This is a genomic window from Sphingomonas adhaesiva, assembly GCF_036946125.1.
GTDB classification, from domain to species: domain Bacteria; phylum Pseudomonadota; class Alphaproteobacteria; order Sphingomonadales; family Sphingomonadaceae; genus Sphingomonas; species Sphingomonas adhaesiva_A.
Genome location: NZ_JAQIJT010000002.1, coordinates 212,469 through 326,081 on the forward strand (window position 1 = coordinate 212,469; position 113,613 = coordinate 326,081).

100 protein-coding genes, 4 tRNA genes and 2 pseudogenes (2 of these 106 running past the window's edge) are annotated in these 113,613 nt (G+C 69.8%); 53 read left to right on the plus strand and 53 right to left on the minus strand.

What is annotated here, in order from left to right; translation table 11 throughout:
• The 5 genes from PGN23_RS07490 to PGN23_RS07510 all read right to left on the minus strand — a co-directional run.
• On the minus strand, nt 1-1,078 hold the 5' portion of the coding sequence (locus tag PGN23_RS07490; protein ID WP_335302276.1) for a hypothetical protein. The gene continues 950 nt to the left of window position 1, outside the view; only the first 1,078 of its 2,028 coding nucleotides appear in the window; its start codon is at nt 1,076-1,078; its stop codon lies beyond the left edge, outside the window.
• A gap of 98 nt (nt 1,079-1,176) precedes the next feature.
• Nucleotides 1,177-1,253, minus strand: a tRNA-Pro gene (locus tag PGN23_RS07495).
• A gap of 114 nt (nt 1,254-1,367) precedes the next feature.
• Nucleotides 1,368-1,616: a hypothetical protein gene (locus PGN23_RS07500; RefSeq protein WP_443019750.1), complete on the minus strand. Its 249-nt coding sequence runs from the start codon at nt 1,614-1,616 to the stop codon at nt 1,368-1,370.
• A 37-nt stretch (nt 1,617-1,653) separates the two neighbouring features.
• Nucleotides 1,654-1,914 (minus strand): hypothetical protein, encoded by a 261-nt coding sequence (locus tag PGN23_RS07505; protein ID WP_335302278.1) that lies wholly within the window; start codon nt 1,912-1,914, stop codon nt 1,654-1,656.
• Nucleotides 1,915-2,108: 194 nt separating this feature from the next.
• Complete coding sequence (locus PGN23_RS07510) at nt 2,109-3,515, minus strand: M20/M25/M40 family metallo-hydrolase (RefSeq protein ID WP_335302279.1); 1,407 nt, start codon at nt 3,513-3,515, stop codon at nt 2,109-2,111.
• A gap of 104 nt (nt 3,516-3,619) precedes the next feature.
• On the opposite strand from PGN23_RS07510, the gene ettA reads away from it, so the two are divergent.
• Both ettA and PGN23_RS07520 read left to right on the plus strand, forming a co-directional pair.
• Nucleotides 3,620-5,299, plus strand: coding sequence for an energy-dependent translational throttle protein EttA (ettA, locus tag PGN23_RS07515; RefSeq protein WP_335302280.1), 1,680 nt, complete (start codon nt 3,620-3,622; stop codon nt 5,297-5,299).
• Nucleotides 5,299-5,733 carry a ribose-phosphate pyrophosphokinase gene (locus PGN23_RS07520; protein WP_335304542.1) on the plus strand — a complete coding sequence of 145 codons (435 nt, stop codon included), beginning with the start codon at nt 5,299-5,301 and terminating at the stop codon, nt 5,731-5,733. The genes ettA and PGN23_RS07520 overlap by 1 nt, the downstream gene beginning before the upstream one ends.
• Before the next feature lie 253 nt (nt 5,734-5,986).
• On the opposite strand, the gene PGN23_RS07525 is transcribed toward PGN23_RS07520, so the two are convergent.
• The 4 genes from PGN23_RS07525 to PGN23_RS07540 form a co-directional block, all read right to left on the minus strand.
• Nucleotides 5,987-7,615, minus strand: a complete 1,629-nt coding sequence (locus PGN23_RS07525) for a M28 family peptidase (RefSeq protein ID WP_335302281.1) — start codon at nt 7,613-7,615, stop codon at nt 5,987-5,989.
• Between the two features lie 13 nt (nt 7,616-7,628).
• Complete coding sequence (locus tag PGN23_RS07530; protein WP_335302282.1) at nt 7,629-8,426, minus strand: NYN domain-containing protein; 798 nt, start codon at nt 8,424-8,426, stop codon at nt 7,629-7,631.
• Between the two features lie 61 nt (nt 8,427-8,487).
• On the minus strand, nt 8,488-8,973 hold the full coding sequence (gene greB, locus PGN23_RS07535; protein WP_335302283.1) for a transcription elongation factor GreB: 486 nt from the start codon (nt 8,971-8,973) through the stop codon (nt 8,488-8,490).
• Nucleotides 8,974-9,232: 259 nt separating this feature from the next.
• A complete protein-coding gene (locus tag PGN23_RS07540; protein WP_335304543.1) occupies nt 9,233-11,176 on the minus strand; it encodes a lytic transglycosylase domain-containing protein in 1,944 nt (647 codons plus the stop codon).
• A gap of 131 nt (nt 11,177-11,307) precedes the next feature.
• Here PGN23_RS07540 and dapA point away from each other — a divergent pair, with 131 nt between their 5' ends.
• From dapA to PGN23_RS07590, 10 genes are all read left to right on the plus strand, one after another.
• Nucleotides 11,308-12,189 (plus strand): 4-hydroxy-tetrahydrodipicolinate synthase, encoded by an 882-nt coding sequence (gene dapA / locus PGN23_RS07545; RefSeq protein WP_335302284.1) that lies wholly within the window; start codon nt 11,308-11,310, stop codon nt 12,187-12,189.
• A 145-nt stretch (nt 12,190-12,334) separates the two neighbouring features.
• Nucleotides 12,335-12,817 (plus strand): SsrA-binding protein SmpB, encoded by a 483-nt coding sequence (gene smpB, locus PGN23_RS07550; RefSeq protein WP_335302285.1) that lies wholly within the window; start codon nt 12,335-12,337, stop codon nt 12,815-12,817.
• Nucleotide 12,818: 1 nt separating this feature from the next.
• Nucleotides 12,819-13,367 carry a DUF2062 domain-containing protein gene (locus PGN23_RS07555; protein WP_443019751.1) on the plus strand — a complete coding sequence of 183 codons (549 nt, stop codon included), beginning with the start codon at nt 12,819-12,821 and terminating at the stop codon, nt 13,365-13,367.
• A gap of 298 nt (nt 13,368-13,665) precedes the next feature.
• Nucleotides 13,666-15,693, plus strand: a complete 2,028-nt coding sequence (locus PGN23_RS07560) for a M13 family metallopeptidase (protein ID WP_335302286.1) — start codon at nt 13,666-13,668, stop codon at nt 15,691-15,693.
• Nucleotides 15,694-18,099 carry an ATP-binding protein gene (locus PGN23_RS07565; RefSeq protein ID WP_335302287.1) on the plus strand — a complete coding sequence of 802 codons (2,406 nt, stop codon included), beginning with the start codon at nt 15,694-15,696 and terminating at the stop codon, nt 18,097-18,099.
• A gap of 54 nt (nt 18,100-18,153) precedes the next feature.
• Complete coding sequence (locus PGN23_RS07570) at nt 18,154-18,501, plus strand: response regulator (protein WP_335302288.1); 348 nt, start codon at nt 18,154-18,156, stop codon at nt 18,499-18,501.
• Between the two features lie 88 nt (nt 18,502-18,589).
• Nucleotides 18,590-20,311, plus strand: a complete 1,722-nt coding sequence (gene ilvD / locus PGN23_RS07575; RefSeq protein WP_335302289.1) for a dihydroxy-acid dehydratase — start codon at nt 18,590-18,592, stop codon at nt 20,309-20,311.
• Between the two features lie 100 nt (nt 20,312-20,411).
• Nucleotides 20,412-20,774, plus strand: a complete 363-nt coding sequence (locus tag PGN23_RS07580; protein ID WP_335304545.1) for a hypothetical protein — start codon at nt 20,412-20,414, stop codon at nt 20,772-20,774.
• Nucleotides 20,771-22,141: an NAD(P)H-hydrate dehydratase gene (locus PGN23_RS07585; RefSeq protein WP_335302290.1), complete on the plus strand. Its 1,371-nt coding sequence runs from the start codon at nt 20,771-20,773 to the stop codon at nt 22,139-22,141. Before PGN23_RS07580 ends, PGN23_RS07585 begins: the two co-directional genes overlap by 4 nt.
• Nucleotides 22,138-23,307: a class I SAM-dependent RNA methyltransferase gene (locus PGN23_RS07590; RefSeq protein WP_335302291.1), complete on the plus strand. Its 1,170-nt coding sequence runs from the start codon at nt 22,138-22,140 to the stop codon at nt 23,305-23,307. The genes PGN23_RS07585 and PGN23_RS07590 overlap by 4 nt, the downstream gene beginning before the upstream one ends.
• Here the strand turns inward: PGN23_RS07590 and truA are convergent.
• Nucleotides 23,297-24,034 (minus strand): tRNA pseudouridine(38-40) synthase TruA, encoded by a 738-nt coding sequence (gene truA, locus PGN23_RS07595; RefSeq protein WP_335302292.1) that lies wholly within the window; start codon nt 24,032-24,034, stop codon nt 23,297-23,299. The two genes, PGN23_RS07590 and truA, sit on opposite strands and share 11 nt — an antisense overlap.
• Nucleotides 24,031-24,939, minus strand: a complete 909-nt coding sequence (fmt, locus tag PGN23_RS07600) for a methionyl-tRNA formyltransferase (protein WP_335302293.1) — start codon at nt 24,937-24,939, stop codon at nt 24,031-24,033. The genes truA and fmt overlap by 4 nt, the downstream gene beginning before the upstream one ends.
• A gap of 53 nt (nt 24,940-24,992) precedes the next feature.
• Between fmt and recR the strand changes: the two genes are divergently transcribed.
• Genes recR through rmuC form a run of 3 tightly spaced genes read left to right on the plus strand, consistent with a single transcriptional unit; the run spans nt 24,993 to nt 27,562 of the window.
• Nucleotides 24,993-25,589 (plus strand): recombination mediator RecR, encoded by a 597-nt coding sequence (gene recR, locus PGN23_RS07605; RefSeq protein WP_335302294.1) that lies wholly within the window; start codon nt 24,993-24,995, stop codon nt 25,587-25,589.
• A 10-nt stretch (nt 25,590-25,599) separates the two neighbouring features.
• Nucleotides 25,600-26,133, plus strand: a complete 534-nt coding sequence (gene def / locus PGN23_RS07610) for a peptide deformylase (RefSeq protein WP_335302295.1) — start codon at nt 25,600-25,602, stop codon at nt 26,131-26,133.
• Between the two features lie 49 nt (nt 26,134-26,182).
• Nucleotides 26,183-27,562, plus strand: a complete 1,380-nt coding sequence (gene rmuC / locus PGN23_RS07615; RefSeq protein WP_335302296.1) for a DNA recombination protein RmuC — start codon at nt 26,183-26,185, stop codon at nt 27,560-27,562.
• Between the two features lie 372 nt (nt 27,563-27,934).
• Here the strand turns inward: rmuC and betI are convergent, their stop codons facing one another.
• Complete coding sequence (gene betI, locus PGN23_RS07620; RefSeq protein WP_335302297.1) at nt 27,935-28,522, minus strand: transcriptional regulator BetI; 588 nt, start codon at nt 28,520-28,522, stop codon at nt 27,935-27,937.
• Between the two features lie 47 nt (nt 28,523-28,569).
• Here betI and PGN23_RS07625 point away from each other — a divergent pair, with 47 nt between their 5' ends.
• Nucleotides 28,570-29,748, plus strand: a complete 1,179-nt coding sequence (locus PGN23_RS07625; RefSeq protein ID WP_335302298.1) for an aromatic ring-hydroxylating oxygenase subunit alpha — start codon at nt 28,570-28,572, stop codon at nt 29,746-29,748.
• Between the two features lie 19 nt (nt 29,749-29,767).
• Nucleotides 29,768-31,381: a phytoene desaturase family protein gene (locus PGN23_RS07630; RefSeq protein WP_335302299.1), complete on the plus strand. Its 1,614-nt coding sequence runs from the start codon at nt 29,768-29,770 to the stop codon at nt 31,379-31,381.
• On the opposite strand, the gene PGN23_RS07635 is transcribed toward PGN23_RS07630, so the two are convergent.
• On the minus strand, nt 31,353-32,678 hold the full coding sequence (locus tag PGN23_RS07635) for an amino acid permease (protein ID WP_335302300.1): 1,326 nt from the start codon (nt 32,676-32,678) through the stop codon (nt 31,353-31,355). The genes PGN23_RS07630 and PGN23_RS07635 overlap by 29 nt on opposite strands.
• Between PGN23_RS07635 and PGN23_RS07640 the strand changes: the two genes are divergently transcribed.
• Together PGN23_RS07640 and PGN23_RS07645 are read left to right on the plus strand one after the other, a co-directional pair.
• The gene (locus PGN23_RS07640) at nt 32,677-34,272 is read left to right on the plus strand and encodes a tetratricopeptide repeat-containing sulfotransferase family protein (RefSeq protein ID WP_335302301.1); all 1,596 of its coding nucleotides are present in this window, start codon (nt 32,677-32,679) and stop codon (nt 34,270-34,272) included. The two genes, PGN23_RS07635 and PGN23_RS07640, sit on opposite strands and share 2 nt — an antisense overlap.
• Nucleotides 34,273-34,422: 150 nt before the next feature.
• Nucleotides 34,423-36,966 (plus strand): TonB-dependent receptor, encoded by a 2,544-nt coding sequence (locus tag PGN23_RS07645; RefSeq protein ID WP_335302302.1) that lies wholly within the window; start codon nt 34,423-34,425, stop codon nt 36,964-36,966.
• Nucleotides 36,967-36,984: 18 nt separating this feature from the next.
• Here PGN23_RS07645 and PGN23_RS07650 read toward each other — a convergent pair whose 3' ends face one another.
• The 4 genes from PGN23_RS07650 to PGN23_RS07665 all read right to left on the minus strand — a co-directional run bounded on the left by PGN23_RS07650 (nt 36,985) and on the right by PGN23_RS07665 (nt 41,370).
• Nucleotides 36,985-37,725 (minus strand): MauE/DoxX family redox-associated membrane protein, encoded by a 741-nt coding sequence (locus PGN23_RS07650; protein ID WP_335302303.1) that lies wholly within the window; start codon nt 37,723-37,725, stop codon nt 36,985-36,987.
• Nucleotides 37,726-37,742: 17 nt separating this feature from the next.
• Nucleotides 37,743-38,630 carry a DMT family transporter gene (locus PGN23_RS07655; protein WP_335302304.1) on the minus strand — a complete coding sequence of 296 codons (888 nt, stop codon included), beginning with the start codon at nt 38,628-38,630 and terminating at the stop codon, nt 37,743-37,745.
• Nucleotides 38,631-38,717: 87 nt separating this feature from the next.
• Nucleotides 38,718-39,728: a glycosyltransferase family 4 protein gene (locus PGN23_RS07660; RefSeq protein WP_335302305.1), complete on the minus strand. Its 1,011-nt coding sequence runs from the start codon at nt 39,726-39,728 to the stop codon at nt 38,718-38,720.
• A gap of 61 nt (nt 39,729-39,789) precedes the next feature.
• Nucleotides 39,790-41,370: an alpha-amylase family glycosyl hydrolase gene (locus PGN23_RS07665; protein ID WP_335302306.1), complete on the minus strand. Its 1,581-nt coding sequence runs from the start codon at nt 41,368-41,370 to the stop codon at nt 39,790-39,792.
• Between the two features lie 114 nt (nt 41,371-41,484).
• On the opposite strand from PGN23_RS07665, the gene coxB reads away from it, so the two are divergent.
• The 10 genes from coxB to PGN23_RS07715 all read left to right on the plus strand — a co-directional run bounded on the left by coxB (nt 41,485) and on the right by PGN23_RS07715 (nt 53,147).
• Nucleotides 41,485-42,414, plus strand: a complete 930-nt coding sequence (gene coxB / locus PGN23_RS07670) for a cytochrome c oxidase subunit II (protein ID WP_335302307.1) — start codon at nt 41,485-41,487, stop codon at nt 42,412-42,414.
• Entirely contained in the window at nt 42,411-44,936 is a 2,526-nt protein-coding gene (gene ctaD / locus PGN23_RS07675; protein WP_335302308.1) for a cytochrome c oxidase subunit I, read from the plus strand. The genes coxB and ctaD overlap by 4 nt, the downstream gene beginning before the upstream one ends.
• On the plus strand, nt 44,933-45,337 hold the full coding sequence (locus PGN23_RS07680; protein WP_335302309.1) for a hypothetical protein: 405 nt from the start codon (nt 44,933-44,935) through the stop codon (nt 45,335-45,337). Before ctaD ends, PGN23_RS07680 begins: the two co-directional genes overlap by 4 nt.
• Entirely contained in the window at nt 45,337-45,918 is a 582-nt protein-coding gene (locus PGN23_RS07685) for a cytochrome c oxidase assembly protein (protein ID WP_335302310.1), read from the plus strand. Before PGN23_RS07680 ends, PGN23_RS07685 begins: the two co-directional genes overlap by 1 nt.
• Complete coding sequence (locus tag PGN23_RS07690) at nt 45,915-46,994, plus strand: c-type cytochrome (protein ID WP_335302311.1); 1,080 nt, start codon at nt 45,915-45,917, stop codon at nt 46,992-46,994. The genes PGN23_RS07685 and PGN23_RS07690 overlap by 4 nt, the downstream gene beginning before the upstream one ends.
• 118 nt (nt 46,995-47,112) lie before the next feature.
• Nucleotides 47,113-49,197: a S9 family peptidase gene (locus PGN23_RS07695; RefSeq protein ID WP_335302312.1), complete on the plus strand. Its 2,085-nt coding sequence runs from the start codon at nt 47,113-47,115 to the stop codon at nt 49,195-49,197.
• Nucleotides 49,198-49,256: 59 nt separating this feature from the next.
• Nucleotides 49,257-50,810, plus strand: a complete 1,554-nt coding sequence (locus PGN23_RS07700; protein WP_335302313.1) for a sensor histidine kinase — start codon at nt 49,257-49,259, stop codon at nt 50,808-50,810.
• A complete protein-coding gene (locus PGN23_RS07705) occupies nt 50,807-51,181 on the plus strand; it encodes a response regulator (protein WP_335302314.1) in 375 nt (124 codons plus the stop codon). Before PGN23_RS07700 ends, PGN23_RS07705 begins: the two co-directional genes overlap by 4 nt.
• Complete coding sequence (locus tag PGN23_RS07710; RefSeq protein WP_335302315.1) at nt 51,181-51,906, plus strand: Crp/Fnr family transcriptional regulator; 726 nt, start codon at nt 51,181-51,183, stop codon at nt 51,904-51,906. Before PGN23_RS07705 ends, PGN23_RS07710 begins: the two co-directional genes overlap by 1 nt.
• Nucleotides 51,907-51,977: 71 nt before the next feature.
• Nucleotides 51,978-53,147, plus strand: coding sequence for an acyl-CoA dehydrogenase family protein (locus PGN23_RS07715; RefSeq protein ID WP_335302316.1), 1,170 nt, complete (start codon nt 51,978-51,980; stop codon nt 53,145-53,147).
• Here the strand turns inward: PGN23_RS07715 and PGN23_RS07720 are convergent.
• The 8 genes and pseudogenes from PGN23_RS07720 to PGN23_RS07755 form a co-directional block, all read right to left on the minus strand.
• Nucleotides 53,141-53,467 (minus strand): hypothetical protein, encoded by a 327-nt coding sequence (locus PGN23_RS07720; RefSeq protein WP_335302317.1) that lies wholly within the window; start codon nt 53,465-53,467, stop codon nt 53,141-53,143. The genes PGN23_RS07715 and PGN23_RS07720 overlap by 7 nt on opposite strands.
• A 464-nt stretch (nt 53,468-53,931) precedes the next feature.
• Nucleotides 53,932-54,735, minus strand: a complete 804-nt coding sequence (locus PGN23_RS07725; RefSeq protein ID WP_335302318.1) for a TrmH family RNA methyltransferase — start codon at nt 54,733-54,735, stop codon at nt 53,932-53,934.
• Nucleotides 54,735-55,004 (minus strand): HPr family phosphocarrier protein, encoded by a 270-nt coding sequence (locus tag PGN23_RS07730; RefSeq protein WP_335302319.1) that lies wholly within the window; start codon nt 55,002-55,004, stop codon nt 54,735-54,737. The genes PGN23_RS07725 and PGN23_RS07730 overlap by 1 nt, the downstream gene beginning before the upstream one ends.
• Nucleotides 55,001-55,408: a PTS sugar transporter subunit IIA gene (locus PGN23_RS07735; RefSeq protein ID WP_335302320.1), complete on the minus strand. Its 408-nt coding sequence runs from the start codon at nt 55,406-55,408 to the stop codon at nt 55,001-55,003. Before PGN23_RS07735 ends, PGN23_RS07730 begins: the two co-directional genes overlap by 4 nt.
• Before the next feature lie 29 nt (nt 55,409-55,437).
• Entirely contained in the window at nt 55,438-56,343 is a 906-nt protein-coding gene (gene rapZ, locus PGN23_RS07740) for an RNase adapter RapZ (RefSeq protein WP_335302321.1), read from the minus strand.
• Nucleotides 56,340-56,780, minus strand: coding sequence for an HPr kinase/phosphorylase (locus PGN23_RS07745; RefSeq protein WP_335302322.1), 441 nt, complete (start codon nt 56,778-56,780; stop codon nt 56,340-56,342). Before PGN23_RS07745 ends, rapZ begins: the two co-directional genes overlap by 4 nt.
• Nucleotides 56,777-58,364, minus strand: a pseudogene (locus PGN23_RS07750) (stimulus-sensing domain-containing protein). Before PGN23_RS07750 ends, PGN23_RS07745 begins: the two are co-directional and overlap by 4 nt.
• Nucleotides 58,333-59,055 (minus strand): response regulator transcription factor, encoded by a 723-nt coding sequence (locus PGN23_RS07755; protein ID WP_335302323.1) that lies wholly within the window; start codon nt 59,053-59,055, stop codon nt 58,333-58,335. The pseudogene PGN23_RS07750 and the gene PGN23_RS07755 overlap by 32 nt, the downstream one beginning before the upstream one ends.
• A gap of 209 nt (nt 59,056-59,264) precedes the next feature.
• On the opposite strand from PGN23_RS07755, the gene PGN23_RS07760 reads away from it, so the two are divergent.
• Nucleotides 59,265-60,851: a phosphoenolpyruvate carboxykinase gene (locus PGN23_RS07760; RefSeq protein ID WP_443019803.1), complete on the plus strand. Its 1,587-nt coding sequence runs from the start codon at nt 59,265-59,267 to the stop codon at nt 60,849-60,851.
• A gap of 246 nt (nt 60,852-61,097) precedes the next feature.
• Here the strand turns inward: PGN23_RS07760 and PGN23_RS07765 are convergent, their stop codons facing one another.
• Together PGN23_RS07765 and PGN23_RS07770 are read right to left on the minus strand one after the other, a co-directional pair.
• Nucleotides 61,098-61,544: an NfeD family protein gene (locus PGN23_RS07765; RefSeq protein WP_335302325.1), complete on the minus strand. Its 447-nt coding sequence runs from the start codon at nt 61,542-61,544 to the stop codon at nt 61,098-61,100.
• Nucleotides 61,541-62,512, minus strand: coding sequence for an SPFH domain-containing protein (locus PGN23_RS07770; protein WP_335302326.1), 972 nt, complete (start codon nt 62,510-62,512; stop codon nt 61,541-61,543). The genes PGN23_RS07765 and PGN23_RS07770 overlap by 4 nt, the downstream gene beginning before the upstream one ends.
• 112 nt (nt 62,513-62,624) lie before the next feature.
• On the opposite strand from PGN23_RS07770, the gene guaB reads away from it, so the two are divergent.
• Genes guaB through PGN23_RS07785 form a run of 3 tightly spaced genes read left to right on the plus strand, consistent with a single transcriptional unit; the run spans nt 62,625 to nt 65,799 of the window.
• Nucleotides 62,625-64,082 (plus strand): IMP dehydrogenase, encoded by a 1,458-nt coding sequence (guaB, locus tag PGN23_RS07775; RefSeq protein ID WP_335302327.1) that lies wholly within the window; start codon nt 62,625-62,627, stop codon nt 64,080-64,082.
• Between the two features lie 10 nt (nt 64,083-64,092).
• Complete coding sequence (locus PGN23_RS07780; RefSeq protein ID WP_335302328.1) at nt 64,093-65,247, plus strand: RsmB/NOP family class I SAM-dependent RNA methyltransferase; 1,155 nt, start codon at nt 64,093-64,095, stop codon at nt 65,245-65,247.
• A 33-nt stretch (nt 65,248-65,280) separates the two neighbouring features.
• Entirely contained in the window at nt 65,281-65,799 is a 519-nt protein-coding gene (locus PGN23_RS07785) for a tetratricopeptide repeat protein (RefSeq protein WP_335302329.1), read from the plus strand.
• 434 nt (nt 65,800-66,233) lie between these two features.
• Here the strand turns inward: PGN23_RS07785 and rsmA are convergent, their stop codons facing one another.
• The 4 genes from rsmA to PGN23_RS07805 all read right to left on the minus strand — a co-directional run bounded on the left by rsmA (nt 66,234) and on the right by PGN23_RS07805 (nt 71,850).
• The gene (rsmA, locus tag PGN23_RS07790) at nt 66,234-67,082 is read right to left on the minus strand and encodes a 16S rRNA (adenine(1518)-N(6)/adenine(1519)-N(6))-dimethyltransferase RsmA (protein WP_335302330.1); all 849 of its coding nucleotides are present in this window, start codon (nt 67,080-67,082) and stop codon (nt 66,234-66,236) included.
• On the minus strand, nt 67,079-68,092 hold the full coding sequence (gene pdxA, locus PGN23_RS07795; protein ID WP_335304546.1) for a 4-hydroxythreonine-4-phosphate dehydrogenase PdxA: 1,014 nt from the start codon (nt 68,090-68,092) through the stop codon (nt 67,079-67,081). Before pdxA ends, rsmA begins: the two co-directional genes overlap by 4 nt.
• A gap of 12 nt (nt 68,093-68,104) precedes the next feature.
• Entirely contained in the window at nt 68,105-69,493 is a 1,389-nt protein-coding gene (locus PGN23_RS07800; protein ID WP_335302331.1) for a peptidylprolyl isomerase, read from the minus strand.
• 80 nt (nt 69,494-69,573) lie between these two features.
• Nucleotides 69,574-71,850 carry an LPS-assembly protein LptD gene (locus PGN23_RS07805; RefSeq protein WP_335302332.1) on the minus strand — a complete coding sequence of 759 codons (2,277 nt, stop codon included), beginning with the start codon at nt 71,848-71,850 and terminating at the stop codon, nt 69,574-69,576.
• Nucleotides 71,851-72,013: 163 nt separating this feature from the next.
• Between PGN23_RS07805 and PGN23_RS07810 the strand changes: the two genes are divergently transcribed.
• From PGN23_RS07810 to PGN23_RS07825, 4 genes are all read left to right on the plus strand, one after another.
• Nucleotides 72,014-73,468 (plus strand): leucyl aminopeptidase, encoded by a 1,455-nt coding sequence (locus tag PGN23_RS07810; RefSeq protein ID WP_335302333.1) that lies wholly within the window; start codon nt 72,014-72,016, stop codon nt 73,466-73,468.
• Nucleotides 73,469-73,529: 61 nt separating this feature from the next.
• The gene (locus tag PGN23_RS07815) at nt 73,530-73,970 is read left to right on the plus strand and encodes a DNA polymerase III subunit chi (RefSeq protein WP_335302334.1); all 441 of its coding nucleotides are present in this window, start codon (nt 73,530-73,532) and stop codon (nt 73,968-73,970) included.
• 204 nt (nt 73,971-74,174) lie between these two features.
• Nucleotides 74,175-74,597, plus strand: a complete 423-nt coding sequence (gene ndk, locus PGN23_RS07820; RefSeq protein WP_335304547.1) for a nucleoside-diphosphate kinase — start codon at nt 74,175-74,177, stop codon at nt 74,595-74,597.
• Entirely contained in the window at nt 74,597-75,112 is a 516-nt protein-coding gene (locus PGN23_RS07825; protein ID WP_335302335.1) for a GNAT family N-acetyltransferase, read from the plus strand. The genes ndk and PGN23_RS07825 overlap by 1 nt, the downstream gene beginning before the upstream one ends.
• 248 nt (nt 75,113-75,360) lie before the next feature.
• Here the strand turns inward: PGN23_RS07825 and PGN23_RS07830 are convergent, their stop codons facing one another.
• Both PGN23_RS07830 and PGN23_RS07835 read right to left on the minus strand, forming a co-directional pair.
• Nucleotides 75,361-76,518, minus strand: a complete 1,158-nt coding sequence (locus tag PGN23_RS07830; protein WP_335302336.1) for a DUF4403 family protein — start codon at nt 76,516-76,518, stop codon at nt 75,361-75,363.
• 383 nt (nt 76,519-76,901) lie between these two features.
• The gene (locus PGN23_RS07835) at nt 76,902-77,120 is read right to left on the minus strand and encodes a DUF3072 domain-containing protein (RefSeq protein ID WP_335302337.1); all 219 of its coding nucleotides are present in this window, start codon (nt 77,118-77,120) and stop codon (nt 76,902-76,904) included.
• Between the two features lie 184 nt (nt 77,121-77,304).
• Between PGN23_RS07835 and PGN23_RS07840 the strand changes: the two genes are divergently transcribed.
• From PGN23_RS07840 to PGN23_RS07850, 3 genes are all read left to right on the plus strand, one after another.
• Entirely contained in the window at nt 77,305-79,230 is a 1,926-nt protein-coding gene (locus tag PGN23_RS07840; RefSeq protein WP_443019752.1) for a potassium transporter Kup, read from the plus strand.
• Complete coding sequence (locus PGN23_RS07845) at nt 79,227-79,739, plus strand: 2'-5' RNA ligase family protein (RefSeq protein WP_335302338.1); 513 nt, start codon at nt 79,227-79,229, stop codon at nt 79,737-79,739. The genes PGN23_RS07840 and PGN23_RS07845 overlap by 4 nt, the downstream gene beginning before the upstream one ends.
• 594 nt (nt 79,740-80,333) lie before the next feature.
• Nucleotides 80,334-80,410 (plus strand) — tRNA-Met (locus PGN23_RS07850).
• A gap of 50 nt (nt 80,411-80,460) precedes the next feature.
• On the opposite strand, the gene PGN23_RS07855 is transcribed toward PGN23_RS07850, so the two are convergent.
• The gene (locus PGN23_RS07855; protein ID WP_335302339.1) at nt 80,461-80,979 is read right to left on the minus strand and encodes a GNAT family N-acetyltransferase; all 519 of its coding nucleotides are present in this window, start codon (nt 80,977-80,979) and stop codon (nt 80,461-80,463) included.
• Between the two features lie 110 nt (nt 80,980-81,089).
• On the opposite strand from PGN23_RS07855, the gene PGN23_RS07860 reads away from it, so the two are divergent.
• Entirely contained in the window at nt 81,090-81,920 is an 831-nt protein-coding gene (locus PGN23_RS07860; RefSeq protein ID WP_335302340.1) for a hypothetical protein, read from the plus strand.
• Here PGN23_RS07860 and rimO read toward each other — a convergent pair.
• Complete coding sequence (gene rimO, locus PGN23_RS07865; protein ID WP_335302341.1) at nt 81,917-83,257, minus strand: 30S ribosomal protein S12 methylthiotransferase RimO; 1,341 nt, start codon at nt 83,255-83,257, stop codon at nt 81,917-81,919. The genes PGN23_RS07860 and rimO overlap by 4 nt on opposite strands.
• A gap of 91 nt (nt 83,258-83,348) precedes the next feature.
• On the opposite strand from rimO, the gene PGN23_RS07870 reads away from it, so the two are divergent.
• Entirely contained in the window at nt 83,349-84,437 is a 1,089-nt protein-coding gene (locus PGN23_RS07870) for an anhydro-N-acetylmuramic acid kinase (protein WP_335302342.1), read from the plus strand.
• 85 nt (nt 84,438-84,522) lie between these two features.
• Here the strand turns inward: PGN23_RS07870 and PGN23_RS07875 are convergent, their stop codons facing one another.
• From PGN23_RS07875 to rpsA, 6 genes are all read right to left on the minus strand, one after another.
• Nucleotides 84,523-84,948 carry a DUF4112 domain-containing protein gene (locus tag PGN23_RS07875; protein ID WP_335302343.1) on the minus strand — a complete coding sequence of 142 codons (426 nt, stop codon included), beginning with the start codon at nt 84,946-84,948 and terminating at the stop codon, nt 84,523-84,525.
• Nucleotides 84,949-84,953: 5 nt separating this feature from the next.
• Entirely contained in the window at nt 84,954-86,432 is a 1,479-nt protein-coding gene (locus tag PGN23_RS07880; protein WP_335302344.1) for an ABC transporter substrate-binding protein, read from the minus strand.
• A gap of 91 nt (nt 86,433-86,523) precedes the next feature.
• Nucleotides 86,524-86,607: transfer RNA gene (locus PGN23_RS07885), tRNA-Leu, on the minus strand.
• Nucleotides 86,608-86,661: 54 nt separating this feature from the next.
• Nucleotides 86,662-87,213 (minus strand): MOSC domain-containing protein, encoded by a 552-nt coding sequence (locus PGN23_RS07890; RefSeq protein WP_335302345.1) that lies wholly within the window; start codon nt 87,211-87,213, stop codon nt 86,662-86,664.
• Nucleotides 87,214-87,220: 7 nt separating this feature from the next.
• Entirely contained in the window at nt 87,221-87,499 is a 279-nt protein-coding gene (locus PGN23_RS07895) for an integration host factor subunit beta (RefSeq protein WP_335302346.1), read from the minus strand.
• A gap of 200 nt (nt 87,500-87,699) precedes the next feature.
• Nucleotides 87,700-89,403 (minus strand): 30S ribosomal protein S1, encoded by a 1,704-nt coding sequence (gene rpsA / locus PGN23_RS07900; protein ID WP_335302347.1) that lies wholly within the window; start codon nt 89,401-89,403, stop codon nt 87,700-87,702.
• A 268-nt stretch (nt 89,404-89,671) separates the two neighbouring features.
• On the opposite strand from rpsA, the gene PGN23_RS07905 reads away from it, so the two are divergent.
• Together PGN23_RS07905 and PGN23_RS07910 are read left to right on the plus strand one after the other, a co-directional pair.
• Nucleotides 89,672-89,944 carry a type II toxin-antitoxin system ParD family antitoxin gene (locus PGN23_RS07905; protein WP_335302348.1) on the plus strand — a complete coding sequence of 91 codons (273 nt, stop codon included), beginning with the start codon at nt 89,672-89,674 and terminating at the stop codon, nt 89,942-89,944.
• A 22-nt stretch (nt 89,945-89,966) separates the two neighbouring features.
• The gene (locus PGN23_RS07910; RefSeq protein ID WP_335304549.1) at nt 89,967-90,206 is read left to right on the plus strand and encodes a type II toxin-antitoxin system RelE/ParE family toxin; all 240 of its coding nucleotides are present in this window, start codon (nt 89,967-89,969) and stop codon (nt 90,204-90,206) included.
• Here PGN23_RS07910 and cmk read toward each other — a convergent pair.
• Entirely contained in the window at nt 90,203-90,826 is a 624-nt protein-coding gene (gene cmk, locus PGN23_RS07915) for a (d)CMP kinase (RefSeq protein WP_335302349.1), read from the minus strand. The genes PGN23_RS07910 and cmk overlap by 4 nt on opposite strands.
• Nucleotides 90,823-92,178 carry a 3-phosphoshikimate 1-carboxyvinyltransferase gene (gene aroA / locus PGN23_RS07920; protein ID WP_335302350.1) on the minus strand — a complete coding sequence of 452 codons (1,356 nt, stop codon included), beginning with the start codon at nt 92,176-92,178 and terminating at the stop codon, nt 90,823-90,825. The genes cmk and aroA overlap by 4 nt, the downstream gene beginning before the upstream one ends.
• A gap of 127 nt (nt 92,179-92,305) precedes the next feature.
• Between aroA and PGN23_RS07925 the strand changes: the two genes are divergently transcribed.
• The 3 genes and pseudogenes from PGN23_RS07925 to PGN23_RS07935 all read left to right on the plus strand — a co-directional run.
• Complete coding sequence (locus PGN23_RS07925; RefSeq protein ID WP_335302351.1) at nt 92,306-92,626, plus strand: FYDLN acid domain-containing protein; 321 nt, start codon at nt 92,306-92,308, stop codon at nt 92,624-92,626.
• A gap of 83 nt (nt 92,627-92,709) precedes the next feature.
• Nucleotides 92,710-92,785, plus strand: a tRNA-Ala gene (locus PGN23_RS07930).
• Between the two features lie 351 nt (nt 92,786-93,136).
• A pseudogene (locus tag PGN23_RS07935) lies at nt 93,137-93,449 on the plus strand (IS5/IS1182 family transposase); the annotation flags it as partial.
• A gap of 185 nt (nt 93,450-93,634) precedes the next feature.
• Here the strand turns inward: PGN23_RS07935 and PGN23_RS07940 are convergent.
• The 7 genes from PGN23_RS07940 to PGN23_RS07970 form a co-directional block, all read right to left on the minus strand.
• Entirely contained in the window at nt 93,635-94,639 is a 1,005-nt protein-coding gene (locus PGN23_RS07940; protein WP_335302352.1) for a Gfo/Idh/MocA family oxidoreductase, read from the minus strand.
• Nucleotides 94,640-94,677: 38 nt separating this feature from the next.
• Nucleotides 94,678-95,592, minus strand: a complete 915-nt coding sequence (locus PGN23_RS07945; RefSeq protein ID WP_335302353.1) for a sugar phosphate isomerase/epimerase family protein — start codon at nt 95,590-95,592, stop codon at nt 94,678-94,680.
• Nucleotides 95,593-95,612: 20 nt separating this feature from the next.
• Nucleotides 95,613-97,145 carry a CoA-acylating methylmalonate-semialdehyde dehydrogenase gene (locus tag PGN23_RS07950; RefSeq protein ID WP_335302354.1) on the minus strand — a complete coding sequence of 511 codons (1,533 nt, stop codon included), beginning with the start codon at nt 97,143-97,145 and terminating at the stop codon, nt 95,613-95,615.
• Between the two features lie 27 nt (nt 97,146-97,172).
• Nucleotides 97,173-98,591 (minus strand): sugar porter family MFS transporter, encoded by a 1,419-nt coding sequence (locus PGN23_RS07955; RefSeq protein ID WP_335302355.1) that lies wholly within the window; start codon nt 98,589-98,591, stop codon nt 97,173-97,175.
• A gap of 127 nt (nt 98,592-98,718) precedes the next feature.
• Complete coding sequence (locus PGN23_RS07960; protein ID WP_335302356.1) at nt 98,719-99,558, minus strand: TIM barrel protein; 840 nt, start codon at nt 99,556-99,558, stop codon at nt 98,719-98,721.
• 159 nt (nt 99,559-99,717) lie between these two features.
• Nucleotides 99,718-100,752 carry a LacI family DNA-binding transcriptional regulator gene (locus PGN23_RS07965; RefSeq protein ID WP_335302357.1) on the minus strand — a complete coding sequence of 345 codons (1,035 nt, stop codon included), beginning with the start codon at nt 100,750-100,752 and terminating at the stop codon, nt 99,718-99,720.
• Nucleotides 100,749-101,582 carry a MurR/RpiR family transcriptional regulator gene (locus PGN23_RS07970; protein WP_335302358.1) on the minus strand — a complete coding sequence of 278 codons (834 nt, stop codon included), beginning with the start codon at nt 101,580-101,582 and terminating at the stop codon, nt 100,749-100,751. The genes PGN23_RS07965 and PGN23_RS07970 overlap by 4 nt, the downstream gene beginning before the upstream one ends.
• A 187-nt stretch (nt 101,583-101,769) precedes the next feature.
• Here PGN23_RS07970 and PGN23_RS07975 point away from each other — a divergent pair, with 187 nt between their 5' ends.
• From PGN23_RS07975 to PGN23_RS07995, 5 genes are all read left to right on the plus strand, one after another.
• Nucleotides 101,770-103,704 (plus strand): bifunctional 5-dehydro-2-deoxygluconokinase/5-dehydro-2-deoxyphosphogluconate aldolase, encoded by a 1,935-nt coding sequence (locus PGN23_RS07975; RefSeq protein ID WP_335302359.1) that lies wholly within the window; start codon nt 101,770-101,772, stop codon nt 103,702-103,704.
• Complete coding sequence (gene iolD / locus PGN23_RS07980; protein WP_335302360.1) at nt 103,701-105,557, plus strand: 3D-(3,5/4)-trihydroxycyclohexane-1,2-dione acylhydrolase (decyclizing); 1,857 nt, start codon at nt 103,701-103,703, stop codon at nt 105,555-105,557. Before PGN23_RS07975 ends, iolD begins: the two co-directional genes overlap by 4 nt.
• Nucleotides 105,554-106,453 carry a myo-inosose-2 dehydratase gene (iolE, locus tag PGN23_RS07985; protein ID WP_335302361.1) on the plus strand — a complete coding sequence of 300 codons (900 nt, stop codon included), beginning with the start codon at nt 105,554-105,556 and terminating at the stop codon, nt 106,451-106,453. The genes iolD and iolE overlap by 4 nt, the downstream gene beginning before the upstream one ends.
• Nucleotides 106,450-107,256 carry a 5-deoxy-glucuronate isomerase gene (iolB, locus tag PGN23_RS07990; RefSeq protein ID WP_335302362.1) on the plus strand — a complete coding sequence of 269 codons (807 nt, stop codon included), beginning with the start codon at nt 106,450-106,452 and terminating at the stop codon, nt 107,254-107,256. Before iolE ends, iolB begins: the two co-directional genes overlap by 4 nt.
• Nucleotides 107,257-107,428: 172 nt before the next feature.
• Complete coding sequence (locus tag PGN23_RS07995) at nt 107,429-110,437, plus strand: TonB-dependent receptor (RefSeq protein WP_335302363.1); 3,009 nt, start codon at nt 107,429-107,431, stop codon at nt 110,435-110,437.
• Between the two features lie 175 nt (nt 110,438-110,612).
• Here PGN23_RS07995 and PGN23_RS08000 read toward each other — a convergent pair whose 3' ends face one another.
• Nucleotides 110,613-111,323, minus strand: a complete 711-nt coding sequence (locus PGN23_RS08000) for a GntR family transcriptional regulator (RefSeq protein WP_335302364.1) — start codon at nt 111,321-111,323, stop codon at nt 110,613-110,615.
• A 78-nt stretch (nt 111,324-111,401) separates the two neighbouring features.
• Nucleotides 111,402-112,178 carry an SDR family oxidoreductase gene (locus PGN23_RS08005; RefSeq protein WP_335302365.1) on the minus strand — a complete coding sequence of 259 codons (777 nt, stop codon included), beginning with the start codon at nt 112,176-112,178 and terminating at the stop codon, nt 111,402-111,404.
• Between the two features lie 173 nt (nt 112,179-112,351).
• Here PGN23_RS08005 and PGN23_RS08010 point away from each other — a divergent pair, with 173 nt between their 5' ends.
• A complete protein-coding gene (locus PGN23_RS08010; protein WP_335302366.1) occupies nt 112,352-113,194 on the plus strand; it encodes an SDR family oxidoreductase in 843 nt (280 codons plus the stop codon).
• Between the two features lie 41 nt (nt 113,195-113,235).
• Here PGN23_RS08010 and PGN23_RS08015 read toward each other — a convergent pair whose 3' ends face one another.
• A protein-coding gene (locus PGN23_RS08015; RefSeq protein ID WP_335302367.1) for a dienelactone hydrolase family protein crosses the window boundary here: on the minus strand, nt 113,236-113,613 show its 3' portion. Its footprint extends 321 nt past the window's final position; the window shows 378 of its 699 coding nt (coding positions 322-699); the start codon falls outside the window, past its right edge; the stop codon is at nt 113,236-113,238.

Genomic DNA, 113,613 nt, shown 5'->3' on the forward strand with positions numbered 1-113,613 from the left:
TCAGGTGCTTGTTGATGGTCACCTGGCCGAGACCGACTTCGGACGCGGGCAGGGTCGTGGCACGGGCAAGGCTGGCCTCGAAGCCGCCGGCGCGCTCCTCGCGGGTTCGGCCCCAGCGGTTCGGCAGGGCAGCACACAGCGTGGTGAAGGCCTTCACATGCGATTGCTGGAGGTCTTCGATCATGATGCCGGTGCCGCCGGCATAATCGAACAGCCGAATCGCGGTCCGCACCTGCTTTACCGTGTCGGTGTCCCAGTCGCCGGCCTTCTGGTGCTCGGCGATGGCTTCCTCGCTGGCTTCGATCAGATCCTTCTTCGGACGGATCGGTAGCGGCGGCGTCGGTTCGTCTTCCACGGCCGGGGCCGGCGGGACAGGCGTGACGACCTCTGGCGCGGCGGTGGGCCCGGATCGTTCGAAAGCGAAGGGGGCGTCGTCGCCGAGTGCCTCGTCGATCCATGCCTCGCTTTCGTCCTCGCGCCAGGAAAGCCGCGCCGTCGCCTCGCGGCACGCCGCTGCCTTCGCCTTGCAGATCAGGCGTTGAACGCGCCCGACATTGTCCGCCGTGACGGGGAAGCCGAAGGCCGCGCTATAATCCGCCACCTGTTCACCGGAGATGGCACCGCCATTCTGAAGATCGAAGACGATGTTTGCGACGGTCTTGGCCTGCGCGGGGCTCCAGCCGTTCGCCACGAGGCGCTGATGCTCGTCGAGCGTCCAGCGCGCCGCGATACCGCCGCGGGCGAGGAACTCCCAAGCCTCGGCATGAAGCGAGTTGGCGGTGGCGTGATCGCCCGCGTCCGCCAGGCTGCCGGCCTGATCCTGTTCGATCCGCTGCAACTGCCAGCGCAAGGCGTCGCCGAACACCTGCTTCATCTGCTCGCGGCTCATGCCGCTGAACTGACCATAGGCCATGCGCAAACCCTCGACTGCGACGCTCAGTCGGTCGGATATAAGGCGCGCGCGGTAAAAATTCCCGGTGCGTAACGAAATGGAGAGGGGCAGCGGCTGGCCCGCCACCATGATCTTGCGCCGCCAATGATAGCTGCCACCACGCAGTTTCAGGTTCGGCAATCCCACGCCTTGGCCCCCGATGGGTACAGCGAGGGGTACAACCGTGGGTACAACGGTTCCCGATCGCCGGGTTGGCGACGTGAAATCAATTACTTAGCGGGAGTTGGTCGGGGAGACAGGATTCGAACCTGCGACATCCTGCTCCCAAAGCAGGCGCGCTACCAGACTGCGCCACTCCCCGACGCGTGGGCTTCGGTTAGGCTGCGGCCGTGGGGGGCGCAAGCGGGAAGCCTGTAAAAAAGGGGGCATCCGAAGATGCCCCCTTGATGCGGTGCCACGTCGTACCGTCCCGGCGTCAGGAGGCGTTCCCCGCCGCGTCGCGAACATTGTCCGCGGCGTCGTCGAGGTTGTCGGCGGCTCCTTCGAGCATCGCCGCGGCCGACGCATTGGCGCTGGCATCCGCCATCGCCTCGAGGTTGTCGGCCTTGCGCTCCAGCGCATCGGCGACCGCCTCGGCATTGTTGGAGACCGATTCCGGTTCGGCAGCGCGGTCGCACGCCGCCGTGCCCAGGGGCGCGGTGATGGCGAGCAGGCCGGCGAGCAAGCGCATGGTGCTGATCCGAACCGGACGGGTCAGCCGATTACTTGGCGTTCTCGGCCGCTTCCTCACCAGCCTCACGGACGTTGTCCGCGGCAGCCGCCAGGTTCTCCGACGCCGCCTCGGCATTGTCCTCGGCGAACGGGTTGGCGGTGGTGTTCGAGACGTCGGCCAGGTTGTCGGCCATCGCGTCGAGGTTGTCGGCGACCATGTCGGCGTTGTTCTCGACCGGAGTCTCGGTCTTCGAGCAAGCGGCGACCGACATCAGGCCAGCGGCGGCGGCAACGAGCAGGATCTTCTTCATAGGGATGCTCCCAAGCAGCATAAACCAATCGCGCCCGACCCCAACGCCGTCGCGAACGCTCGCAATACCCTACCGATTACGGGGGTCAATCGTAAAATTCATCATTCAGAAAGGTTGCGGCGAACCGAATATACCCGTCGCGACACATCACCGTCCCGTCGCAGGAAGGAAGATGCGCGCCAGAGGTCGCGCGATCAGGGGCGGGAGACCGGCCCGATCTCCTCCGGCGCGTCGGCGACGATCGCCAGCATCGTGGTCCATGCCGCGACGTTCTGGCGCAGCGCTTCCGGCTCGACGCGGTCGAGCGTGTCGTCGGGGGTGTGATGGATGTCGAAATAGTGCAGCCCCGACTGGTTGAGGTCGATGCCGGCCACCCCGGTGCGGATCGTCGGTCCGATGTCGGCGCCGTCACCGCCGCCGCCCGCGCCCCGCACGATCCCCAGCGGCGCCAGCGCGCTGGCGAGGCGGTCCGCGACGGCGGAGGCGGTGGCGGGCAGCGTCGCCTGGAAGCGCCAGACGCGGTCCGCGCCGAAATCGCTCTCGGCCGCGGCGGCATGGCGCTCGCCACCGTGACGCCTCTGATAGTCGCGGCCGCCATAGCCGCCGACCTCCTCCGCACCGAACCAGACGACGCGGATCGTGCGCCGCGGGCGCCGGCCGCTGTCGAGGATGCGCTTGGCGGCGGCAGCGGTGATTGCGACCCCGCTGGCGTCGTCGATCGCCCCGGTGGCGAGGTCCCAGCTGTCGAGATGCCCGCCGATCAGCACCACGCCCGCGCTGGGATCGGTGCCGGGCACCTCGGCGACGACATTGCCCGATTCACGCGTGCCGATCTGCCTGGGCGTCAGCAGCAGCCGCATCCGCAGCGGTGCCCCGCGCGCCGCCAGCCGCTCGATCAGCTCGGCATCGGGCACCGACAGCGCGGCCGCGGGGATCGGGGTCACGCCCTCGGGAAAATTGGTGGTGCCCGTGTGCGGCAGGCGGTGACGATCGGTCCCGATCGAGCGGATCACGATCGCCGCCGCGCCCTTGCGCGCGGCCAGCGCCGGACCGACGAAGCGCGCCGCGCCCGAGACGCCGTAGCTGGAGCCGTCCTGCGTCGGTGCCATCGCATTGCCGACATAGGCGATCTTGCCGGTCAGGCTGCCGTCCGCGGCACGCGCGAGGTCGCCGTAGGTCGGGAAGACGACGATCTCGGCGGTCATGCCCTTCGCCGGGGTGGCGCCGGAATTGCCCAGCGCGGTTAGGTGCAGCTTCTGCGGCACGGGGGCGACGATCTCGCCCTCCTCGTCGCCGCGCACCCATACCGGCATCGGATAGGTTTCGATCGCCACGTTGGAAAAGCCGAGCGCCGTCAGCTTCGCCTTGGCCCAGGTGCGGGCGCGCGCCTCCGCCTCGGTGCCGGCCATGCGCTGTCCCACCTCGGTCGTCAGCCCCTCGACGATGGCATAGGCGACATCGTCCTTCAGCGCGGCATCGCGCAGCGCGGCCACCTGCGGATCCACCGCCGCGGGGGCGGGCGGGGCGGTGCGCTGCGCCCATGCGGGAACGGCGATGACGGCGGCGGAGGCGGCGAGCGCCGGCAGAAGGCGATGGATCATGTCCCTTCGCGTATCGGCTGGCGCGGCGTTTGCCAACGCCGCGCGCGCGCCCTACATGCGGCGGAACTTTTCGCAGCATCGCAGTACGGAGCACGCAGCCCCCCATGGCCGTCCAGTATACCTATGTCATGAAGGGTCTGACGAAGACCTTCCCCGGCGCCAACAAGCCCGTCCTCAACAACATCCACCTGCAATTCATCCCCGGCGCGAAGATCGCGATCATCGGCCCCAACGGCGCGGGCAAGTCCACGCTGATGAAGGTGATGGCCGGCATGGACACCGAGTTCCAGGGCGAGGCCTGGGCCGCGGAGGGGGTGCGCGTCGGCTATCTGGCGCAGGAGCCGCAGCTCGATCCGTCGAAGGACGTGATGGGCAACGTCAAGGACGGCGTGCGCCCGGTCGCTGACCTGGTCGACCGCTTCAACGCGATCTCGGCGGAAATGGGCGATCCGAAGGACGATACCGACTTCGACGCGCTGATGGAGGAGATGGGCGACCTTCAGGCGAAGATCGACGCGGTGGACGGCTGGACGCTCGACAACCAGCTGGAGGTCGCGATGGAGGCGTTGCGCTGCCCGCCGGGCGACGCCGACGTCAGCAAGCTGTCGGGCGGCGAGCGCCGCCGCGTCGCGCTGTGCCGGCTGCTGCTGGAGAAGCCCGACATCCTGCTGCTCGACGAGCCGACCAACCACCTCGACGCCGAAAGCGTGGCGTGGCTGGAAAATTTCCTGAAGGAATATACCGGCAACGTCATCCTCGTCACCCACGACCGCTACTTCCTGGATAATGTGGTGAACTGGGTGCTCGAGCTCGATCGCGGGCGCTACTACACTTACGAGTCGAACTATTCCGGCTATCTGGAGAAGAAGGCCAAGCGGCTCGAGCAGGAGGAGCGCGAGGAAGCGGGCAAGCAGCGCGCGATCGCGGACGAGCTGGCGTGGATGCGCCAGACCCCCAAGGCGCGTCAGACCAAGTCGAAGGCGCGTATCCGCGCGTTCGACGAGCTGATGGCCAAGCAGGAGAACCGCGTCGCGGGCAAGGCGCAGATCCTGATCCAGCTGCCCGAGCGGCTGGGCGGCAAGGTGATCGAGGCCAAGGGGCTGACCAAGTCCTACGGCGACAAGCTGCTGTTCGAGAATCTCGACTTCACGCTGCCGCCCGGCGGCATCGTCGGCGTGATCGGGCCGAACGGCGCGGGCAAGTCGACCTTGTTCAAGCTCATCACCGGGCAGGAGCAGCCCGATGCCGGGACGATCGAGGTCGGCTCGACGGTGAAGCTCGGCTATGTCGACCAGAGCCGCGACGACCTCGATCCGAACAAGAACGTCTGGCAGGAAATCTCCGACGAGCTGGAGGTCTTCCGCTTCGGCAAGCAGGAGCTGGGGACGCGCGCCTATGTCGGCGCGTTCAACTTCCGCGGCCCCGACCAGCAGAAGAAGGTCGGCCAGCTGTCGGGCGGTGAGCGCAACCGCGTCCACATGGCCAAGATGCTGAAGGAGGGCGGCAACGTCCTGCTGCTCGACGAGCCGACCAACGATCTCGACGTCGAGACGCTGCGCGCGCTGGAAGAGGCGCTGGAGACGTTCGCGGGCTGCGCCGTGGTCATCAGCCACGATCGCTTCTTCCTCGATCGCCTGTGCACCCACATCCTCGCGTTTGAGGGCGACAGCCATGTCGAGTGGTTCGAGGGCAATTACGAAAGCTACGAGGAGGACAAGCGCCGCCGCATGGGCGATGCGGCCGATCGTCCCACGCGGCTGGCCTACAAGAAGCTGACGCGGTGATGCCGCCCGCCTCCGGCCATGGCGACGGCACGCTGTCGCGCTGGCTGGAGGCGAACGGTTACGACGAGCAACCGCGCGGGCCCGACGCGATCGCCGATGTGGCGCGGGTGCGGCGACTGTTGCTGGACGCCGCGCGCGCGGGACATGCGGTCAGCTATTCCGGCCTGCTGCGCGATCTGGGGCATCGCTTCACCCGTCCGAAGATGCGCGCGCTGTGCCGCACGCTGGACGCGATCGACCGGCAGGCCGCGCCGGACGGCGAGCCGCCGCTCGCCGTCCTGGTCGTGCGCGAGGGCGACCGCCTTCCCGGGCAGGGCTGGTGGCTGGGGGCGGCGCAGGCACACGGCTATCGCGGTGCGTGGGAAGGGGCGGAGGCGGTGGCCTTCGTCCGGGCGCAGCAGCAGCGCGCGTTCGACTTCTGGGCGACGCGCTGACGCTGGCGCGGATACAGCCGTCAACGCTCGCAAAAGGACGTTGGTCGACAGGCGTTGACGACCCTTCGCCCACCGCCGACCGCCGGTAAAGGCGGGACCTTTGCGAACGTCCCCACCGTGCTCCTGCGCAGGCAGGAGCCCAGGGTGGCCGTTCCCATCAGGCGTCGTTCTGCCGGGCGCTGGGCCCCTGCCTGCGCAGGAGCACGGCCGGTATGCGGTGCCGCTCGAGGCGGACGCCCACGATCATCACGCTCTAGCGCCGCTCCGCCGCGCTCGCCTCGCGCACGCCGCGAAACTCGCTGCCCTCGCTCCACGCCGGCCATTCTCCCACCTTCGCCAGCCGCGTGCCGATCGTGTGGAACAGGTCGACGTCCGCCGCCGCACCGCGCAGGTCCCAGCGCGCGTCCCAGGTGTCGCAGGTCTTGTGATAGCAGGCCATGTAGTCGTCGAGCCACTTCTGTCCCGCCGCGCGTCCGCCCGTCGTCAGGTCGCTTGCCCCGCCCAGCGCCATGATGAGGAGGGACGGCACGCCGCGCCGCACGACCGAGAAATGGTCGGCACGGTAGAACAGCCCGCGCTCGCTGAACGTCTCGGGCGTGATCGTCCGCCCCTGCGCGCGCGCCGCGTCGCCCAGCAGCGCGTCGAGCGAGGATTGTCCCGCGCCGACGAGCACCACGTCCTTCGCCGGCCCGGCGGTCTGGAGGATGTCGAGCGTCAGGTTCGCGACCGTCTTCACCAGCGGCAGGACGGGGTGGGTGGCGTAATATTCCGATCCCAGCAGCCCGCGCTCCTCGCCGGTCCACAGCGCGAAGACGAGCGAGCGCTCCGGCGCCGGACCGGCCTTGAACAGTCGCGCCAGCTCGACCACGCCCGCGGTGCCCAGCGCATCGTCGTTGGCGCCGGGGCGCAGCGTCCTGCCCGACGCATCCGCCGGCCCCTCGCCATAGGCGTCCCAGTGCGCGGCGAACATCACGCTTTCGTCCGCGCGCTTCGTGCCGGGGATCTTCGCGAGCACGTTGGCACTCTCGACGCGCTCCACCGCCACGTCGGCCGCGGCGGAGAAGGTCGTCTTCATCTCGACCGGGCGGAACGACGCCTGCCGCGCCGCGACGCGCAAGCGGGCGAGGTCCAGCCCCGCGGCGGCGAAGAGGCGGTCGGCGGTGTCGTGTTCGATCCAGCCCTGGAGCGGCACGCGGGGATCGTCGGCACCGCGCACGATGTCGTAATTCTCGCCGTTCGACGCATTGACCGTCGACCAGGGGTAGCCCGCGCCGCCGGTGTCGTGGACGATCAGCGCGGCGGCGGCGCCGCGTCGCGCGGCCTCCTCGAACTTGTAGGTCCAGCGCCCGTAATAGGTCATGCGGCGATCGCCGAAGCGACCCTTCGCCTCGTCGCCCGGCTGCGCCTCGAAATCGGGGTCGTTGACCAGGAAGACGACCGTCTTGCCGCGGACGTCCACGTCCTTGAAATCGTCCCATTTCGCCTCGGGCGCGGACACGCCGTAACCGACGAAGACCATCGGGGAATCGGCGATCGACACCGCGGGCGCGGCGCGAACCGTCGTCACCGCGATCTCGCGCCCCTGCGCCAGCGGCGTGTCGCCGATGTGCATCGTCGCCCCATCGGCGATGCGGGTATGGACCAGCGGCACCTTTTGCAGCCACTGCCCGTCCGGCCCCGCCGGCGACAGCCCCAGCGCCCTGAAGCGGGCGATCAGCCAGTCGAGCGTCTTCGTCTCCCCCGGCGTACCCGGCGCGCGCCCGCCGAAGTCCGGCGCGGCGAGCGTGCGGACATCGCGCGACAGGCGCGCGGGGTCGGCGGTCCGTGCGGCGGCGGGCGCGGCGATCAGCGCGGCGGACATCAGGCAGAGGGCGACGCGCATGTATCGACGATCCTTATTCTTTCCAGCGGACATAGACGTGGTTCTCGCGCCGGTCGACGTCGATCGACGGGATCGCGTCGACCAGGTCGGACAGCCGCTTGAACCCGTAGTTGCGCACGTCGAAGCTGGAGCGGTTGGCGGCGCGCTGCCCCAATGCGGACAGGCCGACGAACCCCTTCGCATCGGGCTTGAGCGATTCGTAGGCGTCGTGGAGCAGATGGAGCAGTTCGGGGTCGTCGACCGTCCCCGTGGCCGCGCCCGTCGCCTGGGCAGGCGCGGGCGCCGACACCGCCGCGCCGATCGCGGGCGGGACCGACTGGTCGAAGGGGACGGCGACGCGCCGCGCGCGCTGCGGCTTGGTCGTCTCCAGCAGCGCGTTGACGTCGATGAAGCGGGTGCAGGCGTTGCGGAAGCCCGCCGGGGTATTGGCATTGCCGAAGCCGTAGACGTCGAGCCCGTCCTGACGGATCCGCGTGGCCAGCGGCATGAAGTCGCTGTCCGACGACATGATCCCGAACGCATCGACCCGCCCGCGGTGGAGCAGGTCCATCGCGTCGATCGTCATCTTCATGTCGGTGGCGTTCTTGCCCTTGGTCAGGTCGAACTGCTGCTGCGGTTCGATGCCGTGCTTGACCGTCATGTCGCGCCATCCCTTTAGCGCGTCCTTCGACCAGTTGCCGTACACGCGGCGGATGTTGACGCTGCCGAACTCGGCGAGCGCGGTCAGCACCGGGTCGAGTGCGTGCCAGGACGCATTGTCGGCATCGATCAGCAGGGCGATGTTGCGGGTGGGCGTGTCGTCGGAGGCCATGGCGGATGCATCGTCCGACAGGGCCCTCCCGTCAATCGTCGGCCGGTGGGCGCGGTGTTCGTCACCCGGTCGGATAGGCGATCGCGACGATCTCATATTCGCGCTCACCCGCGGGCAGCACGACGCGCCGCAGGTCGCCCACCGCCGCGCCGCGCAGCGCGCGGGCCAGCGGCGCGTTCCACCCGACGCGGCCCGCACCGGCATCCGCCTCGTCGTCGCCGACCAGCGTCAGGACCCGCTCGTCGTCGTTCTCGTCCGCGATCGTCACGGTGGCGCCGAACCACACGCGGTCGCGGTCCTGCTGCTGCGCGGGGTCGACGACCTTCGCCGCCTTCATCCGCCGCGCCAGCCAGCCCAGCCGCCGGTCGATCTCGCGCAGCCGCTTGCGGCCGTAGATATAGTCGCCGTTCTCCGAGCGATCCCCGTTCCCCGCCGCCCAGGAAATCGTCTCCACCAGCGCGGGCCGCTCGGTCGCGAACAGCTGCTCATACTCGGCCCGCAACGCGGCATAGCCCGCGGGAGTGATGTGGTTGGGGCGGTCGGTCATTCGGCGGCGGTAGGCGTCTGCGGCGGGGGCGGGAAGGGGATTCACGCGGAGGCGCGGAGGCGCGGGGAGAAGGAGTGATTGTTCGCGCAGAGTGCGCAGAGGACGCGGAGAAGAAGAGAGAGGGTGTGGGATGGACCTCCGCCGTCGCGCCGGCGGCGGCAAGCCGTTCCTTGCCTCCCGGTCGCCAGGTCCGGAGCGCATCACCTCTGCGCCTTCTGCGTGCTCTGCGCGAACAACCCTCCACGCCTCCGCGTGAACCTCATCCCCCGCGCGACCGCCCCAGATACCAGCTGAGATTGTTCGGCCCGCGGCTCTTCGCGCGCGGCGGGTTCATCAGGTCGTAGACGACGGCATTCTCCAGCACGCGCTGGACGTAGTTGCGCGTCTCGCCGAACGGGATCGCCTCCACCCAGTCGACGGCATCCACCGCGCCGGTGCGGGGGTCGCCGTTGGCGCGGAGCCACTTGTTCACATTGCCCGGCCCGGCATTATAGGCCGCGATCGCCAGCGGATAGCTGCCGTATAGCGCGAAGATGCGCTGGAAATAGCTGGAGCCCAGCTGGATGTTGTAGCTCGTATCGCCGGTCAGCCGCGCCGGATCGTAGGGCAGGCCGAGCTTGCCCGCCTGTTCGCGCGCGGTGCCCGGCATAAGCTGCATCAATCCGCTGGCGCCCACGGGGCTTCGCGCGGCGCGGTCGAACTGGCTTTCCTGCCGCGCCACCGCGTGGATCAGCGTCCACTGATCCTCATACCCCGCGGGCACCGCGACCGTGGGAAAGCCGTTGCGGCTGTATTCCGTCAGCCCGTTCTGCATCGCGCTGCGCCCGACCAGCACGCCCAGGTCGGGGCGCGCGAGCGACCGCGACAGCTCGTCGGCGAGGTAATGGTCGGTATCGCTGGTCGCGTCGGTCGCGATCTGGCGGATGAACGCGGTCTGATCCTGATACAGGCCGCTGCCGCCCAGATATTGCGCCGCGCGCACCGTCTCGCGCGCGTAGAAAGCCTGCCGCGCCGCGGGCGCGATGACGGGCGCGGGCGGGGCGGGCGGCGCGATGAGCGGGCGGCCGAGATGCTCCAGCGCGAGCTGGCCGTAATATTGATCGCGGTAGCCCGCGGTCCGCTCGAACAGCGCGGTCGCATCGGGCTGGCGTGCGGCCTCGGCGGCGCGCGCGGCCCAGTAGAAGCCCTTGGCACGGGTCTGCGGCGACTGGCTGCCGCGGCCGTAGCGCTCGAACATGGCGCGCGCATCCGCCGGGCGGCCGATCTTCATCGCCGCCTGTCCCGCCAGCCAGGCGAGGCTGGTATAATCGTCGCGCTCGCCATAGCCCTTCTGCGACACGTCGGTGCCGGGCGGATAGGCGTCGTCGATCTGGCGCGCGATGTCATAGGCGGTCTGCCACTGGCTGTCGGCGGCGGCGCCGCGCGCGTTGGTCAGCAGCACCTCGTAGAATTTCTCGACATTGCCGGGCAGCGTCATGCCCGTCCGGCTGCGCGCCAGCCACGCGCGCGCGCTGTTCGACGCGCCGCTGTTCCGCAGCCACGTCGCCTTGTCCGCGATATAGCCGGCGTCCCGCGCACCGATCGCGTCGTTCGCGTCCGCCAGCGAGGAGGCGGTGGCCGCGTTGGTGCGAAACGCCAGCCGCACCTCGAACAGGCTGCGCGCGGCGGGGCTGGTCAGCGCCAGCATCCGCACCGCGCTGCCCGTCGCACCCTGCCACAGCAGCGCATCCATGCGGCGGTCGTGATCCGCGGGGGAGAGCGCGGCGGCGAACTGGTTCAGCACGGTCGCCTCGTCCTGCGCCGGCAGATTGCCCAGCCGCCACGCCGTCCGCGCCGCGGCATTCGCCTCCCCGGTGGCGCCGGTGGCCGCATAGGCGCGCGCGCACCCGACCCAGCCCGCGGCGGTCAGCGGCGCGAAGCGGCGGCAGAAGGCGGTCGCGCTCGACGGCGACACGTTGGGGTCGCTCGCCAGCTTGCGCTCGACGATGCGGCGGATCCCGGCCTGCCCCGGCCAGCCGGGGTGCTGCGCGAGGAACGTCGCATAGGTGTCGAAGGGGAGCGCCTCGGTCTGCTGGATCGCCTTCCACGTCGCAATCGGCTGCGCCAGCCCCGGAAGCGGGGTGGCCACCGGGGTCGGGGCGGGGGCGGGATAGGGAACGGGGGTGGGGCCGGCCTGCCCCAGCATCGTGGCGGCGCCCGCCATGGCAACGAAAAGGATCAACGCACCTGCCTTCACTGTTCGACGGACACCATCGGTGGACAGACTAAACTTCTTAGCCGTATCTGCGCTGAACGACCTCCCCCTCTCTTCGGCTCCAGGAGCGGCAACTTATCATGTTTTCCGGTTCCATCCCCGCGCTCGTGACCCCGTTCGATGGCGACGGGGCCTTCGTCGAGACGGCGTACCGCGATCTGATCGAGTGGCAGATCGCCGAGGGGTCGTCCGCGCTCGTGCCCTGCGGCACGACGGGCGAGGCGGCGACCCTGACCAAGGAAGAGCAGTTCGCGATCGTGCGCGTCTGCGTCGAGCAGGCGAAGGGACGGGTGCCGGTGATCGCGGGGGCGGGTTCGAACGACACCCGCGTCGCCGCGGCGAACCTGATCGCGGCGAAGGAAGCCGGCGCCGATGCCGCGCTGATGGTGCCGCCCTATTACAACCGCCCCTCGCAGGAGGGCATCTACCGGCATTTCGCCGCGCTCGCCCCCGCCGCGCCGCTGCCGATCGTGCTCTACAACGTACCCGGCCGCACCGTGACCGACATCCAGCCCGCGACGCTGATCCGCATCGTGCAGGCGTTCCCGCAGGTATTCGTCGCGGTGAAGGATGCCTCCGGCGTGATCCAGCGCGTGTCGGAGCATCGCGCCGCTTTGGGCGAGGGGTTCTGCCAGCTGTCGGGCAACGACGACATGGCGCTGGGCTACAACGCTACCGGGGGCGTCGGCTGCATTTCCGTCACCGCCAACGTCGCGCCGCGGCTGTGCGCCGATTTTCAGGCGGCATGCGCGGCCGGCGACTATGCGCGCGCCCGCGAAATGAACGACCGCCTCTTCGCGCTCCATGTCGCGCTGTTCACCGACGCCTCGCCCGGCCCGGTCAAGTACGCCATGACGAAGGTCCGCCCCGGCTTCCCCGACGGCCTGCGCCTGCCGCTGACCTGGCCATCGGAGGCCAGCCGCGCCGCGGTGGACGCGGGGCTGGCGGCGGCGGGGCTGTAGCGAAGGTGTTCCGGCGAACGCCGGAACCCAGGGCCAGGCAGGGCAACGGACGGCGTCGCGCGTGACCCCGGGCTCCTGCGTCCGCAGGAGCACGGATGCGTCATCTTCCTTTGCCCCGCGCGTCGACAGCCCCTACATCGCCCCCATGCCGCGTCCCAAACCCACCACGTTCGACAAGAAGAAGGTCGTCGCCGAGAACCGCCGCGCGCGGTTCGACTATGCGATCGACACCACCTACGAGGCGGGGATCGTCCTGACCGGGACCGAGGTGAAGAGCTTGCGCTTCGGCGAGGGGTCGATCGCGGAAAGCTATGCCGAGGTGTTGGGCGACGAGGTGTGGCTGGTCAATTCCAACATCCCCGAATTCAGCCACGGCAACCGCTTCAACCACGAACCCAAGCGTCCCCGTAAACTGCTGCTTCATGAGCGCGAGATAAACAACCTGCACGGTGCGGTCGCGCGGGAGGGCATGACGCTCGTCCCGCTCACCGTCTATTTCAACGGGCAGGGGCGCGCGAAGGTGGAGCTGGCATTGGCGAAGGGGCGCAAGGCGCACGACAAGCGCGAGCATATCAAGGAGCGCGACTGGAAGCGCGAGGCGGGTCGCGTCCTGCGGGATCACGGGTGAGGTGGCCTCGCGTCCGATGACCGGATGGGAGCGGATGGCGGCGTGGAGCCGGCGCAACCTGCCGACCCGCGAATCGATGGAGAACAGCCGCCTGCTGCGCCCCGTCGCGCACCGCGTGCTGGCGCCCGAATTGTGGCGCTTCACGCGCCGTTCCGTACCGCGCGGCGTCGCGCTGGGGATGGTGGCCGGCATCCTCTTCCCGGTGGGGCAGATCGCGATCGCGGCGCTCATCGCGCTGCCCTTCCGCGCCAACGTGCCGGTGGCGGCGCTGGTGACGTTCATCACCAACCCGTTCACGACGCCGTTCATCCTGTTCGCCGCCTATCAGGTCGGCGCCTGGCTGCTGCGCTCCAACGCGCCCGCGGTGGCGCAGCCGGTGGCGGAGGCGGCGACGGGCTGGCTGCAATGGCTGTGGGATGCGGGGCCGCCGCTCGTCGTCGGGCTGCTGGTCGTCACCGCGGTCTCCGCCGCGCTCGGCTACGGCATCGCCGCGCTCGGCTGGCGGATGTGGATCGCACGCAAATGGCGGCACCGGCACGACCGGGAATAGGTGGTCCGATCCTTTCGTCGCCCCGGCCTTGAGCGGCACCTTTGCAAAACGGGCGCAACAGCACCGAGCGGATGCCGTGCTCCTGCCTGCGCAGGAGCACGGGGGAGCCTTTTGCAAGGGTCCCGCCCTGAGCCGGGGTCCCGCTTCTTCTGTGACGCGGAAAGGAAGCGGGACCCCGGATCAAGTCCGGGGTGACGGTCGGGCAGACGGACGTCGATCCATCCTAGCGCGTACCGAATCGGCACTCTAAGAGACGGCATCCGGAGGGGGCGGACAACGCCAGAGGATGCCGATCTCGATGCCCAAGTACCCGCGTAAGTTCCTGATGGTCCTGTCTCTCGCCGGCGCCGCGATCCCCGCCGCGATCATCGCCCAGACCGCCACCGACAAACCCGCCTACGGCACCTTCGGCTTCGACGCCGCCGGCATGGATCGCAGCGTGAAGCCGGGCGACGATTTCTATGCCTATGCCAACGGCGCCTGGGCGAAGAACACCGCCATCCCCGCCGACGAAGCGTCCTATGGCGCGTTCAACACGTTGCAGGACCGATCGCGCGAGCAGACGCGCGGACTGCTGGAGGCGGCACCCGATACGAAGATCGGACGTGCCTATGCCACCTATCTGGACACCGCCGCGATCGAGCGCGCCGGGCTGGCGCCGATCGCGCCGTGGCTGGAGAAGGTGAAGGCGCTGCGAGAGGGAGGCGACAGCGCCGGCTATGCCGCGCTGGTGGCGGAGGCGGATCGCAACGGCATCGACGTGCCGTTCGCGGTCGGGGTCGGACAGGACGACAAGGCGCCCGATACCTATATCGTCAGCCTGCGTCAGGCCGGGCTCGGAATGCCCGACCGCGACTATTACCTCTCCGCCGATGCGAAGCTCGCGCAGGCGAAGGCGGCGTATCGGGTGCATCTCGCCAAGATCCTGACGCTGGCGGGGGAGGCGGATGCCGAGGCGCGCGCCGCCGCGATCCTGGCGTTCGAAACCGAGATCGCGAAGGTTCACTGGACCCGCATCGACAGCCGCGACGCCGACAAGCGGTATAACAAGATGACGCTGGCGCAGCTGACCGCCGCGGCGCCCGGGTTCGATTTCGCCACCTACCTGCGCGCCAATCGCACGCCCGCGGACACGCTGCTCGTCGCGCAGCCGAGCGCCGTCACCGGCATCGCCGCGCTGATCGCGCGGACGCCGGTCGCGGTCCTGCGCGACCAGTTGCTGGTGCGCAGCCTGGACGGGTTCGCCGCGGTGCTGCCCGCGGCGTTCGACCGCGAGCGGTTCGCCTTCTTCGACACCGTGCTGAACGGCACGCCGGAGCAGCCGGCCCGGTGGAAGCGCGGCGTCGCCTTCACCTCCGCCGCGCTGTCGGACGAGGTGGCGAAGGTCTATGTCGCGCGCTACTTCCCGCCCGCGACCAAGGCGGCGGCGGACGAGATGGTGCGCAACATCATCGCCGCGATGAACCGTCGCATCGATACGCTGGCGTGGATGGACACGCCGACCAAGGCGAAGGCGCATGCGAAGCTGGCCGCGTTCGTCCCGCGTATCGGCTATCCCGAGCGGTGGCACGATTATGGCGGTCTGGAGATCCGCACCGGCGACGCCTTCGGCAATGCGCTGCGCGCCAACCAGTGGCGCCACGACGACATGGCGTCGCGGCTGGGGCAGCCGATCCGTCGCTGGGAATGGGGCATGACCCCCATGACCGTGAACGCGCAGGCGAATTTCGGGCTGGTCGCCATCACCTTCCCCGCGGCGATCCTGCAACCGCCGTTCTTCGATCCGAACGCGGATGCCGCGGTCAATTACGGGGGGATCGGTGCGGTCATCGGGCATGAGATGAGCCACCATTTCGACGATCAGGGCGCAAAATACGATGCGCAGGGCCGGCTGGTGCAATGGTGGAGCGACGCCGACGTCGCGCGGTTCAAGGCGCTGAGCCAGAAGCTGGTCGCGCAATACGATGCATATGAGCCCCTGCCGGGGATGCACGTGAAGGGCGCGCTGACGCTGGGCGAGAATTCCGCCGATCTGGCCGGGCTGGCGGCGGCGCACGACGCCTATATCGCCTCGCTGAAGGGCGCGAAGCCGCGCGCGATCGATGGTTTCTCCGCGGATCAGCGCTTCTATCTCGGCTGGGCGCAGGTGTGGCGGCGCAATTACCGCGAGGCGAACCTGCGCCAGCGGTTGCTGACCGACCCGCATGCGCCGTCCGAACAGCGGACGTGGATCGTCCGCAACATGGACGCCTGGTACGATGCCTACCGCCCGGTGCCCGCCGACCGCCTGTATCTGGCGCCCGCGGCACGGGTGAAGATCTGGTAGATGGCCTATCGCGCGATCGAGGGGGGCGATGCGCTCAGGAACGGGCGGCGGATCGCGCTGGCCGCGGCCGTGCTGGCCGCGGCGGCGGCGGCCGGGCTGATCCTGTGGCTGGTCGGCGACATCGCGGTGGCGGCCGGGTTCGCCGCCGCCGCGATCGTGCTGGTGGCGGCGGCGGTCGCGGTCGTGGCGCTGCGCCCGGCGCCCGCGGTCGAGCCGTCGGTCGAGCATGACTGGGCGCTGATCCGCGATCTGGCGGAGGCGAGCACGGACGGGGTTGCGGTGACCGACCGCGGCGGGCGGCTGGTCTGCGCCAACGACCGCTACGAGCTGCTGTTCGGCGGCTTCCCCACGCCGCCGTCGGTGCCGCTGGCCGGCGACGGGGCGAGCGACCTGGCGGTGGCGGGCCGCGCGGCCTGGCGCGACGGGCGCGCCACGATCGCGCTGCGCGGTGCGGCGGGCGCGATCGAGGCGACGATCACCCGGGCGGGGCAGCAGCAGGACATGCTGGTCTGGCGCTTCGCCAGCGTCGGCGTGCCCGGGGGGCAGCCCGCGGCGCTGGCGGCCTCGCTCGAGGGATCGCTCGGCGCGCAGCTCGGCGGCTCCGGCATCATGGCCGCGCTGGTGACGGCGGAGGGCTATGTGCTGGCCGCCAATGCGGTGGCGAAGACGCGCGCGACCGGCAGCAGCGACGGCGTGTTGCAGGGGGAGGATCTCGCCCGCTTCCTGACCGAGGGGCCGGGCAACACCGTCCGCTTCGTCGCGGAGGGCGAGAATGCGAACCCGCTGCGGCTGCTCCAGATTCCGCTGCGCGACGATGCCGAGGCGCCGATCCTGGTCGTGATGGTCGATGTCGACAGCTCCATGATGGGGCCGGCCGGCGACATCGAGGGGCTGCTGATGCTGATGCCCTTCGGCGTCGCGCTGGTCGATCGCGAGGGCCGCTTCGTGCAGATGAACCAGGCGTTCGCGCGCGCCGCGGGCGTCGAGCCGGGGCAGCTTCCGGTCTATCCCGGCGACCTTGTGGTGCGCGAGGACAAGGGCGTGGTCGCCGATGCGATCCGCCGCTTCGCGGGCGGGGCGGCGCGATCGACCGATCTGGCGGTGCGGCTGAAGGATCATCCCGACGAGCCGGTGGCGCTGTCGATCGCGGCGGCGCGCGGGATGGGCGAGGCGGCGGTGCTGCTGAGCCTGAAGGACAACAACGAGGAAAACCGCCTGAAGCGGGAGGTGGCGCAGGCGACGAAGATGCAGGCGGTCGGCCAGCTGGCGGGCGGCGTCGCGCACGATTTCAACAATATCCTGACCGCGATCATCGGGCATTGCGACCTGATGCTGATGCGCCATTCGCCCGGCGACAGCGATTACGACGACATCCAGCAGATCCGCGCCAATTCGAACCGCGCGGCCAGCCTGACGCGCCAGCTGCTCGCCTTCAGCCGCCAGCAGACGCTGCGCCCGCAGGTGCTGCAGCTGCCCGACGTCGTCTCCGAAGTGTCCAACCTGCTCAAGCGGTTGATGGGCGAGACGGTGACGATGGAGGTGAAGCACGGCCGCGACCTGGGCGCGGTGCGCGCCGATCCGGGGCAGCTGGAGCAGGTGGTCGTCAACCTGGCGGTCAACGCGCGCGACGCGATGCTGAGCAAAGGGACGGGCGGCAAGCTGACCATCCAGACCCGCTCGGTCCCGATCGCGGAGATCCGCCGGCGCGGCAGCGACATCATGCCGGTCGGCGACTATACCGCGCTGGAGATTTCGGACACCGGCACCGGCATCCCCCCCGACCTGCTCAGCAAGATCTTCGAGCCGTTCTTCACGACGAAGGAGGTGGGCAAGGGCACCGGGCTGGGGCTGTCGACGGTCTACGGCATCGTGAAGCAGTCGGGCGGCTACATCTTCGCCGATTCGAAGCCGGGGCAGGGTGCCACCTTCACCATCTACCTGCCGGTCCACACCGCCACCCCCGGCGATACCCCGGCCGCGACGAAGCCGGCGGCCCGCGCGAAGGCCGGCGGCGACCTGTGGGGCAGCGGCACGATCCTGCTGGTCGAGGACGAGGACATGGTCCGCGCGGTCGCGGAACGCGCGCTGGCGCGGCAGGGCTATACCGTGCTGGCGGCGGAGAACGGCGAGGCGGCGATGGAGCTGCTCGACGGCATCGACCGCCCGACGATCATCATCACCGACGTGATGATGCCGGTGATGGACGGCCCCACGCTCGCGCGCGCGGTGCGGCGCATGTATCCCAACATCCCGATCCTGTTCATGTCGGGCTATGCCGAGGAGCAGCTGCGCCGCTCGATCGACCTCGACAATGTCGCCTTCCTGCCCAAGCCGTTCTCCGTCCAGCAGCTGGCGGAGGCGACGCGCGACGTCCTTTCCACGCAGGGCGGGGTGGCGGGCGCGTAGCGCGAGCGGCGCGAGGCGGTTGCACCGCCGCGCAACCGCGCTATGGCAGGGGGCATGACGATGCGCGTATTGCTGGTCGAAGACGAACCCCTCATCGCGATGATGCTGGAGGATTTTCTGGAAGCGCTGGACAAGGCGCATGCCGGCACCGCGGAGTCGGTGGGGGCGGCGCTGTCGATCGTCGAGAAGGGCGAGTTCGACGCCGCGATCCTGGACGTGAACCTGCGCGGCGGGGAGAAGAGCTTCGCCATCGCCGATGCGCTGGCGGCGAAGGATATTCCGTTCGTCTTCGCGACCGGCGGCGGCGGCGAGGAGATCGCACCCGAGCACCGCGACCGCCCGCGGCTGGCCAAGCCGTTCACGATGGACGGCGTGGAGAAGGCGCTGGCCCAGCTGGGCTGATCCGTCCGACGCATCCGGGGGAGGGGCAGCGCGGAGGCGCTAATATCCTTGCGCCCACCCGCCCTTCCGCGACATAGGCGTGCGCGCCATGACCAACACCTTCGACAAGTCCCGCCTGCCCAGCCGCCACGTGTCGGTGGGCCCCGAGCGTGCCCCGCACCGCAGCTATTATTATGCGATGGGGCTGACCGAGGAGGAGATCGCGCGTCCGTTCGTCGCGCTCGCCTCCGCCGGCAACGACAGCGCGCCGTGCAACACCACGCTGGACGCGCAGGCCGATGCCGCGCGCCGCGGGGTGGAGCAGGGCGGCGGCATGCCGCGCCGCTTCAACACGATCACCGTCACCGACGGCATCGCGATGGGGCACCAGGGGATGAAGTCCTCGCTGGTCAGCCGCGAGGTCATCGCCGATTCGGTCGAGCTGTCGGTGCGCGGCCATTGCTACGACGCGCTCGTCGGCTTCGCGGGGTGCGACAAGTCGCTGCCCGGCATGATGATGGCGATGCTGCGGCTCAACGTGCCGTCGATCTTCGTCTATGGCGGCTCGATCCTGCCCGGCCGGTTCCAGGACCGCGACGTCACCGTGGTCGACGTGTTCGAGGTGGTCGGCAAATATGCCGCCGGCGCCTGCCCGATCGGCGAGGTGCACGCGCTGGAGAAGGTCGCATGCCCCGGCCACGGCGCGTGCGGCGGCCAATATACCGCCAACACCATGGCCTGCGTCGGCGAGGCGATCGGGCTGTCCCTGCCCAACAGCAACATGGTCCCCGCACCCTATACCAGCCGCGAGCAGATCGCGGTCGCGGCGGGCGCGCAGGTGATGGAGCTGCTGGCGCGGAACATCCGCCCGCGCGACATCTGCACCCGCGCCGCGTTCGAGAATGCGGCGCGCATCGTCGCCGCCACCGGCGGCTCGACCAACGGCGCGCTCCATCTGCCCGCGATGGCGCACGAGGCGGGGATCGCGTTCGACCTGTTCGACGTCGCCGAGATCTTCAGGACCACCCCCTATATCGCCGACCTGAAGCCGGGCGGTAAGTACGTCGCCAAGGACATGTACGAGGCGGGCGGCGTCTACATGCTGATGAAGACGCTGCTGGCGGAGGGCTTGCTCCACGGCGACTGCCTGACCGTCACCGGGCGCACGCTGGGCGAGAATATCGACCAGGTGACGTGGAACCCCGACCAGAAGGTGATCTACGACGCGAAGGCGCCGATCACCCCCACCGGCGGCGTCGTCGGGCTGCGCGGCAGCCTGGCCCCCGATGGCGCGATCGTGAAGGTCGCCGGCATGGCGCGGCTCCAGTTCGAGGGGCCGGCGCGCTGCTTCGATTGCGAGGAGGACGCCTTCGCCGCGGTCGAGGCCCGCTCGATCCGCGAGGGCGAGGTGGTCGTGATCCGCTACGAAGGGCCCAAGGGCGGCCCGGGCATGCGCGAGATGCTGTCGACCACCGCCGCGCTCTACGGTCTGGGCATGGGGGAGAAGGTCGCGCTGCTGACCGACGGGCGCTTCTCGGGTGCGACGCGCGGCTTCTGCATCGGCCATGTCGGGCCGGAGGCGGCGGACGGCGGCCCGATCGCGCTGGTCGAGGACGGCGACGCGATCCGCATCGATGCCGAGGCGGGGACGATCGACCTGCTGGTCGCCGACGACGTGCTGGCCGAGCGCCGCATCCGCTGGCAGGGGCGCGTCAACGACTATGGCGCGGGCGCGCTGTGGCGTTATGCGCAAAACGTCGGTCCGGCGTATCAGGGGGCGGTGACCCACCCCGGCGCGGCGGCGGAGCGGCATGTCTACGCGGATATCTGATCGATCCGCGCCCCATCCGTTCGGCCTGAGCGAAGTCGAAGGCCACGGGCGGCGTGGCTGTGCTTCTACTGCGCTCAGGCCGAACGGGGGGTGGGTGGTGATGCTGTTGCCGCTCCTCGCCGCCTGTCAGGAGCGCACCACCGACACCAAGGTGCTGGCCAGGGTCGAGGCCGCGCAGAACGACGCCGCCGCGGAGGATGGCCGCATCAAGTGCGCGCTCGCCGGATCGGACGCGTTCCAGCGCATCTGCATGGTCGACCGCGAGACGAGCGAGCGCGGGCTGGTGCTGACCGTCCATCACCCCGACGGCGGCTTCCGCCGGCTGCTGGTGACGAAGGACGGCCGCGGCGTGACCGCGGCGGACGGCGCGGAGCCGGCCAGCGTGGCGATCGTCGATCCGCATGAAATCGAGGTGGCGTTGGGCAATGACACCTATCGCCTGCCCGCAACGGTGAAACAGTGACCCCGATCGATCGCGCGCCCATCCTGACCGCGGCGGAAATGCGCGCCGCGGAGGCCGCCGGCGGGGAGGGTGCGGAGGCGCTGATGGCGCGCGCCGGCGTCGCGGTGGCGCATGCGGTCGACCGGCTGGCGGCGAACCATGCGGTGCTGATCCTGTGCGGTCCGGGCAACAACGGCGGCGACGGCTATGTCGCCGCCGCACGGCTGGCGGCGATGGGGCGGCAGGTGCGCGTCGCCGCGACCGGCGAACCGCGCTCCCCCGCGGCGATCGCCGCCCGCGCGCGCTGGTCCGGCGCGGTCGAACCGCTGGCGGGCGCGGTGCCCGCGCCGGTGGTAGTCGACGCACTCTACGGCACCGGGCTGTCGCGCCCGCTCGCGGATGCCGAGGCGGCGGCGCTCGCGCGGCTGACGCAGGCGGCGACGCTGTCGATCGCGGTCGACGTGCCCAGCGGCGTGGCGAGCGACGACGGGCGTCTGCTCGGCCAGGTTCCGTCGATCGACGTGACGCTGGCGCTGGGCGCGGTGAAGCCGGCGCATCTGCTGCAACCCGCCGCGGCGGCATGCGGCGCGGTGCGGCTGCTGGATATCGGCGTCGCGACGGCGTCGCAGGCGAGCGTCAACGGACCGATGCGCCTGGCCCCGCCGGGCCCCGACGATCACAAGTTCACGCGCGGGATGGTATCGGTCGTGAAGGGGCGCATGGCCGGCGCGTCGCACCTCGCCGCGATCGCGGCGATGCACGGCGGTGCGGGATATGTCGCGCTGCTCGGCGCCACCATGCCCGGCGCGCCGCATGCGCTGGTGCGCCGCCCGCTCGACGATGCGGCGTTGGGCGACACCCGCATCGGCGCGCTGGTGATCGGACCCGGGCTGGGGCGCGACGACGACATGCGCGCGCTGGTTGAGCGCGTGCTCGCGACCGATCGCGCGCTGGTGATCGACGGCGATGCGCTGCATCTGGTCACGCCAGATCGGCTGAGGCGGCGTGGCGGCACGATGATCCTGACCCCGCACGCGGGCGAGTTCGCCGCGCTGTTCGGCACGCCGGAGGGGCCGAAGATCGAGGCGGCGCGCGCCGCCGCCGCACGCAGCGGCGCGACCATCGTCTTCAAGGGCGCGGACACCGTGATCGCCGCGCCCGATGGCCGTGTCGTCGTCTCGGGCGAGGCGAGCGGATGGCTGTCGACTGCGGGCAGCGGCGACGTGCTCGCGGGCGCGATCGGCGCGATGCTGGCGCGCGGCCTATCGCCGATCGACGCCGCGGCGATGGGTGTGTGGATGCACGGCGAGGCGGCGCGCCGCCTCGGCGCCGCCTTCGTCGCCGACGACCTCGCACGCGCGCTGTCGGATGCGAGGGCAGGGCGATGAGCACGATCGTACGGATCGCCGGACGCGGCGACGGCGTGACCCGGGACGGCCGCCACGTCGCGCTCGCCGCGCCCGGCGACACCATCGCCGACGACGGAAGCGTGGTGCCCGGCCCGCATCATGCCACCCCGCCGTGCCGCCACTTTCCGGCGTGCGGCGGGTGCCAGCTGCAGCATCTCGACGACGACAGCTGGTCCGCCTTCATCACCGACCGCATCGCCTCCGCGCTGGCGGCGCAGGGCGTGACCGCGCCGATCCGCGCGCCGTCGCTGTCGCCGCCGCGTACGCGGCGTCGCGCGACGCTGCACTTCGACCCTGCCGGCAAGCTGGGCTTCGCGGCGGAGAAGAGCCACCAGCTGATCGACCTGCAGGAATGTCACGTGCTCGCGCCCGAGCTGTTCGCGCTGGTCCGGCCGCTCAAGCGGCTGCTGACCGGGTTCAGGGCGCGGCGGCGGCTCGACGTGCATCTCGCGCTCGCGGATCAGGGCGCGGACGTGCTCATCATCGGCATCGCGCCCGATGGCCTCGCCGCGCACGAGGCGATCACCGCCTTCGCGCAAGAGCATCGGGTCGCGCGCATCGCCTTCGACGACGGTGCCTCGCCGGAGACGCGGTGGGAGCCCGATGCCGCGACCATCACGCTCGGCGGCGTGCCGGTGCCCTTGCCGCACGGCGCCTTCCTGCAAGCCACGCGCGAGGGGGAGGCGGCGCTGGTCGCGGCGGTGCGCGAGGCGGTCGCCGGCGCGGGCGTCGTCGCCGATCTGTTCGCGGGGCTCGGCACCTTCGCGCTCGCGCTTCCCGGCCGCGTCTATGCCGCGGAGGGCGCGCGCGACGCGATCATGGCGCTGAAGGCCGCCGCGGCGCGCGCGCAGCGCCCCGTCTTCACCGAGCATCGCGACCTGTTCCGCCGTCCGCTCACCACCGCCGAGCTCGACCGCTTCGGCGCGATCGTCCTCGATCCGCCCCGCGCGGGTGCGCGCGAGCAGGCGGTGCAGCTGGCCGCGTCGACGTCGCCGGTGATCGCCTATGTCTCGTGCAATCCCAGCAGCTTCGCGCGCGATGCGAAGATGCTGGTGGAGGGCGGCTACCGCCTCGACTGGATCCAGCCGGTCGGCCAGTTCCGCTGGTCGACGCATGTCGAGCTGGCGTCGCGCTTCAGTAGGTAGCGCCGACGAAGAACAGCCCGTCGGGCGGCGCGTTGAGCCCCAGCCGCGCGCGATCGGCGGCGGCCAGCGCGTCGCCCAGATCGTCCGCCGACCAGCGCCCCATGCCGACCAGCGCGAGGCACCCGACCATCGAGCGCACCTGATGATGCAGGAACGAGCGCGCCGCGACGCGCACCGTGACGCGGTCGCCCTCGCGCGTGACCGCCATGCGGTCGATCGATTTCAACGGGCTGGCGGACTGGCAATGCGCCGAGCGGAAGGTGGTGAAATCGTGCCGCCCGACCAGCCGCTGCGCCGCCGCGTGCATCGCCGCCGCATCGAGCGGCTGCGGCACCTGCCACGCCAGCCCCTTCTCGAACGTCAGCGGCGCGCGGCGGTTGGCGATACGATATTCGTAGGCGCGCGCCAGACAGCTGAACCGCGCGTGCCAGTCGTCGGGCACCTCCTCGCACGCCAGCACGGCGACCGGGGCCGGACGCAATCGTGCATTGAGCGCCTCCATCAGTCGGAAGGCGTCGATCGGCTTGGCGATCTCGACATGCGCGCGCATCCCCAGCGCATGGACCCCCGCATCGGTGCGTCCCGCGGCGTGGCAGACGACCGCCTCGCCGGTGATCGTCGCCACCGCTTCCTCGATCGCCTGCTGGACGCTGGGGCCGTGCGCCTGCCGCTGCCAGCCCATGAACGGGCGGCCGTCATATTCCACCGTCAGCGCGAACCGCGTCACAGGATCGTGCCGGGCGCGACCGGAAAGCCGCGCAGCAGCTCGGCGGCGGTCATCACGCCGCGCCCGGCACGCTGGATCGACGTCGGGCGCAGCGCGCCGCCCCCCGCGCACGCGATCGTCAGCCGGTCGTCCAGCACCTCGCCCGCCGAACCGCTGCCCGCCACGACCTCCGCGGCATGGATGCGGAAGCGCTCGCCCGCGATCTCGACATGGGCGCCGGGTGCGGGGTTGAACGCGCGCACCGCGCGCTCCGCCTCGTCGGCCGTGCCGTCGAAGCGCAGCCGCGCCTCGGCCTTGTCGATCTTGGCGGCATAGGTGACGCCTTCGTCGGGCTGCGCTTGCGGTGGGTAACGATCCACATCGGTGAGCACTTCCGCCAACAACCGTGCCCCCATATCGGCGAGTTCCACGGTCAGCTCGCCCGCGGTCTTGCGCCCGATCGGGGTGCGGTCTTCCAGCCTTACCGGCCCCGTATCCAGCCCGCGCTCCATCTGCATGATGCCGACGCCCGTCTCCGCGTCCCCCGCCAGGATCGCGCGCTGGATCGGCGCCGCGCCCCGCCACCGCGGCAGCAGCGAGCCATGGACGTTGATGCATCCCAGCCGCGGCGCCTCCAGCACCGGCTGCGGCAGGATCAGGCCATAGGCGGCAACAATGGCAACATCCGCGTCCAGCGCGGCGAACGCCTCCATCGCGCCGTCCTCGCGGAACGACACCGGCGATCGCACGGGAATCCCGTGGCTTTCCGCGCGCCGTTGCACCGGCGAGGCTACCGGCTCGCGCCCGCGTCGCCCGCCGGGGCGTGGTGGCTGGGTATAGGCCGCGACGACCTCGTGCCCCGCCGCCACCAGCGCCTCCAGCGTCGGCACCGCGAACTCGGGCGTTCCCATGAAGATGATCCGCATCGCGTCCGCTTCGACGCTGGCGGGGCGCGGCGCAACCCCCTATCTGTTCTGCCATGGCTTCCCCCGAGATCGAGGCGCTGACCAGCGCGCTGGCGCGGCTTCCCGGCTTCGGCCCGCGGTCGGCCCGGCGCGCGGTGCTGCATCTGGTCAAGAAGCGCGAGGCGGCGCTGGCCCCCTTGCGCGCCGCGCTGACCGCGGTGGAGGAGCGGCTCTCCACCTGTTCGACCTGCGGAAACGTCGATACCACCGATCCTTGCGCGATCTGTGCCGACCCGCGCCGCGACCCGCGCAGCCTGTGCGTGGTGGAGGATGTCAGCGACCTGTGGGCGCTGGAGCGCGGGCGGCTGTTTCCGGGGCGGTTCCACGTGCTGGGCGGGCGGCTGTCCGCGCTGGAGGGCGTGCGCCCGGAGGATCTGGCGATCGACTCGCTGCTGACGCGCGTCGCGGACGGTGCGGTGGACGAGGTGGTGCTGGCGATGAACGCCACGCTGGAGGGGCAGACCACCGCCCATTATCTCGCCGAGCGGCTGGAGAAGCATCCGGTGCGCCTCACCCAGCTGGCGCACGGCCTGCCGGTGGGGGGCGAGCTCGACTATCTGGACGAGGGGACGCTGGCGCAGGCCTTGCGGGCGCGGCGTCCGGTCGTTTAGGGGCGCGGGCATGGCCATCCTCCCGATCGTAGAAGTCCCCGACGCGCGCCTGCGCGAAACCGCCGCCCCGGTCGCGGAGGTGGACGACGAGGTGCGCGGCATCGTCGCCGACATGTTCGACACGATGTACGACGCGCACGGCATCGGCCTCGCCGCGGTGCAGGTGGGGATCATGCGCCGCATCGTCGTCATCGACCTGCAGGACCGCGAGGTCGAGGAGGGTGCCCCCAGGGAAGCCGCGCGCGATCCGCGCTCGTACATCAACCCCGAGATCGTGTCGGTTAGCGACGAGCTGTCGACCTATAACGAGGGCTGCCTGTCGATCCCCGAGCAATATGCCGAGGTGACGCGCCCGGCGCGGTGCCGCGTGACGTGGCTGGACACGCAGGGGCAGCGGCACGAGGAGGAGTTCGACGGGCTGCTGTCGACCTGCATGCAGCATGAGATCGACCATCTGAACGGCGTGCTGTTCATCGACCACATCTCGCGGTTGAAGCGCGGCATGTTGATGAAGAAGCTGGACAAGTTGCGCAAGCTGGGGTGACGCGACGTCGGGGTTGCGCGGCGATCCGCGTTCGTTGTATGTTCCGGGAATGATCGACTATCTCCTCGTCGCCCTGGTCGCGGTGGCGCTCGGCGCGTTGCTGGGCTGGCTGGCCGGGCGGCGCGAGGCGCAGGCGCTGCGCGGCGAGCGCGATGCGCAGGCCGAGCATTTCAAGCGCGCGATCGTCGACCTGGCGGGCGCGGAGGAGCGCGCGCGGGCGACGGAGGCGCTGCGGACCGAGCTGGGGCAGGTGCGCGACGAGCGCGAGGCGGCGCGGCTGGAGGTGTCGCGGCTGACCGCCGAGGGGCGCGCGGCGGAGCAGCGCATCGCCGACCTGAAGGTCGCGGCCGACGATATGACGCTGCGCTTCCGCGAGGTGGCGCAGACCGCGCTGACCGACGCGCAGAAGACGTTCCTGGAGCGCGCGGAGGCGCGGCTGAAACAGTCCGAGGAGCAGGCGGGGCAGGGGATCCGCGCGCTGTTGCAGCCGGTGAACGACCGACTGACGCGCTATGAGGAGGGTGTGGCGAAGATCGAGGCGGAGCGGCGCGACGCCTTCGGGCAGCTCCACGGCCAGATCGCGGCGATGCGCGAGGGGCAGGAGCGCGTCTCGGGCGAGGCGGCGAAGCTGGTCAACGCGCTCCGCAACGCGCCCAAGGCGCGGGGACGCTGGGGCGAGCAGCAGTTGCGCAACGTGCTGGAGGCGTGCGGGCTTGCCGAACACACCGATTTCGCGATGGAGGTGTCGGTCGCGGGCGATGACGGCGGGCGTCTCCGCCCCGACGCAATCGTGCGCGTGCCGGGCGGCAAGTCGCTCATCATCGATGCGAAGGTGTCGCTCAACGCCTATCAGGATGCGTTCGGCGCGGTGGACGATGCCGAGCGCCGGATCGGGCTGGCGGCGCATGCGCAATCGATGCGGACCCACGTCAACGCGCTGGGGGCCAAGGCCTATTGGACGCAGTTCGACGATGCGCCGGAATATGTCGTGATGTTCGTGCCGGGCGAGCATTTCCTGTCCGCCGCGCTGGAGCATGACGCGACCCTGTGGGACTTCGCGTTCGAGCGCCGCGTGTTGCTGGCGACGCCGACGAACCTGATCGCGATCGCACGGACGGTGGCGGCGGTATGGCGGCAGGAGAAGCTCGCGTTGCAGGCGCAGGAGATCGGCGCGCTGGGCAAGGAATTGTACGCGCGGCTCGCGGTGATGGGCGGGCATGTCGCGAAACTGGGCAAGAACCTGGACACCGCGATGGGCGCGTACAACGCCTTCGTCGGCAGCCTGGAGAGCCAGGTACTGACCAGCGCGCGCCGGTTCGAGGCGCTGAACGTCGATACCGGCACGAAGTCGATCGAGGCGCTGCCGGTGGGCGAGCAGGCGGCGCGTCCGCTGACCAAGCTGACGGTCGTGGAGGATGCAGCGGAATAAGGGCGGGCGCCCCGGTAAGGCGGTGCCGCACCTTGGGGGCGGTGCTCCCCGGCGCAGGCGCGGGATCGGACGCGAGGCGCGCTGCCCTTCCACGAAACCCGACCGGGCTCCGGCCTGCGCGAGATTTTGACGAAAGCTACACCGTGCTCCCGCGCAGGCAGGAGCCCAGGGTTGCGGGTCCCATAAGGCGTTGATCTGCTCGGCCCTGGGCTCCGGCCTGCGCAGGAGCACGGCATGGGCTGGATGCTGTTGACCCGTTTTGCAAAGGTCCCGCCTTGGCCAGACGTATGCAAAACGTCATGTCGGCGAGCGGGTATGGCGAGGGATGCGGTTCTGCCTGCCCCCGGCACCATGATCGGGATGCCCCTCTTTTCAACCCGTCAGCATCGCAAGATAGTCCGCGGTCAACGCCCGCGCCTCGGCCTCGTCGAAGGTGCCGGACGACAGGCATAGCTCCAGCCACAGGCCGTCGACCAGCGCGGCGACGCCCACCGCGGCTAGGCGGCGGCGCGGTTCGGCGACGCCGCACGCCGCCAGCAGCGCCTCCAGCGTCGCACGGTAGCCCGCATAGTGGCGCGCATGGCTCGCCGCCATCGCCGGATCGGCACGCGCCATGCTCCAGAAGGCGATCCACGTCGCCAGCAGGGCGGGGTCCGCGATCGGCGGCGCGAAGCTGGCCTCGACATACGCCGTCAGGCGCGCATGGGGCGCGTCGCCGGCGCGGGCCATCGCCTCGTCCAGCGCCCGTTCGACCTGCCCCGCGACATGGTCGTAGGTCGCCTCCACCAGACGCGCGACGCCGCCGAAATGATGGGTGACGAGGCCCGGCGACACGCCGGCCTCCGCGGCGATCGTGCGCACCGACGCGCCCGCGGCACCCTGCGCGGCAAGGACCCGCGCGGTCGCCGCGATCAGGTCGAGGCGGCGGACCTCCGGCGTGGCACGCGACGGCTTGCTCATGTGCGAACCTTATTATACGATCGTGCAACACGCAATCGGAGCCCGTGATGGCGCATCGACATGACGATCTGGCCGGGCACGACCCGGACGCCGACTGGAGCCTGCCGGGGTGGCTCTACACCGACCCGGAATTCTTCGAGGTCGAATGCGCGCGGATCATCCGTCCGTCATGGCAGATCGTGTGTCACGAGAGCGACGTCGCCGCGTCCGGCGCGTGGCGGACGCTCGCGTATCTGGGCGAGAATATCGTCGTCCTGCGCGGCGAGGACGGGGTCGTCCGCGCGTTCCACAACGTGTGTCGTCACCGCGCGATGCGGCTGGTCGATGGCGACAGCGGGTGCGCGAGGAAGCTGGTCTGCCCTTACCACGCCTGGGCGTACGAGCTCGACGGGCGGCTGACGGGCGTGCCGATGCGGCGCGACTATCCCGCGCTGGCACTGGAGGACAACGGGCTGGTCCCGGTCGAGGTGGAGATCTGGCGCGGGTTCGTCTTCGTCCGGCTGGAGGACGACGGCGGCCCGTCGGTGGCGCGGATGATGGCGCCCTACGATCACGAGATCGCGCCCTACCGATTCGAGGACATGCGGCGGCTAAGCGACGTGAGATGTCGCGAGCGGCAGGTGAACTGGAAGAACGTCGGCGACAATTATTCCGACAATCTCCACATCCCCGTCGCGCACGACGGGCTGACGCGGCTGTTCGGCAAGAGCTACGCGATCGAGGCGGCGGGCTGGGTCGACAGGATGTCGGGACAGCTGGTCGACCGCGCGTCGGACGACCCGTGGGAGCGCTTCTATCAGAGGCACCTGCCGCATGTTCCGCACCTGCCGGCAGAAAGCCAGCGGCTGTGGCTGTATTACAAGCTGTGGCCGAACATGGCGTTCGACATCTACGCCGATCAGATCGACTTCATGCAATGGCTGCCGCTGTCGCCGACGACGTGCCTGCTGCGCGAGATGACCTTCGCGCTGCCGGACGAGCGCCGCGAGATGAAGCTGGTGCGCTACGCCAACTGGCGGATCAACCGCACGGTCAATGCGGAAGATACGTGGCTGATCGAGCGGGTGCAGCAGGGGATGGCCTCGTCGAGCTATACCCCCGGTCCGATCGGGCGGAGCGAGGTATGCCTGCGCAGCTTCGCGGCCAAGGTGCGCGACCGTATCCCCGAGGCACGGCTGCACCGCGCGCCGCCGCCCGGCTGGTCGCGGCGGGTGCGGGCGATCTGACGAACAAAGGGGGGCAGGAATGACCAAGCGATACGACGCCATCATCATCGGCGGCGGGCACAACGGGCTCGTCTGCGCCTTCTATCTCGCGCGCGCCGGGCTGAAGGTCCGCGTGCTGGAGCGGCGCCACGTCGTCGGCGGCGCGGCGGTGACGGAGGAATTCCACCCCGGATTCCGCAACTCCACCGCCAGCTACACGGTCAGCCTGCTGCGCCCCAAGGTGATCGCGGACATGAAGCTGCACGATCGCGGCTATCGCATCATCGAGCGGACGATCAGCAACTTCTTCCCGTTCGAGGACACCTATCTGACGCTGGGCGGCGGCACGCAGCGCACGCAGGAGCAGTTCGCGCGGTTCAGCCGCCACGATGCGGAGGCCTATCCGCGCTACGATGCCGCGCTGGAGAAGGTGGCGCAGGTGCTGCGCGACCTGGCGTTGCAGATACCGCCCAACGCCGGGGGCGGGCTCATGGAGCTGGTCGCGGCGGCGCGGCAGGGCTGGCCGCTGGCCAAGCTGGACATCGCGGCGCAGCGCGACCTGCTGGACGTGTTCACGAAGTCGGCACGCGATTTCCTGGACGGCTGGTTCGAGGACGATCACGTCAAGACCGCGTTCGGCTTCGACGCGGTGGTGGGCAATTTCGCGGGCGTGTCGACGCCGGGGTCGGCCTATGTCCTGCTGCATCACGTCTTCGGCGAGGTGAACGGGAAGTTCGGTGCGTGGGGCCATTCGGTCGGCGGGATGGGCGCGATCACGCAGGCGATGGCGGCGGCGTGCGTCGACGCGGGCGTCGAGATTTCGCTGGAGGCGCCGGTCGCGAAGGTGCTGGTCGAAGGCGGGCGCGCCGCGGGTGTCCGGCTGGACAGCGGGGAGGAGATCGCCGCCGGGATCGTCGCGGCGAACGTCGGGCCGGCGATGCTCTATCGCGGCATGGTCGACGGGCACGAACTGCCCGAGGATTTCCGGCGCCGGATGAAGGGATTCAAGACCGGATCGGGCACGTTCCGCATGAACGTGGCGCTGAGCGAACTGCCCGACTTCACCGTCCTGCCCGGGCGCGAGAAGGCGGAGCATCACACGGCGGGCATCATCATCGCGCCCGGCATGGACTATATGGACCGCGCGTTCGACGATGCGAAGGTGCATGGCTGGTCGAAGAAGCCGATCATCGAGATGAAGCTGCCGACGACGGTGGACGATTCGCTGGCACCCCCGGGGATGCACATCGCCAGCCTGTTCTGTCAGCAATTCTCGCCCGAGTTGCCGGATGGCCGGAGCTGGGACGAGGTGCGCGACGACGTGGCGGATCACATCATCGATACGGTCGACCGGCATGCGCCCAATTTCAAGGCGAGCGTGATCGCGCGGCAGGTCCACTCGCCGCTGGATCTGGAGCGCAAGTTCGGGCTGATCGGCGGCGACATCTTCCACGGCCAGATGGGGCTGGACCAATTGTGGGCGGCGCGCCCGGTGCTGGGGCATGGCGATTACCGCGCGCCGGTGCCGGGGCTCTACATGTGCGGGTCGGGAACGCATCCCGGCGGCGGGGTGACCGGCGCGCCGGGGCACAATGCCGCGCACGCGATCCTGGCGGACCGCAGCCTCATCGGGCGGCTGCGGCGCCGCGCCTGACCGCGAGATAGACGGGAACGCCGGCGGCGAGGAGGACGATCGCCCACAGGTTCGCCTCCGCGCCCAGGCCCCAGCCGAGCCATGCGACGAAGAGCGCGCAGGCGACGCCCGCCGCCTGCGCCACGCGGTCGCCGCGCAGGAGGCGCACCGCGGCGAGCGCGCTGGCGCCATAGGCGTACATCCCCGCCGCCAGCGACACCGCGGCCACGAAGGCGAACAGGTCGCCCATGCCGCGGGTGTAGTTGGCGAGCGTGACGGCGGTGACCATCACGCCGGAGACGAGGTGCGCGCGCGCCGGGGTGCCGGCGGCGGTTTCCCTGGCGAACCAGCGCGGGAAGACGCCGCCGCGCGCCATCGCCCGCGGCATCTCTCCCTGTAGCAGGACGAAGCCGTTGAGCGTGCCGAGCGCGCTGACCGCGGCGAACAGCGCGACGATGCGCGCGACGCCGCCGCCGAACGCCAGACCCAGCGCATCCGCGATCGGCGCGGGCGAGGCGGCGGTGGCGCCGCGCGGCAGCAGCCAGGCGACCGCGCCCGACACCGCGAGATAGATCGCGCCCGTCGCCGCGGTGCCGATCATCGTGACGCGCGGCACGGTGCGGCGCGCGTCCGCCACGCGCTCGGCGGGGACGGTGGCGGACTCGACGCCCAGGAAGCCCCAGAAGGTGAGTGCGGCCGCACCCGCGACCGCGCTGGCGGTGACCGGCACCGGCGGGGCGGCGTCGGGGGCGGGGCTGCCGTGCGACAGCCACCACCACACGGCGAGCAACACGACCGCGGCGAGCGGGACCAGCTTCACCACCATCGTCACCATCTGCACCCGCGCCGCGACGCCGACGCCGCGGATGTTGACGAACACCGCGAGCCAGACCAGCGCCACCGCGGCGATGGCGGCATGGGGTGCCAGCGCGGGGATGGCGAGGCTGAGCGCGCTGACCACCGCCACCGCGACCGCGCCGTTCCCGGCCCAGACCAGCGTCCAGTAGCTCCATGCGGTGGCGAACCCGATCGCGGGGCCGAACGCGGCATCGGCATAGGCATAGGGCCCGCCCCCTGCGGGCACCGCCGCGGCGAGGCGCGCGAAGACGAACGACAGCGTCATCGCGCCGACGATCGTCACCACCCAGCCCCAGGCCGCGTTCGCCCCCAGCGGCGCGAGCGTCGCGGGGAGCAAATAGATGCCCGATCCGATCAGATTGCCCATGACCAGCGCCAGCGCCGCCCAGAAGCCGATCGCCCGCGTGGCCGACGCGCCGCTTGATCCCGACCGCGTGGCGTGGTCTTCGCTGTCGTCCATGATGTCCCCTGATCCCGCCCGCTTTCCGCCGATGCTAGTCGAGGCCGCGCTGGCGCTCCACGACAATCGGCTCGACGTGGCCGAACCGTTGCTGCGCGGGTATCTGAAGCGCGATCCGTTCGATGCACGCGCGATCCGGATGCTGGCGGAGCTGGCGGGGCGGATCGGGCGCAACCGCGATGCCGAGACGCTGCTGCGCCGCGCGCTGGAGCTGGCGCCCGCCTTCACCGCGGCGCGCGCCAATCTGGCGCTGGTACTCTATCGCCAGAACCGCTCGACCGAGGCGCTGGCGGAACTGGACGCGCTTCAGCGGGAGGAGCCCGACAATCTGGGCCATGCCAATCTGAAGGCGGCGGCGCTGGGGCGGCTGGGCGGGTTCGAGGAAGCGATCGCGCTTTACGAGCACGTCCTCGCCGCCGCGCCCGCGCAGCCCAGGGTGTGGATGAGCCTGGGGCATATGCTGAAGACGGTCGGGCGACAGGCGGACGGCGTCGCCGCCTATCGCCGCGCGATCGCGCTGAAGCCCGGACTGGGCGAGGCGTGGTGGAGTCTCGCCAATCTGAAGACGGTTACTTTCGACGACGCGGATCTGGACGCGATGGCGCGGGAGCGTGCGCGCGACGACCTGTCGGAGGAGGACCGGCTGCACCTCGACTTCGCGCTGGGCAAGGGGTGGGAGGATCGCGGGCAGGCGGAGCAGGCCTTCGCGCATTACGCCGCGGGCAATGCGCTACGCCGCGCGCAGATGGGGTATGAGGCGGACGAGACCGAACGCTTCGTCGACCGCCTGATCGCGCTGGCGACGCCCGCGTTCTTCGCCGAGCGGGCAGGCTGGGGCGATCCGTCGCCCGACCCGGTGTTCGTGCTGGGGATGCCGCGCGCGGGCTCGACGCTGATCGAGCAGATCCTGGCCAGTCACAGCCGGGTCGAGGGGACGACCGAGCTGCCCGATATGCCCGCGATGGCGCGCCGCGTGACCGATTATCCCGAGGGGCTGGCGACGCTGACCGCGGAGCAGGCGCGCGCGCTGGGGGCGGAATATCTGCGCCGCGCCAGCGTGCAGCGGCGCACCGACCGGCCGTTCTTCATCGACAAGCTGCCCAACAACTGGGCGCATGTCGTGCTGATCCGGCTGATCCTGCCCAACGCCACGATCATCGACGCGCGGCGCGATCCGCTGGCGTGCTGCTTCTCCAACTTCAAGCAGCATTTCGCGCGCGGGCAGGGGTTCAGCTACGGACTGGAGGACATGGGGCGCTACTATCGCGACTACGTCCGGCTGATGGCGCATCTGGATGCGGTGCAGCCGGGCCGCGTCGTGCGGGTGATCCACGAGGCATTGGTGGATGCGCCCGAGGCGGGGATCCGCGACCTGCTGGCGCGTGTCGGGCTGCCGTTCGAGGACGCCTGCCTGTCGTTCCACCGGACCGAGCGCGCGGTGCGCACCGCCAGTTCCGAGCAGGTGCGCCAGCCGATCTTTCGCGGCGGCGACCGTGCGTGGCGGCCCTTCGCCGCGCATCTGGCGCCGCTTCGCGCAGCGTTGGGGGCCGTGGCGGACGCCTATCCCGACGTGCCCGATTTTCAGGCGCGCTGACGCCGTTGCCTGCGCCGTGGGCAGGCGGTCGTGACATATCCGCAACGGTAGCAACTGTTTCCCGACGTTTCCCGTCGCGGCCGATTGACGCGCCGCGCCGGTGGGAACAGCATTCGTCGCAACAGGGGTACGGCAGCGGGGGATAATGTCGTGACGGGTTTTGCGCGTGGGGTACTCGTGTCGCTGCTGGCGACCGCGGCGATGCCGGCATATGCGCAGGAGGCGCCGGGCACCGGCTCCGGGCAGACCACCGCGGCGGAGACGCCGAGCGCGACCCAGGGCGACGACATCATCGTCACCGCGCAGAAGCGCGACGAGAATATCCAGAACGTGCCGATCAGCATCCAGGCGATCGGGACGCGGCGGCTGGACCAGCTGAACATCTCCAATTTCAACCAATATACCCAGCTGCTGCCCTCGGTCGCGTTCCAGTCGACGCAGCCGGGCGTCACCACCGTCTATATGCGCGGCGTCGCGAGCGGCGGCGACGGCAACCATTCCGGCTCGCTGCCCTCGGTCGGCACGTATCTCGACGAGCAGCCGGTGACGACGATCGGCGGTACGCTCGACGTCCACATCTACGACATCGCGCGGATCGAGAGCCTCGCGGGGCCGCAGGGAACGCTGTACGGCGCATCGAGCCAGGCGGGCACGATCCGCATCATCACCAACAAGCCCGACCTATCGGGCTTCTACGGCCGCGTCGACGGCGAGGTGAACACGGTCAAGAGCGGCGGAATCGGCTATACCACGGAGGGGATGCTCAACATCCCGCTGGCCTCGACGATGGCGCTGCGCGTCGTCGGCTTCTATCAGAAGGACGCCGGCTTCATCGACAACGTGCCGGGTTCGCGGACGTTCATCGGCGGGCGAACCGTCAACAACGCGGCGTTCGTCAAGAACGACTATAACGATACCGAGACCTATGGCGGGCGCGCGGCGCTGAAGATCGACCTGGACGACAGCTGGACGGTCACGCCGACCGTCCTCTATCAGGAGCAGCGCAGCCACGGCAGCTATGCCTTCGACGCGCGCGTCGGCGACCTGAAGGTCCAGCGTTTCTACCCCGAGTTCCGCCGCGACCGTTTCGTCCAGGCCGCGCTGACGATCGAGGGGCAGGTCGGCAATTGGGACGTGACCTATTCGGGCGCGTATCTCGACCGCAAGGCGCTCCAGTCCAGCGATTATACCGATTACGCCGAGGCGTACGACAATCTGTATTCGTCGGTCGGCGGGCTGGCGGGCTATTTCTATTTCCAGGACAATGCCGGCAACACGATCGATCCGCGCCAGCGCATCGTCGGCACCGATCACTTCAAGAAGACGAGTCAGGAATTGCGTGTCGCGTCCCCGGCGGACGAGCCGTTCCGGCTGGTGGCGGGCGCCTTCTACCAGCGGCAGAGCAACTTCATCTTTCAGGATTATCAGGTCCCGGGGCTGGCGAACGACCTGTCGGTCAACGGCTATCCCGGCACGCTGTGGCTGACGCGCCAGCACCGGGTCGACAAGGATTACGCGGTGTTCGGCGAGGCCAGCTTCGACCTGACGCCGACGCTGACGCTGACGGCGGGCGGGCGCGCGTTCATCTACGACAATTCGCTGGTCGGATTCTTCGGCTTCGGGCGCAATCCCGGCGTCGATCCGGCACGCGGCACGGCTTTCAGCGCTCAGCCGTTCAACGCGGCGGGCAGCAGCCGGACCGGCGTGGCGGGCTGCTATCTGGCGGGCGGGGGTACGCTGCGCGACGCGTATCAGGCACGGCGGGCGCCGGGGGCGTTCCTGTTCACCCCCGATGTCGGCAACATCCCGTGCACCAACCTGGGCGTGCCCGACAATGCCGGCGGTATCGTGCCGAAGGAAGCGGAGGGGCAGGGCGTCACCTACCGTTTCAACGCGACGTGGAAGCCGGCCGAGGGGCTGCTGTTCTACGGCACCGTCTCCAAGGGCTTCCGCCCGGGCGGGATCAACCGGCGCGGCGACGTGGCGGATTATGCCGCCGACTTCCTGACCAATTACGAACTGGGGTGGAAGACGACGCTGCTGGGCGGGCAGCTGCGGCTGAACGGTGCGATCTATCAGCAGGATTGGGACAAGTTCCAGTTTTCGTTCCTGGGCGAGAACAGTTTCACGGTCATCCAGAACGGCCCCGATGCGCGCATCCGCGGTATCGAGATGGACGCCAACCTGTCCGCCGGCGGGCTGACGCTGGGGGCGAGCGGATCCTATACCGACGCGGTGACCCGGACCAACCTGTGCACCACCGCGGTGTGCAGCGGCGATCCGGCCGACATCGTCTCGCCGACCGGCACGCGCCTGCCGATCACGCCGCGGTTCAAGATCAGCGGGACGGCGCGCTACACCGTCCCGATCGGTGCGGCGAACGCCTATGTCCAGGCGCTGGTCGCGCATCAGAGCTCGGCCGCGTCCGACATCCGGCTGCGCGCGGTCGAGGCCGGGACCGGGCGCATCGCCAATCCGGCGGCCGAGATCGGGCGCCTGCCCGCCTATACCACCGGCAATCTGGCGGTGGGTGCGGAGTGGGGCAATTACACGTTCGAGGTGTTCGCGCGGAACATCTGGGACGAGCGGGGCCAGATCTCGCGCTTCATCCAGTGCGGGTCGTGCTACCAGCGGCCCTATGCGGTGCCGATCACGCCGCGCACGCTCGGGCTGCGGCTGGGGGCGAAGTTCTGATCGCGGGCGGCGGCGACCTCACATCGCCGCCATCCGGGCCGCCATCCATACGGCCATCGCGACCATCATGACGTTCTCGGTCAGCGAGACGAAGCCGAGCGGCACCTTGCTGCTGCCGCCGACGCAGGCGCATTTCAGCTCGCGGCGGTCGACATAGACCGCCTTGAACACGGACACCGCGCCGACGCCGCCGATGACGAGCGCGATGGGCACCGACAGCCAGCGCAAAGTTCCCGCGACCATCAGCACCCCCGCGATCCCCTCCGCGAAGGGATAGACATAGCCGTAGCGCGGCCAGCGGCGCGCCAGCAGATCGTAGTTGAGGAACATCGTGGAGAAGGTCTCCACGTCCTGCAGCTTCAGCAGCGCGAGCACGCACATGCTGAACGCGACGAACCACTCGCCCGCGCGCAGCGTGAAGGGCGTGCCGAACGCGGCGGTGCTGGCGGCGAGCGCCATCAGCGCGGTCATCGCGAAGACCGCGATGACGGGGCGGTAGCTGGTCGCGCCGGGCTGGGCCACGCGCAGTCCCAGGAAGCGGCGCGTGTCGTCGTATCCGCCGATGCGGGCACCGTCGACGAAGACCTGCGGCGTCGTCGTCACGTCGTGCGCCGCCTTGAACGCGTCCGTTTCCGCGCGGGTGGTCAGGTGGTGATCCTCGACCCGGTAGCCGTGGCGGCGCAGCAGATCCCTGGCCTTGATACCGAAGGGGCAGACATGGCCGGGCATGACCATGCGATAGAGCGTGGCGGTCTTCATGCCCGCGATATAGGCGGTCAGGCGCGTTCGTTCATCAGCAGAACCTCGGTCGCGCGCTTGCGCCGCAGCGCGACGATCAGGACGCCGCCGAGCGCCAGCGCGGCGCCGGCGATCATCCGCGCGTCGAGATGGTCGCCGGTGATGGCGACGCCCAGTGCCATGGTGAAGAGCGGCGTCATGAGCGTCAGCGGGGCGAGCAGGTTCGCCTCGTACCGGCCGATCAGCCCGTAATAAGCGGTGTGCGCGAACAGCGAGACGAACAGCGCCGCGAACAGCAAGGCGGCCAGGAACGGCCAGCCCGCGGCGATCGCGATCGTCCACTGCGCCTGCTCGATGAGCGCGGTGGCGACCGCGAGCGGCACGAAAGAGACGAGGCCGACCCACGCCTGGAAGCGCAGCGGCGGCACCGATTCCATCTGCTTCATCAGGATCGCGCCGAGCGATCCGGCGAAGGCGCAGGCGATGATGTAGAGCAGCCCGCCCGACAGCGCGATGCCGCCGGGTCGCCACACCACCAGCACGACGCCCGCGAGCGTCAGCGCGATCCCCAGGGCGCGGCGGCGATGGATGCTTTCCTTGAGAATGACGACGGAGAGCAACGTGGTGAAGGGTACGCCGATCTGGATCACCACCGCCGCGGCGGACGGCGAGGCGGTCTGAAGCCCCAGGAACAGCAACGCGAAATTGCCCCCGCCCATCAGCAGCCCGATGGCGATGATCCGCCACGCCGGGCGCGGCATCGGCAGGAGCCAGGGCAATGTCGCCACGGCGACGATCGCGAAGCGTACCGCAGCGAAGAACAGCGGCGGCACGTGCCAGTCGCTCACCACTACCTTGCTGACGACGTTGCTGAATCCCCAGATCAGGCAGACGGCGACGAGCAGGAGGAAATCGCGCAGGCGCATGGCGGTGCTCTGCGCGGTAGGGGCCTGGATGGCAAGGCTGGACGTAAGTCCGCCCCGCACGATCCGTCGACCGGGACGCGGGTGGCGCTACGACCCCAATATACGGCGATAGAGTGCGATATACTCGTCCGCCATCCGTTCGACGCTGAACCGTTCCGCCACCGCGCGGCGGCAGGCGGCGCGGTCGATGTCGCCGGCGCGTTCGATCGCGGCCGTCGCCTGGGCGGGGGTATCGACCAGGAAGCCGGTCACCCCGTCCTCGATCAGTTCGGGCATCGACCCGCGGCGCGTCGCGATCACGGGGGTGCCGCACGCCATCGCCTCCACCACCGACAGGCCGAACGGCTCGTCGAAGTTGATGAGGTGGAGGAGCGCCCGCGCGCCGCCCAGCGCCCGGATACGCGCCTCGCCCCCCACGGCGCCGTGGTAGCGGATCGTGGTGCCGTCGAGCGCAGGCGCCACCTCGCGGTCGTGATAGCCCTGATCCTGGACGATGCCGTACAGGTCGAGCGCGCGGCCGGCGGTGCGGGCCGCCGCGATCGCCTCCGCCGCGCCCTTGTCGGGATGGAGGCGGCCGAAGAACAGCAGATCGTCGCTGCCCGTCGCGTCGAAGGCGAAGTCGTCCAGCGGGATGCCGTGATGGATCGTCGCGGCATAGCGCAGCGCGGGATGCCGGTCGGCGTCGCTGATCGCGACATAATGCACGCGGTCCTGGAACGGCGCATACATCGGCAGGATGCGGTCGGAGGAGAAGCCGTGGATCGTCGTCACCATCGGGGTGTCGATCAGCGGCGCGAAGGCGTGCGCGGGGAAGTCGGCCTGATTGTGGATCAGGTCGAAGCGGTGGCGTTGCGCGAACAGGTGCGACAGGTGGCGATATTCCCACACCTTCGCATCGATCGCGGGATCCTCCGAATAGGGCGCGGGAACGACGCCGTCGAGCGTGGCGGCGGTGACGCTGTCCAGCGTCGCGAACAGCGTGACGTCGACGCCGCGCGCGACCAGCGCCTCGGTCAGCAGGCTGGTGACGAGCTCCCACGGGCCGTAATGGCGCGGCGGGGTGCGCCACGCGATCGGCGCGAGCATCGCGATCTTCATGAGATTTTCCTGCTTCGGTCCGGCGTTGTCACGGGCGTTGGAGGGGAAGCGGGACCCCGGGTCAAGGCCGGGGTGACGGTGACAGAACGACGCCCTCGTTCGGGCGCAGGCCGTCGTCGCGACCGGCCAGCGTCGAGAGCAGCACCTCGCCCGCGAACGGCATCGCGCGCGGCTCGTCCGACAGGTTGAGCGCCACCAGCAGCCGTTCGCCACCATAGCGGCGTTCGTAGGCGAGCACGTCGCGGTCTGCCTCCACCAGCGCGATGTCGCCCAGCCCCAGCGCAGGCCGTGCCCGGCGCAGCGCCAGCAGGCGGCGATACAGCGTCAGCATCGATGACGGATCGCCGTCCTGCGCGGCGACGTTGCGGGTGCGCCAATCGGCGTTGAGCGGCAGCCACGGCTCGACCGTGCTGAACCCGGCGAAGGCGCTGTCGTCCCACGGCATCGGCGTGCGCGAGCGGTCGCGGCCGATGCCGATGCCGGGCTGGCGCAGTTCCTGCGGGTCGCGCACGCGCTCGGGCGGGATGTCGACCTGGCCGATGCCGAGCTCGTCCCCCTGATACAGCGTCGGCGTACCGCGCAGCGTCAGCAGCAGCATGGCCGCGACGCGCGCCTGCGCCTCGCCGATGCGGGCGGCGATGCGCGGGGCGTCGTGGCTGCCGATCACCCAATTGGGCCAGCCGTGTGGGGGCAGGGACGCTTCGTAGGCGGCGATCGTCGCGCGCAGCGTGGCGGCGTCCCAGGCGTTTTCGATCAGCTGGAAATTGAACGGCAGATGGACCTGCGCTCGCTCGGGCGTGCCATACCAGCGCGCGTGGCGATCGTTGGGCAGGAAGATCTCGCCGATCAGCAAGCGGCCACCGTATTCATCCGCCAGCGCGCGCATCTCGGCGGCGATCGCATGCGCCTCGGGCTGGTCGGTCGAATGCTGCTGGATCAGCCGGTCGCGCTCGGTGATGCCGGGGTGCCAGGCGGGATTGACCGGATTGTCGGGGAAACCGTCGGCCTTCACGATGTGCCACAATACGTCGATGCGGAAGCCGTCGACCCCGCGATCGAACCAGAAGCGCATGGCGTCGAACATCGCGCGCTTCAGATCGGGGTTGCGCCAGTTGAGGTCGGGTTGGGATTTCAGGAAGGCGTGCAGGTAATATTGGCCGGTGGCCGCGTCCCATTCCCAGGCCGAGCCGCCGAAGTCGCTGATCCAGTTGTTGGGCGGGCCGCCACCGGCGGCGGCATCGCGCCAGATGTACCAGTCGCGCTTCGGGTTCGTGCGGCTCGCGCGGCTCGCCACGAACCAGGGATGTCGGTCGGAGCTGTGGTTGGGCACGAAATCGAGCAGCAGCTTGAGCCCGCGGGCATGCGCCGCGGCGAGCAATCGGTCGAACGCGGCCAGATCGCCGAACATCGGCTCCACCCCGCAATAGTCCGCCACGTCATAACCGAAGTCGGCCATCGGCGAGGGAAAGATCGGCGACAGCCAGATCGCGTCCACGCCGAGCGCGACGATATGGTCGAGGCGTCGTTCGATACCCGCAAGATCGCCGACGCCGTCGCCGTCGCTGTCCTGAAACGAGCGCGGATATACCTGGTACACGGTGCCGGATCGCCACCACGGGATGTCGGGAGAGGGAAGCGCCATGCGCCGTCCTACCCCGCGGGTGCAGGATGAGGCCAGACAGCAACAAAAGCTTACGCAACTAAAACAGATCAGGACGTTTGTGAAACGATCGGGGGCATTGGGGCGAACAGCATCGTGGAGCCGGGGCGGCAATCGGTCTTTTCGACCTTCGGCACCGAGGCGGCGTCGCTGGCGTCGCTGACGTGGTGGATGGTGGCCGGTGCGGTCGTGATCTTCGTCTGGGTCGCGATGCTGATGGTGCTGGCGATGCGCGCGCGCGAAGGCGCGCTGACGCATGCGCAGGGGATGAAGCTGGTGCTGTGGGCGGGCGGCGTCATCCCGACGATCGTGCTGCTGACGCTGCTGGTCGTCACGCTGCCGCAGATGCGCCCGCTGCGTGCCGGGCCGGCGGACCTGCGCATCGCGGTACAGGGCGAACAATTCTGGTGGCGCGTGCAATATCGGCCGACCGGCGCCGCCGCGGTGGTGGATGCGAATGAGGTCCGCGTGCCGGTCGGCCGCCGCGTGGTGTTCCAGCTGACCGCCGGCGACGTGCTCCACAGTTTCTGGGTACCCGGCCTCGCGGGAAAGATGGACATGGTGCCGGGACGCACGAACACGCTGGTGGTGGAGGCGACCAGGGCGGGGCGATTCCGCGGGCAGTGCGCCGAGTTCTGCGGATTGAGCCACGCGCTGATGGCGTTCGACGTGATCGCGATGGAGCCCGCCGCGTTCGATCGCTGGCTGGCCACGCGTGAAGGCGCCGCCCCGCCCGGCGGCGGGCGCGGGGCGCAGGCGTTCGCCCGTTACGGCTGCACCGCCTGCCATGCGATCGGCGGCGGCGGCGACGCCGCGGCGCGGTGGAGCGCGATCGGCCCCGACCTGCGGCATATCGGCGCGCGCACGACGCTGGGCGCGGGCGTCATGCCGATGACCCGCGCGAACCTGGTCCGGTTCATCCGCGAGGCACCCGGCGTGAAGCCGGGCGCGCGCATGCCCGCCTATCCCCACATGTCCGTCGCCGATGCCGGCGCGATCGCCGCCTATCTGGAGACGTTGAAGTGAGCCTCCACGCGCAGGACGACATCGAACTGCGGCGTGCGCAGGAGGATCGGCTTCGCGCCGTCTGGGCACCGCCGACGGGGTGGTTCGGGCGCTGGACCGACGTCAACAACAACGTCGTCGGGGTATGGTACACGCTGACCGCGTTCACCTTCATGCTGTTCGCGGGCGTGCTGGCGCTCATCATGCGCGCGCAGCTCTCCGCGCCCGGCAACGACCTGGTCACGCCATCGACCTTCAACCAGCTGTTCACGCTGCACGGGTCGATGATGATGTTCCTGTTCGCGGTGCCGATGTTCGAGGCGGTGGCCGTGATCCTGCTGCCGCAGCTGCTGGGCGCGCGCGACCTGCCGTTCCCGCGGCTGTCGGCGTTCGGTTACTGGAGCTTCCTGATCGGCGGCGTCTTCGTCGCCGGCTCGATCTTCTTCGACGTGGCGCCGGATGGCGGGTGGTTCATGTACCCGCCGTTCACGACGCGCACCGACCTGTCCGGGCTGGGCGCGGACATCTGGATGCTGGGCCTGAGCTTCATCGAAGTGTCGTCGGTCGCCGCCGCGGTGGAGCTGATCGTCGGCGTGCTGAAGACGCGTCCGCCGGGGATGCGCCTGAACCTGATGCCGCTCTATGCCTGGTACATCCTGGTCGTGGCGGTGATGATCCTGTTCGCCTTTCCGCCGCTGATCGCGGGCGACATCCTGTTCGAGCTGGAACGGCTGATGGGCTGGCCGTTCTTCGACGCGGCCAGGGGCGGCGACGCGATCCTGTGGCAGCACCTGTTCTGGATCTTCGGCCACCCGGAGGTCTATATCGTCTTCCTGCCGTCGATCGCGCTGTTCGCGATGATCGTGCCGACCTTCGCGCGCCGCCCGCTGCTGGGCTATCCCTGGATCGTGCTGGCGGCGGTGGGTACCGCGTTCCTCAGCTTCGGGCTGTGGGTCCACCACATGTTCACCACCGGGCTGCCGAAGATCAGCCTGGCGTTCTTCTCCGCCGCGTCCGAAGCGGTGGCGATCCCCACGGGGATCCAGATCTTCGCCTTCATCGCGACCTTGTGGGCGGGGCGCGTCGTCTGGTCGACGCCGATGCTCTATGCGACGGGATCGATCGCCATCTTCGTGATCGGCGGGCTGACCGGCGTGATGGTGGCGGTGGCGCCGTTCGACTGGCAGGCGCACGACACCTATTTCATCGTCGCGCATCTGCACTACGTGCTGATCGGCGGCACGCTGATCCCGTTGTTCGGCGGGCTCTATTACTACTGGCCGCTCATCACGGGCAAGAAGCTGTCCGATCGCATCGGGCGCACCGCCTTCTGGTTCCTGTTCGCAGGCGCCAACATCACCTTCTTCCCGATGCATTTCAGCGGGCTGATGGGGATGCCGCGGCGCGTGTTCACCTATCCGGCCGAACTCGGGATCGGCGGGCTGAACATGGTCTCGACGATCGGGTCGTTCATCTTCGCCTTCGGCGTGCTGCTGGTGTGCCTCGACCTGGCGCGCAGCCCGTGGCGGCAGAAGTCGGAGCGCAACCCGTGGCAGGCGGGGACGCTGGAATGGCTGGCGCACCCCGATGACGAGGATTGGGGCATCCGCTCGGTCCCGCTGATCGAGAGCCGCTATCCGATCTGGGACCAGAAGAATTTCGTCAGCAAGGTCGACGAGGGCCGCTACTTCCTGCCCGATGCGGAGGAAGGGCGTCGCGAGACGATCATCACCAGCGTGCTGGACGCGCGCCCGATTCAGGTGATCCGGCTGGGCACCCCCAGCGCGGTGCCGATGGTCACCGCGGGCGTGCTGGGCAGCGTGTTCATCCTGACGACCTATCACCTCTACTGGCTGGCCGCGGCCGGCGTGGCGGGGACGCTGGCGTGCGTGCTGTACTGGCTGTGGACCGGGACGGGTGAGATCCCGGAGAAGGAGCGCAAGGCGATCGGGCACGGCCTGTCGGTGCCGCTCTATTGCTCGGGCGCCTCGTCGAGCGGGTGGTGGGCGATGTTCATCACGATGATGGCGGATGCGACCGCCTTCTCCGGCCTCGTCTTCGGCTATTATTTCTTCTGGACGCGGGCCGACGACTTCCCGCCGTCGGGCGTGGGGATGGAGGGGCCGGGCGCCTTCTGGCCGATGGCGGCGCTGGCGCTGACGCTGGCGTCCTGGGCGATGACGGTCGCGGCGCGCGAGGTGAACGCGCGTGGGGCGGAGGGCGCGGCGCGGGCGCTGCTGGGCGTCGGCGGGCTGGTATCGCTCGCCGCGATCGCGGCGGGCGTGGCGGGGCCGGTCGCGACCGGGCTGCAACCCAGCCTGCATGTCTATCCGGCGATCGTCTACACGCTGGTGATCTGGACCGTGACGCACAATGCGGTGGGCGCGATCATGCAATTCTACACCATGGCGCGCAGCATCGCCGGGCGGATGACGCCGCGGTACGACGCCGATGTCCGCAACATCACCGTCTATCACCATTTCATGGCCGTCACCGCCATCGTCACCTATGCGACGATCGGGCTGTTCCCGGGGGTGTCATGAAGAACGAGACACCGAACGAGGGGCGCGGCGGCCTGCGGCAGCGGGTACGCGGCCTGCGCGTCACGCTGTGGACCTTGATCGTCCCGCCGACGGTCTGGGCGGGGCATTTCCTGTTCTGCTACCTGTGGGTGGCGGTCAGCTGCGCGAAGATGGGGGCGTTCCCGCGTTTCCCCACCGCCTTCGTCATCGGTACCGCGGTGGCGCTCGCGATCATCGTCGCATCGGGCTGGATCGCGTGGATCCAGTCGGGCACGCCCGGCGACCCGCCGCCCCACGACGATGGTACCGACATCGACCGGCTGCGCTTCCTGGCGCATGCCACGGTGCTGCTGGCGGCGCTCAGTTTCGTCGCGGTCGTCTTCACCGCCGCGCCCGCGCTCATGCTGACGGACTGCCGCTGATGGCGGGGCGCGGCATCGCCTGGGCAGTGGCGCTGTTCGCGACCCTGCTCGCCTTCGCCGGGCTGGGGATGAGCGGGCATATGGCGGCGCATATGGGGGCGGTGGCTGTCGCCGCGCCGATGATCGCGGCGACCATGCCGCGTCCCGGGCGCGTCGCGGCGGGGGCGCCGCTCGGCTGGGCGATGGCGGAGTTCGTCGTGGTGTGGGGCTGGCACGCGCCGGCCCTTCGCATGGTGGCCGACATGCAGGTCGCGGTGGCGCTGCTGGAGCAGGCGATGTTCCTGGCGCTGGGCGTCGCTTTGTGGCGATCGGCGCTGGCGCGACCCGCGGCGGGCGCGGCGGCGCTGCTGCTGACGTCGATGCACATGACGCTGCTGGGCGCGCTGATCGGGCTGGCGGACCGGCCGCTGTACGCGATGATGGCGATGCACCCCGCGCCGGGGCTGGACGCGCTGACCGACCAGCAACTGGGCGGGGTGGTCATGCTGCTGATCGGGGGGGCCAGTTACTGCCTGGGCGGATTGTGGCTGCTGGGCATGATCCTGAGACATCCCGAAACCGGCATGAAGGTGGCCGCATGACGATCCGTGTCACGTGGAAGCGCGTCGTGCTGACGCTGGTCGGGCTCGGCGTCGCCGGGTTGCTGTTCGCCTGGTCGGGGGTGTTCAATATATCCGCCTCGTCGGGGCATTGGGCGATCAGCAACTGGTTCCTGCACTGGACGATGCGCAATTCGGTGCGCACCCACACCCTGCTGGAGTCGCCCGAGCGTCCGATCGCGACCGATGGCCAGCTGGTGAGCGCGGCGGGGCATTTCGCCGCCGCCTGCGCGACCTGTCACGGCGCGCCCGGCCAGCGGCCGTCGCCGGTGATGCAGCGTGCGACGCCGCACGCGCCCGACCTGACGACCGGCGAGACGAAGGAGAAATGGACCGACGCCGAGCTGTTCTACATCCTGAAGCACGGGGTGAAGTTCACCGGCATGCCCGCCTGGGCCGCGGAGGGGCGCGACGACGAAGTGCGGCGGATGGTCGCCTTCGTCCGCCGCCTGCCGGGGATGACGCCGGCGCAATATCGCCAGCTGAGCGGCGAGGCGACGGGGGCGGGGACGACCGACGTACGCGCATTGGGTGGCGCGACGCTGGCGGGATGCGTCGCTTGCCATGGCAGCGACGGTCGCGGGCGGGGTCAGTCCGACATCCCGATCCTGGGCGGCCAGAATCCGCGATATCTGGAGGTGGCGCTCGCCGCCTATGCCGATGGCCGGCGGCACGGCGCGGTGATGGCGAATGCCGCCGAGACGCTGACCGCGCAGGAGCGCCGCGCGCTGGCAGTGCATTTCGCCGCGCTGCCGGGGCTGGGCGCGGCACCTGCGACCGGCGGTTCGGCGGCGGTGCGCCAGATCGTCGAGCGCGGGCTTCCCGCGCGCCAGCTGCCCGCGTGCGCCAGCTGTCACGCGCCGGGCAGGGCGCAGCCGGTGCTCGCCGGGCAACGCGCCGGCTATCTGGCGCAACGATTGCGCAACTGGCGTGCGGAGGAGGGCGAGGTCGACGCGCGGCTGCCGCAGGATGCGATGGCGGTGATTGCGCGGCGCGTCCCGGAGGAGATGATCGACCCGCTCGCGCGCTATCTCGCGGGGGATGTACGCGAGCGCTGAACGGCGATCCGGCCCAATTGTCCAACATGGATTGGTACGGCCACCGTAATGAAACGGCTTGCGCCCCGGCAGGCACGCGGCATGACTGCCGGACTGATATAGTCGGGAGTCGATTGCCTTGCGTGCCACCCTTGCCCTGATCGCGCTTCTTGCCGCTGCGCCCGCCGTCACGCCCGCGACCGCCCAGGTGCAGGCGAGCGCGTCGGCGCCCGATGGTCCGGTGCGCGGATTCACCAGCGCGGACCTGTTCGGGCTGGCGATCGCGGCGGATCCGCAGATCAGCCCCGATGGTCGCCACATCGTCTACGTCCGGCGCAGCGGCGACGTGATGAGCGACCGCATGGTGTCGTCGCTGTGGCTGATCGACGTGGCGAGCGGGCGGCAGGTGCCGTTCGCCAGCGACGGGTCGAGCCCGCGGTGGTCACCCGACGGCACGCGCGTCGCCTATGTCGCGCGCGATGGCGACCGCTCGCAGCTGTTCGTGCGCTGGCTCGGACCGGACGCGGCAGGCGGCGCGGTGTCGCGCGTGACGACGCTGCCGGGCGACCCCAATGCGCTGGAATGGTCCCCGGACGGCACCCGCATCGCCTTCGTCGCGAATGTGGCGGGCGAGGCGACCACGCTGGGCAAGGCGCCGGCCAGGCCGGAGGGCGCGAACTGGGCGCCGCCGCTGGAGGTGATCGACCGGGTCACCTATCGCAACGACGGTCCGGGCTATCGCAAGCCCGGCTACGACCATCTCTTCGTCGTCGCCGCGGACGGCGGGGCGGCGCGCCAGCTGACCTTCGGCCGCTACGACGATGGCGGCCCGCTGTCGTGGAGCGCGGACGGGCGCCGGCTCGTCTTCTCCGCGATCCGCGGCAAGGATGCCGAGCGGCAGGTGATGAACAGCGACCTGTACGCGGTCGACGTGGCCTCCGCGCAGCTGACGCAGCTGACCACGCGCGACGGCCCGGACGGGCAGCCCGCCTGGTCGCCGGATGGGCAGCGGCTGGCCTGGACCGGGTTCGACGACACGCGCCGCGCCTACGAAAATCAGCAGCTCTACGTCGGCGGGCGCGATGGCGAGGCGCCGCGATCGCTGACCGCGTCGCTCGACCGTAGCATCGAGGAAGCGCGCTGGGCGGCGGACGGACGCAGCCTGTACGCCAGCTACGACGATCGCGGGCATCGCAAGCTGGCCCGCATCGGGCTGGATGGCCGCGTGTCGGCGATCACCGACGCGCTGGCGGGCGGCGGGCTTGACCGGCCTTACACCGGCGGCGAGTTCTCGGTCGCGCGCAACGGCACGGTCGCCTTCACCGGCGGCGATGCGACGGTGCCCGCGGACGTCTGGGTCTGGTCCGGCGGCAAGGCGCGGCGGCTGACGCAGCTGAACGCGGTGATGGCGGCGTCGAAGGCGATGGCGCCGATCCGCAAGCTGGCGGTGACCGCCCCCGACGGCCGCGCGATCGACGCATGGCTGGCGGTGCCGCCGGGACACCAGCCGGGGCAGCGCCTGCCGCTGATCCTGGAGATCCATGGCGGACCGCATTCCGCGTACGGCCCGTCCTTCGCCACCGATATGCAGCTGTATGCGGCGGGCGGCTATGCGGTGCTGTGGACCAATCCGCGCGGCTCGACGTCCTATGGGGCGGAGTTCGCGAACCTCATCAACAAGACCTATCCGGCGCAGGATTACGACGACCTGATGGCCGCGGTCGACGCCGCCATCGCGGACGGGACGGCGGACCCGAACAACCTGTTCGTCACAGGCGGATCGGGCGGCGGGCTGCTGACCGCGTGGATCGTCGGCAAGACCGACCGCTTCAAGGCGGCGGCGACGCAGAAGCCGGTCGTGAACTGGATCAGCGAGGCGCTGACCATGGATAACACTTTGTTCACCTCGCAATATTGGTTCAGCAAGAAGCCGTGGGAGGATCCCATGGGCTATTGGAACCGCTCGCCCATCAGCCTGATCGGCAACGTGAAGACGCCGACGCTGGTCGTCGTGGGGAGCGAGGATTACCGCACCCCGGTGAGCGAGGCCGAGCAATATTATGCTGCGCTCCAGATACAGGGCGTTCCGACCGCGCTCGTAAAGGTGCCCGGCGCCAGCCACGGCGGCATCGCGTCGCGCCCGTCGCAAGCCGCCGCCAAGGCATCGGCCATCCTGTCGTGGTTCGACCGCTACCGGACCGGCGCCGCGGTGGGAGTGCGTTAATCATCATGTTGTAAAACAAGGCAATATGCGGTGGATCATCCGCGAGCGAGTGATGGGGCATGGAACAGCGTAACGCCATCCTGACCGACACGCTGAAGCGCAAGAATGCGGTCCTGGAGGGGATCAACCGCATCTTTCGCGAGGCGTTGACGGCACCCTCCGTCGAGGCGCTCGGGCAGGTGTGTCTGCGCGTGGCCGAGGATGTGACCGGCGCGGCGTTCAGTTTCATGGGCGAAGTAAACGACGAGAGCGGTCGGCTGGAGGACGTCGCGATCAGCGAGCGCGGCTGGGGGGCGTTCACCGCCGACGATCCCCGGTGGCCCGACGGGAGGTTGCCGGTCGGGCTGCACGTGAACGGCCTGCACGGCCGCGTGATCCTGGACGATGCCAGCCTCATCACCAACGATCCGGGCCAACACCCCGACCGGATCGGTACGCCGCGCGGGCATCCGCCGCTCGACAGCTTCCTGGGCGTGCCGCTGCGCCACGACGGTCGCCCGATCGGGCTGATCGCGCTGGCCAACCGCGCGGGCGGCTTCCGCGAGGAAGATCGCGAGGCGGTGGAGGAACTGGCTCCCGCGATCGTCCAGGCGCTGCGCAGCAAGCGGGGCGAGGATGCGCTGCGGGAGAGCGAGCAGCTCCGGCGACTGAGCCTGGAACTGGTACCGGCGATGCTGTGGCGCACCGGGCCGAACGGGGAGAACCTCACCTCCAACCAGCAGTGGACCGCGTTCACCGGGCAACCGGAGACGAGGGATATCCAACAATTCCACTGGCTGGACCTGATCCATCCCGACGACGCGGCGAGTGTCGAGGAGGCGTATCGGCGCAGCTACGACACCGGCGTTCCGCTGGAGCTGCCCTATCGCATCCGCCAGCGTTGCGGCGGCTATCGCTGGTTCCTGGTACGTCAGGTGCCCGTCCGCGACGACGGCGGTCGCATCGCGCAGTGGTTCGGTGCCGCGACCGACGTGCACGAATTGCGGATGCTGGAGGAGCGCCAGCGGGTTCTGGTGGGCGAGTTGCAGCACCGCGTGCGCAACATCCTGACGGTCGTGCGGTCGGTCTTCGCGCGCACCGCGGAGAATGGCGAGTCGCTGGAGGACGTGGCGGATCATTTCCGCGGGCGGCTGGACGCGCTGGCGCGCGCGCAGGTGATCGTGACCCAGACGGCGTGCCAGGACGTCGACCTGGAAAACCTGGTCCGCGACGAGCTGCTGAGCATCGGGGTCAGCGACGGGCGCGGGCTGATCCTGGAGGGGCCGGACGTGGCGCTGCGCCCCGCTGCCGCGGAGGCGCTGGGGCTCGCGGTGCACGAACTGTCGATCAACGCCGTGAAATATGGCGCATTCAAGTTTCCGGATGCAACCGTTTGCATCTGCTGGTCGGTTGACAACGATGACAGAAATCGCCCACGGCTGACCTTCACCTGGACCGAACGGGGCGTGCCCGCTTTATCGATCAAGCCGTCATGTCAGGGGTTTGGCAGTGAATTGATCGAGGAGGCGTTGCCCTATCAGCTGGGCGCGCAGACGAAGCTGGAGTTCCGGGGCGGGGGTGTTCGCTGCACCATCGTCCTGCCTCTCGCCGATGGAGCCGGGGAGCGTCGATGAAGGTCCATGTGCTGAGGGGAAAGCGCATATTGATCGTGGAGGACGAGTATTTCATCGCGGCGGACCTGAAGCGCGCGCTGGGGGACCGCGATGCGGTCGTGCTGGGGCCGGTCGCCTCGCTGGATGCCGGGATGGCGGTGCTGGACGACGGCGGCGCGATCGACATCGCGGTGCTCGACGTCAATCTGGACGGTGCGGATTCCTATCCCATTGCGGAACGATTGGCGGCGCGGGGGGTGCCATTCGTGTTCGTAACTGGTTATGATGGCTGGGCTATGCCGAGTGCCTATCGGTCCATACCACGGCTGGCGAAGCCCTTTCCGCCCGGCGCGGTGGTACGTACGATCGAGCAGATGATCGAGGAGAAGTAATGCGCACCGCGCTGTCGATGCAGGGACATGAGGCCGCTTTGTTGCGGCTGGCGGCGCTGACGCCGCTGGCGCCGGCGACGTTGTCGACCCTGTCCGCCGCGATCGCGCAGGCGGAGCCGCTTCGCGCGCGCCGCGAATTGCTGACCGAGGGCCGCGCGATCGAGACGCCGCTGCTGCTGGTGCGCGGCTGGGCGGCGCGCGTGCGGCAATTGCCCGACGGGCGTCGGCAGTTCCTGAATTTCCTGGTGCCGGGCGACGTGATCGGCCTGTCGGACGTGCCGCGCGCGCTGTCGCCCGCGACGATCATCGCGGTGACCGACGTGATGGTGGCGACGCCGCCCGATGCGAGCGAGCTTCCCGACGTGGCCGCCGCGTACGCGATCGCTCGCGCGCTCGACGAGGCGCACCTGCTGGCGCAGATCGTGCGGCTGGGGCGGCTGAATGCGCAGGAGCGGATCGCGGACCTGTTGCTGGAATTGCACGAGCGGCTGACGCTCAACGGGCTGGCGCGCGGCAACGCCTTCGACGTGCCGCTGACGCAGGAGGTGCTGGCGGATGCGCTGGGGCTCACCTCCGTTCACGTCAACCGCATGGTGCAGCAGGCCCGGCGCGACGGCGACCTGCAGTGGAAGGGCGGGCGCGTGACGCTCACCGATCCGGTCGCGCTGGCGCAGAAGATCGGCCGTCAGTCGCCGCGCGTGCAGGAAACCGCCGGTTCGATATAAGCGGTACGACTTAAACCGCTGGACATCGCCGGATCGTCACGCGAGAGCGTGAGCGAACGAGAGGAGCGGCGATGACGGGCAGCCTGCAAGGAACCGATTTTCCCGAGATCCGCGCCGGCGTGGCGAAGCTGTGCGCGCAGTTTCCCGGTGAGTATTGGCGGCGGCTGGACCGTGAGATGGCCTATCCGGCGGAGTTCGTCGCCGCGCTGGGCGAAGCCGGATATCTCGCGGCGCTGATCCCGGAGGAATATGGCGGCTCCGGCCTGCCGCTGTCGGCTGCCGCGGCGATCCTGGAGGAGGTGCAGCGCGCCGGGTGCAACGGGTCCGCCTGTCACGCGCAGATGTACATCATGGGCGCGCTGCTGCGGCACGGGAGCGACGCGCAGAAGCAGGCGTATCTGCCGCGGATCGCCAGCGGCGACCTGCGGCTCCAGGCGTTCGGCGTGACCGAGCCGACCAGCGGCACCGATACCGGCGCGCTGAAGACGGTCGCGGTGCGCGACGGCGACCGCTACATCGTCAACGGACAGAAGATCTGGACCAGCCGAGCAGAGCATTCCGACCTGATGCTGCTGCTCGCCCGCACCACGCCGCGCGATGCGGTGGCGCGCGGGATCGAGGGGCTGTCGATCTTCCTCCTGGACATGAACGCGGCGAAGGCGGCGGGCGGGCTGACGATCCGACCGATTCGCACCATGATGAACCATTCCACCACCGAGGTCTTCTTCGACAATGTCGAGGTGCCCGCCGACAATCTGATCGGCGAGGAGGGGAAGGGGTTCCGCTACATCCTGTCGGGGATGAACGCGGAGCGCATCCTGATCGCGGCCGAGTGCATCGGCGACGCCAAGTGGTTCATCGAAAGGGCGCGCGATTACGCCCGGGAGCGGGTATTGTTCGGGCGCCCGATCGGTCAGAACCAGGGCGTGCAATTCCCGATCGCGCGCGCCTATGCGCAGATGCGCGCCGCCGAACTGATGGTGCAGGATGCCGCCCGCCGCTTCGAGGCGGGCGAGCCGTGCGGCGAGCAGGCGAACATGGCGAAGATGCTGGCCGCCGAGGCGAGCTGGGCGGCCGGCGAGGCGGCGATCCAGACGCACGGCGGCTTCGGCTTCGCCGAGGAATATGACGTCGAGCGCAAGTTCCGCGAGACGCGGCTGTATCAGGTCGCGCCGATCAGCACGAACATGATCCTGAGCTTCATCGGCGAGCACGTGCTGGGGCTGCCGCGGAGTTACTGAGGGCCGGGTCGTTCGCGCGGTCGTCCGCCACACCCCCTGAGCACCTGTCCGCGCCAGCGCACCGTGACGCGGTCGGGAAAGATGCGGTCGCTCATCCCGTCGCTGCAACGCGCCCGGACCACGTCGACGGTCATGCCCCGCGCGGTGAAGCGGCGGGCGTCGGCGCTGATTCGTAGACGGGGCCGGGGGAGCACGACAGGGCGCTGGCCGAGCCGATCAAGGCGCAGTCTGCGGCGGTCGATCGCCAGGTTCCAGAACGGCTCGGTCCCGAGCGCGGTATAGGCGGAGGCGGTGGCCGTCAGCAGCAGGAGGGCGGACATCCGCGCAGACTGGCGCAACCTGCGTGAACGGAGGCTGGCCCGCCACCTCCGTCGTCCGAAACCTTTTCAAACGTCGTGTATCGCCCGGCCGTCTTACCGTTCCCCGGCGAAGGCGGGACCTTTGCAAAAGTCTCCACCGTGCTCCTGCGCAGGCAGGAGCACGGCGTGGGCTTGATGCCGCTGCACCTGTTTTGCAAAGCCCCGGCCTTCGCCGGACCTTTGCAAAAAGTGTCACCGTGCTCCTGCGAAGGCAGGAGCCCAGAATTGCAGGTCCCGTAAGGCGTTGTTCTGCTGGGCCTTGGGCTCCTGCCTGCGCAGGAGCACCGCCGGTACGTGGCGCTGTTGCATCCCTTTTGCAAACGTCCCGCCTTCGCCGGGGAACAGAAGGGGCGTTTCGCAGGGGTTTCGCGACGTGGCTGGTTTCGTAGCTGTCTCGTGCCCGGGACGAGCGCGACGGCTCCCACCTATCCGCCGTGCCGCGCCAGCACTTCGTAGGCCATGACCGCGGTCGCCACGGCGGCGTTGAGGCTGTCGGCCTTGCCGCGCATCGGCAGCTTCACCAGCAGGTCGCATTCGGCCTCATAGGCTTCGGGCAGCCCCTGCGCCTCGTTGCCGGTCAGCAGGAAGGTCGGCGCGGCATAGGGCGCGTCGCGATAGCCTTCCTCGGTCTGGAGACTGAGGCCGACCAGCTGTCCGGGGCCGGCGCGCAGCCAGGTGAGGAAATCCGGCCAGGGCGTCCGGACGATCGGCACGGTGAACAGCGCCCCCATGCTGGCGCGTACAGCCTCGGTGGAGAAGGGATCGACGCAGTCGTCGACCAGGATCAGCGCGCCCGCGCCGACCGCATCGCCGGTGCGCAGGATGGTGCCCAGATTGCCGGGATCGCGCAGCCGCTCCGCCACCAGCCAGATCGGCGAGGCGGTGCGATCGAGCTCGGCCAGCGTCGTCCCGAACGCGTCGAACACGCCGACGACGGCCTGCGGATTGTCCTTGCCCGACAGCTTGGAGAGGATGTCGGGGGTGGTCTCGATCGCTTCGCCATCGCCGCGCGCCTCGACCGCGGCGACCAGCGCGCGGACCAGCGGATGCGCGGCGCTGGCGGAGGCGAAGAAGAGGTAGCGGGGGATGCGGCCGGTCTCCCGCGCCTCCGTAAGGATGCGGAGCCCCTCGGCGAGGAACAGCCCTTCCTCGCGCCGGTGGCGCTTGTCGCGCAGGCCCTGCACCCGCTTGACCAGCGGGTTGGAGTAAGCGGTGACGACGCGCGGCATCAGTCCTCGCCGAACTTGTCCTCGACCAGCCGGCACATGGTGGCGACCGCGTCCTCCGCGGCCTCCCCCTCGGCGCTGATGGTGATCGTGTCGCCCTTCGCCGCGCCCAGCATCATCAGCCCCATGATCGACGTGCCGGTGACCTCCGACCCGCCCTTCGCCACGGTGACGGGGATCGGCAGGCCGGAGGCGAGGGTGACGAACTTGGCGCTGGCGCGCGCGTGCAGACCACGGCGATTCGTGATCTCGACGGTGCGCGACGCGCTCAAGCCGCCGCCTCGCCCAGCACCTCGGAGGCGACCGAGATATACTTCCGCCCCGCCTCGCGCGCGGCCGCGACCGCGGCGGTGACGGTCATCGCCTTGCGCGCGGATTCCAGGCGGATCAGCATCGGCAGGTTGATGCCCGCGATCACCTCCACCCGGCCGCGTTCCATCAGCGAAATCGCCAGATTGGAGGGGGTCCCGCCGAACAGATCGGTCAGCACGATGACGCCGCGACCGTCATCCACCTCGGCGATAGCGCCGGCGATGTCGGCGCGCCGCGCCTCCATATCGTCCTCCGGACCGATCGCGACCGTGCGTACCTGCCGCTGCGGGCCGACGACATGCTCCATCGCGACGACAAATTCGTCCGCGAGGCGACCGTGTGTGACGAGAACCAGGCCGATCATGGGCCCGATCATGGTGTTCGACATCGTGTTCATTGACCCTGCGGCCGTTCCTCAAGCGCATCCCGCGGTGCCGCCGCCAGGTCGCGATGTGTGATGGTGGGGGAAAATCCCCCCTCGCGCAACCGTCCAGCGACACGTTCGGCGACGTGGACGGAGCGGTGTTTCCCTCCGGTACACCCGAATGCGATCGTAACATAGGGCTTGCCTTCCGCATGATAGCGCGGAACCAGCAGCAGGAGCAGCTCCTCGATCCGTCCCACCGCCTCGTCATAGGCGGGATCGGCGGCGATATAGGCCGCCACGTCCGCGTTCCTGCCGTTGTGCGGGCGCAGCGCGGGGTCCCAGTGCGGGTTGCGCAGGAACCGCATGTCGAAGACGAGATCGGCGCCCACCGGCAATCCGCGCGAGAAACCGAACGATTCGACGGTCAGCGTCGTGCCGCCATGGGGGCCGCGCGTGAAATCGGCCCGGACCTGCTGCGCCAGGTCGTTCGCCTTCATCCGCGTGGTGTCGATCAGGCGATCGGCCCAGGCGCGCAAGGGGGCGAGAAGCGCGCGTTCCTGCGCGATGCCTTCGCTGGGCGGACGATCGTCGGCCAGCGGATGGCGGCGGCGGGTCTCGGCATAGCGGCGCGCCAGCTCCCGGCCGGAGCAATCGAGGAACAGGAACTGGACCGCCACGCCGTCCATCTCGCGCAACTGGTCGACGCGGCGCTTCACCGCGTCGGGATCGAAGTCGCGGGTGCGTGCGCCCAGCCCGAGCGCGATCGGGCGCGGCGCCTCCGCATCGGCATGCGCGTCGGGTGCGACGACGACCCGCGCGAGCAGCGAGAGGGGAACGTTGTCGACCACCTCCCACCCCATGTCCTCCAGCGTCTTCAGCACGGTGGTCTTGCCCGCGCCGGCCATGCCCGTGACGATCAGGACGTCGGTCATGCAAGAGTCTCCGGGCCTGCGTCGGCCAGGTGGGATAACGCCCATTCCACCTTGATGGGGGCAGCGGACGTGCGCGGGTCGATCGTCACGCCCGGCAGCGAGACGTCCATCAGGATCGTGCGCCGCGGCTCCGGCATCCGCTCATCCTCCGCCCCCAGCGCGACGACGAGCGCGACCGTCGCCTGTGGAGCGTAGGGCACCTCGACGATGCCGAGGCCGCGGACCTCCATCCGCCCCGCGATGGTCGCGGGGGGCGCGGCGAGCAGCCGGCCGGCACGCGTCGCGAGCAGCGTGTAATCGTCCGAGATCAGCACGGCACCGCGATCGATCAGCCGCAGCGCCAGGTCGGACTTGCCCGCGCCCGACGCGCCGGTCAGCATCACGCCGCGCCCGCCGATCGCCACCGTGGTGGCGTGAACGGTCACCCCCGCGCTCATTCCGGCACCACGCCGCGCGTCAGGGGCAGGCGGACGACGAAGCGTGCGCCGCTCAATCGGTCCTCGCGCGCCTCCACGGTGATGTCGCCCTGATGCGCATCGACGATGGTGCGTGCGATCGCCAGGCCCAGGCCGCTGTGCTGGCCGAACCCTTCGGCGGAGGGGCGTACCGAGTGGAAGCGGCGGAAGATCGCCTCGCGCGCCTCCTCCGGCACGCCGGGGCCCTCGTCCTCGACATGGACCGCCAGCATGTCGCCCTCGCGCCGGACTGCGATCGTGACCAGCGCGCCGGCCGGAGAGAAGGAAATCGCATTGTCGATCAGATTGGCGAACACGCGCTCCAGCCGCGCGCCCTCGCCCGGCACCGGGAGGGGGGGGGGCGGGCTGGGTGTCGAGCCGCAGCCGGATGCCGCGCGGCAGCCCGCGCTCCTGACGGCCCGCGACCATCGCCGCAACCATCCCCGCGACGTCCACCGGCTCGAAGGTGGCGCGGCTGAGCTGCGCGTCGAGCCGGGACGCATCGGAAATGTCGCTGATGAGGCGGTCGAGGCGGTGCACGTCGTCCTTGATGATCGCGAACAGCCGCTCGCGCAGGTCCGGATCGGCGACGCGCTCCAGCCCGTCGATCGCGGAGCGCAGCGAGGCGAGCGGGTTCTTGAGCTCGTGGGTGACGTCGGCGGCGAACGCCTCCGTCGCATCGATGCGCGCACGCAGCGCCAGGCTCATGTCGGAGAGCGCGCGGGCCAGCATCCCGATCTCGTCCCGGCGCGCCGGAAGACGCGGCACCACCACCTCGCGCGCGCGCCCCAGCCGGACGCGCACCGCGGCGCGCGCCAGCCGCCGCAGCGGGCCGACGATGGTGTTGGCGAGGAACAGCGAGAGCGCGATCGTCGTCGCCGCCGCGACGAGTACGACGACGCTCAGGCGGAACCGCTCCAGCCGTACCCGCTCGGTCACGTCGCGCGCGTTGACGCTGGACAGCAGCGCCTGCCCGCCGCCCAGCGCGGCGGCGGCGGTGACGACCGGGGTGCGGTCGGGCGCGCGCCAGATCGTCACCGACGTGCGCTTGCCCGCCAGCACGCGCGCGACATCGGGCCAGCGCCGTCCGTCGCGACGCTCGCGATAGCCCGGTGCCAGCGGTGCGCGGACGATCGTGTCGATGATCGCATCGAGCCAGCGCGCGCTGCGCTGCGCCAGCCCGTCGCGATCGGGATCGCGCAGGCGGAAATTGGCGACGCCCAGGGCGCGGCTGTCCGCCAGCACCGCGCCGCGCGCGTCGTACAGCCGCAGGCGGGTGCCGGTATCGACCGCCAGCCGCGCGATCAGCGCGTCGCGTTGCGCGGTGTCGGCGGCGCCCATCGCCTCCGCCATCAGCATCGCCTCGCGTCCCGCCTGATCCGCGCGCCCGTCGAGGATGCGGGTGCGGAAGCTGTCGAGATAGAAGAACCCGCCCGCCAGCAGCAGCAGCGCGACGATATTGACCGCCAGGATACGCGGGGTGAGCGACACCCGGCCCGACCGTGGGCCGGACCAGCGCGCCGTCTGGTCGGGATCACTCCTCGGAGAAGCGGTAGCCGGCGCCATACAGCGTCTCGATCGAATCGAAGGCGGCGTCGACCTCGCGGAATTTCCGCCGGACGCGCTTGATGTGCGAATCGATCGTGCGATCGTCGACGTAGATGTCGTCCTGGTAGGCGGCGTCCATCAACTGGTTGCGCGTCTTCACGACGCCCGGACGCTGCGCGAGCGTCTCCAGGATCAGGAATTCGGTGACGGTCAGCGTTACCGCTTTGCCGTCCCACGTCACGCGGTGACGCGCCGGGTCCATCACCAGCCGGCCGCGCTCGATCGGCCCCTGCACCTCGCCCCCGGCGGCGTCGCTGGCGGGCGCGGCCTCGGTCCGGCGCAGGATGGCGCGGATGCGGGCGATCAGCAGGCGCGGGCTGAACGGCTTGGCGATATAGTCGTCGGCGCCCATGGCGAGGCCCAGCGCCTCGTCCAGCTCGTCGTCCTTGCTGGTCAGGAAGATGACCGGGATCTGGCTCTTCTCACGCAAGCGACGCAGCAGCTCCAGACCGTCCATCCGCGGCATCTTGATGTCGAAGATGGCCAGGTCCGGCGGGTTGTCGGTCAGCGCCTTCAGCGCGGTTTCGCCGTCCGAATAGACGCGCGTCAGGAACCCCTCGGCCTGCAATTGAATGGACACCGATGTCAGGATGTTGCGGTCGTCGTCGACCAGCGCGATGGTCGCGGTGGCTGGGGAGGGGGCCGTCATCGCCGCCGGGTTAGTGCAAAGGCGAGGCGGGCTCAATGCCGCAGCAGAAGGATGTGCCGCGGAAACGTGTTTAACATGTTTGACACGGGGGCGGCGAGCCCGGTATTTCGCCGGACGAAGGGTCGGTTGGCGCCGGCATCGTGAATGGCATCGGCGTGCGCCGAAGCGGACAGGAAGAGGACGGACCATTGAGCGATCGTATTCCGGATATGGGGCTTGAGGCGCAGGGCATCGAGACGCGCGCCACGCTGCACTGGAACCTGGTGACGGCGCAGCTGGTGGAAACGGCGGTCGCGCGCGGCGAGGGCAAGCTGTCCGCTGACGGTCCGCTGGTGGTGGAGACGGGCGCGCATACCGGCCGCTCCGCGCAGGACAAGTTCACCGTCCGCGACGCCGAAACCGAATCGACCGTGTGGTGGGGCAAGTCGAACAAGCCGATGGACCCGGCGCATTTCGCCGCGCTGAAGGCCGATTTCCTCGCGGCGCTGGGCGAGAAGAGCGACCTGTACGTGCAGGACCTGTTCGGCGGGTCGCAGCCGGCGCACCGCGTCCACGTGCGCGTCATCAACGAGCTGGCATGGCATAACCTGTTCATCCGCACGATGCTGGTCCGCCCGGAGCAGTCGGAGCTGAAGGGCTTCGTTCCGGACTATACGATCATCGACCTGCCCAGCTTCCGGGCCGATCCGGAACGCCACGGCTGCCGCGGCCAGACCGTGATCGCGGTCAACCTGAGCGAGAAGCTGATCCTGATCGGCGGGACGAAGTACGCCGGCGAGATGAAGAAGTCGGTCTTCGGCATCCTCAACTACCTGCTGCCGACGCACGGGGTGATGCCGATGCACTGTTCCGCCAACATGGGCGACGACGGGCGTACGGCGGTCTTCTTCGGCCTGTCGGGCACCGGCAAGACGACGCTGTCGGCGGATCCGAAGCGCACGCTGATCGGCGACGACGAGCATGGCTGGTCCGACGACGCGGTCTTCAACTTCGAGGGCGGCTGCTATGCCAAGATGATCCGCCTGTCGGCGGACGCGGAGCCCGAGATCTTCGCTACCACCAAGCGGTTCGGCACGGTGCTGGAAAACGTGGTGATGGACGATGTCACGCGCCAGCTGGACCTGGACGACAACAGCCTGGCCGAGAACAGCCGCGGCGCCTATCCGATCGACTTCATCCCGAACACGTCCGAAAAGAACATGGGCGGCGTGCCGAAGAACATCGTGATGCTGACCGCGGACGCGTACGGCATCCTGCCCCCGATCGCGAAGCTGACCCCGGACCAGGCGATGTACCACTTCCTGTCGGGCTATACCGCGCGTGTCGCCGGCACCGAGATCGGCGTGACCGAGCCGGACGCGACCTTCTCCACCTGCTTCGGCGCGCCGTTCATGCCGCGCCACCCGTCGGTCTACGGCAACCTGCTGAAGGAGCGGATCGCCAAGGGCGGCGTCGACTGCTGGCTGGTCAACACCGGCTGGACCGGGGGCAAGTACGGCGTCGGCAACCGCATGCCGATCAAGGCGACGCGCGCGCTGCTGAACGCGGCGCTCGACGGCAGCCTGAACGATGCCGAGTTCCGCACCGACCCCAATTTCGGGTTCAAGGTGCCGGTGTCGGTGCCGGGCGTCGACACCGCGATCCTCGACCCGCGCGAGACGTGGGCGAACAAGGCGGAATACGACGCCACCGCGGCAAAGCTGGTCGACCTGTTCAACGAGAATTTCGCGCAGTTCGCGGAATATGTCGATCAGGGCGTGCGCGAAGCCGCGCCGAAGGCGACCGCTGTGGCGTAACGCTTTCCGGTCACCCCGGGCGTGATCCGGAGTGGCGTTTCGTCGCCGCGTTGCAGAAGAAGCGGGACCCCGGGTCGAGGCCCGGGGTGACGGTGTGTGGTTCGAAACGCTGATGCTACGCACCCCGTCACCCCGGACCTGATCCGGGGTCCAGGGTTCTCCGTCATCACGCTGCTTGGGCGCGCGGAACCCTGGATGCCGGAACAAGTCCGGCATGACGGCGCAGAGGCCTCTTCCGTTGCGCGGTTACGCCGCCTCCACCGTCAGCACGCCGCCCTCGACCGCGACGATCGTCACCGTGGCGCCGGCGGGCAGGTCGGGTCCCGTCGCGGGCCAGGCGCCGTCGCCGACGATCACCCGTCCGCGGCCGTGCTCGATCGCGGTTTCCAGGCGGGCGGTCGTGCCGATCATCGCCGCGGTGCGATCGTTGAGGCGCACGGCGTCGCCTGCGACCGGATAGTCGCGGTACCAGCGCCGCCCGATCAGGACCGTGGCCACGCTCCACGCGGCGAAGCTCAGCAGCTGGAGCGACAGCGGCATGTCCGCGAGGACGAAGGTCGCCGCGCCCGTGATCGCGGCCGCGATCGCCAGGAAGATCAGGAACACGCCGGGCACCAGCAGCTCCGCGATGCCCAGCAGCAGCGCCGCGACCAGCCACGCCGTGCCCACGCCGCCGATGCCGTCCAGCGTCACGCCTCCGGTGCCCGCGGCAGTTCGAACGGGCCGGGACGCTTCGCCGGTGCGGCCGTCGGCGCGTCCGGCTTGAGCGCTTCCTTCGCCAGTTCGCCGATCCCGCCCAGCGTGCCGATCAGCTGGGTCGCCTCGACCGGGAAGAGGATCGTCTTGGCATTGGGGCTGGTCGCGAACCTGCCGACCGCCTCGACATATTTCTGCGCGACGAAGTAGTTGATCGCCTGCGCGCCGCCGCCGGCGATCGCTTCGCTGACTACGCGCGTCGCCTTCGCCTCGGCCTCCGCCGCGCGTTCGCGCGCTTCGGCGTCGCGATAGGCCGATTCGCGGCGGCCCTCGGCCTCCAGGATGCGCGCCTGCTTCTGACCCTCGGCGCGCAGGATCTCCGACGCGCGGGTGCCTTCCGCCTCCAGGATATTGGCGCGCTTCTCGCGCTCGGCCTTCATCTGGCGGCCCATCGCGGTGACGATGTCGGCGGGCGGGCGGATGTCCTTGATCTCGACGCGGGTGATCTTGACGCCCCAGGGCACGGTCGCGTGATCGACCACCGACAGCAGCCGCGCGTTGATCTCGTCGCGCTTCGACAGCGTCTCGTCCAGGTCCATCGCGCCCATCACGGTGCGCAGGTTCGTCGTCGTCAGCTGCAACAGCGCGACGTACAGGTCCGACACCTCGTACGCCGCCTTGGGCGCGTCGAGCACCTGGAAGAAGACGACGCCGTCGGTGGAGACGATCGCATTGTCCTTCGTGATGATCTCCTGCCCCGGGATATCGATCACCTGTTCCATCATGTTCACGCGGCGCCCGACCCGGTAGAAGAAGGCGGGGTAGAAGTTGAACCCCGGCGCGGCCGTGTTGGTGTAGCGGCCGAAATGCTCGATCGTGTATTGATAGCCCTGACGAACGATCTTGATGCTGGCGAAGAGGTAGAACAGCACGAACGCCAGCAGGAGGGCGGCGACGATCAGCATGGCGGGCGGTTCCTTCCCTGGGTAAGCCGCCATCATAGACCGCCCCTAGCGATCCGTCACGGATGCGGTTACATGGCGCGCCACTCCTTCCCCCCAATGGATTCGGCACCCCATGGACATCCGGCTCGGCCTCACCTTCGACGACGTGTTGCTCGTGCCGGCGGAATCGAGCGTGCTGCCGACCGCCGCGGATACGCGGACGAAGCTGACGCGCGGCATCGCGCTCAACATCCCGGTCGTGTCCTCCGCGATGGATACCGTGACCGAGGCGGACATGGCGATCGTCATGGCGCAGCTGGGCGGGATCGGCGTGCTCCACCGCAACCTGACCGTGGAGGAGCAGGTCGCGGCGGTGCGGCAGGTGAAGCGGTTCGAAAGCGGTATGGTGGTCAACCCGATCACGATCGCGCCGGAGGCGACGCTGGCGCAGGCGCAGGCATTGATGGCGGCGAACCGGATCAGCGGCATTCCGGTGGTGGAGCGCGACGGGCGGCTGGTCGGCATCCTGACCAACCGCGACGTGCGCTTTGCCGAGAATCCGAACCAGCCTGTGTCGGAGCTGATGACGAAGGACGACCTGGCTACCGTATCGGTCGGGGTGGGGCAGGAGGAGGCGCGCCGCCTGCTGCATCAGCGCCGGATCGAGAAGCTGCTGGTGGTGGACGAGGCGTATCGCTGCGTCGGCCTCATCACGGTGAAGGACATCGAGAAGGCGGTCATGTACCCCGACGCGACGAAGGACGCGGCCGGGCGCCTGCGCGTCGCCGCGGCGACGACGGTGGGGGACAAGGGCTTCGACCGGACCGAGGCGCTGGTCGATGCCGAGTGCGACCTGATCGTGATCGACACCGCGCACGGGCACAATGCCGATGTGGCGCGGGCGGTCGAGCGGGTGAAGAAGCTGTCCAACTCGGTGCAGGTCGTGGCGGGCAACGTCGCCACCGCCGCCGCCACGCGCGCGCTGATTGATGCGGGCGCGGACGGGATCAAGGTCGGCATCGGGCCGGGATCGATCTGTACCACGCGCGTCGTCGCGGGCGTGGGCGTGCCGCAGCTGACCGCGGTGATGGACTGCGCCGAGGAAGCCGCCAGGTCGGGCGTGCCGGTGATCGCGGACGGTGGCCTGCGCACCTCCGGCGACCTGGCGAAGGCGCTGGCGGCGGGCGCATCGACGTGCATGGTGGGCTCGCTGCTGGCCGGCACCGAGGAAGCGCCGGGCGAGACGTTCCTGTATCAGGGACGCGCGTACAAGTCGTACCGCGGCATGGGGTCTGTCGGCGCGATGGGGCGCGGGTCGGCGGACCGTTATTTTCAGGGCGAGGTGCGCGACCAGCTGAAGCTGGTGCCCGAGGGGATCGAGGGGCAGGTGCCGTTCAAGGGCCCGGCGCGCGAGGTGATCCACCAGCTGGTCGGCGGGATCAAGGCGGCGATGGGCTATACCGGGTCGGCGACGATCGCGTCGCTGCAGGAGCGTGCGCAATTCGTCCGCATCACGGGCGCGGGGCTGAAGGAAAGCCACGTCCACGACGTGACCATCACGCGCGAGGCGCCGAACTACCCCACACGGTGAGGAGGGGCCGATGACCCCGGCGGCACGCACCCAGGCGGCGATCGACCTGCTCGACGCGATTGCGCAGGCGGCGCGCGAGGGCGGCGCGGCGGCGGACACGTTGATCTCGCGCTATTTCGCGGCACGGCGCTACGCCGGGTCGAAGGACCGGCGGGCGGTGCGCGAGCTGGTCTATGCCGCGATCCGCGCGCTGGGCGAGCGGCCGGAGAGCGGGCGCGCGGCGATGCTGGCGCTGGCGGCGAAGGATGCGGTGCTGGCGGCGACCTTCGACGGCTCGACGCACGGACCCGCGCCGATCGGGGCGAGCGAGCCGATGGCGGCGGAGGGGCTGCATCCGCGCTGGCTCGAACAGGCGCTGGCCGCGTCCGGGATCGATGCCGCGGAGCAGGCGGCGCTGGTGGAGCGGGCGCCGCTGGACGTTCGCATCAACCGGCTGCGCGACGGCGAACTGCCGGCGGGCGAGCCGATCCCCGGGCTGCCCGATGCGCTGCGGCTGCCGGCGGGGACGGACCTGACGCCGTTCGCGGGCCGGGTCGAGGCGCAGGACGCGGGCAGCCAGACGGTGACGCTCGCCACCGGGGCCGCGCCGGGGATGACGGTGCTGGACCTGTGCGCGGGCGCGGGCGGCAAGACGCTGGCGCTGGCGCCGATGTTGGCGAAGGTTGGACAGATCGTGGCCGCGGACGTCGACCGCGCCCGGCTGTCGCGGCTGATGCCGCGCGCCGAGGCGGCGGGCGTCGCGGATCTGGTCGAAACGCGGCTGATGAACCCCGGACAGGAGCGCGAAACGCTGGCGGATGTTGCCGCCGACGTGGTCCTTGTCGACGCGCCGTGTTCGGGAACGGGCACGTGGCGGCGCAATCCCGAAGCGCGGTGGCGGTTGACGCCGGCGCGGCTGGAACGGCTGGTCGCGACCCAGCGGCACCTGCTGGCGGTGGGGGCGGCATGCGTGCGGCCGGGCGGGGCGCTGGTGCATGTCGTCTGTTCGCTGCTGGATGCCGAGGGTGCGGATCAGGTCGACGCATTCCTTGCCGATCATCCGGGCTGGATCGCCGAGCCGCTGTCGCTGCCGCTGGGGCGCGCGCATCGCGGCGGCGTCCGGCTGACCCCGGCGCATGACGGCAGCGACGGCTTTTTTGTCGCACGCCTGCGGGCCCCGTGCTAACCGATCGACATCGTGTCGAAGCTGGAGCCGTTCATGCGTTTCACCTGCGTCGCCGTCGCCGCATCGCTGGCGATGGTGTCGATTTCCACCTCGCTCCACGGCCAGCGTCCCGACGACCAGATCGATGCGCGCAGCATGGCGCTGCTGCAACAGGGGAAGGCGGCGCAGGCGGCCGGTAACCTGGAGGGGGCAACCGACCTGCTGGAAACCGCGGTGACGGTCGATCCGCGCAACCGGCAGGCGTTCATCACGCTGGCGAACGTGGCGGAGGCGCGCGGACTGCCCGGGAAGGCGATCCGTTTCTATCGCGAGGCGCTGCTGCTGGAGCCCAACGACGTCGACGCGCTGGCGGGACAGGGCGAGGCGATGGTGATGAAGGGCGCGGTGGAGCGCGCGCGCCAGAACCTCACGCGGGTGAGGACGTTGTGCAAGGGCGCGTGCCCCCAGGCATCGACGCTGGCCGCCGCGATCGCCAAGGGGCCGCCCGTGACGACCGCCGCGGTGGGCGCGAACACCACGACCGTGGGGAAGGTGCCGGCCGCGAAGGATTGAGGGGCGGCGAGCGTTCCGCCCAAGCTTCGAGACGGCATTCGGACGTCGCTCGATGACCCCCCACGAACGGGTGGGGGATGACCTCCGTTCGGCCTGAGCGTCGTCGAAGGCTATGCAAGACGGTGGCTGTGCTTCGACTTCGCTCAGCACGAACGGGCGGTTTTGGGCCCGAACGGAAGGGGCGGGTTGGGGCGCGGGCCCTGAAGTCCCGGACACGTCGAGACCCTGCGAACGTCTTCCACCGCGCTCCTGCGCCAGCAGGAGCCAGGGCCATGCAGAGCCACGTCCGATGTGTCCGGCAACCCTGGACTCCTGCCTGAGCAGGAGCACGGCTGGTGCGGGGCTTTGCCATGTCCCGGAACAGGTCCGGGGTGACGAACCGCCAGAGGCTCGCCAGGCGCCGTTCGCAGCAGCGTTGAGGGCGTTGGTCGAGCTTAGCTTGCGCCGTCCAGGCGGCGGGCGAGGCTGACGAACTCCGCGACGCTCACCGTCTCTGCCCTGCGGGTCGGGTCGATACCCTCCGCTTCCAGCGCCTCCAGCGCGCCCTGTACGCCGCGCAGGCTCTGCCGAAGCATCTTGCGGCGCTGGCCGAAGGCGGCGGCGGTGAGGCGTTCGAGGGTGGCGAGCTTCACGGCCTCGGGCGCTTCGGCGGGAACGAGGTGGACGACCGCTGACATGACCTTCGGCGGGGGGGTGAAGGCGGAGCGGTGGACCGGCATCGCGATGCGCGCGGTGCTGCGCCATTGCGACAGGACGGCGAGCCGTCCGTAGGCGTCGGTGCCGGCCGGCGCGACGATGCGGTCGGCGACCTCGCGCTGGAACATCAGCGTGCACGACCGCCACCACGGCAGCCACTCCGCCGAGAGCCAGCCGACCAGCAGGGCGGTGCCGACGTTATAGGGCAGGTTGGAGACGATATGCGGCGCACCGCCGAACAGCGCGCGCGCGTCGATCTCGGTCGCGTCGCCCTCGATCACGCGCAGGCGGCCGGGATAGGCGGCCTCCAGCTCGGCGAGCGCGGGGATGCAGCGGCGGTCGCGCTCGATCGCGGTGACGCGCGCGCCCTGCGCCAGCAACGCGCGGGTCAGGCCGCCGGGGCCGGGCCCGACCTCCAGCACCTCGGCATCGCGAAGATCGCCGGGAACGCGCGCGATGCGGGCGAGCAATTGCGCGTCGAAGAGGAAATTCTGCCCGAGCGCCTTGGACGCGGACAGCCCGTGGCGCGCGATGACCTCGCGCAGTGGTGGGAGGTCGGGCGGGGGCAGCTCGACGGCGGGGGTCACGCCGGCTGCTGCTCGCGCAGGCGATGGGTCGCGGCGGCGTCGGCCATCGCGATCGCGGCGATCATCGCGCCGGGGTGTGCCAGCCCCTTGCCCGCGATGTCGAAGGCGGTGCCGTGATCGGGCGAGGTGCGCACGATCGGCAGGCCCAGCGTGATGTTGACGCCGTCGTCGAAATAGAGGGTCTTGATCGGGATCAGCGCCTGATCGTGATAGCCGCACAGGACCGCGTCATAACCGTCGCGCGCGCGGGCGTGGAACATCGTGTCGGCGGCGAACGGGCCGCGCGCGTCGATCCCCTCCGCCACCAGCTGCGCGATGGCGGGGGCGAACACGTCAATCTCCTCGCGCCCGATCGCGCCGCTCTCGCCCGCGTGCGGGTTCAGGCCGGCGAAGGCGAGGCGGGGGCGCCCGACCCCGAAATTGCGGGTCAGCCCGCGGGCGGTCACGCGCGCCTTGGCCACGATCAGCTCGGGGGTGAGCAGCGCGGGCACGGCGGCGAACGGGACGTGGGTGGTGATCGGGACGACGCGCAGACCGGGCCCGGCGAGCATCATGACCGCATTGTCGCGCGAAATCCCGCAGCGTTCGGCGACGAACTCGGTCTGTCCCGGATGGGTGAAGCCGATATCGTACAATTGCGCCTTCGACACCGGGCCGGTCACGAGCGCGCGGCCCGCGCCCGAGCGGACGAGGCCGCACGCCAGCTCCAGCGCGTGGAGCGCGCAGCGCGCGCCGTCCGCGTCGGGGACGCCGGGGACGATCTCGCCCGCGTCCTCGACCGTCAGCACCGGCAGCGCGTCGGGGAAGACGCGTGCGACCGTCGCCAGATCGGTGACGGGCTGGAGCGGCCCCCGCCATACGCGCTCGATCGCGCGGCCATCGCCGACCGCGACGAATGGCGCGAGCGCACGCTCGTGGCGGGCGTCCCATGCCCTGGCGATCGTCTCCGGCCCGACACCCGCGGGGTCGCCCATCGCGATGACGATGGGGGCGGAGGCAGCGGGGGCGATCACCGCCGGGGCTCAGCGATACTCGATGACCGCGTCGCGGCGCAGGTCGCGCAGCGCCTGCTGCGCGCGCAGGTTGACGCGCTGCTGCTCCAGCTGGCTCTGGATCTGCGCCGCGCCGGGCAGCTGGCCGCTCTGCACCTCGTCACGGCCGCACAGCACGAGCGTACGCACACCCTCGGTCGGGGTGCCGAACGGCGGCGTCGCCTGGCCCACCTGCAATTTCAGCATGATCGCCTGGAGCGGGGGCGGCAGGTCGCGGATGCGGATCGAATCGTTGTCGACCACCTCCGCGTTCAGCGACGCGGCGATCTTCGCCACCGAGCCGCAGCCCTGCAGCTTCTGGATCTCGGTCGCGAAGGCGGAGGTGCGCTGCGTCGCCTGCGCCTGCGTGGTGCCGGCGGGGAATTTGATCGTCATCTGCTTCAGGCTGAGCTTCGCGTCGCGCGGATCGGCGGTCAGCACCTGACGCTTGTCGACCAGATACAGGATCGAGAAGCCGCCGGGCGTCTGGACGGGGCCGGCGACCTGGCCGACCTGCATCGTGGTCGCCGCCTGCGCCAGCGCCTCCGGCAGCTGCGCGGTGCGCACCCAGCCCAGGTCGCCGCCGACGCCGCGCGTCGACGCCTCCGAGAAGTTGCGCGCGAAATAGGCGAACGGCGCCTGCCCCTTGCCGATCTCGGCGATGATCTGCCGCGCCTGCGCGAACACCTGCTGCTCGCGGTCGGCGGTGGCGGAGAGGTAGATTTCGTTGAGGTGATATTCCTCGGTACCCTTGGCCTGTTCCAGCCGGTCGAGGATCGCCTTCACCTCCTCGTCGCCGACGTTGACGAACGGCTCGACACGGCGGCGCAGGTAGCGCTGCCACGCCAGCTCGCCCTCGATCTGGCGGCGGATCGAGCGATCGGAGGAGCCGTTCTCGCGCAGGAAGGCGGCGAACTCGGCCGGCGTCTTGCCGAAGTTGCGCGCGACGCGGGCGACGCTCTGGTCGATCTCGTCCTTCGTGATGGTCACGTCGGCGGTCTTCGCCTGCTGGATCTGCAACGTCTCGTCGATCAGCTGGCGCAGCACCTGGAGCCGCAGCCGCTCGCGGTCCTCGTCGGTCAGCTTCACGTTGTTGGCCGCCGCGATCAGCGCCACGCGCTGGTCGACGTCGGTCTGCGTGATGACCGTGTCGTTGACGATCGCGGTCGCCTTGCGGATGTTCGGATCGAGCTTGCCGAAGATCTGGAGGTTGGCGGGGATGTTGAGCCCGGTGTTGTCGGGCATCGACTGATCCTCGACCGTCTGCGCGATGCCGGCGCCCGTACCGGCGACGACCGCGGTCAGCGCCAGCGCCGCAGCGAGCGCCCGGCGGGTCTTCATCACCCGGCGGGTCGGTGCCGCGCCCTTCGTGTTCGTCATCACGTGAATCTCGAAATCCCCATGCCGCGCCCAAGGCGCACGTCGCCGGCGCAAATGCCCCATTCCAGCTGAACCGCGGCTTAGCGGCCCAGCCCCTTCAAGGAAAGCGTCAAGAGGTAGGCGTTGCCGGCGCGCGCGTCGCCCAGCGTTTGATAGTCGCGCCGCCACGTGACGCCCATTTCGATACAATCGTCCTCGTACGCGACGCCGACGCGGTGGCGGATCGGGGTGAAGCCGTCGGCGGTGGCGAGCGTGGGATCCTCCTCGCGGTCGGTCAGGTCGACCAGCGCGGAGCCCCACACCGACCAGAAGCGGCCGATGCCCAGACGCCCACCGACGCGCACCTCCTCGCGGTCCTGAAGATCGGGGATGTCGATGTTGCGGTTCAGGCGGATGTAGCCGACCGTGGCATAGGTGCGGCGCGAGCCGACGGTGGCGTCGATCTCGTTGCGGCGCACCGCCAGATTGTCCTTGTCGAGGCGGTAGCGGTGGGTGAGCGTGACCCACTCGCCGAACCGCACGTTGGTGCGCCCGACGATGTCGGAGAAGCGATCCGACAGGCCGGTGCCGCTCGGCAGGATGCTGGGGCGCGAATTGAGGCGGTAGCTCTGCCCGACATTGGCCGAGATCGCGATGCCGGTCAGGTCGAGCGCCCAGTCCGCGCCGTAGGTCACGCGGCTGGAATCCTCCCAGCGGTCGTAGCCGGGGAAACGGTTGAGCGCGAAGAGGTTCGAATCCTCCAGGTCGACCGCGCGCGCATCCTCGTTGGGCACGGCCAGGTTGCGCGTGGGCGGCGTCGCGACCACCTGGACGCGCGGGGTGAAGCGCTGGAACCCGCCCCACAGCTCGCCGATCAGCGGCCAGCGCACGTCGGCGGCGAGCGCGCCGATCGCGCGGGTCTGGAACCCCTCGATCCCGCGGTAGCTGGCGATCGCGGTCGCGGCGGTGCCGGTGGTGTTGTACGCGTCGCCGCGGGCATAGGCGGTGAGCGTCACCTCCTGCCCGGTGGTGGTGATGCCGCGCCAGTCCCAGCGCGCCGAGACGAAGCCGCGCTGCGTGTCCTGCCCGGCCTTGCGCCCGATCGCGAGCGTGTTCGCCTGAAGCTGGAGGACGCCGCCCAGCGGCGTGTCGGTGATGCGGCGGCGATAGTCGATCTCGGGCAGCGCGATCGGCTGCGCGCCCTGCCGGTCGCCGACGCGCAGCGTCTGCACCGCCCAGCCGGCAAGCGAGAGGTAGCTGTCGCGGTCGATCCGCTCGACGGTGACGTTGGTGCGCAGCCGATCCTCGCGCGAGATGTCGTAGCGGCGCAGGAAGGTGCGGTCGGTGACGAGCCGCAGCGAGGTCGAGATGCTCCAGTTCGGGTCGAGCTGGAACCGGCCGACCCCGTCGAGATAGCCGCGGAAGGCGCGCTCGGTCTGCGTCGTGAACCCGCCCGACAGGTCGCCGCTGCGGCGGCTGCTGGTCGCATAGGCGGTCAGCGAGAAGGCGCCGATCTCGTTCAGCTGGCTGTAGCGCGCCTCCATCATCGGCAGTTCGGAGGAGAACAGGTGCGGGCGCAGCACCAGCGACTTGTCGGGGCCGAGCACGACGTTGATCGGCAGCACCACCTCGACGCCGTTCAGCTGGGTGATGTTGAACTGCGGGGTGAGCAGGCCGGAATTGCTGCTGCCGCCCAGGGGCACGCTGAAGCGCGGCAGTGCGGGCGTGCTGAGGCCGAAGAGGTGGATGCGCGCGCCGTCGAAGGTCAGCCGCTCGCGGTCCGGGCGGTACATCACCTGCACCGCCGTGATCTTCCACGTCGGCTCCTTGGGGCAACCATCGGATGTGGTGACGGCGCACGGCGAATAGACCGCGCGCTCCAGCTGCATGTTGCCGCTCTGGTCGCGGGTGCCGCGCACCGCGGCGAGGCGGCCGCCCTGTTCCAGCACGACGAGCAGGTTGTCGATCACGCCGTCCTTCAGCGAATCGGTCAGCTCGATCGAATCGCCATAGGCGACGTCGCCCTCCGGATTGGTGACCGCGACGTTGCCGGTGGCGACGACGCGCCCGGTCCTGCGGTTCCACACCACCTTGTCGGCGCGCAGGCGGTCGCCCTCGCGCGTCATGCGCACCGCGTCGGTCGCGGTGACGACGTCGGCGTTGTAATCATATTCGAGCGCGCCGGCGCTGAACTGCACCTGATCCTCGCCCGCGGGGGCTGCGCCCTCCACCGGGGCAGGCGGCGGGCCGCGGTCCTGCAGCGACTGGTCCTGCAGCGACTGGTCCTGCAGCGACTGGTCCTGCAGCGACTGGGCGGCGGCCGGCGGGGCCAGCACCAGCGCCGCGACGCCGCAGGCGAGTAGATCCAAACGCGTCACGTCGCTCCCGTCGCACCCCTTGCGCGCGGCCGGGATGGCGACGACGCTGCGCGGCTGCCTATCGCATCGCACGCGGCACGCTGCAACGTTTTGGCGGCAGGGGCTTTGCCTGCGCATCCGCTTGGGCCTACCAGCGGTCATCCAGTATCAAGGTATCGTGTCCATGAAGATCGAGTTTGCCGCCAGCCGGCCCGCCCCGACCACCGCCGACCCCGCCGTGCTGGCGCTGCCCGTGACGAAGGGCGCATCGCTCGCCGGGCTGGTCGAGGGTGCCGACGCGCTGGTGCGGGGCGCCGCCGCGGCGCAGCGGTTCGAAGGCGACGCCGGCAGCGCCGCCGAGGTCCATGTCGCGTCCGGGGAGGGCACGCGCCGCGTGCTGCTGCTGGGCGTCGGCGCGGGCGACGATGCCGCCTATGAGCGCGCGGGCGGCGCGCTGGTCGCGCGGCTGCTGACGTCGGGGGCGACCGCGGCGGTGGCGGACCTGTCGGGCGTCGACGCGGTGAGCGCGGCGCGGTTCGCGGCGGGCGCGGCGCAGCGTTCGTGGCGCTTCGACGCCTATCGCACGAGGCTGCCCGAGAAGCAGAAGCCGACGCTGGCGACGCTGACGGTGGTGGGGGACGACAGCGCCTATGCGCCGCGCGCCGCGGTGACCGACGGGCTGGCGCTGGCGCGCACGCTGGCCGCGCTGCCGCCCAACATCCTCTACCCCGAGACGTTCGTCGAGCGCGTGCTGGCGGCGGTCGACGGGCTGGGGCTGGAGGCGACCGTGCTGGACGAGGAGGAGATGCGCGCGCTGGGAATGGGGGCGCTGCTGGGGGTCAGCCAGGGATCGCGGCGCGAGGCGCGGCTGCTGGCGCTGAAGTGGAACGGGGGCGGTGCGGACGCGCCGCTGACCGCGCTGGTCGGCAAGGGCGTGACGTTTGACACCGGCGGCATCTCGATCAAGCCGGCCGCGGGCATGGAGGACATGAAGTGGGACATGGGCGGCGCGGGCGCGGTCGCCGGCGCGATGCTGTCCCTCGCCACGCGCAAGGCGAAGGCGAACGTCATCGGCGTGATGGGGCTGGTCGAGAACATGCCCGACGGCAATGCGCAGCGCCCCGGCGACGTGGTGACGAGCATGTCGGGCCAGACGATCGAGGTCATCAACACCGATGCCGAGGGGCGGCTGGTGCTGTGCGACTGCCTGACCTGGGTCCAGCGCACCCACGCGCCGACGACGATCGTCGACCTGGCGACGCTGACCGGCGCGATGATCGTCAGCCTGGGCAACGAGTTCGGCGGGCTGTTCAGCAACGACGACGCGCTCGCCGACCGCCTGCTGGCGGCGGGGCGCGCCTCGGGGGACCAGCTGTGGCGTTTCCCGCTGACCGATGCCTATGACAAGCTGATCGACTCGGCCATCGCGGACATGAAGAACGTCGGTCCGCGCGGCGCGGGCTCGATCACCGCGGCGCAGTTCCTCCAGCGGTTCGTGGAGAAGGGGGTCGCCTGGGCGCACCTCGACATCGCGGGCATGGTCTGGGCGGACAAGGACGGGCCGACCTGGGCGAAGGGCGCGACGGGCTATGGCGTGCGCGTGCTCGACCGCTACGTCGCGGATGTGTGCGAGGGATAAGGCTGCCCCGTCATTTCCGTGGAACAGGGATGACGTCATCAGGGTTGTGAGAGAGCGCTACATGCAGGTCGATTTCTACCATCTGACCCGGATGCCGCTGGAGCGTGTGCTGCCGCGGATCGCGCAGAAGGTGACGGAAACCGGCGCGCGACTGCTGATCGTCAGCGCGGCCGACGACCAGCGCGTGGCGCTCGACCGCCTGCTGTGGCAGTTCGCGCCCGACAGCTTCCTGCCGCACGGGCTGGCGGGCGGTGCGCATGACGATCGCCAGCCGATCCTGATCGCGGGGGAGGTGGCGCAGTCCAACGGCGCGCGGCACGTCGCGCTGGTGGACGGCGAATGGCGCGACGCGGCGCTGGGGTTCGAGCGGGCGTTCCATTTCTTCGACGAGGAAGCGATCGGGCCGGCGCGCGCGGCGTGGAAGGCGCTGGCGGGGCGCGAAGGCGTCGAGCGGCGGTACTGGAAACAGAATGACGCGGGCAAATGGGAGCAGGCGGCGTAGGTGCTTCCCCTCCCGTCATCCCCGCGGAGGCGGGGATCCAGATACGCTGACGTGGCAGCCGGAGGGGGGAGGGTAGCGCGTCTGGATTCCCGCCTCCGCGGGAATGACGATCGGCAGGAATGACGGGTACGCTTGCATCGCCGGCACCCCGCGACTAGGGCGGCGCCACTTCCAGACCTTTGACCACAGGAGCCCGTGACCGTCATGGCCGCGAACCGTACCTTTTCGATCATCAAGCCCGATGCCACCCGCCGCAACCTGACCGGCGCGGTCACCAAGATGCTGGAGGACGCCGGGCTGCGCGTCGTCGCATCGAAGCGCATCCAGATGACCCGGGAGCAGGCCGAGGGCTTCTACGCGGTCCACAAGGAGCGTCCGTTCTTCAACGACCTGGTCGGCTTCATGATCTCCGGCCCGGTCGTCGTGCAGGTGCTGGAGGGCGAGAACGCCATGCAGCGCAACCGCGACATCATGGGCGCCACCAACCCCGAGAACGCCGCCCCCGGCACGATCCGCAAGGAGCTGGCCGAGTCGATCGAGGCGAACACGGTCCACGGTTCGGACTCCGACGAGAATGCCGCGATCGAGATCGCGTACTTCTTCAAGCCGGAAGAGATCGTCGGCTGATGGACGGGCGCCTGCGCCGCGCAGGGCCGGCCGATACGGCCGCGCTGTCGCTGGTCGCAGGCGCCACCTTCCTCCAGACCTTCGCGGGTATCCTGGAGGGCGCGGACATCGTCGCGCATGTCGCGCGCAACAGCAGCGCGGAGGCGTTCGCGCGCTACATCGCCGCGGGGGCGACCGCGACGCTGGCCGAGGCGGCGGCGGGCGGCGCGCCGATCGGCTATACCCTGCTGACCGTGCCGGACCTGCCGGTCGCGCCGCTGGACGGCGACATCGAACTCAAGCGCATCTACGTCCTGGCCGGCGCGCACGGCAGCGGGCTGGGGCCGGCGCTGATGGCGCGCGCGATCGAGGATGCGCGGCGCGCGGGCCATGCGCGGATGCTGCTGGGCGTATACGGCGAGAACCACCGCGCACGGCGCTTCTACGAGAAACAGGGATTTGCGGTCGTGGGGACGCGGCGGTTCCTGGTCGGCGCGACGCTGCACGACGATCTGATCTACGGGCGGGCGTTGTAGGGGGCGCCGTCATGCCGGACGTGTTCCGGTATCGAGTGCTCCGCGCGCCTCGTGCCCGATGGTGCGCGGAGTCCTGGACCGCGAGGCACTTCGGGATCCTTGTAAAACGGCTGCAACGGTGCCGAGTCCATGCCGTGCTCCTGCCTTCGCAGGAGCACGGTGACACTTTTTGCAAAGGTCCCGAACAAGTCCGGGGCGACGGACGGGCGGGCGGGGCGAGCCGAGCACGCCACAAGCCGCCCGTCATCTCACCGCGGGCGATACTCGATCCGCGCGTCCCCCTCCGCCTGAACGGGAAGGAACAGCCCCGCGCCCGTGACCTGCAACTGCCCAGTCGATACCTGACGCACGTCGGTGGACAGCAGGAAATCGCCCTCGCGCCGTGCGCCGATCGCGGCCTGCGCCTTGGCGAGCACCCTTTGATAGTCGGGCGCGAAATCGTGGCGCAGCGCCAGCGCGACCGCCTGCTGCACCTGTACGGTCGATAGCAGCTGCACCAGCAGGTCGACCGCGGCCGAATCGGTCTTCGTCGCCAGTTGCACGTCGCGCGCCTGCACCAGCTGCGAATTGGCATCGTTGTAGGGAAGCGCCGACAGCCAGACCTCGCCGCGGGTGGTCGGGCCGCCGTCCTTCGGCTTGACCTGCGCCTTCACCCCCACCGCGATCCGGCCGCCGTCGGTGGCATAGACCGTCACCTTCCCGAACTGCGCCTCGACCGGGCCGACGCCGGGCACGTCGATGCCGCGCGCCGCGAGCTTGCGCAGCGTGCGCTCGACCACCGGCTCCAGCTGCGCGTAATCGGCGAGGACGGGTACGAAGAAGCGCAGGCCCGGTCGGCCCTTCACCTGGCCGGGGCGCGGCAGCGGCGTGACCGCGGGGTCCGCCGGACGATCGCCGACGAACGTCTCGGTCAGCGCCTCCGCCGCGAGCGTCAGGCGCAGGTGGCGCCCCTCGACCCGGTAGCTGCCGACGCCCAGTGCGCGCGGGGTGACGCGCAGCCATGCGGGTGGGTTGCGCTTGCTCAGCTCGATCGTGGTGAAGGCCTGGGCCCAGACCTTTTGCAGGTCGTCGCGCGGGCGCAGCCGCTCCAGCTGGCGTGGCAGGTCGCGCTCCAGCCGGCGCACGATGCCGACCAGCTTCTCGTCCGCCTCGCGCCGGAAGGTGATGCGCTGGCCTGCGACCTCGGTGCCGGGCAGTTCGCGCCAGCGGTAGGAGATGTCGAGCGTGGCGCGCGGCTGCCAGTCGCCGACGACGCGCAGCGTCGCGGCGGCATGGACGATGGCGCTGCCGGTCGCGGTCTTGCTGAGGACGCCGCCGACGTCGCGCGCCGCGATGCGTGCGCTGACCGGCATGGTGATGTCGAGCCGCTCGCCGCTGCCCGAGAGACGGATGTCTCCGCGCGTCACCTGTCCGACGAGGCGGCAGCCGAGATCGGGGGGTGACCTTCACCCCGGCGACGCGGCGCCCCTCGACGCAGACGTCGCGGTGCTGATCGATCGTCCACAGCGTTCGCGGCGTTTCCGCGTCGAGTCCCCGCTCGACCGCCGCGAGATCGGCCGTGACGGGCACGACGATGGTCGAGCTTTGCTGCGGCAGCCGGGTGGCGCCGTCCCCCACCCGCGGCGGCGCGGCGTTACCGACCGGGCGCGAGCAACCCGCGATCGTGCCGGCCAGCAGGAGCAGCGCGAGGGTCGGGACGGCGGGGGAGCGGCGCAACCAAGGACTCCATCATGAGGGCGATGGTTTCCAACCCGTAACATTGCCTTTCGATCCGCCGCGTCCCCCGTGGTCAGGCGCCGCGCCCGGTCCTTTCCTGCAAGGCGTCGATCCGCTTCGAGGCGTCCGCCTTCGTCAGCGACTCGTCGAACGTCTCGCCCGCCTCCTCGCTCAGCGTCTTGAGGTAGCTCGCCTGCGCGCCGGTCATCGGCTCGTCGCCAGTGGTCCAGTCGTCGGGGTCCTTTTCCGCATTGGAAAAGGGATGTGTTTTCGGATCGTTGGCCTGCGACATTCGTCTGTGTCCTTTCGGGAGGGTCAACGAGCGTGTTCATTATCTGTTCCGCGTTGCATGCCCCTCGGCCCGGTGCTAGGCGCGCCGTCACTATGGGCACCTTTGTGGGCGATCACGTCGCGAGCACGGACGGCAACGCCCCTGCCCGAACCTTGGCCGGAACGACCGTCACCATGGTGGCGGCGTGAGCGCGCCCGACGCGGCGGGCGCCACCGTCGATGCCGGCGCCGCGCCGCATCATCATCATGGCAGCCGGCAGGGGCTGACCGCGCTCGCGGTCGGCGCGATCGGCGTCGTCTACGGCGACATCGGCACCAGCCCGCTGTATGCGATGAAGGAGGTGTTCGTCGGGCACCATCCGCTCGCGGTGGACCAGCTCCACATCTTCGGCGTGGTCAGCCTGATGTTCTGGTCGCTGATGCTGATCGTGACGCTGAAATACGTCCTGATCGTGCTGCGCGCCGACAACAACGGCGAGGGCGGCAGCCTGGCGCTGCTGGCGCTGATCCAGCGGCGGTCGGGCGCGGGCAAGCGCTGGGGCCCGAGCCTGGTGATGCTGGGCGTGGTGGCCACCGCGCTGTTCTTCGGCGATTGCATGATTACGCCCGCCATCTCCGTCCTGTCGGCGGTGGAGGGGCTGGCGACGGTCGAGCAGGGGTTCGATTCGTTCGTCCTGCCGATCGCGGTGACGATCCTGATCGCGCTGTTCTGGCTGCAGTCGATCGGCACGGCGAAGGTCGGGCGGCTCTTCGGGCCGATCATGATCGTCTATTTCATCGTGCTGGCCGGCATGGGGCTGATGCACATCGCGCAGCGCCCCGACGTGCTGTGGGCGCTGAACCCGATGTGGGCGGTGCGCTTCGCCGCCAGCGACGGGAAGCTGGCGTTCCTGGCGCTGGGCTCGGTCGTGCTGGCGGTGACGGGGGCGGAGGCGCTGTATGCCGACATGGGGCATTTCGGGCGCAGGCCGATCTCCTACGCGTGGCTGGGCTTCGTCCTGCCGGCGCTGATGCTCAACTATCTGGGGCAGGGCGCGCTGCTGCTCCAGACGCCCGCGGCGGCGGAGAACCCGTTCTTCCTGATGGCGCCGGAGGCGTGGCGCCTGCCGCTCGTCATCCTGGCGACGATGGCGACCGTGATCGCCAGCCAGGCGGTCATCACCGGCGCCTATTCGGTGGTGCAGCAGGCGGTGCAGCTGGGGCTGATGCCGCGCATCCGCATCACCCACACCAGCGCGTCGGAGGCGGGGCAGATCTACATCCCCGCGGCCAATTGGGCGCTGATGGTGATGGTGCTGCTGCTCGTCTTCGGCTTCGGCGAATCGTCCAACCTCGCCGCGGCGTACGGCATCGCGGTGACGGGGACGATGTTCATCTCGACCTGCATGGTCGGGGTGCTGATCCGCCGCGTGTGGCACTGGCCGATCTGGGCGGTGGCGCTGTTCGAGGTCGTGTTCCTGGCGATCGACGGCCTGTATTTCGGATCGAACCTCACGAAGGTGCCCGACGGCGGCTGGTTCCCGCTGCTGGTGGCGATCATCGTCTTCGTGCTGCTGACCACCTGGTCGCTGGGCCGCAAGCTGATGCTGGAGCGGATGCGCGAGGCGGCGATGCCGATCAAGATCTTCATCGATTCGGCCGCGACCTCCGCCACGCGCGTGTCGGGGACCGCCGTGTTCATGACCTCGACCCCGGACGGCGTGCCGCACGCGCTGCTCCACAACCTGAAGCACAATCGCGTGCTCCACGACCGCGTCATCCTGCTGACGGTGCGGGTCACCGACATGCCCTATTTCCCGGTCGACGACCGTTTCCTGCACGAGGATCTGGGGCAGGGGTTCCACCGCGTCATCCTGCGCTACGGCTTCATGGAGGAGCCGGACGTGCCCGCCAACCTGAAGTCGTTCCGCGGCTGCGGGGGTGAGTTCCGGATGATGGACACCAGCTTCTTCCTGAGCCGCCAGACGCTGCTGGCATCGGAGCGGCCGGGGATGGCGATCTGGCGCGAGAAGCTGTTCGCCTGGATGCTGCGCAACGCGGAAAGCGCGATGGAATTCTTCCGCCTGCCGACCAATCGCGTGGTCGAGCTGGGCAGCCAGATCGAGATTTGAGCGACGCGGCCGCTCCGATCATCCTGACCGCGCTGTTCGGGGCGCCGGACCAGGCGTTCTTCGACGCGCAGCGGCGCGCGTTCTTTCCGGCGGAGCGCAACCAGCTGGATGCGCATCTGACGATGTTCCATCATCTGCCGCCGGGCAGCGCGGACGAGGTGCGCCACCGGCTGGTGCAGGAGACGCGCGGGGTGCCGGCGCCGGCGGCGCGCGTGGCGGGCGTGATATCGCTGGGGCGGGGCGTGGCGTACCGGATCGACTCGCCCGGGCTGGCGGCGATCCGGGGGCGACTGGCGGAGGCGTTCCACGGGTTGCTGACCCCGCAGGATCAGGCCGGCTGGCGCGCGCACGTGACGGTGCAGAACAAGGTGACGCCCGCCGAGGCGAAAGCGACGCTGGCGCAGCTGCAGGCGGGATTCGCGGCGCGTCCGGTGACGATCGCGGGGCTGGCGGCGTGGTGGTATCGCGGCGGGCCATGGGAGCCGCTGTCCCGGCATATGTTCGGGTAGCTATTGGCAGTCAGCCACAGCATGACGATCGTGGCGGCGAACAGTAGCGCCGCGCTCACGATCGCAAACGTGAGGCGTTGAGAACGGGGTAGCAGGCGCGTGATTTCCACCGCTGCCTCGAAAAGTGTCATCGAACCCTCCCTTGTTGGGTTCGCCTCACCTGCCTGATCGTTCGAGGGGGGATTACGGCGGATGTGACATTCTCGTCGCCCCGGGTTTATCCGAGACCGCTGCGAAACTCAGTTTCCTGTTCCCCGGCGAAGGCCGGGGCCCAGCTGGGGGACGGTGGTAACAGACGCAAAAGCCACGCCGACTGGGCCCCGGCCTTCGCCGGGGAACAGTGAGATTGTCGAGCGATCCACGACGCTCGAAGAGGTCTCGACCTGTTCCGGGGTCCAGGGTTTCGCTTCCCAAACGATCGCGAGGTGCGCGGGACCCTGGATGCCGGAACAGGTCCGGCATGACGGAACAGGAATAGCCGGACCCCGGCTCGGGGCCGGTTGACGGGAATGTGTCATCCGGCCGCTTGACCGCGTCGTTTGCGCTGCTATAGCCCGCGCCTCACGAGCGGTACGGTGCCCTTGTCTGCGACGGGGCGGAGTAGCTCAGCTGGTTAGAGCACGGGAATCATAATCCTGGGGTCGGGGGTTCAAGTCCCTCCTCCGCTACCAACCGCTCGTGACATTTTCCCGGCGTTGGTCTTGATCGCGCTCCGTCGCGGCTACCCCAATCGGCGGGCGAAGACGTGGCTGGTCATGGCGAAGCCGGACCGTTCGAAGAAGGCGTGCGCGCGGGTGTTGCGGACGCCGCTCTCGAGAAATATCCAGTCGACGCCGGCTTCCCGCACCCGACGCTCGATCATCTCGATCAGACGGGTGCCGACGCCGTGGGAGCGGGCGTCCGGCGCGACGACCATGTCTTCCACGACCGCAAAGCGTCGACGCGACGATTGCTCCCATGCGACGACGGCCATCCCCAGCAACGTGCCCATGGCGTCGCGTGCGAGCAACAGGTCGCGTTCGTCCCCCAATGCCGCAAAATCCCCGGCGTAGAGATCGGGAAGCGAGGGAGCCCATGTTTCGGCGTCGATGCTGAGGCCGGTCTGGATTTCGCCATGACTGATATATGCGGTGTCGGCACCGATGATCCGCCCTGCAAGCGCGGCGGCGGCGGCCGCGGCGGCGGGGGACTTGTCCCAGTCGAGCGTGATCGTCGTCGCGACCGATACGTCCTGTGCCACGCGTGCTTCTCCGGGCGGAAAAAGGGGTAACGGCGACGTAGCATCGGGCCCCGAGCCGTGTCATCCTTTCCCGAGATTTTGGGATTGCTGTTCAACTGGGGGGATGAACAATGATCGTACTGGTCGGCGCCGCGGCCGATGGCGTTGCCGCAGCGGTAGACGGCTTTTTCCACGGCCGGGCCTATCTGATCGCGCTTTTCGGTTCGACGCTGACAGGCCTCGGCGTGTGTTTCACGGCCTGGCAGATCAAGCTGGGTGGCCGGCGATATGAGATCGAACAGGGGTGGAAGCGCTCGGAGCTGGTGCGGTCCTATCTGTCGCAGATGACGAGCGACCCGAACATCGCCTTGACGTTACGCATCCTCGACTGGCGCGGGGGACCGGCACAGATACCCGCGCCATTTCAGCCGCTGTTCGATGCCATCGATAGGGCGCCTGCGCGGCCGTTCTGGCATGCATCGCCACCGGCGAAGGGCTATTTCGATATCAACTGGGATCGTTTCGTCACCTCGCTGAAGGTCATGCGCGACCCGGATTGGCGAAGCGCGGACATGTTCACCTATCGAAGCTGCTTCGATTCGTTCTGCACCTTTCTTCAAGCCGTGGCCGACGACGTGCGTGCGATCAGCGTCAGTCCGTCGGAATATGCCGACCTGAGCTTCTATTGTCACAGGGTGATGTTTCCGAAGGACGCGGCTCGAGAGGATCATCCCCAGGCGGGTGCCATCCTGCGGAAATATATCGAGGAATATTATAACGACCGGACCTATCGGGTGATCGCGCGCATTGCCGAGGAATATGCGAAGGAGCATGACGAAAACTGTCCGGTTCCCTCGATCGTCTATCCCGAACTTTTCATATCCGAGGGGCCGCCCGGATGGCGTGCGCAGCTGTCCAGGGCGATCCGGAGGACGTTCGGGATCGGCACGTCGACCGTTTAGTCGACGGCCGCCGCCACCCCGAACAAGTCATGCTCGTCGGCGTCCTCGATCGTGACGCGGACGATGTCGCCCTCGGCCAGATGGCCTGCGTCGCGCAAATGGACCTCGCCGTCGATCTCGGGCGCGTCCGCGGTCGAGCGGCCGGTGGCGCCGCCGCTCTCCCCGTCCACCGCGTCGATGATGACGTCGAGCGTGCGGCCGACCTTCGCGGCGAGCTTCGCCGCGGAGATGGCCGCGGTCTTTTCCATGATGCGCGCGTAGCGTTCTTCCTTCACCTCCTCGGGCACCGGATCGGGGAGGGCGTTGGCCGATGCGCCCTCGACCGGCTCGAACCGGAACGCGCCGACGCGGTCGAGCTGCGCCTCGTCCAGCCAGTCGAGCAGGTACTGGAAATCCTCCTCGGTCTCGCCGGGGAAGCCGACGACGAAGGTGGAGCGGATCGCGATGTCGGGGCAGACCTCGCGCCAGCCGTGGATGCGGCCGAGCACCTTGGCATCGTTGGCGGGGCGCTTCATCCGGCGCAGCACCGCGGGCGCGGCATGCTGGAACGGGATATCGAGGTACGGGAGCACCAGCCCCTCCGCCATCAGCGGAATGACCTGATCGACGTGCGGATAGGGGTAGACGTAATGGAGGCGCACCCAGGGTGCGATCTTCCCCAGCTCGCGCGCCAGATCGGTCATGTGGGGGCGCACCTCCGCGCCCTTCCACATCCGCGGCTGATCGCGGATGTCGATGCCATAGGCCGAGGTATCCTGGCTGATGACCAGCAGTTCCTTCGTCCCCGCCGCGACCAGCTTTTCCGCCTCGCGCAGGATCGCGTCGGGGCGGCGGCTGACGAGGTCGCCGCGCAGCGACGGGATGATGCAGAAGGAGCAGCGGTGGTTGCAGCCTTCCGAGATCTTCAGATAGCTGTAGTGGCGCGGTGTCAGCTTGAGGCCGGCATCGGGGATCAGGTCGACATAGGGGCTGATCGCGGCGGGGGCGGCGGCGTGGACCGCCTCCACCACCTGCTCGTATTCGTGCGCGCCGGTGATCGCGAGGACCTGTGGGAAGCGGGTGCGGATCGCCTCCGCCTCCTTGCCCATGCAGCCGGTGACGATGACGCGGCCGTTCTCCGCGATCGCCTCGCCGATCGCCTCCAGCGATTCCTCCTTGGCGGAATCGAGGAAGCCGCAGGTGTTGACCAGCACGACGTCGGCGCCGGCGTAATCGGCGGACATCTGATAGCCGTCGGCGCGCAGCTGCGTCAGGATCCGTTCGCTGTCGACCAGGTTCTTGGGACAGCCGAGCGACACCATGCCGACGCGGGGCGGAAGGGGGAGTTGGGTGGCCATGAGATGTCGCGCACATAATGCGGGACGGGCCGATTTGCCAGCATCGCGCATCGAACGATAGGGAACCGCTTTCGATAGAGGGGTGCGGTACATGCTGGCGATCGGATTGATGTCGGGCACCTCGCTGGACGGGATCGATGCCGCGCTGATCGAAACGGACGGGCGCACGGCGGTGCGCCCGCTGGCGTTTCGCGGCGAGCCGTATTCGGACGCGGCGCGCGCGCAGCTGGCGGAGGCGACGCAGCTGGCGCTGACGTTCGAGCGGCCGCGCGCCAGCCCGCCGCTGGTCGCGGCGGCCGAGCTCATCACGCGCACGCACGCGCTGGCGGTGCAGAAGCTGTTGCGCGATGCGGGCGTGACCGCCGGCGAGGTGGGGGTGATCGGCTTCCACGGGCAGACAGTGGCACATCGCCCCGACCGCGGCTGGACGTGGCAGATCGGCGACGCGCAGGCGCTGGCGGACGTGACGGGCGTGGTCACGGTGGCCGATTTCCGCAGCGCGGACGTGGCGGCGGGCGGGGAGGGTGCGCCGCTGCTGCCGGTCTATCACGCCGCGCGCGCCGCCGCGCTGGAGAAGCCGGTGGCGGTGCTGAACCTGGGGGGCGTGGCGAACGTGACGCTGATCGCGCGCGACGGGACGCTGGCGGCGTTCGATACCGGACCGGCCAACGGGCTGATCGACACGTGGATGGAGCAGGAGACGGGCGCGCGGTTCGATCGCGACGGCGCGCTGGCGGCAAGCGGGCAGGTGGACGAGATCGTGCTGACCGCGATGCTGGACCATCCGTATTTCGCGGCGCCGTATCCGAAGTCGCTCGACCGCAACGACTTCACGGTGCAACCCGCGCGCGGGCTCTCGCCGGCGGACGGGGCGGCGACGCTGACCGCGTTCACCGCCGCCACGGTGGCGGACGCGCTGCGACTGTTGCCGGAGGCGCCGGCGCGGTTGCTGGTCGCGGGGGGCGGGCGGCTGAACCCGACGCTGATGGCGATGATCGCGACGTGGACCGGGGTGAGGCCGGAGCCGGTCGATACGCTGGGGTGGAACGGCGACGCGCTGGAGGCGGAGGGGTTCGCCTATATGGCGGTGCGGACGCTGGAGGGGCTGCCGATCAGCTTTCCCGGCACGACCGGCGTGCCGGCGGCGCTGTCGGGGGGTGAGGTGTTTCGGCCGAGATAGGCAGCCGTCATCCGGGACCCTGCTTCATCCACGCACGACGACGGCGAGCCAGCGGGCCCCGGCTGAAGCCCGGGGTGACGGAGGATCAGCGCGTTACCGTCACCGTGCCCGGATGGTGCTTGTCGAGGTAGCGCTTGATCCGCTTCACGTTGCGGGTGTTGGAACGGTACATCAGGTCGGCGGCGTCGCCGATCAGCGGCACCATGCCGAGCATCGCGTCGAACCCGACCCGCGCCGTCATGCGCGCGAGCGCCAGCCTGCCCATGCCCAGGTTGCGCGCCTCCCACACGATCCACATGCCCATCGCCGCGGCGGCCAGGTCGCCGACGACCGGCACCAGTCCGATGATCGCGTCCAGCCCGACGCGCCGGTTGATGCCGGGGATGACGAACAGCCCCTCGAGCAGCCGCTCCATCGCCTCGACACGCTGGCGGACCGCGGCGGGATCGCGCCCGATCGGCAGGGAAGCGGCGGACAGGCCCGCGGGAAAGGGAGTGGGACGTGCGTTCATGACGCCTAGTTGGTATCGCTGCGCAGCCGGTTCAACGGGTGCCACGCGCGCGTATTGGGCTGCCACTGGCGCAGGCGCAGCGCGACCAGCGACCAGCGGAACGGCCGGCCCAGCGGGATGAAGGCGACGTCGTTCGCCAGCGCGGCATCGGCCGTGGCGAGGGTCTGCGCGCGCAGCGGCAGCGTATCCGCCAGCCGTGCCGCCTCGATCGCCGCGGCGGCGGTGGCGTCGCACGCGACGCAGGCCTCGGCCAGATACCAGCGCGCGCTGTCATACGGGGCGACGCGGTCGATCAGCCGCAGGTCGGCTGCGGGGTCGTCCGCCGCCAGGCGCACCGGGCGGATGCCGATGGCGTAGAGATCGCGCGCGATCCGCGCCCAGAGCAGCGTCCCCCCCGGCCCACCGGGCAAGGCGATGCCGAGGCGCGGTACGCCGTTCGACGCCCGCCACCGTGCGACGACCGAACGCGCCGCGGCGACGCGCTGCTCCACCGGGATCGTCGCCCATAGCGGAACGGCGGGGGCGAGGGCGGAATCGAGCTGCTCTGGCAGCACGGTGTCGCGGGCGACCCACTCCGGCGAGATGGCCGTGGCCAGGTCGGTGCGGTCGATCGCCTGTGCCACGGCGGCGCGGTGCGCCGCGTCCGCGAGGAAGCCGTCGCGGCGCGCCACCGCCAGCCCGAACAGCCCCGCGGCGGGATCGATGCGGATATTGGCGGGAGCGGGATTGGCGGCCTGTAGCATCGGCCAGTCGGCGATCGTGCCGCCGACGACGAGATCCGAATCGCGCTCGACGAAGCGGACGATCGCGCTGGCGGCGCGCTCGCCGCGCAGCAGCACCTCGTCCTCGGGAGCGGGGCGCGCTTCGTCGGGATCGCGATCGGGGTCGACGGCGGGGACCAGCAGCAGCGCGGCGCCGCGCTCCTCCTTGCGGCGGAACGGCCCCGCACCGCCGGCCGGGCGGGCGCGGATCAGCGCCAGCTCGGGCTGGGCGAACAGCTTGAGCAGGTCGGGGCGCGGGCGCGACAGCTCGATCTCGATCACCTCCGGCGTCATCTCGACGATCGACGACACCGCGCTGAGATAGGGCGCGAGATCGTTGTTCGATGCGGCGGCGATCTGGCGGCGCAGCAGCGCCACGACCTCGCCCGCGCGGACGGCGGCGCCATCGGGCCAGCGCGCGTTGCGCAGGCGGAAGATGTAGCTCATGCCCTCGTCGGTGACGATCCAGCGCTCCGCGACGCCGGGCTCGATCTGACCGGCGGCGTCGAACCGCACCAGTCCCTCCGCCAGCGCGTCGGTCAGCACGCGGTCGCCCGTGGGCAGCGCGGAGCGCGATCGGTCCGCCAGCGCGGGCGCGCCGCCGATGACGCTGGCGACCACCGGGCCGACATCGGGCCGCCGGCCGCACGACGCCACCGCCAGCAGCGTCGCGAGGGCGGCGATCGGGGCGACGGCGCGCCGGCGGGATCGGGTGAGGGACATGGAGTGACGCTCTACCATGGCTGTTCGCACACGCCCTCGCTACACGTTCCGCCACGCGGTGCCCGCGGGGTTGGCCCGCCCGGCGGGCCGCTGGTGCGGGCGGCGGGACTCGAACCCGCACGCCAGGGGCAGAAGATTTTAAGTCTCCAGCGTCTACCGATTCCGCCACGCCCGCACGCGGTCGTTCGAAGCGCTTGTGGGCCGCCGCGTCAAGGCGGTGGTGTGCGACTCATACCGGCTGCAGCGCGCGGTGCGGGGGTGGCGGCGGGATGATGGCGATCGCATCCTGCGGGGCGACGGTGCCGCTGGTGACGACCACCGCCATCACGCCGGCCTTGCGGATCAGGGTGCCGTCCGTCGCGCGGTCGAGGACGGCGGCGAGCAGGCCCGGCTGGAAACGCTCGATCTGCGCGCAGGGATTGCGCAGCCCGGTGACGCTCACCGCAGCGCCTGAGGCGAAGCGCAGGATCGTGCCGGTGGGCAGGGCGAGCAGATCGACCCCGCGCGTCAGGATATTCTCTCCCAGGTCGCCGGACCGCACGACGAAGCCGTCATCCGCCAGTTCGTCGAGCAGTTCGGCGTGGATCAGATGGACCTGGCGCAGGTTCGGCTGCGTCGGATCGATCGCGACGCGCGAGCGGTGCCGGACGGTGGGCCCGGCATGCGCGTCGCCATCGACGCCGATACCCTTCAGCAGGAGAAGTCGATCCGCTGTCGGCTTCGAGAAGCGGTGCGTCGCGTCGCGCGCGACCGCGACGACGCTGGTCCCGCTTTCCGTCATGCGCCGATCAGACGTTCAGCCGCTGACGCATTTCCTTGCCCGGCTTGAAGAAGGGAACGCGCTTCGCGTCGACGTCGACGGTTTCGCCGGTGCGGGGGTTGCGCCCGATGCGCGCATCGCGCTCGCGCGTCGAAAAGGCACCGAAGCCGCGCAGTTCGACGCGACCGTTCTCGGCCAGACGGCGGACGATCTCGTCGAAGAAGGTGGCGACGATCGCCTCCACATCCCGTTGCGAAAGACCGGGATTTTCCTGCGCCAGCGCCTGCACCAGTTCCGAGCGAATCATGTCGCGTGTCTTACCCTCAAGGATGCGTCAGCCTGATGTGACGCAATACTAATACAGGTAAGTTTACGGTGGGGAAAGTACCGAATACGCTGGATATTACGCATTCTGGCGGGCGGGCGTGCCGGATTGATACCGCGAGAAGGAGTAAAAAAAAGAGGCCGACGTCGCCGCCGGCCTCCCGTGACGTGGTGAGACGTCGATTACTTCTTGTCGCGGGCCTTCAGCGCCTCGCCCAGGATGTCGCCCAGCGACGCACCCGAATCGGACGAGCCGTACTGCGCCACGGCCTGCTTCTCCTCGGCGATCTGCATCGCCTTGACCGAGAAGGTCGGCTTCTTCGAGCGGTCGAAGCCGGTGACCATCGCGTCGAACTTCTGGCCGACCTGGAAGCGTTCCGGGCGCTGCTCGTCGCGGTCGCGGCCGAGATCGGTGCGCTTGATGAAGCCGGTCGCGCCATCGTCGCCCGCCTGAACCTCGAGGCCCGCGTCGCGGACTTCGAGCACGGTGACGGTGATGACCTGGTTCTTGCCCAGGCGATCGCCCGCGCCCGCCGCGACCGGACCGCCGCGCTCCAGCTGCTTCATGCCGAGCGAGATGCGCTCCTTCTCCGGATCGATGTCGAGCACCACGGCCTGCACCGTCTCACCCTTGCGGTGGAGGTTCAGCGCGTCCTCACCCGACACGCCCCAGGCGATGTCGGACATGTGGACCATGCCGTCGACGTCGTTGTCCAGGCCGATGAACAGGCCGAACTCGGTCGCGTTCTTGACCTCGCCCTCGACGGTCGAGCCGATCGGGTGCGCGGCGGCGAACGCCTCCCACGGATTGGCCTGCGCCTGCTTCAGGCCCAGCGAGATGCGGCGCTTGTCCTCGTCGACCTCGAGCACGACGACGTCGACTTCCTGCGAGGTCGAGACGATCTTGCCGGGGTGGACGTTCTTCTTGGTCCAGGACATTTCGGACACGTGGACCAGGCCCTCGATGCCCGGCTCCAGTTCGACGAACGCACCGTATTCGGTGATGTTCGTGACGCGGCCCGACAGCTTCGCGCCGACCGGATACTTGGCCGCCGCGCCGTCCCACGGATCGCTCTCGAGCTGCTTCATGCCCAGCGAGATGCGCTGCGTGTCCTTGTTGATGCGGATGATCTGCACCTTCACGGTGTCGCCGATGTTGATCATCTCGCTCGGGTGGCCGACGCGCTTGTAGCTGAGGTCGGTGACGTGCAGCAGGCCGTCGATGCCGCCCAGGTCGACGAAGGCGCCATAGTCGGTGATGTTCTTCACCACGCCCTCGATGATCTGACCCTCGTGCAGCGACTGGATCAGGCCCGAACGCTGCTCGGCGCGGGTCTCTTCCAGCACGGCGCGGCGGCTGACGACGATGTTGCCGCGCTTGCGGTCCATCTTCAGGATCTGGAACGGCTGCGGGATGTCCATCAGCGGGGTGACGTCGCGCACGGGGCGGATGTCGACCTGCGAGCCCGGCAGGAACGCCACCGCGCCGTTCAGGTCGACGGTGAAGCCGCCCTTCACGCGGCCGAAGATCACGCCCTCGACGCGGGCGGTCTTGCTGAATTCCAGCTCCAGCTTGTCCCACGCGGCCTCGCGGCGGGCGCGGTCGCGGCTCAGCATCGCCTCGCCGTGCATGTTCTCGACGCGGTCGACGTACACCTCGACCTCGTCGCCGACCTTCAGGTCGGCCTTCTGCCCGGGCGCTGGCGCAAATTCGCGCAGCGGCACGCGGCCCTCGCTCTTCAGACCGACGTCGATGACGGCCAGGTCGTTTTCGATGCCGGTGACGGTGCCGAGCACCACGCGGCCCTCGAAGCTGTCGGCGCCGCCGAACATGTCATCGAGCATCGCCGCAAATTCGTCGCGCGAGGGAGTTGCCACTGAGGCCATAAGAGGGTTCGTCCTAAAGTGTTCGTTTCCGGCCAAGCGGTTGGGTCCGCTGGTCTTGGCCAAAACGCCACGCACGCCCCATGCGATACGCGGCATCCGTTGGATCGGGGTGCGCAGGCGAGTCGCCGATAAAGCGAAAAGGCGCGAGAGGACGTACCTGTCGCGCCGCGCCTCCGCGAGCCCCAGCCCGCCGGACCTGCGCGCCCTAGCCGAACGGGGTGCGGAAAGCAAGGTTGACAAGCTTTGCCAATGGCGAGACCATCGGTCCATGGCTACGATGAACATCTCGCTCCCCGAGGCGATGAAGGAATGGGTCGAGCAGCAGGCCGCGACCGGGCGCTACAGCAATTCCAGCGACGTGGTGCGCGACCTGATCCGGCGCGAACAGGTGCGCGCGGAGAAGATCGCCAACATGCAGCGGCTGGTGGATGAGGGCAGGGCGAGCGGTGTCGACCCCCGGTCGCCGGATGAGATCATGGCGGACATCCGCGCACGAGTATTGAGGGAGGCGAGCACTGGGACCCTTCAGGCTCAGGCGTAGGGCGACGCTCGATCTCGAGGCGATCTACCGCGACGGTCTCGAACGGCACGGCGTCGACCAGGCGGAGGCCTATGCCGCTGGCTTTTGGGAGACGGTCGCCTTCCTGGCGGACTTTCCCCGCGCGGCACGGCTGCGACAGGAGGTCGATCCGCCCGTGCGGGCGCATCCCTATCGGTCGCACCTCATCGTCTCCGAGATCGAGGAGGATGGGATCGCGATCCTGCGGATTCCCCACGCGCGCGAGGACTGGGCCGCCGATTAGCGCTGCCTCCGCGCCTCCACCAGCGCGATCGCCTTGGATACCGCGGCCTCGATCGACAGGAAGCTCGTGTCCAGCACGGCCGCGTCGGGCGCGGTGAGCAGCGGCGCGGTGGAGCGCGAGCTGTCGCGTTCGTCGCGCGCGCGTATGTCGGCGAGGACCTGGTCGAAGCTGGTCGACTTGCCGCGGTTCTTCAGTTCCGCGTGGCGGCGCTGGGCGCGGATCGTGGGGGTCGCGCGCACGAAGAGCTTGGCATGCGCGTCGGGCGCGATGACGGTGCCGATGTCGCGCCCATCGAGGATCGCGCCGCCCTCCTGGTGCGCGAACCTCTTCTGCCGTTGCATCAGCGCGGCGCGGACGAGGGGATGCGCGGAGACGATCGAGGCGACCTGCCCGACATCGTCGTCGCGCAGGACGGGATCGGCCAGCGTCAGCTCGTCGAAGTCGCAGGCGGCAACCGCGTCGGCCTCCTTCTCCGGGTCCAGTTCGAGCCGCATCACCGTCGCCGCGACCGCGCGGTAGAGCAGCCCGGTGTCGAGGTGCGGCAGGTGATAATGTTTCGCCAGCGCCTTGGCGATCGTGCCCTTGCCCGAGGCGGCGGGGCCATCGACGGCGATAATCATGCGGCGATCCACTGCGGTTGGGCGCCGAGCGAGCGCGCGGTGTCGAGGAAGGCGGGGTAGCTGGTCGCGATCGGCGCGGCGTCGTCGATCGTCACCGCGTCGCGCGCATGCATCCCCGCGACCGCCATGCTCATCGCGATACGATGGTCGAGCAGCGAGGCGACGCGCGCGGTGCCGGTCCCCGCGAGCGGATCGCCGTCGCGGCCATCGATCGACAGGCCGTCCTCATGCTCGGTCGTGCGCACCCCGGCGAGCGCGAGCGCGGCGGCCATGGCGGCGATGCGATCCGATTCCTTGACGCGCAGCTCGTGCGCGCCGCGCGCGATCGTGGTCCCGCGCGCGAAGGCGGCGGCGACGAACAGGACCGGATATTCGTCGATCATGCTGGGGGCGAGATCGGCGGGGACCTCGATCGCGTTCAGCGGGGCGTGACGCACGCGCAGGTCCGCGACCGCCTCGCCGCCGACGTCGCGCCGGCCGACCTCCTCGATCGACGCGCCCATCAGGCGCAGCGCGGTGACGAGGCCGGTGCGCGTGGGGTTCATCAGCACGTTGCGGATCGTCACGTCCGATCCCGGCACGATCGACGCGGCGACCATCCAGAAGCCCGCGGACGAGGGGTCACCCGGAACGTCAATGTCCTGCGGCGACAGTTCCGCCTCGCCATGGATCGAAATCACGCGGCCGTGCGGCGTTTCGTCGACATCGACGCGCGCGCCGAAGCCGCGCAGCATCCGCTCGCTGTGGTCGCGCGTCGGCACCGGCTCGATCACGCGGGTGATGCCCGGCGTGTTGAGCCCGGCGAGCAGGATCGCCGACTTCACCTGCGCGGAGGCCACGGGGAGCGCATATTCGATCGGCACCGCAGGCGTCAGCCCGCGCATCGTCAGCGGCAGGCGATCGCCGGGGCTGGTCGTGAAGGTCGCGCCCATCAGCGACAGCGGCCCGGTGACGCGCGCCATCGGGCGCTTCGACAGGCTGGCGTCCCCGACGAAGGTGGCGGTGATGGCGTGGCTCGCGATCAGCCCCATCAGCAGCCGGGTGGAGGTGCCGGAATTGCCCATCTCCAGCGCGACCTGCGGTTGGAGCAGCCCTCCCACCCCGACGCCGTGGACGCGCCAGGTGCCGTCCGCCTCCCGTACGACCTGCGCACCCATCGCGCGCATCGCCGCGGCGGTGGCGAGCACGTCCTCCCCCTCCAGCAGCCCGCGGATGCGGCTTTCGCCCACCGCGAGCCCGGCGAACATCAGCGAGCGGTGGCTGATCGACTTGTCGCCGGGGACGGTCAGCGTACCCCTCAGCGGCCCCGCGGCGGCGACGGACAGCGGGCGGGGAGGGGAGGCATGGGACATCGGTCGAGCGGCACCGGCAGAGAACGGGAACGCCGCGGCCTTGCCAGCCGGCTTGCGCTATGGCAAGGCGCGCCCCACTTCGACGGACGCATCCGACGAACCACCCATCCGAAAGGCTTTTCACGGCATGATCCAGCCGGAATGGGGCACGAAGCGTACGTGCCCGAAATGCGCGACGCGTTTCTACGACCTCCAGAAGGACGATCCCGTCACCTGCATCAACTGCGGTTATGCATGGGAGCCGGAGCCGATCCTGAAGTCCAAGCAGCCGCTGCCGTTCGAGCAGGCGAAGCCCGACAAGCAGGAGGCGGATTCCGATCTGGCCGGCGACGACGAGGATATCGACACGGGTGAGGACGAGGAGCCCTCGGCCGACGACGAGGTCGACCTGGGCGGCGACGACGATCTGGGCGTCGAGGCCCCGACGGACGACGACGACAACAACTGACGTGAAAAATTTTGGCAGGCGGCGATCCCGCCGCTTGCCATTCCAGCGGCAGCCCGCTAGTGGGCTGCCTCCCGGACGGAAGTGGGGCCGTAGCTCAGCTGGGAGAGCGTCGCAATGGCATTGCGAAGGTCAGGGGTTCGATCCCCCTCGGCTCCACCATTTCAAGTGTCCAACTTATCTGGATACGTGTCCAGATCACCTGCCGGGGTGTGGTACGATGTTCCGCCTGGCGAGTCGGGCGCGGATCGCAGCGGCGATATATTCTCGTAACGTTCAGCTCTACGCAATGTGGTGTCGCCCCGGCGTGGGCGCGCGGCCGGCGGATTGGCTCTTGTAAGCGCAGCCTCTACATTGCGGTCGCTTTGTCAGCGCTCGTTGACTTCATCCGGCTGCTTACGGCTGCGCAGATCGGTAGCTATGGCCTGCGCCCCATTTTCAGGCCGCGGATAGGTAAGTCAGCTTCGGTGTTTTCATGCCCATGGCGGGGCGCTTGGCCAGCCCGGCGGGTGCCATGCCGTCGCCGATGCGAACGGCCGCCCCTCGGGCTTCTTCAAGGCGGCCCGGGCAGGGCGGCGATGACACCGGAGCGGCCGCGCTGCCGGACGACCTGCCCATGGACGCTCCCCGGTCAAAGGGCATCCAGCCATGCATCCCGGGCCGGCGATCACGCAACGAGCCGATCACGTATGACAAGCCCCGCTACCGACGTCGCAGCCGCATCGAGATCATGTTCGGCCGCCGCAAGGTTTGGCGGCGCGTCGCCACCCGCTGCGATCGCTGCCCCACGGCCTTCTCCTCTGCCGTTACCCTCGCGGCCATCGTCGGTGATCGACGGGTCCCGACCCTGATCGCCGGGATAAGGTCGCTTCTGCTGAGACGTACCGCAAGCGTGGCCCGAATGGTACGCGCTCATCGACGATGTCGTGGTGACGGCGATTGGGGCCAGCGCTTCGGCTTTCTCCGTTGATGACATCTCCTGATCTTTACCTGATGGATCAGGGCGTCCGACTATTGGTATAGTCCGGGCCGCTCGCGCAGGCGGACCGGCTCGATCTCGCCCGAGGCCGCGGCACGCACGCCGGCATCGCAGACCGCCTGCGCCGCATAGCCGTCCCACGCGCTCGGACCCGTGGCGGTCCCCTGCGCCGCCGCGGCGAGCCAGGCGCGGAACTCCTCGTCATAGGCGGTGATGAACCGCTCGCGCCAGTCGGCGGGCACGCGGCCGGCGGCGACGCCCTTGCTCTTGACGACGACCGCGTTGCTCTCGGCCAGTTCCACCGTGCCGCTCTCGCCCGACATCTCGCCGCGGATGTCATAGGCATAGTCGATGTTGACCGACACCTCGACGGTCACCAGCGCGCCGCCGGCCATGTCCATCAGCGCGAAGATCGGATCGCGCAGGATACCGCCCTTGCTGTTGGCGCGCGGCGCGCGGATGGCGATGCCGGTCACCTCCTCGTCGAACAGCCAGCGGGCAACGTCGATGTCGTGGACCAGCGTGTCGATGATCGCCATGTCGCTGGTGTAGGTGTCGGGAACCGAGGGGTTGCGGTGCGCGGCGTGGTAGAGGAGCGGGGCACCGATCGCGCCGCTCGTCACCGTGTCCTTGAGCACGCGATAGGCATGATCGAAGCGGCGCATGAAGCCGACCTGCACCAGCCGCTTGCCGTGCGCGACCTCGGCGTCGATCACGCGCAGGCATGCCTCCTGCGTCGTCGCCAGCGGCTTTTCGCAGAACACCGGCTTCCCCGCCTTGATCGCGTGGAGCAGGTACGCCTCGTGCGTCGGGCCCCAGGAGGCGATCAGGATGGCGTCGACGTCCGCCGCGTCGATCAACGCCTCGCCGGTCGGATAGGCACGCGCGCCCGGGATGCGCTCGACCACCGCCGCCACGCGCTCGGGGTTGATGTCGCTCACCGCCACGACGCGCGCGCCGGCCAGCACCTCGGTCAGCCGGCGGATATGGTCGAGGCCGATCATGCCGGTGCCGATGACACCCACTTTGACGGTCATATCGAAAGGTCCTGTCTGTAAAGAGAAGGGGAGGGGAGTCAGGCCGCGGGGGCGGTGCGGAATCGGTCGACGTAGCGCTGCATCTCGCGGCGCATGAAGCGGCCGCTGTCGTCCGCGCGCTCTTCCCAGGCGAAGACGCAGGCGGTCATGATGCCGTCGAAACCGACGTCGGCGAGCGTGCCGAAGAAGGCGTCCCAGGGCACCTCGCCCTGGCCGATGTCCAGGTGCTGGTGGACGCGCGCGGTCGATCCGGGCGGATTGACGATGTAGCGCAGCCCCGACGACGCCTTGTGGTTGAACGTGTCGGCGACATGCACGTGCGCCAGCACCGGCGCGGCGTAGCGGATCATGTCCGCGACATCGTCGCCGAAATAGAAGGTGTGCGGCGCGCAGTAGAGGAAGCGCACGTTGTCGGAGCCGACCGCACGGATCATGTCGACCGCGGGATAGAGCGTCTCGACGAAGTCGTCTGGGTGCGGCTCGACGTTGAGCTGGATCCCCTCGCGTTCCAGGATCGGGACCAGCTCCTCGATCGACCGCCACCAGGCGGTCTCGCTCGATTCGGTCGTCGCGCCGCCCATGCAGCAGCTCGAGCAGCTTCCGCGCTCGGGATGCGGGCCGCGGCCGAACTCGGAGTTCATCGTGTCGACGCCCATCTCGACCGCGACCTGGATCGCGCGCTTCCAGTTCTCGACCGCCGCGAGGCGCTCCTCCTCGTGCGGGCTCGCCCAGCGATACATCGGCAGCAGCGAGGCGATCTTGACGCCGTGATCGGCGAGCGCGCGCTTGAACCCGGCGATCCGCTCCGGGAAGACGCGCGGGCGCACCCACCAGTCGAGGAAATCGGCGCGCGGCGACAGTTCGAGATATTCGTAGCCGAGATCGGCCGCCAGCCGGGGCAATTGCTCCAGCGGCAGGTGGCGGTGCATGTAGGGATCGAGTGCGATCTTCATGGGACGGAATGCCTTGCCGGTCAGTTCATGGTCGGGATGACGAAGGCGTCGGCGAGGCGCGACGGGCCGCCGTCCTCGCTGCCGCGCGGTAGGTCGGCGGCGCCGTCGGGCCAGCGCTGCGTCACCGTCTTGACGCGGGTCCAGAAACGGACGCCCTCGACGCCGTGCTGGTTGTGGTCGCCGAAGCCGGAGCGCTTCCACCCGCCGAAGCTGTGGTAGGCGACCGGCACCGGGATCGGCACGTTGATGCCCACCATGCCGACGTTGACGCGCTGCGCGAACTCGCGCGCGGCATGGCCGTTGCGCGTGAACAGCGCGACGCCGTTGCCGTACTGGTGCTCGCTGGGCAGCCGCAGCGCCGTCTCGAAATCGGGCGCGCGCACGATCTGGAGGACGGGGCCGAAGATCTCCTCGCGATACGACGTCATGTCGGTAGTGACGCGGTCGAGCAGGGTCGGGCCGACGAAGAAGCCGTCCTCATGCCCCTGCAGCGTCAGCCCGCGACCGTCGACGACCAGCTCCGCGCCTTCGTCGACGGCGGTCTGGATCCAGTTCTCGACGCGGCTCTTGTGCGCGGCGTTGACCACCGGGCCGTAATGCGCATCGGGATCGGTCGAGACGCCGACGCGCAGCGCCCGGATCGCGGGGATCAGCGCCTCGCGCAGCCGCTCGGCGGTCTCCTCGCCGACCGGCACCGCGACCGGCAGCGCCATGCACCGCTCGCCCGCCGAACCGAACGCGCCGCCGCACAGGTCGCGGACGACCTGGTCCATGTCGGCGTCGGGCATGACGATGCCGTGGTTCTTCGCGCCCCCCATCGCCTGGACGCGCTTGCCGGCCGCGACACCGCGGGAATAGACATATTGCGCGATGTCGGACGAGCCGACGAAGCTGACCGCGTTGATCGCGGGATGGTCGAGGATCGCGTCGACCATCTCCTTGTCGCCATGCACCACCTGGAACACGCCCTCGGGCAGGCCCGCCTCCAGGAACAGCTCGGCGAGGCGCACGGGGACGCTGGGGTCGCGCTCCGAGGGCTTGAGGATGAAGGCGTTGCCGGTCGCAAGCGCGGGGCCGCACATCCACATCGGGATCATCGCGGGGAAGTTGAACGGGGTGATGCCTGCCCCGATCCCGATCGGCTGGCGCATGGAATAGACGTCGATGCCCGGCCCCGCACCCTCGGTGTACTCGCCCTTCAGGACATGGGGGATGCCGCAGCAGAACTCGATCACCTCCAGCCCGCGCTGGATGTCGCCCTTCGCATCGGCGACGACCTTGCCGTGCTCGGACGCGATCAGCCGGGCGAGCGGCTCCATCTCGCGCTCGATCAGCTCCTTGAAGCGGAACAGCACGCGCGCGCGGCGCTGCGGATTGGTGGCCGCCCAGCGCGGCTGCGCGGCGCGGGCGGCGGCGACCGCTTGCTCCAGCACCGCGGCGGTGCCGAGCACGACCTGCGCCTGGATGCGTCCGCTGGAGGGATCGTAGACGTCGCCGCGGCGTTCGCCGCCGCCGGCGCTGCCCGATCCGATGAAATGCTCGACAAGGCGCATGAGGGTCCTTTCGTAATATCTCTGAGGTCAGCCGTGGGCGCGTTCGAGCTCACGCTCGATGTCCTCGAGCGTGCGTCCGCTCGTCTCGGGCACGCAGCGTGCGACGAAGACGATCGCGGCGATGCCCAGCACGACGAAGCCCAGGAACGTGCCCGACACGCCCAGCCGCGCGATCGCGGTGGGGAAGACGAGCGCGATGAGGAAGTTGACGATCCACAGCACGAACACCGTCGCGCCCATCGCGAACCCTCGGATGCGCAGGGGAAACAGCTCCGCCAGCAGCACCCAGGTGACGGGCGAGATCATCCCCTGCTGAAAGGTGAGGAAGATCACCATCCCCGCGAGCACCAGCAGCGCGAGCGGCACCGAGGCGCCCACGAGCATCGCGACGACGCCGATGAACAGGAGCGAGCAGGTCGTGCCGACGAGGCCGGTGACGAGCATCCGGCGACGCCCGATCCGGCCGAGCAGCCAGATGCCCAGTACGGTGGCGGCGACCGAGATCGCGCCGTTCAGGATGTTGGCGACCAGCGCCGCGCGATCGTCCAGCCCCGACTGCGCGAGGATGTGGGTGCTGTAGTACATGATCGAATTGACGCCGGTGATCTGCTGCACCACCGCGATCCCGATCCCGACCAGGAAGGTGCGTCGCACCCAGGGGGTCGCGAGATGGTGCCGGCCGCTGCCGCCCGCCTCGCCGTGGTGAGCGAGCGCGGCGATCTCCTGAAGCTCGGCCTGCGCCTCGTGCGGTTCGCGCACGCTCGCCAGCACCTCCAGCGCCTCGTCGCGCCGCCCGCGCATCATCAGCCAGCGCGGCGAATCGGGCATCCGCAGCATCCCGAAACCCAGTACCACTGCGGGCAGCACGGCGATGCCCAACATCCAGCGCCAGATGCCGTCGACATGGCCCCAGACGCTCCCGATCACCGCGTTGACGACGAAGGCGAGCAACTGGCCGCCGACGATCATCAGCTCGTTGCGGGTCACGATGGCGCCGCGCGCGTCGGCCGGGGCGATCTCCGCCAGATAGGTGGGCACGACCACCGATGCGCCACCTACCGCAATGCCGAGGAGGAAGCGGAACACGGTCAGCGTCGTCGCCCCGCCCGCGAGGGCGCAGGACAGGGAGCCGAGGAAGAACAGGCCGGCGAGGAGGATGATCGTCGCCCGCCGGCCGTAGCGGTCGGACAACCGGCCGATGGCGAGCGCGCCGAGCGCGGCGCCGAACAGCAGCGAGCTGGTCACCACCCCCTCCATGCCCGGCCCGAGACCGAGGTCGTGGCTGAGGAAGATCAGCGCGCCGTTGATGACCCCGGTGTCGTAGCCGAACAGCAGCCCGCCAAAAGTGGCGATCAGCGCGATGTTGCCGAGCCGTCGGTGGGGAACGGCGAGGCCGGCGTGACCGGCGGCGGACGGTGGCTGCGAATTGCCGATGGCACTCAACACGCGCTTCTCCTCTCCAGGCGGGCCGTCCGCTCTGTCGGCGGATCGGGCGGCGGCGGACGGGCGGGGGTACCGATTCGCGGTCCCGCGCCCGTCTTGTTCTACGTTCTTACATTATGGAACGTACGTTTCAAGACGCCGTACCGACCGAGTTGACGATGAAGGCGGCGGACCGGGCGATGGCGTCGGCGACCGCCGGATCGTCGTGGACGCTGGTGGCGAAGCATTCGAACGAGATCGCGCCGGAATAGCCGCCGTCGATCAGCGCGGCGATCTGGCCGACGCTGTCCAGCGCATCGTCCTCGTCGACCAGGATGCGGTGCGCGTCGAGCATATCGTCGAACGCCAGGTTCTCGCCCGACGAGACGCCGGATACGTGTATCAGCCCGGTGCGATCGGGAAAGAGGTCGGGGTCCTGCGCGATCGCGTGGTGGAAGGTGTCGTGCAGGATCAGGAACGTGTCCGCCCCGCCCACCGCGTCGATCGCCTCGACCGCGTCGCGCTTGTAGCGCAGCGAGGAGATCGGGAAGCCGAGCGGCTCGACGAAGCCCTGGAGGCCGTGCCGGTCGAGGATCGGCTTCAGCCCCGTCAGCGCCTCGCGCAGGCTGGACGCCCGCTCGCCGTCGCCGCTGCGCCAGCCGTCCTCGTTGACCGGGCACAGCACCAGTGCCGGCGCGCCGCTCGCGGCGGTCTCGGCGGCGATCGCCTCAGCCTGCGCGGCGCGCTCGTCGTTCCACTCGTTGAAGCGCTGGAGTGCGTTGACCGTCAGCGCGGCGACCCCGCCTGCGTCGAGCGTCACGCGCGCGTCGATGCCGGGCGTGCCGTCGGCCAGCGGCTGGCCGGCGACGTCGTTGCGGATCTCCACGTCCTCGAAGCCCAGGTCGCGGGTCAGTGCGGCCAGCCCGGCGAGATCCTCCTTGGGGACGGTGATGTGGTTGACGGAAAAACGTAGCTGTGGACGCGATGCCATGAAGACCCTCTCCTGTGGGATCGACCGCCTGCGCCGTTCGCGGCACCGATCCGATCCGGTCCCGATGCTCGGGCGGGAGGGCGGGGGGCGTCAACGGGCCGCCCCTGCGCTTCGCATCGCGCATGATGCAAAACGCGCACGCACGATGATGCAATCGCATCAGAGGTGTTCGGCGATGACGATCTCGACCGGGAGGAGCACGTCGGCGGTCGCGGAGGCGGGCGGGAGCGCACCGTCGGTGGTGGCGGCGACCATCGCCGCGACCGCGGCCTGCGCCAGCCGCTCGACCGGGGTGGCGATCACCGCGGTCAGCACGCCCTCGGCCAGCGCGGCGCGGCTGTCCGGGGTCGCCTCGTTGCAGACGACGGCGAGGCGGCCGGGCGCGGTCTCGTCGCGCAGGGCAGCGACGACGCCCTCCATCCCGCCCCCCGCGACCGTGATCCCGACCAGATCGGGATGCTGCTTCAGCAGGTCGAGGGTCGCTTCGTGCGCCAGCGCGGGGTCGTCCAGGTTGGCGACCGTGTCGAGCAGGGTGAAGCCGTGCCCGTGCTCGCCGAACCAGGCGCGGAAGCCGGCCTCGCGCTGCTCGTGCCCGCGATAGCGGTGGCTGCCCACGAACAGCGCGACCTTGCCCGCACGCGGCGCGGTGCGCCCGACGAGCCATGCGGCGACCCGCCCGGCGCGGTGATTGTCGACGCCCAGATAGCCCGCCCGGGCGCCGTCCGCGGCCTCGGACAGAAGGGTGAACACCGGCACCGGCGCGGCGTGGATCGCGGCGGCGACCGTGGGATGGTCGATCGCGACGACGGCGAGCGCGTCGACCTCCGAAGCAAGCTGCGCGATCGCCGCCGCGGTCTCCGCCGGGGTGGCGCGATCGAGGTAGCGCAGGCGCGCGACGCCGCGCACCGCCTCGCTCGCGCACGCCGCGCGCTCCAGCGCCTGGCCGAGGCCGATGTAGAAGGACTGCGCCGGCTTCTGCAGCAGGAAGCCCAGCCGGCGGCGCGGCAGCTCGGGCGCGACGCGCAGCCCGATCAGGTGGCTGGCGTGATAGCCGATCTCGCGCGCGGCGCGCAGGACCCGGTCCGCGGTCTCGCTACGCACCGGCACGCGGGCGTTGAGCACCCGGTCGACGGTGGCCCGGCCGACCCCGGCGCGCCGCGCGACGTCGGCGATCGTCGGCCGCGTCCGGGTCACCCGGGGCGCTCGGTCGCATAGAGGTAGCCGACGACGATCGTCTGGGCGAGGCAGAGCGTCGCGGGCAGCGAGCGGAATCCGCGCACCTCCGATTCGGTCACTACCGCCGCGTGCCGCGCCACGCGCGCCACCGGGCTCAGCGCGCTGTCGGTGATGACGTGGAGCGCCGCGCCCGCCTCCGCCGCCAGGGTGCACAATTCCACCGTCTCGTCGGCATAGGGCGTGAAGCTCGTGGCGATGACGAGGTCGCGCGGCCCCGCGCCCGCGAGTTGCTCGCGCTGCATTCCGCCCAGACCATCGATCATCGCAACACGCTTTCCGGCCTTGCTGAGTGCGTAGCCGAAATAGGATGCGATCGGGAAGGAGCGGCGAAAGCCCAAGACGTAGACCGTGTCGACCTCGCGCAGTGCCGCGATCGTCGCGTCGATGAAGGCGATCGAGCCCTCGTCCGCCAGCGCCTGAAGGGAGGCGACGGAATTGTCGATGAACTCGCCCAGGAGCTGCGGCGTCAGGATCGGCCGCATCCCGTCCCATGCCGGCTCCCCGCGCTGGATCCGCTGGCGATAGCCGAGCGCGGGGCGCGAATCGACGAGCTGGTCGCGGAACAGCCGCTGCATCGTGCTCGCGCCGTCGAACCCGAAGGTCTTGGCGAAGCGCACGATCGTCGACGGCTGCACGCCGCTGCGCTCCGCGATGGTGGCGAGCGTCTCAACCGCGAAGTCGCCGGGATGGTCGATCGCATGGCTGGCGACTTGCTGCAGCCTTTTGCTCAACGTCGGAAAGCGCCGGATGATCTCCTGTTTCAGGGATTCGGCGTCGGATGCGGGCATACACTCTCCCTCGGAACGGGAGGATAGCAGGTCGCCATCGGCGGGCAAGATCGCCGTGCCACCCCGTTCCATTTTGCGGTGTAATGGAATTTCTGTTGCAAACGCCTCCGGTCCTGGCCTAACCATGGCGCAACCACAGCGAGCCGGATCGAACCGGCGTATCGCACCAGGATGAGGATCGTTCGTCGTGTCCAGCCCCTCCCATACGCTCGACCTCATCACGCTCGGCCGATCCTCGGTGGACCTCTACGGCGAACAGGTGGGCGGGCGGCTGGAGGATATGCTCAGCTTCCGCAAGTATGTCGGGGGCTGTCCCACCAACATCGCCGTCGGTACGGCGCGGCTCGGCCTGCGCAGCGGTATCGTGACGCGCGTCGGCGAGGACCATATGGGCCGCTTCATCGTCGAGCAGCTCGAGCGCGAAGGGGTGGCGACGCAGGGGATCGTGCGGGATCCGACGCGGCTCACGTCGCTGGTGGTGCTGGGCATCCGCGACCGCGAACGCTTCCCGCTGATCTTCTACCGCGAGAATTGCGCCGACGCGGCGCTGACTGCCGACGAGATCGATCCCGCCTTCATCGGCAGCGCGCGCGCACTGCTCGTCACCGGCACGCATTTGTCGCGCCCGGCGCTGTTCGACGCCAGTCGCAAGGCGGTCGACATCGTGCGCGCGAACGGCGGGCGGGTGATCCTCGACATCGACTATCGCCCGGTCCTGTGGGGGCTGACCCGGCCCGACCTGGGCGAGAACCGCTTCGTCGCCGATGCCGCGGTCACCGCCTCGCTCCAGCGGATCGTGCCTGATTGCGACCTGATCGTCGGCACGGAGGAGGAATTCCACATCCTGGGCGGCAGCGAGGATACCGTCGCCGCGCTGCGCGCGGTCCGCGCGCTCGGGGCGGCGCAACTGGTGCTGAAGCGCGGCGAGCGCGGCTGCGTCGTCTTCGCCGGCGACATCCCCGACGACCTCGACCGCGGTGTCGGCGGCGAAGGCTTCCCGATCGAGGTGTTCAACGTCCTGGGCGCGGGCGACGCCTTCATGAGCGGGTTCCTGGCCGGCTGGCTCGCCGACGCGCCGCTGGAGCAATGCTGCCGGATGGGCAATGCCGCGGGGGCGATTGTCGTGTCGCGGCACGGCTGCGCGCCGGCCAGCCCCACGCGCGACGAGCTCGACTGGCTGATGGCGGGCAAGGCGGGCGGCCGCGTGCTGCGCAAGGAGGCGGAACTGGAGCACCTGCACTGGGCCGAGACGCGGCGACCGCGCACCGGCGACGTCATGGTGCTGGCGATCGACCACCGTTCGCAGATCGAACAGATCGCGGACGAGGCAGGCGCCGACCGCGCGCGCATCCCCGCGATCAAGTCGCTGGCGCTCGCCGCGGTGGAGCGGCTGGCGGCGAGCGAGCCCGGCCTCGGCATCCTGGCGGACGGGCGCTACGGCGCCGACGCGCTGGCGGCGGCGGCGGGAAGGGGGCTGTGGATCGGCCGCCCGATCGAGCTGCCCGGGTCGCGCCCGCTCGACTTCGACACCGATATCGACGTCGCCAGCGAGTTGCGGCAATGGCCGGTCGATCACGTCGTGAAGTGCCTGTGCTTCTACCACCCCGACGACCCGCCCGAACTGCGCGAGCGGCAGGAGCGCCAGTTGCTGCGCCTCGCCAGCGCCTGCCGCGAGACGGGGCACGAGTTCCTGCTGGAGATCATCGCGGGCAAGAACGGGCCCGTAGGCAGCGACACGGTGGCGAGCGTGATCCGCCGCATCTACGCGATCGGCATCAAGCCCGACTGGTGGAAGCTGGAGCCGAGCGCCGACCCCGCCGCCTGGGAAGCGATCGAGCGCGCGGTGACCGATAACGACCCCCTGTGCCACGGCATCGTCCTCCTCGGCCTGTCGGCGCCCGAGGCGGAACTGATCGAAAGCTTCGGCGTCGCCGCGTCGGTGCCCACCATCCGCGGCTTCGCGGTCGGGCGCACCATCTTCGCCGAGCCGACGCGCGCCTGGATGGCGGGCGAGATCGACGACGAGGGCGCGATCCGCCTGCTCCACGACAATTTCGCGCGGCTGGTCGCGGCGTGGAAGGAAGCCCGCGGCAAGGTCGCGGCGCCGGCGGTGGCGGCATGAGCGGCGGCGGAACCGTGCGGCTGACGATGTCGCAGGCGCTGCTGCGCTATCTGATGGCGCAGCATATCGAGGTCGACGGCGAGGAGCGGCCCTATTTCGCGGGCGTCTGGGCGATCTTCGGCCACGGCAACGTCGCCGGGATGGGCGAAGCGCTGCACGCGGTGAAGGACCGGCTGCCGACGTGGCGCGCGCACAACGAACAGGGGATGGCGCACGCCGCGATCGCCTATGCCAAGGCGCGGTTCCGCACCGGCGCGATGGTGTGCAGCACGTCGATCGGCCCGGGCGCGACCAACCTCGTGACCGCCGCGGCGCTGGCGCACGTCAACCGGCTGCCGGTGCTGCTGCTGCCGAGCGACGTGTTCGCCAATCGCCGGCCCGACCCGGTGCTCCAGCAGATCGAGGATTTCGGCGACGGCACGACCAGCGTCACCGACTGCTTCCGCCCGGTGTCGCGCTACTTCGACCGCATCACTCGTCCCGAACAGATCATCAGCGCGCTGCCGCGGACCATGGCGACCTTCACCGATCCCGCGGGATGCGGCCCGGTGACGCTGGCGCTGTGCCAGGACGTGCAGGCCGAATCCTACGACTATCCGCTCGCCTTCTTCGAGAAGCGGGTGTGGCGAATCCGCCGCCCCGAGCCCGACGCGGCGGAGTTCGCAGGGCTGGCGGACGCGATCCGGGGCGCGCGGCGCCCGCTGATCGTCTCGGGCGGGGGCGTGCTCTACGCCCGTGCCGCCGAGGCGCTGCGCGCGCTGGTCGCCGAAACCGGCATCCCGGTCGTGGAGACGCACGGCGGCAAGGGCGCGCTGTCGTGGCGCGATCCGCTCAACGCCGGGTCGATCGGGGTCACCGGCTCGACCGCGGCGAACGCGCTGGCGGCCGAGGCGGACGTGGTGATCGGCCTGGGCACCCGGCTGCAGGATTTCACGACGGGCTCGCGCACCGTCTTCGCGGCCCCGGACCGACGTCTGGTGCAGGTCAACGTGCAGCCCTTCGACGCGCACAAGCATGGCGCCGTCCCGGTCGTCGGCGATGCCGGGATCGTCATCGACCGCCTCGCCGACGCGCTAGCCGGACACCGTGCGCCGGGCGACTGGACGACCCGCGCGCGCGACCTCGCCGACGACTGGCGCGCCAAGGTTCAGGCGGTGATGAACGCCACCCCCACCGCGCCCTTCCAATATGCCGACGTGGTCGGCGCGGTCGACCGTGCCGCCGACGCCGACAGCATCGCGGTCTGCGCCGCCGGCACGCTGCCCGCCGAGCTCCACAAATTGTGGCGAAGCGAGCGGCCGGGCGGCTATCACATGGAATATGGCTATAGCTGCATGGGCTACGAGGTCGCGGGCGGCTTCGGCGCCAAGATGGCGGACCCCTCGCGCGAGGTGTTCGTGATGGTCGGCGACGGCAGCTACCTGATGCTCAACTCCGAACTCGCGACCTCGGTGATGATGGGATATCGCATCATCGTCGTCCTGTTCGACAGCGAGGGCTATAGCTGCATCAACCGCCTGCAACGCAGCGCGGGCGGCGCCGATTTCAACAATATGTTCCGCGACAGCGTGCAGGTCGTCGCGCCGCAGTTCGACTATGTCGCGCACGCCCGCAGCCTGGGGGCGCTCGCGGAGAAGGCAGACGACATGGCGGCGCTGGAGGATGCGCTTGCGCGCGCGCGCCGCGCCGACCGATCGACCGTGATCGTCGTCGACGTCGACCCGTACGAGGAGACGAACCTCGGCGGTCACTGGTGGGACGTCGTCGTGCCCGAAGTCTCGGATCGCGAGGCGGTTCGCGCCGCCCGCGCCGCCTACGAACAGCAAGTCGCAAAGCAGAGGATCGACGGATGAGCGTGAGGTTCGGGGTCAGCCCCATCGCCTGGATCAACGACGACATGCCGCATCTGGGCGGCGACACCCCGCTGGAGAAACTGCTGGGCGACGCGTCGGAGATCGGTTTTTCCGGCGTCGAGCTCGGCGGCAAGTTCCCGCGCGATCCCGCGATCCTGTCGCCCCTGTTGCGCTCCTACGGGCTCGATCTCGTCGGCGGCTGGTTCTCGGGCGAGCTGCTCACCTTGTCGCCGGACGCGCAGATCGAGGCGATGCAGGAGCATCTCGCGCTGCTGGAGGCGATGGGCTGCGGCGTGTTCGTCTTCGCCGAATGCAGCAACACCATCCATTCGACGCGCGGCGTGCCGCTCAGCACCCGGCCGGTGCTCGACGATGCGGGCTGGGCGCGGTTCGGGCGCGGCATTACCGCCGTCGCCGATTACGTCGCGGCGCGCGGCCTGCGCTTCGCCTACCACCATCACATCGGCACGGTGGTCGAGACGCAGGCGGACGTCGACCGCTTCATCGCCGAAACCGGCGCGAACGCGGGCCTGACGGTCGATACCGGACACGGTTATTACGGCGGGCTCGACGTGCCCGCGCTGATCCGCGATCATCCGGGACGCGTCTCCCACGTCCATTGCAAGGACGTGCGCGCGGACGTGATGGCGACGACGCGTCAGCGCGACCGCAGCTTCCTGGACGGCGTCCTCGACGGGATGTTCACGGTGCCCGGCGACGGCGCGATCGACTTCGCGCCCGTGTTCGCGGCGCTGACCGACATCGGTTACGCGGGCTGGGTGATCGTCGAGGCGGAACAGGATCCCGCCCGCGCCGACCCGCGGCGCTACGGCCAGATCGGGCTCGACCACCTCCGCGCGACCGCCGACGCCGCGACGCTGGAGGTCGCGCGATGAGCGACCTGCTGGTCCGCCCGCACGCGCCCGACGAGGCCGGCCGGTTGCTGGAGGTGACGCCGCAGTCGGCGGGGTGGACCTATATCGGTTTCGCGGTCCATCGCCTCGCCGCGGGAGCGACCCTGTCGGGCGGCGGCGACGGGCGCGAGCATTGTCTCGTCCTCCTCACCGGCCGCGCTACCGTCACGGCGGGCGACCATCGCTTCGCCGCGATCGGGGGCCGATCGTCGGTGTTCGAGGGCGCGGGCCATTCGGTCTACGTGCCCGGCGGCACGGGCTGGACGATCGTGGCGGAGACGCCGCTGGAGCTTGCGGTGTGCTCCGCCCCCGGCGGTGGCGACCTGCCGCCGCGGCTGATCGCGCCGGAGGACGTCGGCCAGGAGACGCGCGGGCAGGGGACCAACACCCGCTACGTGCGCAACATCCTGCCCGACGACGCGCCCGCGCACAGCCTGCTGGTGGTGGAGGTCGTCACGCCGGGCGGCAATTGGTCGAGCTATCCGCCGCACAAGCACGACCGCGACGCGCCGCCGCAGGAGACGCTACTGGAGGAAACCTATTACCACCGGCTCGACCCGCCGCAGGGCTATGCGGTGCAGCGGGTCTATACCGACGACCTCGATCTCGACGAGACCATCACGGTGCGCGACGGCGACTGCGTGCTGGTGCCGCGCGGCTACCACCCGGTCGGCGCGGCGCATGGCTACGAGCTGTTCTACCTCAACGTGATGGCCGGCCCGCGCCGCAAGTGGATCTTCGCCAACGATCCGGCGCACGCCTGGATCGTGGAGGCGCAGAAATAGAACTGCGCCTCTGACGGAATATATCTTCTATAAAGCTTGACTCGTAGAATGAAGGTTTCATAATCCCCCTGTCCGGTGCATCGAGAATCCGATCGGCCGGCAGGGAAGAACGCACAGGAGGGACCGGGGAAGGAACCCCGGCCTTCCGAACAACGGTTCAGGAGAGGGATCAATGCGAACCACCACCCGCGCGCGCCTGTATGCCGGCGCTGCGATGCTGCTTGCCACCACCGCGGCGGCCACGCCCGCAAGCGGTCAGGTCGCGACCGATCCCGCCCCGGCGGCGCAGACCGTGCCGGCGCAGGGCGCGCCGGTCACCCCCGAGCCCACCCCCCCGGTCGATCCGGTCCAGTCCGGTCCCAAGCCCGCGGGCACCAGCACCCCGCCGATCGCCAGCCCCGACGACGGGCAGGGCGCCGACATCGTCGTCACCGGCACCCGCGCCAGCCTTCAGCGTGCGGTCGAGATCAAGCGCGAGGCGCCGGGCGTCGTCGACGCGATCTCGTCCGAAGACCTGGGCAAGTTTCCCGACACGAATATCGCCGAATCGTTGCAGCGCATTCCCGGCATCGCGATCGACCGCAACGGCGGCGAGGGACAGTTCGTCACCGTCCGCGGTTTCGGCCCCACCTTCAACCAGGTGCTCGTCAACGGGCGCCAGGTGGCGTCGGAAACCGACGGTCGCGCCTTCAGCTTCGATCTCTATCCAGCGGATCTGATCGCGGGGGCGGAGGTCTACAAGTCGGGCGTATCGCACCTGCCCGCGGGCGGCATCGGCGCCACCGTCAACCTCAAGACCGCGCGGCCGCTGGACCTCAAGGGTTTCCGCCTGATCGCGAACGCGCAGGGACTGTACGACGTCAATTCGGGCAAGGTGACGCCCGAGCTGTTCGGCCTCGTCTCCGACACCACCGACGACGACCGCTTCGGCGCGCTGCTCTCGGTCAGCTACCAGAAGCGGCGCTCGCGCGAGGAATTCCTCGACCAGAACGGCTGGCTGCCGACGATCATCGGACAGGGCGTGAACGCCAGCGCGATCGTCGCCAATCCGGGCAACGTCTCGACGATCTTCCGCCCGCGCGAGACCGCCAACGGCATCCGCGAGCAGGAGCGCGAGCGCCTCAACATCCAGGGCGTGCTGCAATGGCAGGCGACCGACACGCTGCGGCTGACCGCGGACGGCTTCTACAACAAGTTCAGCGTGGATTCGAAGGCGACGCTGCTCAACACCTATATCGGCGTCGGCGCCAACGACATCACCGACATCACGCTGGACCGGAACGGCACCGTGCTGCGCGAGACGGTGAACAGCGAGATCGGCGCGCTGGTCCGGCTGGAAGGGCGGCCGACCGAGACCAAGCTGATCGGCCTGAACGCCGACTGGCAGGTGACACCGGAATTCCGCAGCACGCTCGACTTCGCCTATTCCAACTCGCGCGCCGATCCCGCCAGCCGCCGCAATACCGGGCAGGCGGTGCTGGGCTTCCTCAGCAGCCAGATCGCCGGGGGGCAGCGCTACACCTTCGACATGACGAGCGGCTTCCCCGTCACGACCTTCACCCCGGCGCTGACCTCGGCGATCACCAACGTCGACGCCTATCGTCTCCACGTCGCGCAATACGGCAACCAGACGGGTGACGGGACCGGCGGCGCCAATACCGACAACGGCGTCTATTCGGCGAGCTTCGACAACAGCTACAGCCCGTCGGACGGCGGCTTCTTCAAGACCTTCAGCTTCGGGGTCAACTATACCCGCGATCGCAAGCGGGTCGACTTCATCCAGCCCAACTTCGCCGCCTTCTGCCAGTTCTGCGGCTTCTTCCAGGATGCGCCGAACGCGCTGCTGACGCCGATCGACCTGTCGGACACGCTGTCCGGGCTGCCCTCGGGGATCCAGCGCCGCTTCTTCACCTTCGACCTCGATCAACTGATCGCCTATCAGTCGAGCCCGGAGGCGCTGGCGGCGCGCGACGTCGCCAAGGGGCTGCCGCCCGGCACGTCGGCGGCGCAGTGGGAGCGGCTGCGCACGACCGAGGGTGGCTATGTCGGTGTCCGCCAGCCGGCCAGCTTCGGCGTCACCGAAACCTCGTTCTCGGGTTACGCCAACGTCAGCATCGCCGGCACGATCGGGGCGGTCGACTGGGGCATCGACACCGGCGCCCGGCTGGTGCGGACGCGGACCGAGGCGACGGGCAGCTCGTCGACCCTGCTGGCACTCAACCAGACGACGCCCAGCCAGTACGACCCGACGCTGGGCGCCGCGGCGCTCGTCACCCGGTCGAACACCTATTACAAGCTGCTGCCCAACTTCAATCTGAAGATCCTGCCGAGCAAGGAGATCATCGTCCGGCTCGCCGCGTCGCAGACCTTCGCACGGCCGCAGCTCAGCGACCTCGCGCCGCGCTTCGCGTTCAACGACCTGCGGCCCGGCTCGCTCACCGCCTCGGGCGGCAATACGGCGCTGCGCCCCTTCACCTCGACCAACCTCGACGCTTCGTTCGAATATTATTTCAACACCCTCAGCTTCCTGACCGTCGCGGCCTATTGGAAGAACGTCGAGGACTTCATCGTCACCACCAACAGCGTGGAGACGATCACCGTCCCGAACGGCATCCGCGTGACGACAGGCGATCCCGCGATCAACGCGGCGGCGGGCACGGTCAACTTCCTCGTCTCGCGCCCCGTCAATGCCGAGCAGGCGACCGTGAAGGGCGTGGAGGTCGGCGGGCAGCTTACCTTCGACTTCCTGCCCGGTCCGCTGCGCTTCTTCGGCGTCAGCGGCAACGCGAACTTCGTCAGCTCGAACGCGGGCATCTCGACGGGGGACAACATCAACACGATTTTCGCGCTGCCGGGCCTCGGCAACACGCAGAATGCGGCGGTGTTCTTCGACAACGGCACGCTCGATGCGCGCGTGTCGTACAGCCGGCGCGGCAGCTTCCTCGAGACGCTGGTCAACCCCAAGGCGGCGGTGGAGCCGATCTTCGTCGCGCCGTTCCAGCAGGTCGACTTCCGCATCAACTACAACACCGAGATCGGCGGCGCGGCGATGACCTTCTTCGTCGGCGGGGTGAACGTCTTTAACGAGAAGATCCGCAAGTACGGGCGGTACGAGAACCAGTTCATCACCTACCGCAATACCGGCCCGCGCTATCAGTTCGGCGTCCGCGCGCGATTCTGAGGAGATTGTCTCGCGAAACGGCGCAGCTCGCCAACGTCGAGCTCGCCGTTCACCTTCTTCCAACGATGGAAAGACCCTACGCCGCCGTTCCGGCGATGCTTCGCATCGCTGGAACCCTGGGCCGCTCCGCCCGTCCGGCGGATCACCTTCGCCATTCACCAGGCGGCGTGTCCGATCATCGCAGGGGGCGCTCCACGAGCGCGCCGCCGCCCGGCTCGAAGGCGCGGTCGGGTAGCGAGAGGACGCGGTCGAGCGTCCTTCGGACGTGCGCGCGACCGGCGCTCTCGGCGCGGGACGGATCGTCGGACAGGATCGCCGCGAAGAGGTCGACATAGTCGGACAGGTCGGTCGAGTCGGCGGCACGATCGAACGCGCGAAGCTGCACGCGCATGATCTGGACCTGGATCGCGGGAAAGACACGCTGCAATTCGGCATTGCCGGGTGACGCGACGAGGTAGCGATAGAAATCCTCGCGCGCTTCGACGAACCGATGGAACTCGGTCGCCGGCGCACAGCAGGACATGACCGAATAGCGTCGTTCCAGACCCTCCCGCACATCGGCGTCCCGCATCGCCCCGCAGGCCCCCCGCGCGGCGAGGCCCAGCAGGACCTCCACCACGTCGAGGATGCCGCTGACCTCGTCGCGCGTGAGCCGGCGAACCTGCGCGCCGCGGTTCGCCGCGATGGTGACGACGCCGGTCGAGGCGAGGCGCTGCAACACCTCGCGGACGGTGCCGCGTCCGACGTCGAAGTCGCGCATCAGGTCGGGCGCGGCCAGCCGCTGCCCGGGTACGTAGCGTCCCTCGTAGAGCGCGCGAAGGATGCCGCGACGGACCTGCTCGAACGGTGTCCTCTCGGCCGTTCCCCTGTTTTCGTTCTTCGTCATGGTCGGCAGGACAAGTTCCCGATGCTGCTGCCTTTTGGCGGATCGCACACCGGCGGACGCCGAGAAAGCCCCATCGCGTCACATCGCCGAAATGCCGCCGTCGAGCTTCAGCTCGGCGCCCGTCATGAAGCGGCTTTCGTCCGAGGCCAGATACACCGCGGCGTGCGCCACATCGGCGGGATCGCCGAGGCGACCGAGCGGTACCTGCCGCGCCAGCTTCGCCAGCACGGTCTCCTCGTCGCGGTCGCCGACCAGATCCTGAAGGATGGGGGTGCGGATGAACGTCGGGTGGATCGAATTGCAGCGGATGTCCCAGCCCTGCCGTGCGCAGTGGAGCGCGACCGACTTGGTGAGCATCCACACCGCCGCCTTCGTCGCGTTGTAGTTCGCGAAATTGTGCGCCGCGATCAGCCCCGCGATCGACGACAGATTGACGATCGATGCCGGCTGGCTGTCGCGCAGGAGCGGAAGCGCCAGCTTCGTGCCGAGGAAGACGCTGTCGACGTTGACTGCCGTACCGCGCCGCCATGCCGCCAGCGAGAGATCCTCGACCGATCCGGTCAGGACGATCCCGGCATTGTTGACGAGCACCGAAAGGCCGCCGAGCGCGGCGTGCGCGCGATCGATCGCCGCCGCCCAGTCGTGCTCGTCGGTGACGTCGTGGCGCGCCGCATAGGCGATGCCCGGGCCGAATTCGGCGTCGATCGCCTCTGCGGCGGCGACGGCGCCGTCCTCGTTGATGTCGGTCAGCAACACCCGCGCGCCCTCGCGTGCGAAGGCGTGCGCGATCGCGGCGCCCAGTCCCTGCGCGGCGCCGGTCACGAGCGCCCTCTTCCCGGCCAGGCGGCGGCTCATGCGTCGCCGTCCATGGCGATCATCGACGCCGCACCAGCGGCTTCCCGACCGCTGCGCGCCAGCCGGGCGGCCCGGAGCGGCGTTCCCCTCACAAATCCCATCATCACACCCTCCTCGATTGTAAATCGTCCTACACGATAGTAAGACTTGATCAAGCAGCAGAGGGGACGGGGATGACGCTGGCCGGACGAACGCTTTTCATCACCGGCGGCAGCCGGGGTATCGGACTTGCGATCGCCGAGCGTGCGGCGCGCGACGGCGCCAATGTCGTGATCGCCGCCAAGACGGCGGAGCCGCATCCGAAGCTGCCCGGCACCATCCACACGGCGGCGGCGGCGATCGAGGCGGCCGGCGGCAGGGCGCTGCCGCTGCTCCTGGACGTCCGCGATGCCGACGCGGTCGCGGCGGCCGTCGATCAGGCGGCGCAGCATTTCGGCGGCATCGACATCTGCGTCAACAACGCCTCCGCGATCAACCTGTCGCGATCGGAAGAGATCGAGGTGAAACGCTTCGACCTGATCCAGCAGATCAATATGCGCGGCACGTTTTTGGTGTCGCGGGCCTGCGTGCCGCACCTGCGCCGGAGCCCGAACGCGCACGTGCTCACGCTCTCGCCGCCGCTCACCCTGCGGGCCGACTGGTTCGCGCAGCATCTGCCGTACACGCTCAGCAAATACGGGATGTCGATGGTGACCTTCGGCATGGCCGAGGAATTTCGCGCCGACGGCATCGCGTTCAACGCGCTGTGGCCGCGGACCACGATCGCCACCGCGGCAGTCGAGTTCGCGCTGGGGGGCGAGGACCTGATGCGCCGGTCGCGAAAGCCGGAGATCATGGCCGACGCCGCCTATGCCATCTTCCGGCGCGACGCGCGATACTATTCGGGCCATTTCGTGCTCGACGAGGACGTGCTGCGCGAGGAGGGGCGGACCGACTTTTCGGCATATCGTCACGATCCGGCCGCGACGCTGGAGATCGACATCTTCGTCGCGCCCGGCGCCGACCCGATCGAGTAGCGCGGGGCGATCCGGCGCCGGTTGCCCAGCCTCGATCCCGTCTAGGTCAGGCTGGCGCGCAGCCGCTGCGCGGTCGCGGCATCGGCCCGCTCGGCGGCTACCGCGTCATAGGTCGGTCCGCGCCGCGCGAAGCCGTGGCCGACGCCGTCGTGCGTGATGATTTCCACCTTCGGATTTTCCGCAGCGGCGGCGGCGATCGCCGCCTGGGCATCGGGCGGACACAGATGGTCGTCGGCCGCGATATGCAGCAGCAGCGGCGCCGTCACCTTCCCCATGTCGGCCAGCGACGCCTGGATCGCCACGCCGTAATAAGCGACGCCGGCGTCGATCCCGGGTTCCATCGCCATGAGATAGGCGAGCTTGCCGCCGAGGCAGAAGCCGACCGCCGCCACCTTGCCGTTCGCACCCGGCTGCTCCCT

Coding starts and splice junctions, on each gene's coding strand:
- PGN23_RS07505 (WP_335302278.1), bottom strand. CDS start 1,914: ATGAAGAAGATCCTGCTCGTTGCCGCCGCCGCTGGCCTGATGTCGGTC.
- PGN23_RS07510 (WP_335302279.1), bottom strand. CDS start 3,515: ATGATCCATCGCCTTCTGCCGGCGCTCGCCGCCTCCGCCGCCGTCATC.
- ettA (WP_335302280.1), top strand. CDS start 3,620: ATGGCCGTCCAGTATACCTATGTCATGAAGGGTCTGACGAAGACCTTC.
- PGN23_RS07520 (WP_335304542.1), top strand. CDS start 5,299: ATGCCGCCCGCCTCCGGCCATGGCGACGGCACGCTGTCGCGCTGGCTG.
- PGN23_RS07525 (WP_335302281.1), bottom strand. CDS start 7,615: ATGCGCGTCGCCCTCTGCCTGATGTCCGCCGCGCTGATCGCCGCGCCC.
- PGN23_RS07530 (WP_335302282.1), bottom strand. CDS start 8,426: ATGGCCTCCGACGACACGCCCACCCGCAACATCGCCCTGCTGATCGAT.
- greB (WP_335302283.1), bottom strand. CDS start 8,973: ATGACCGACCGCCCCAACCACATCACTCCCGCGGGCTATGCCGCGTTG.
- PGN23_RS07540 (WP_335304543.1), bottom strand. CDS start 11,176: ATGGCGGGCGCCGCCACGATGCTGGGGCAGGCCGGCCCCACCCCCGTT.
- dapA (WP_335302284.1), top strand. CDS start 11,308: ATGTTTTCCGGTTCCATCCCCGCGCTCGTGACCCCGTTCGATGGCGAC.
- smpB (WP_335302285.1), top strand. CDS start 12,335: ATGCCGCGTCCCAAACCCACCACGTTCGACAAGAAGAAGGTCGTCGCC.
- PGN23_RS07560 (WP_335302286.1), top strand. CDS start 13,666: ATGCCCAAGTACCCGCGTAAGTTCCTGATGGTCCTGTCTCTCGCCGGC.
- PGN23_RS07565 (WP_335302287.1), top strand. CDS start 15,694: ATGGCCTATCGCGCGATCGAGGGGGGCGATGCGCTCAGGAACGGGCGG.
- PGN23_RS07570 (WP_335302288.1), top strand. CDS start 18,154: ATGACGATGCGCGTATTGCTGGTCGAAGACGAACCCCTCATCGCGATG.
- ilvD (WP_335302289.1), top strand. CDS start 18,590: ATGACCAACACCTTCGACAAGTCCCGCCTGCCCAGCCGCCACGTGTCG.
- PGN23_RS07580 (WP_335304545.1), top strand. CDS start 20,412: ATGCTGTTGCCGCTCCTCGCCGCCTGTCAGGAGCGCACCACCGACACC.
- PGN23_RS07590 (WP_335302291.1), top strand. CDS start 22,138: ATGAGCACGATCGTACGGATCGCCGGACGCGGCGACGGCGTGACCCGG.
- fmt (WP_335302293.1), bottom strand. CDS start 24,939: ATGCGGATCATCTTCATGGGAACGCCCGAGTTCGCGGTGCCGACGCTG.
- recR (WP_335302294.1), top strand. CDS start 24,993: ATGGCTTCCCCCGAGATCGAGGCGCTGACCAGCGCGCTGGCGCGGCTT.
- def (WP_335302295.1), top strand. CDS start 25,600: ATGGCCATCCTCCCGATCGTAGAAGTCCCCGACGCGCGCCTGCGCGAA.
- rmuC (WP_335302296.1), top strand. CDS start 26,183: ATGATCGACTATCTCCTCGTCGCCCTGGTCGCGGTGGCGCTCGGCGCG.
- betI (WP_335302297.1), bottom strand. CDS start 28,522: ATGAGCAAGCCGTCGCGTGCCACGCCGGAGGTCCGCCGCCTCGACCTG.
- PGN23_RS07625 (WP_335302298.1), top strand. CDS start 28,570: ATGGCGCATCGACATGACGATCTGGCCGGGCACGACCCGGACGCCGAC.
- PGN23_RS07630 (WP_335302299.1), top strand. CDS start 29,768: ATGACCAAGCGATACGACGCCATCATCATCGGCGGCGGGCACAACGGG.
- PGN23_RS07640 (WP_335302301.1), top strand. CDS start 32,677: ATGATGTCCCCTGATCCCGCCCGCTTTCCGCCGATGCTAGTCGAGGCC.
- PGN23_RS07635 (WP_335302300.1), bottom strand. CDS start 32,678: ATGGACGACAGCGAAGACCACGCCACGCGGTCGGGATCAAGCGGCGCG.
- PGN23_RS07650 (WP_335302303.1), bottom strand. CDS start 37,725: ATGAAGACCGCCACGCTCTATCGCATGGTCATGCCCGGCCATGTCTGC.
- PGN23_RS07655 (WP_335302304.1), bottom strand. CDS start 38,630: ATGCGCCTGCGCGATTTCCTCCTGCTCGTCGCCGTCTGCCTGATCTGG.
- PGN23_RS07660 (WP_335302305.1), bottom strand. CDS start 39,728: ATGAAGATCGCGATGCTCGCGCCGATCGCGTGGCGCACCCCGCCGCGC.
- PGN23_RS07665 (WP_335302306.1), bottom strand. CDS start 41,370: ATGGCGCTTCCCTCTCCCGACATCCCGTGGTGGCGATCCGGCACCGTG.
- PGN23_RS07680 (WP_335302309.1), top strand. CDS start 44,933: ATGAAGAACGAGACACCGAACGAGGGGCGCGGCGGCCTGCGGCAGCGG.
- PGN23_RS07685 (WP_335302310.1), top strand. CDS start 45,337: ATGGCGGGGCGCGGCATCGCCTGGGCAGTGGCGCTGTTCGCGACCCTG.
- PGN23_RS07690 (WP_335302311.1), top strand. CDS start 45,915: ATGACGATCCGTGTCACGTGGAAGCGCGTCGTGCTGACGCTGGTCGGG.
- PGN23_RS07700 (WP_335302313.1), top strand. CDS start 49,257: ATGGAACAGCGTAACGCCATCCTGACCGACACGCTGAAGCGCAAGAAT.
- PGN23_RS07705 (WP_335302314.1), top strand. CDS start 50,807: ATGAAGGTCCATGTGCTGAGGGGAAAGCGCATATTGATCGTGGAGGAC.
- PGN23_RS07710 (WP_335302315.1), top strand. CDS start 51,181: ATGCGCACCGCGCTGTCGATGCAGGGACATGAGGCCGCTTTGTTGCGG.
- PGN23_RS07715 (WP_335302316.1), top strand. CDS start 51,978: ATGACGGGCAGCCTGCAAGGAACCGATTTTCCCGAGATCCGCGCCGGC.
- PGN23_RS07720 (WP_335302317.1), bottom strand. CDS start 53,467: ATGTCCGCCCTCCTGCTGCTGACGGCCACCGCCTCCGCCTATACCGCG.
- PGN23_RS07725 (WP_335302318.1), bottom strand. CDS start 54,735: ATGCCGCGCGTCGTCACCGCTTACTCCAACCCGCTGGTCAAGCGGGTG.
- PGN23_RS07735 (WP_335302320.1), bottom strand. CDS start 55,408: ATGATCGGCCTGGTTCTCGTCACACACGGTCGCCTCGCGGACGAATTT.
- rapZ (WP_335302321.1), bottom strand. CDS start 56,343: ATGACCGACGTCCTGATCGTCACGGGCATGGCCGGCGCGGGCAAGACC.
- PGN23_RS07745 (WP_335302322.1), bottom strand. CDS start 56,780: ATGAGCGCGGGGGTGACCGTTCACGCCACCACGGTGGCGATCGGCGGG.
- PGN23_RS07755 (WP_335302323.1), bottom strand. CDS start 59,055: ATGACGGCCCCCTCCCCAGCCACCGCGACCATCGCGCTGGTCGACGAC.
- PGN23_RS07760 (WP_443019803.1), top strand. CDS start 59,265: ATGGGGCTTGAGGCGCAGGGCATCGAGACGCGCGCCACGCTGCACTGG.
- PGN23_RS07770 (WP_335302326.1), bottom strand. CDS start 62,512: ATGCTGATCGTCGCCGCCCTCCTGCTGGCGTTCGTGCTGTTCTACCTC.
- guaB (WP_335302327.1), top strand. CDS start 62,625: ATGGACATCCGGCTCGGCCTCACCTTCGACGACGTGTTGCTCGTGCCG.
- PGN23_RS07780 (WP_335302328.1), top strand. CDS start 64,093: ATGACCCCGGCGGCACGCACCCAGGCGGCGATCGACCTGCTCGACGCG.
- PGN23_RS07785 (WP_335302329.1), top strand. CDS start 65,281: ATGCGTTTCACCTGCGTCGCCGTCGCCGCATCGCTGGCGATGGTGTCG.
- PGN23_RS07800 (WP_335302331.1), bottom strand. CDS start 69,493: ATGACGAACACGAAGGGCGCGGCACCGACCCGCCGGGTGATGAAGACC.
- PGN23_RS07810 (WP_335302333.1), top strand. CDS start 72,014: ATGAAGATCGAGTTTGCCGCCAGCCGGCCCGCCCCGACCACCGCCGAC.
- PGN23_RS07815 (WP_335302334.1), top strand. CDS start 73,530: ATGCAGGTCGATTTCTACCATCTGACCCGGATGCCGCTGGAGCGTGTG.
- ndk (WP_335304547.1), top strand. CDS start 74,175: ATGGCCGCGAACCGTACCTTTTCGATCATCAAGCCCGATGCCACCCGC.
- PGN23_RS07825 (WP_335302335.1), top strand. CDS start 74,597: ATGGACGGGCGCCTGCGCCGCGCAGGGCCGGCCGATACGGCCGCGCTG.
- PGN23_RS07835 (WP_335302337.1), bottom strand. CDS start 77,120: ATGTCGCAGGCCAACGATCCGAAAACACATCCCTTTTCCAATGCGGAA.
- PGN23_RS07860 (WP_335302340.1), top strand. CDS start 81,090: ATGATCGTACTGGTCGGCGCCGCGGCCGATGGCGTTGCCGCAGCGGTA.
- rimO (WP_335302341.1), bottom strand. CDS start 83,257: ATGGCCACCCAACTCCCCCTTCCGCCCCGCGTCGGCATGGTGTCGCTC.
- PGN23_RS07870 (WP_335302342.1), top strand. CDS start 83,349: ATGCTGGCGATCGGATTGATGTCGGGCACCTCGCTGGACGGGATCGAT.
- PGN23_RS07875 (WP_335302343.1), bottom strand. CDS start 84,948: ATGAACGCACGTCCCACTCCCTTTCCCGCGGGCCTGTCCGCCGCTTCC.
- PGN23_RS07880 (WP_335302344.1), bottom strand. CDS start 86,432: ATGTCCCTCACCCGATCCCGCCGGCGCGCCGTCGCCCCGATCGCCGCC.
- PGN23_RS07890 (WP_335302345.1), bottom strand. CDS start 87,213: ATGACGGAAAGCGGGACCAGCGTCGTCGCGGTCGCGCGCGACGCGACG.
- PGN23_RS07895 (WP_335302346.1), bottom strand. CDS start 87,499: ATGATTCGCTCGGAACTGGTGCAGGCGCTGGCGCAGGAAAATCCCGGT.
- rpsA (WP_335302347.1), bottom strand. CDS start 89,403: ATGGCCTCAGTGGCAACTCCCTCGCGCGACGAATTTGCGGCGATGCTC.
- PGN23_RS07905 (WP_335302348.1), top strand. CDS start 89,672: ATGGCTACGATGAACATCTCGCTCCCCGAGGCGATGAAGGAATGGGTC.
- cmk (WP_335302349.1), bottom strand. CDS start 90,826: ATGATTATCGCCGTCGATGGCCCCGCCGCCTCGGGCAAGGGCACGATC.
- aroA (WP_335302350.1), bottom strand. CDS start 92,178: ATGTCCCATGCCTCCCCTCCCCGCCCGCTGTCCGTCGCCGCCGCGGGG.
- PGN23_RS07925 (WP_335302351.1), top strand. CDS start 92,306: ATGATCCAGCCGGAATGGGGCACGAAGCGTACGTGCCCGAAATGCGCG.
- PGN23_RS07940 (WP_335302352.1), bottom strand. CDS start 94,639: ATGACCGTCAAAGTGGGTGTCATCGGCACCGGCATGATCGGCCTCGAC.
- PGN23_RS07945 (WP_335302353.1), bottom strand. CDS start 95,592: ATGAAGATCGCACTCGATCCCTACATGCACCGCCACCTGCCGCTGGAG.
- PGN23_RS07950 (WP_335302354.1), bottom strand. CDS start 97,145: ATGCGCCTTGTCGAGCATTTCATCGGATCGGGCAGCGCCGGCGGCGGC.
- PGN23_RS07960 (WP_335302356.1), bottom strand. CDS start 99,558: ATGGCATCGCGTCCACAGCTACGTTTTTCCGTCAACCACATCACCGTC.
- PGN23_RS07970 (WP_335302358.1), bottom strand. CDS start 101,582: ATGCCCGCATCCGACGCCGAATCCCTGAAACAGGAGATCATCCGGCGC.
- iolD (WP_335302360.1), top strand. CDS start 103,701: ATGAGCGGCGGCGGAACCGTGCGGCTGACGATGTCGCAGGCGCTGCTG.
- iolE (WP_335302361.1), top strand. CDS start 105,554: ATGAGCGTGAGGTTCGGGGTCAGCCCCATCGCCTGGATCAACGACGAC.
- iolB (WP_335302362.1), top strand. CDS start 106,450: ATGAGCGACCTGCTGGTCCGCCCGCACGCGCCCGACGAGGCCGGCCGG.
- PGN23_RS07995 (WP_335302363.1), top strand. CDS start 107,429: ATGCGAACCACCACCCGCGCGCGCCTGTATGCCGGCGCTGCGATGCTG.
- PGN23_RS08000 (WP_335302364.1), bottom strand. CDS start 111,323: ATGACGAAGAACGAAAACAGGGGAACGGCCGAGAGGACACCGTTCGAG.
- PGN23_RS08005 (WP_335302365.1), bottom strand. CDS start 112,178: ATGAGCCGCCGCCTGGCCGGGAAGAGGGCGCTCGTGACCGGCGCCGCG.
- PGN23_RS08010 (WP_335302366.1), top strand. CDS start 112,352: ATGACGCTGGCCGGACGAACGCTTTTCATCACCGGCGGCAGCCGGGGT.